This window comes from Bradyrhizobium sp. USDA 3364 (genome assembly GCF_054056355.1).
This window is the reverse complement of sequence record NZ_JBSRYG010000002.1, coordinates 4,009,381-4,122,227: the sequence shown is the minus strand read 5'-3', so window position 1 is coordinate 4,122,227 and position 112,847 is coordinate 4,009,381. Positions and strand designations below refer to the sequence as shown.

Annotated in this window: 102 protein-coding genes and 2 pseudogenes (1 of these 104 running past the window's edge); 54 read left to right on the top strand and 50 right to left on the bottom strand. The window is 65.1% G+C overall.

Features of this window, described 5'->3' with window-relative positions:
• Positions 1-223: the start of an alpha/beta fold hydrolase gene (locus ACVILL_RS19465; RefSeq protein WP_456730537.1), read on the bottom strand. It extends 683 nt beyond the left edge of the window; only the first 223 of its 906 coding nucleotides appear in the window; its start codon is at positions 221-223; its stop codon lies beyond the left edge, outside the window.
• A 116-nt stretch (positions 224-339) separates the two neighbouring features.
• Here ACVILL_RS19465 and ACVILL_RS19460 point away from each other — a divergent pair, with 116 nt between their 5' ends.
• Complete coding sequence (locus ACVILL_RS19460) at positions 340-1,572, top strand: acyl-CoA dehydrogenase family protein (RefSeq protein ID WP_456730536.1); 1,233 nt, start codon at positions 340-342, stop codon at positions 1,570-1,572.
• Positions 1,573-1,667: 95 nt separating this feature from the next.
• On the opposite strand, the gene purD is transcribed toward ACVILL_RS19460, so the two are convergent.
• A complete protein-coding gene (purD, locus tag ACVILL_RS19455; protein ID WP_456730535.1) occupies positions 1,668-2,951 on the bottom strand; it encodes a phosphoribosylamine--glycine ligase in 1,284 nt (427 codons plus the stop codon).
• Between the two features lie 163 nt (positions 2,952-3,114).
• On the opposite strand from purD, the gene xseA reads away from it, so the two are divergent.
• On the top strand, positions 3,115-4,734 hold the full coding sequence (gene xseA / locus ACVILL_RS19450; protein ID WP_456730534.1) for an exodeoxyribonuclease VII large subunit: 1,620 nt from the start codon (positions 3,115-3,117) through the stop codon (positions 4,732-4,734).
• Positions 4,735-4,845: 111 nt separating this feature from the next.
• Here xseA and ACVILL_RS19445 read toward each other — a convergent pair.
• Together ACVILL_RS19445 and ACVILL_RS19440 are read right to left on the bottom strand one after the other, a co-directional pair.
• Positions 4,846-6,178, bottom strand: a pseudogene (locus ACVILL_RS19445) (IS1182 family transposase).
• A gap of 196 nt (positions 6,179-6,374) precedes the next feature.
• Positions 6,375-7,169: a dienelactone hydrolase family protein gene (locus tag ACVILL_RS19440; RefSeq protein WP_456730533.1), complete on the bottom strand. Its 795-nt coding sequence runs from the start codon at positions 7,167-7,169 to the stop codon at positions 6,375-6,377.
• Positions 7,170-7,389: 220 nt separating this feature from the next.
• Here ACVILL_RS19440 and ACVILL_RS19435 point away from each other — a divergent pair, with 220 nt between their 5' ends.
• Positions 7,390-7,617: a DUF2093 domain-containing protein gene (locus ACVILL_RS19435; protein ID WP_016848019.1), complete on the top strand. Its 228-nt coding sequence runs from the start codon at positions 7,390-7,392 to the stop codon at positions 7,615-7,617.
• 14 nt (positions 7,618-7,631) lie between these two features.
• Here the strand turns inward: ACVILL_RS19435 and lpxK are convergent, their stop codons facing one another.
• The 6 genes from lpxK to ACVILL_RS19405 form a co-directional block, all read right to left on the bottom strand.
• Positions 7,632-8,654, bottom strand: a complete 1,023-nt coding sequence (gene lpxK / locus ACVILL_RS19430; RefSeq protein ID WP_456730532.1) for a tetraacyldisaccharide 4'-kinase — start codon at positions 8,652-8,654, stop codon at positions 7,632-7,634.
• Positions 8,647-9,981, bottom strand: a complete 1,335-nt coding sequence (locus tag ACVILL_RS19425; protein WP_456730531.1) for a 3-deoxy-D-manno-octulosonic acid transferase — start codon at positions 9,979-9,981, stop codon at positions 8,647-8,649. Before ACVILL_RS19425 ends, lpxK begins: the two co-directional genes overlap by 8 nt.
• Positions 9,944-10,657, bottom strand: coding sequence for a lysophospholipid acyltransferase family protein (locus tag ACVILL_RS19420; protein ID WP_456730530.1), 714 nt, complete (start codon positions 10,655-10,657; stop codon positions 9,944-9,946). The genes ACVILL_RS19425 and ACVILL_RS19420 overlap by 38 nt, the downstream gene beginning before the upstream one ends.
• The gene (locus tag ACVILL_RS19415) at positions 10,654-10,902 is read right to left on the bottom strand and encodes a DUF4170 domain-containing protein (RefSeq protein ID WP_016848023.1); all 249 of its coding nucleotides are present in this window, start codon (positions 10,900-10,902) and stop codon (positions 10,654-10,656) included. The genes ACVILL_RS19420 and ACVILL_RS19415 overlap by 4 nt, the downstream gene beginning before the upstream one ends.
• A 115-nt stretch (positions 10,903-11,017) precedes the next feature.
• The gene (locus ACVILL_RS19410; protein ID WP_456730529.1) at positions 11,018-11,827 is read right to left on the bottom strand and encodes a 3'(2'),5'-bisphosphate nucleotidase CysQ; all 810 of its coding nucleotides are present in this window, start codon (positions 11,825-11,827) and stop codon (positions 11,018-11,020) included.
• Complete coding sequence (locus ACVILL_RS19405; RefSeq protein ID WP_456730528.1) at positions 11,814-13,202, bottom strand: TldD/PmbA family protein; 1,389 nt, start codon at positions 13,200-13,202, stop codon at positions 11,814-11,816. Before ACVILL_RS19405 ends, ACVILL_RS19410 begins: the two co-directional genes overlap by 14 nt.
• Before the next feature lie 275 nt (positions 13,203-13,477).
• Here ACVILL_RS19405 and ACVILL_RS19400 point away from each other — a divergent pair, with 275 nt between their 5' ends.
• The gene (locus tag ACVILL_RS19400; RefSeq protein ID WP_456730527.1) at positions 13,478-14,002 is read left to right on the top strand and encodes a DUF6101 family protein; all 525 of its coding nucleotides are present in this window, start codon (positions 13,478-13,480) and stop codon (positions 14,000-14,002) included.
• 231 nt (positions 14,003-14,233) lie between these two features.
• On the opposite strand, the gene ubiA is transcribed toward ACVILL_RS19400, so the two are convergent.
• Positions 14,234-15,166: a 4-hydroxybenzoate octaprenyltransferase gene (ubiA, locus tag ACVILL_RS19395; RefSeq protein ID WP_456730526.1), complete on the bottom strand. Its 933-nt coding sequence runs from the start codon at positions 15,164-15,166 to the stop codon at positions 14,234-14,236.
• A gap of 10 nt (positions 15,167-15,176) precedes the next feature.
• Positions 15,177-15,911, bottom strand: a complete 735-nt coding sequence (locus ACVILL_RS19390; protein WP_456730525.1) for a hypothetical protein — start codon at positions 15,909-15,911, stop codon at positions 15,177-15,179.
• Between the two features lie 463 nt (positions 15,912-16,374).
• Between ACVILL_RS19390 and ACVILL_RS19385 the strand changes: the two genes are divergently transcribed.
• The 6 genes and pseudogenes from ACVILL_RS19385 (at position 16,375) to ACVILL_RS19360 (ending at position 22,801) form a co-directional block, all read left to right on the top strand.
• Complete coding sequence (locus ACVILL_RS19385) at positions 16,375-17,172, top strand: 16S rRNA (uracil(1498)-N(3))-methyltransferase (protein ID WP_456730524.1); 798 nt, start codon at positions 16,375-16,377, stop codon at positions 17,170-17,172.
• 364 nt (positions 17,173-17,536) lie between these two features.
• Positions 17,537-18,728: pseudogene (locus tag ACVILL_RS19380) on the top strand (ATP phosphoribosyltransferase regulatory subunit).
• A complete protein-coding gene (gene hisG, locus ACVILL_RS19375) occupies positions 18,725-19,702 on the top strand; it encodes an ATP phosphoribosyltransferase (RefSeq protein ID WP_456730523.1) in 978 nt (325 codons plus the stop codon). The pseudogene ACVILL_RS19380 and the gene hisG overlap by 4 nt, the downstream one beginning before the upstream one ends.
• A gap of 138 nt (positions 19,703-19,840) precedes the next feature.
• Positions 19,841-20,887: a glycosyltransferase family 2 protein gene (locus tag ACVILL_RS19370; protein ID WP_456730522.1), complete on the top strand. Its 1,047-nt coding sequence runs from the start codon at positions 19,841-19,843 to the stop codon at positions 20,885-20,887.
• On the top strand, positions 20,884-21,726 hold the full coding sequence (locus tag ACVILL_RS19365) for a ChbG/HpnK family deacetylase (RefSeq protein ID WP_456730521.1): 843 nt from the start codon (positions 20,884-20,886) through the stop codon (positions 21,724-21,726). The genes ACVILL_RS19370 and ACVILL_RS19365 overlap by 4 nt, the downstream gene beginning before the upstream one ends.
• 187 nt (positions 21,727-21,913) lie before the next feature.
• Positions 21,914-22,801 carry a DUF2076 domain-containing protein gene (locus ACVILL_RS19360; protein ID WP_456730520.1) on the top strand — a complete coding sequence of 296 codons (888 nt, stop codon included), beginning with the start codon at positions 21,914-21,916 and terminating at the stop codon, positions 22,799-22,801.
• 71 nt (positions 22,802-22,872) lie between these two features.
• Here the strand turns inward: ACVILL_RS19360 and ACVILL_RS19355 are convergent, their stop codons facing one another.
• Positions 22,873-23,682 carry a L,D-transpeptidase gene (locus tag ACVILL_RS19355; RefSeq protein ID WP_456730519.1) on the bottom strand — a complete coding sequence of 270 codons (810 nt, stop codon included), beginning with the start codon at positions 23,680-23,682 and terminating at the stop codon, positions 22,873-22,875.
• A gap of 307 nt (positions 23,683-23,989) precedes the next feature.
• Between ACVILL_RS19355 and ACVILL_RS19350 the strand changes: the two genes are divergently transcribed.
• Both ACVILL_RS19350 and ACVILL_RS19345 read left to right on the top strand, forming a co-directional pair.
• Entirely contained in the window at positions 23,990-24,763 is a 774-nt protein-coding gene (locus ACVILL_RS19350) for a protein phosphatase CheZ (protein WP_456730518.1), read from the top strand.
• Positions 24,764-25,326: 563 nt separating this feature from the next.
• On the top strand, positions 25,327-25,842 hold the full coding sequence (locus ACVILL_RS19345; protein ID WP_456730517.1) for a hypothetical protein: 516 nt from the start codon (positions 25,327-25,329) through the stop codon (positions 25,840-25,842).
• A 328-nt stretch (positions 25,843-26,170) separates the two neighbouring features.
• Here ACVILL_RS19345 and ACVILL_RS19340 read toward each other — a convergent pair whose 3' ends face one another.
• Positions 26,171-26,689 carry a hypothetical protein gene (locus ACVILL_RS19340; protein WP_456730516.1) on the bottom strand — a complete coding sequence of 173 codons (519 nt, stop codon included), beginning with the start codon at positions 26,687-26,689 and terminating at the stop codon, positions 26,171-26,173.
• Between the two features lie 319 nt (positions 26,690-27,008).
• Between ACVILL_RS19340 and ACVILL_RS19335 the strand changes: the two genes are divergently transcribed.
• The 3 genes from ACVILL_RS19335 to ACVILL_RS19325 all read left to right on the top strand — a co-directional run bounded on the left by ACVILL_RS19335 (position 27,009) and on the right by ACVILL_RS19325 (position 29,532).
• The gene (locus ACVILL_RS19335) at positions 27,009-27,305 is read left to right on the top strand and encodes a co-chaperone GroES (protein WP_456730515.1); all 297 of its coding nucleotides are present in this window, start codon (positions 27,009-27,011) and stop codon (positions 27,303-27,305) included.
• A 199-nt stretch (positions 27,306-27,504) separates the two neighbouring features.
• Complete coding sequence (gene groL, locus ACVILL_RS19330; RefSeq protein WP_456730514.1) at positions 27,505-29,148, top strand: chaperonin GroEL; 1,644 nt, start codon at positions 27,505-27,507, stop codon at positions 29,146-29,148.
• A 93-nt stretch (positions 29,149-29,241) separates the two neighbouring features.
• A complete protein-coding gene (locus ACVILL_RS19325; RefSeq protein ID WP_456730513.1) occupies positions 29,242-29,532 on the top strand; it encodes a hypothetical protein in 291 nt (96 codons plus the stop codon).
• A gap of 213 nt (positions 29,533-29,745) precedes the next feature.
• On the opposite strand, the gene ACVILL_RS19320 is transcribed toward ACVILL_RS19325, so the two are convergent.
• Entirely contained in the window at positions 29,746-30,114 is a 369-nt protein-coding gene (locus tag ACVILL_RS19320) for an antibiotic biosynthesis monooxygenase family protein (RefSeq protein ID WP_456730512.1), read from the bottom strand.
• 97 nt (positions 30,115-30,211) lie between these two features.
• Here ACVILL_RS19320 and ACVILL_RS19315 point away from each other — a divergent pair, with 97 nt between their 5' ends.
• Together ACVILL_RS19315 and ACVILL_RS19310 are read left to right on the top strand one after the other, a co-directional pair.
• Positions 30,212-30,688 carry a MarR family winged helix-turn-helix transcriptional regulator gene (locus tag ACVILL_RS19315; RefSeq protein WP_456730511.1) on the top strand — a complete coding sequence of 159 codons (477 nt, stop codon included), beginning with the start codon at positions 30,212-30,214 and terminating at the stop codon, positions 30,686-30,688.
• 227 nt (positions 30,689-30,915) lie between these two features.
• A complete protein-coding gene (locus tag ACVILL_RS19310; protein ID WP_456730510.1) occupies positions 30,916-32,115 on the top strand; it encodes a hypothetical protein in 1,200 nt (399 codons plus the stop codon).
• Positions 32,116-32,133: 18 nt separating this feature from the next.
• On the opposite strand, the gene ACVILL_RS19305 is transcribed toward ACVILL_RS19310, so the two are convergent.
• Complete coding sequence (locus ACVILL_RS19305; protein ID WP_456730509.1) at positions 32,134-32,331, bottom strand: hypothetical protein; 198 nt, start codon at positions 32,329-32,331, stop codon at positions 32,134-32,136.
• 248 nt (positions 32,332-32,579) lie between these two features.
• Between ACVILL_RS19305 and ACVILL_RS19300 the strand changes: the two genes are divergently transcribed.
• The gene (locus ACVILL_RS19300; protein WP_456730508.1) at positions 32,580-33,107 is read left to right on the top strand and encodes an ester cyclase; all 528 of its coding nucleotides are present in this window, start codon (positions 32,580-32,582) and stop codon (positions 33,105-33,107) included.
• 199 nt (positions 33,108-33,306) lie between these two features.
• On the opposite strand, the gene ACVILL_RS19295 is transcribed toward ACVILL_RS19300, so the two are convergent.
• Together ACVILL_RS19295 and ACVILL_RS19290 are read right to left on the bottom strand one after the other, a co-directional pair.
• Positions 33,307-33,774 (bottom strand): PaaI family thioesterase, encoded by a 468-nt coding sequence (locus tag ACVILL_RS19295; protein ID WP_456730507.1) that lies wholly within the window; start codon positions 33,772-33,774, stop codon positions 33,307-33,309.
• 18 nt (positions 33,775-33,792) lie between these two features.
• Positions 33,793-34,371: a bifunctional transcriptional activator/DNA repair enzyme AdaA gene (locus tag ACVILL_RS19290; RefSeq protein WP_456730506.1), complete on the bottom strand. Its 579-nt coding sequence runs from the start codon at positions 34,369-34,371 to the stop codon at positions 33,793-33,795.
• Positions 34,372-34,642: 271 nt separating this feature from the next.
• Between ACVILL_RS19290 and ACVILL_RS19285 the strand changes: the two genes are divergently transcribed.
• Positions 34,643-35,332 (top strand): hypothetical protein, encoded by a 690-nt coding sequence (locus ACVILL_RS19285; RefSeq protein ID WP_456730505.1) that lies wholly within the window; start codon positions 34,643-34,645, stop codon positions 35,330-35,332.
• A gap of 14 nt (positions 35,333-35,346) precedes the next feature.
• On the opposite strand, the gene ACVILL_RS19280 is transcribed toward ACVILL_RS19285, so the two are convergent.
• Complete coding sequence (locus tag ACVILL_RS19280; RefSeq protein WP_456730504.1) at positions 35,347-35,754, bottom strand: META domain-containing protein; 408 nt, start codon at positions 35,752-35,754, stop codon at positions 35,347-35,349.
• 167 nt (positions 35,755-35,921) lie between these two features.
• Positions 35,922-37,592, bottom strand: a complete 1,671-nt coding sequence (locus ACVILL_RS19275) for an L-lactate permease (RefSeq protein ID WP_456730503.1) — start codon at positions 37,590-37,592, stop codon at positions 35,922-35,924.
• A 309-nt stretch (positions 37,593-37,901) separates the two neighbouring features.
• On the opposite strand from ACVILL_RS19275, the gene ACVILL_RS19270 reads away from it, so the two are divergent.
• Entirely contained in the window at positions 37,902-39,647 is a 1,746-nt protein-coding gene (locus tag ACVILL_RS19270) for an ABC transporter ATP-binding protein/permease (protein ID WP_456730502.1), read from the top strand.
• A 192-nt stretch (positions 39,648-39,839) separates the two neighbouring features.
• Here ACVILL_RS19270 and ACVILL_RS19265 read toward each other — a convergent pair whose 3' ends face one another.
• From ACVILL_RS19265 to ACVILL_RS19245, 5 genes are all read right to left on the bottom strand, one after another.
• Positions 39,840-40,835 (bottom strand): TorF family putative porin, encoded by a 996-nt coding sequence (locus ACVILL_RS19265; RefSeq protein WP_456730501.1) that lies wholly within the window; start codon positions 40,833-40,835, stop codon positions 39,840-39,842.
• A 154-nt stretch (positions 40,836-40,989) separates the two neighbouring features.
• Positions 40,990-41,181: a hypothetical protein gene (locus tag ACVILL_RS19260; RefSeq protein WP_456730500.1), complete on the bottom strand. Its 192-nt coding sequence runs from the start codon at positions 41,179-41,181 to the stop codon at positions 40,990-40,992.
• A gap of 50 nt (positions 41,182-41,231) precedes the next feature.
• On the bottom strand, positions 41,232-41,621 hold the full coding sequence (locus ACVILL_RS19255; protein WP_456730499.1) for a histone: 390 nt from the start codon (positions 41,619-41,621) through the stop codon (positions 41,232-41,234).
• A gap of 228 nt (positions 41,622-41,849) precedes the next feature.
• The gene (gene glcF, locus ACVILL_RS19250; protein ID WP_456730498.1) at positions 41,850-43,166 is read right to left on the bottom strand and encodes a glycolate oxidase subunit GlcF; all 1,317 of its coding nucleotides are present in this window, start codon (positions 43,164-43,166) and stop codon (positions 41,850-41,852) included.
• Between the two features lie 105 nt (positions 43,167-43,271).
• Entirely contained in the window at positions 43,272-44,501 is a 1,230-nt protein-coding gene (locus tag ACVILL_RS19245) for an FAD-binding protein (RefSeq protein ID WP_456730497.1), read from the bottom strand.
• 321 nt (positions 44,502-44,822) lie between these two features.
• On the opposite strand from ACVILL_RS19245, the gene ACVILL_RS19240 reads away from it, so the two are divergent.
• Complete coding sequence (locus ACVILL_RS19240) at positions 44,823-45,308, top strand: putative quinol monooxygenase (RefSeq protein ID WP_456730496.1); 486 nt, start codon at positions 44,823-44,825, stop codon at positions 45,306-45,308.
• A gap of 50 nt (positions 45,309-45,358) precedes the next feature.
• Here ACVILL_RS19240 and ACVILL_RS19235 read toward each other — a convergent pair whose 3' ends face one another.
• Together ACVILL_RS19235 and ACVILL_RS19230 are read right to left on the bottom strand one after the other, a co-directional pair.
• A complete protein-coding gene (locus tag ACVILL_RS19235) occupies positions 45,359-46,510 on the bottom strand; it encodes an acyltransferase family protein (protein ID WP_456730495.1) in 1,152 nt (383 codons plus the stop codon).
• Positions 46,511-46,639: 129 nt separating this feature from the next.
• Positions 46,640-47,833: an acyltransferase family protein gene (locus ACVILL_RS19230; protein WP_456730494.1), complete on the bottom strand. Its 1,194-nt coding sequence runs from the start codon at positions 47,831-47,833 to the stop codon at positions 46,640-46,642.
• Between the two features lie 210 nt (positions 47,834-48,043).
• Here ACVILL_RS19230 and ACVILL_RS19225 point away from each other — a divergent pair, with 210 nt between their 5' ends.
• On the top strand, positions 48,044-48,457 hold the full coding sequence (locus ACVILL_RS19225) for a hypothetical protein (protein WP_456734298.1): 414 nt from the start codon (positions 48,044-48,046) through the stop codon (positions 48,455-48,457).
• Between the two features lie 97 nt (positions 48,458-48,554).
• On the opposite strand, the gene ACVILL_RS19220 is transcribed toward ACVILL_RS19225, so the two are convergent.
• Complete coding sequence (locus tag ACVILL_RS19220; protein ID WP_456730493.1) at positions 48,555-50,048, bottom strand: FAD-linked oxidase C-terminal domain-containing protein; 1,494 nt, start codon at positions 50,046-50,048, stop codon at positions 48,555-48,557.
• Between the two features lie 249 nt (positions 50,049-50,297).
• Between ACVILL_RS19220 and cycA the strand changes: the two genes are divergently transcribed.
• On the top strand, positions 50,298-50,693 hold the full coding sequence (gene cycA / locus ACVILL_RS19215) for a cytochrome c-550 CycA (protein WP_456730492.1): 396 nt from the start codon (positions 50,298-50,300) through the stop codon (positions 50,691-50,693).
• A 165-nt stretch (positions 50,694-50,858) separates the two neighbouring features.
• On the opposite strand, the gene poxB is transcribed toward cycA, so the two are convergent.
• Positions 50,859-52,595: a ubiquinone-dependent pyruvate dehydrogenase gene (gene poxB / locus ACVILL_RS19210; protein ID WP_456730491.1), complete on the bottom strand. Its 1,737-nt coding sequence runs from the start codon at positions 52,593-52,595 to the stop codon at positions 50,859-50,861.
• A 109-nt stretch (positions 52,596-52,704) separates the two neighbouring features.
• Positions 52,705-53,667: an alpha/beta fold hydrolase gene (locus ACVILL_RS19205; protein WP_456730490.1), complete on the bottom strand. Its 963-nt coding sequence runs from the start codon at positions 53,665-53,667 to the stop codon at positions 52,705-52,707.
• Between the two features lie 340 nt (positions 53,668-54,007).
• Between ACVILL_RS19205 and ACVILL_RS19200 the strand changes: the two genes are divergently transcribed.
• Positions 54,008-54,184: a hypothetical protein gene (locus tag ACVILL_RS19200; RefSeq protein ID WP_167351865.1), complete on the top strand. Its 177-nt coding sequence runs from the start codon at positions 54,008-54,010 to the stop codon at positions 54,182-54,184.
• 85 nt (positions 54,185-54,269) lie between these two features.
• Here the strand turns inward: ACVILL_RS19200 and ACVILL_RS19195 are convergent, their stop codons facing one another.
• Positions 54,270-54,926, bottom strand: a complete 657-nt coding sequence (locus ACVILL_RS19195) for a tetratricopeptide repeat protein (protein WP_456730489.1) — start codon at positions 54,924-54,926, stop codon at positions 54,270-54,272.
• A 126-nt stretch (positions 54,927-55,052) separates the two neighbouring features.
• Positions 55,053-55,178, bottom strand: coding sequence for a type B 50S ribosomal protein L36 (gene ykgO, locus ACVILL_RS19190; RefSeq protein WP_002718645.1), 126 nt, complete (start codon positions 55,176-55,178; stop codon positions 55,053-55,055).
• 478 nt (positions 55,179-55,656) lie between these two features.
• Between ykgO and ACVILL_RS19185 the strand changes: the two genes are divergently transcribed.
• The 4 genes from ACVILL_RS19185 (at position 55,657) to ACVILL_RS19170 (ending at position 58,797) form a co-directional block, all read left to right on the top strand.
• Positions 55,657-56,541: an amidohydrolase family protein gene (locus tag ACVILL_RS19185; protein WP_456730488.1), complete on the top strand. Its 885-nt coding sequence runs from the start codon at positions 55,657-55,659 to the stop codon at positions 56,539-56,541.
• Between the two features lie 185 nt (positions 56,542-56,726).
• Positions 56,727-57,569, top strand: coding sequence for a dienelactone hydrolase family protein (locus ACVILL_RS19180; protein ID WP_456730487.1), 843 nt, complete (start codon positions 56,727-56,729; stop codon positions 57,567-57,569).
• Entirely contained in the window at positions 57,566-58,309 is a 744-nt protein-coding gene (locus tag ACVILL_RS19175; RefSeq protein WP_456730486.1) for a haloacid dehalogenase type II, read from the top strand. The genes ACVILL_RS19180 and ACVILL_RS19175 overlap by 4 nt, the downstream gene beginning before the upstream one ends.
• A gap of 20 nt (positions 58,310-58,329) precedes the next feature.
• Positions 58,330-58,797: a YbaK/EbsC family protein gene (locus ACVILL_RS19170; RefSeq protein WP_456730485.1), complete on the top strand. Its 468-nt coding sequence runs from the start codon at positions 58,330-58,332 to the stop codon at positions 58,795-58,797.
• A gap of 179 nt (positions 58,798-58,976) precedes the next feature.
• On the opposite strand, the gene ACVILL_RS19165 is transcribed toward ACVILL_RS19170, so the two are convergent.
• The 4 genes from ACVILL_RS19165 to ACVILL_RS19150 form a co-directional block, all read right to left on the bottom strand.
• Complete coding sequence (locus ACVILL_RS19165) at positions 58,977-59,351, bottom strand: hypothetical protein (RefSeq protein WP_456734297.1); 375 nt, start codon at positions 59,349-59,351, stop codon at positions 58,977-58,979.
• Positions 59,352-59,500: 149 nt separating this feature from the next.
• Positions 59,501-60,490 (bottom strand): tripartite tricarboxylate transporter substrate binding protein, encoded by a 990-nt coding sequence (locus ACVILL_RS19160; protein WP_456730484.1) that lies wholly within the window; start codon positions 60,488-60,490, stop codon positions 59,501-59,503.
• A 172-nt stretch (positions 60,491-60,662) separates the two neighbouring features.
• Positions 60,663-63,098: a Nal1-like putative serine protease gene (locus ACVILL_RS19155; protein ID WP_456730483.1), complete on the bottom strand. Its 2,436-nt coding sequence runs from the start codon at positions 63,096-63,098 to the stop codon at positions 60,663-60,665.
• Positions 63,099-63,287: 189 nt separating this feature from the next.
• Positions 63,288-64,202: a LysR family transcriptional regulator gene (locus ACVILL_RS19150; protein WP_456730482.1), complete on the bottom strand. Its 915-nt coding sequence runs from the start codon at positions 64,200-64,202 to the stop codon at positions 63,288-63,290.
• Between the two features lie 114 nt (positions 64,203-64,316).
• On the opposite strand from ACVILL_RS19150, the gene ACVILL_RS19145 reads away from it, so the two are divergent.
• The 5 genes from ACVILL_RS19145 (at position 64,317) to ACVILL_RS19125 (ending at position 69,498) form a co-directional block, all read left to right on the top strand.
• Positions 64,317-65,069, top strand: coding sequence for an SDR family NAD(P)-dependent oxidoreductase (locus ACVILL_RS19145; RefSeq protein WP_456730481.1), 753 nt, complete (start codon positions 64,317-64,319; stop codon positions 65,067-65,069).
• Positions 65,070-65,141: 72 nt separating this feature from the next.
• The gene (locus ACVILL_RS19140; protein ID WP_456730480.1) at positions 65,142-65,840 is read left to right on the top strand and encodes a pirin family protein; all 699 of its coding nucleotides are present in this window, start codon (positions 65,142-65,144) and stop codon (positions 65,838-65,840) included.
• A gap of 190 nt (positions 65,841-66,030) precedes the next feature.
• A complete protein-coding gene (wrbA, locus tag ACVILL_RS19135) occupies positions 66,031-66,630 on the top strand; it encodes an NAD(P)H:quinone oxidoreductase (protein ID WP_456730479.1) in 600 nt (199 codons plus the stop codon).
• A 242-nt stretch (positions 66,631-66,872) separates the two neighbouring features.
• Positions 66,873-68,489, top strand: coding sequence for a B12-binding domain-containing radical SAM protein (locus ACVILL_RS19130; RefSeq protein WP_456730478.1), 1,617 nt, complete (start codon positions 66,873-66,875; stop codon positions 68,487-68,489).
• Positions 68,490-68,550: 61 nt separating this feature from the next.
• Positions 68,551-69,498: a DUF5996 family protein gene (locus ACVILL_RS19125; RefSeq protein ID WP_456730477.1), complete on the top strand. Its 948-nt coding sequence runs from the start codon at positions 68,551-68,553 to the stop codon at positions 69,496-69,498.
• Here ACVILL_RS19125 and ACVILL_RS19120 read toward each other — a convergent pair.
• Both ACVILL_RS19120 and ACVILL_RS19115 read right to left on the bottom strand, forming a co-directional pair.
• Positions 69,495-70,685, bottom strand: coding sequence for a GNAT family N-acetyltransferase (locus ACVILL_RS19120; RefSeq protein WP_456730476.1), 1,191 nt, complete (start codon positions 70,683-70,685; stop codon positions 69,495-69,497). The two genes, ACVILL_RS19125 and ACVILL_RS19120, sit on opposite strands and share 4 nt — an antisense overlap.
• A gap of 27 nt (positions 70,686-70,712) precedes the next feature.
• A complete protein-coding gene (locus ACVILL_RS19115; protein ID WP_456730475.1) occupies positions 70,713-71,660 on the bottom strand; it encodes a cupin-like domain-containing protein in 948 nt (315 codons plus the stop codon).
• Positions 71,661-71,843: 183 nt separating this feature from the next.
• Here ACVILL_RS19115 and ACVILL_RS19110 point away from each other — a divergent pair, with 183 nt between their 5' ends.
• The gene (locus ACVILL_RS19110; protein WP_456730474.1) at positions 71,844-72,935 is read left to right on the top strand and encodes a hypothetical protein; all 1,092 of its coding nucleotides are present in this window, start codon (positions 71,844-71,846) and stop codon (positions 72,933-72,935) included.
• Between the two features lie 7 nt (positions 72,936-72,942).
• Here the strand turns inward: ACVILL_RS19110 and ACVILL_RS19105 are convergent, their stop codons facing one another.
• Both ACVILL_RS19105 and ACVILL_RS19100 read right to left on the bottom strand, forming a co-directional pair.
• A complete protein-coding gene (locus tag ACVILL_RS19105) occupies positions 72,943-74,256 on the bottom strand; it encodes an O-antigen ligase family protein (RefSeq protein WP_456730473.1) in 1,314 nt (437 codons plus the stop codon).
• On the bottom strand, positions 74,253-75,248 hold the full coding sequence (locus ACVILL_RS19100) for a glycosyltransferase family 2 protein (RefSeq protein WP_456730472.1): 996 nt from the start codon (positions 75,246-75,248) through the stop codon (positions 74,253-74,255). Before ACVILL_RS19100 ends, ACVILL_RS19105 begins: the two co-directional genes overlap by 4 nt.
• Positions 75,249-75,652: 404 nt before the next feature.
• Here ACVILL_RS19100 and ACVILL_RS19095 point away from each other — a divergent pair, with 404 nt between their 5' ends.
• Positions 75,653-76,741 carry a radical SAM/SPASM domain-containing protein gene (locus ACVILL_RS19095; protein WP_456730471.1) on the top strand — a complete coding sequence of 363 codons (1,089 nt, stop codon included), beginning with the start codon at positions 75,653-75,655 and terminating at the stop codon, positions 76,739-76,741.
• Between the two features lie 78 nt (positions 76,742-76,819).
• On the opposite strand, the gene ACVILL_RS19090 is transcribed toward ACVILL_RS19095, so the two are convergent.
• A complete protein-coding gene (locus tag ACVILL_RS19090) occupies positions 76,820-77,788 on the bottom strand; it encodes a glycosyl hydrolase (RefSeq protein WP_456730470.1) in 969 nt (322 codons plus the stop codon).
• Between the two features lie 419 nt (positions 77,789-78,207).
• On the opposite strand from ACVILL_RS19090, the gene ACVILL_RS19085 reads away from it, so the two are divergent.
• From ACVILL_RS19085 to ACVILL_RS19055, 7 genes are all read left to right on the top strand, one after another.
• Complete coding sequence (locus tag ACVILL_RS19085; protein WP_456730469.1) at positions 78,208-79,134, top strand: DUF6492 family protein; 927 nt, start codon at positions 78,208-78,210, stop codon at positions 79,132-79,134.
• Positions 79,128-80,573 (top strand): lipopolysaccharide biosynthesis protein, encoded by a 1,446-nt coding sequence (locus tag ACVILL_RS19080; RefSeq protein ID WP_456730468.1) that lies wholly within the window; start codon positions 79,128-79,130, stop codon positions 80,571-80,573. The genes ACVILL_RS19085 and ACVILL_RS19080 overlap by 7 nt, the downstream gene beginning before the upstream one ends.
• 4 nt (positions 80,574-80,577) lie before the next feature.
• On the top strand, positions 80,578-81,387 hold the full coding sequence (locus ACVILL_RS19075; RefSeq protein WP_456730467.1) for a class I SAM-dependent methyltransferase: 810 nt from the start codon (positions 80,578-80,580) through the stop codon (positions 81,385-81,387).
• On the top strand, positions 81,387-82,139 hold the full coding sequence (locus ACVILL_RS19070) for a polysaccharide deacetylase family protein (protein ID WP_456730466.1): 753 nt from the start codon (positions 81,387-81,389) through the stop codon (positions 82,137-82,139). The genes ACVILL_RS19075 and ACVILL_RS19070 overlap by 1 nt, the downstream gene beginning before the upstream one ends.
• 153 nt (positions 82,140-82,292) lie before the next feature.
• On the top strand, positions 82,293-84,611 hold the full coding sequence (locus tag ACVILL_RS19065) for an exopolysaccharide transport family protein (protein WP_456730465.1): 2,319 nt from the start codon (positions 82,293-82,295) through the stop codon (positions 84,609-84,611).
• 59 nt (positions 84,612-84,670) lie between these two features.
• Positions 84,671-85,777 carry a glycoside hydrolase family 5 protein gene (locus ACVILL_RS19060; protein WP_456730464.1) on the top strand — a complete coding sequence of 369 codons (1,107 nt, stop codon included), beginning with the start codon at positions 84,671-84,673 and terminating at the stop codon, positions 85,775-85,777.
• Between the two features lie 98 nt (positions 85,778-85,875).
• Entirely contained in the window at positions 85,876-87,378 is a 1,503-nt protein-coding gene (locus ACVILL_RS19055) for a hypothetical protein (RefSeq protein ID WP_456730463.1), read from the top strand.
• A 54-nt stretch (positions 87,379-87,432) separates the two neighbouring features.
• Here the strand turns inward: ACVILL_RS19055 and ACVILL_RS19050 are convergent, their stop codons facing one another.
• On the bottom strand, positions 87,433-88,032 hold the full coding sequence (locus ACVILL_RS19050; RefSeq protein WP_456730462.1) for a 3-keto-disaccharide hydrolase: 600 nt from the start codon (positions 88,030-88,032) through the stop codon (positions 87,433-87,435).
• A gap of 219 nt (positions 88,033-88,251) precedes the next feature.
• Here ACVILL_RS19050 and ACVILL_RS19045 point away from each other — a divergent pair, with 219 nt between their 5' ends.
• The 3 genes from ACVILL_RS19045 to ACVILL_RS19035 all read left to right on the top strand — a co-directional run bounded on the left by ACVILL_RS19045 (position 88,252) and on the right by ACVILL_RS19035 (position 89,432).
• Positions 88,252-88,722 carry a cupin domain-containing protein gene (locus ACVILL_RS19045; protein WP_456730461.1) on the top strand — a complete coding sequence of 157 codons (471 nt, stop codon included), beginning with the start codon at positions 88,252-88,254 and terminating at the stop codon, positions 88,720-88,722.
• A 72-nt stretch (positions 88,723-88,794) separates the two neighbouring features.
• Positions 88,795-89,034: a DUF2171 domain-containing protein gene (locus ACVILL_RS19040; protein ID WP_456730460.1), complete on the top strand. Its 240-nt coding sequence runs from the start codon at positions 88,795-88,797 to the stop codon at positions 89,032-89,034.
• A 56-nt stretch (positions 89,035-89,090) separates the two neighbouring features.
• Positions 89,091-89,432: a hypothetical protein gene (locus tag ACVILL_RS19035; protein WP_456730459.1), complete on the top strand. Its 342-nt coding sequence runs from the start codon at positions 89,091-89,093 to the stop codon at positions 89,430-89,432.
• Here the strand turns inward: ACVILL_RS19035 and ACVILL_RS19030 are convergent.
• Complete coding sequence (locus ACVILL_RS19030) at positions 89,406-93,506, bottom strand: bifunctional diguanylate cyclase/phosphodiesterase (protein ID WP_456730458.1); 4,101 nt, start codon at positions 93,504-93,506, stop codon at positions 89,406-89,408. The two genes, ACVILL_RS19035 and ACVILL_RS19030, sit on opposite strands and share 27 nt — an antisense overlap.
• A gap of 403 nt (positions 93,507-93,909) precedes the next feature.
• Here ACVILL_RS19030 and ACVILL_RS19025 point away from each other — a divergent pair, with 403 nt between their 5' ends.
• From ACVILL_RS19025 to ACVILL_RS19015, 3 genes are read left to right on the top strand one after another with little or no spacing between them, the layout of a single operon-like run.
• On the top strand, positions 93,910-94,962 hold the full coding sequence (locus ACVILL_RS19025; protein ID WP_456730457.1) for an Ldh family oxidoreductase: 1,053 nt from the start codon (positions 93,910-93,912) through the stop codon (positions 94,960-94,962).
• Between the two features lie 24 nt (positions 94,963-94,986).
• Entirely contained in the window at positions 94,987-96,351 is a 1,365-nt protein-coding gene (locus ACVILL_RS19020; protein WP_456730456.1) for an LLM class flavin-dependent oxidoreductase, read from the top strand.
• 12 nt (positions 96,352-96,363) lie between these two features.
• Positions 96,364-97,149 (top strand): fumarylacetoacetate hydrolase family protein, encoded by a 786-nt coding sequence (locus ACVILL_RS19015; RefSeq protein ID WP_456730455.1) that lies wholly within the window; start codon positions 96,364-96,366, stop codon positions 97,147-97,149.
• 222 nt (positions 97,150-97,371) lie between these two features.
• Here ACVILL_RS19015 and ACVILL_RS19010 read toward each other — a convergent pair whose 3' ends face one another.
• Entirely contained in the window at positions 97,372-98,292 is a 921-nt protein-coding gene (locus tag ACVILL_RS19010; protein ID WP_456730454.1) for a LysR family transcriptional regulator, read from the bottom strand.
• A gap of 192 nt (positions 98,293-98,484) precedes the next feature.
• On the opposite strand from ACVILL_RS19010, the gene ACVILL_RS19005 reads away from it, so the two are divergent.
• Positions 98,485-98,832 (top strand): hypothetical protein, encoded by a 348-nt coding sequence (locus ACVILL_RS19005; RefSeq protein WP_456730453.1) that lies wholly within the window; start codon positions 98,485-98,487, stop codon positions 98,830-98,832.
• Between the two features lie 45 nt (positions 98,833-98,877).
• Positions 98,878-99,375 (top strand): hypothetical protein, encoded by a 498-nt coding sequence (locus tag ACVILL_RS19000; protein ID WP_456730452.1) that lies wholly within the window; start codon positions 98,878-98,880, stop codon positions 99,373-99,375.
• Here ACVILL_RS19000 and ACVILL_RS18995 read toward each other — a convergent pair.
• Positions 99,347-99,802 (bottom strand): Lrp/AsnC family transcriptional regulator, encoded by a 456-nt coding sequence (locus ACVILL_RS18995; RefSeq protein WP_456730451.1) that lies wholly within the window; start codon positions 99,800-99,802, stop codon positions 99,347-99,349. The two genes, ACVILL_RS19000 and ACVILL_RS18995, sit on opposite strands and share 29 nt — an antisense overlap.
• Before the next feature lie 155 nt (positions 99,803-99,957).
• On the opposite strand from ACVILL_RS18995, the gene ACVILL_RS18990 reads away from it, so the two are divergent.
• Positions 99,958-103,434: an indolepyruvate ferredoxin oxidoreductase family protein gene (locus ACVILL_RS18990; RefSeq protein ID WP_456730450.1), complete on the top strand. Its 3,477-nt coding sequence runs from the start codon at positions 99,958-99,960 to the stop codon at positions 103,432-103,434.
• Here ACVILL_RS18990 and mctP read toward each other — a convergent pair.
• The 4 genes from mctP to ACVILL_RS18970 all read right to left on the bottom strand — a co-directional run bounded on the left by mctP (position 103,405) and on the right by ACVILL_RS18970 (position 107,357).
• Positions 103,405-104,895, bottom strand: coding sequence for a monocarboxylate uptake permease MctP (gene mctP, locus ACVILL_RS18985; protein WP_456730449.1), 1,491 nt, complete (start codon positions 104,893-104,895; stop codon positions 103,405-103,407). The genes ACVILL_RS18990 and mctP overlap by 30 nt on opposite strands.
• A 10-nt stretch (positions 104,896-104,905) precedes the next feature.
• Positions 104,906-105,091 (bottom strand): DUF3311 domain-containing protein, encoded by a 186-nt coding sequence (locus ACVILL_RS18980; protein ID WP_456730448.1) that lies wholly within the window; start codon positions 105,089-105,091, stop codon positions 104,906-104,908.
• A 145-nt stretch (positions 105,092-105,236) separates the two neighbouring features.
• Complete coding sequence (locus ACVILL_RS18975; RefSeq protein WP_456730447.1) at positions 105,237-106,247, bottom strand: tripartite tricarboxylate transporter substrate binding protein; 1,011 nt, start codon at positions 106,245-106,247, stop codon at positions 105,237-105,239.
• 198 nt (positions 106,248-106,445) lie between these two features.
• The gene (locus ACVILL_RS18970; RefSeq protein ID WP_456730446.1) at positions 106,446-107,357 is read right to left on the bottom strand and encodes a LysR substrate-binding domain-containing protein; all 912 of its coding nucleotides are present in this window, start codon (positions 107,355-107,357) and stop codon (positions 106,446-106,448) included.
• A gap of 143 nt (positions 107,358-107,500) precedes the next feature.
• Here ACVILL_RS18970 and ACVILL_RS18965 point away from each other — a divergent pair, with 143 nt between their 5' ends.
• From ACVILL_RS18965 to ACVILL_RS18955, 3 genes are all read left to right on the top strand, one after another.
• Complete coding sequence (locus tag ACVILL_RS18965) at positions 107,501-108,649, top strand: HlyD family secretion protein (RefSeq protein ID WP_456730445.1); 1,149 nt, start codon at positions 107,501-107,503, stop codon at positions 108,647-108,649.
• 482 nt (positions 108,650-109,131) lie between these two features.
• Positions 109,132-110,736: an MDR family MFS transporter gene (locus tag ACVILL_RS18960; RefSeq protein ID WP_456730444.1), complete on the top strand. Its 1,605-nt coding sequence runs from the start codon at positions 109,132-109,134 to the stop codon at positions 110,734-110,736.
• A 26-nt stretch (positions 110,737-110,762) separates the two neighbouring features.
• Positions 110,763-111,221 carry a carboxymuconolactone decarboxylase family protein gene (locus ACVILL_RS18955; RefSeq protein ID WP_456730443.1) on the top strand — a complete coding sequence of 153 codons (459 nt, stop codon included), beginning with the start codon at positions 110,763-110,765 and terminating at the stop codon, positions 111,219-111,221.
• Between the two features lie 105 nt (positions 111,222-111,326).
• Here ACVILL_RS18955 and ACVILL_RS18950 read toward each other — a convergent pair whose 3' ends face one another.
• A complete protein-coding gene (locus tag ACVILL_RS18950) occupies positions 111,327-112,658 on the bottom strand; it encodes an IS1182 family transposase (protein WP_456729626.1) in 1,332 nt (443 codons plus the stop codon).
• Positions 112,659-112,847 lie beyond the last annotated feature (189 nt).

The following is a 112,847-nucleotide window of genomic DNA, read 5'->3' as shown; positions in this document are numbered from 1 at the left end:
CGGGCATGTCGGACCAGCCGTAGCCGGGCAGGTCGGCGATGATCAGCGTGAACCTGTCGTCGAGCTTCGGCGCAACCGTGTGCCACATCACATGGGTCGAGGAGAAGCCGTGCAGCAAGAGCAACGGCGGACCCTTGCCGCCGACGCGGGCAAAGATGCGGCCCTGCGAGGTGTTGACCCATCTGGATTCATAGCCGGGAAAAAGATCAGCGAGATCAGGCATCGGAGGCTCCTTCCCGGTCGCGTGCGCCGCGCTTCAAACTTTGTTCGGCGTTGCCGCTGGCTTGGTTTATGCCATCCTGAGGTCCTGCCAACAACAACATGAAACGAGGAAGTGCCATGTCGATCGATTTCGAAATTCCCGCCGAAGCCAAGGCGATCCGCGAGAAGGTTCGCAAATTCGTCCACGACGAGTGCATTCCGGCGGAAAAGGAACTCGACACCAAGCCGCTCGCAGAGGTGCTGGGACCGCTGCGCAAGAAGGCCCGCGCGCAGGGCCTGTGGTGCCCCTTCGTGCCGAAGGAGTATGGCGGTATGGGCCTCGGCCCGCTCGCCAACGCGCTGGTGCAGATGGAGCTCGGCGAGAGCATGCTCGGCGCGCTCTCGATGAACACGCAGGGGCCGGACGACGCCTCGATGATGACGATCCTGGCGCACGGTACCGAGTACCAGAAGGAGAAATTCCTCAAGCCCCTGTTGAACGGCGAGAAGCGGATCTGCTTCTCGATGACGGAAAAGGCCGCCGGCGCCGACGCCACCGGCATGCAGACATCAGCCGTGAAGGACGGCAACGAGAACTACATCCTCAACGGCGAAAAGTGGTTCTCGTCGTCGGCGAGCGTCGCCGATATGGCGCTGGTCATGGCCAAGACCGATCCGAACGCGCCGCGCCACAAGCAATACTCCACCTTCATCGTCGAGCTGCCCAACCCCGGCTACCGCATCAAGCGCAACGTCGCCAACATGGCGATCGAGGGCCCGCATGACGACGTGATCCATGGCGGCCATTCCGAGATCGAGATCAAGGATCTGAAGGTGCCGGCCGACAATCTGCTCGGCGGCGAGGGCAACGGCTTCAACATGGGCCAGCATCGCCTCGCCTATGGCCGGCTCCGCCACGGCATGCACAACGTCGCCAAGGCGCAGCGCGCGCTCGACATGGCGGTCGCCCATGTCACCAAGCGCTCCACCTTCGGCCAGCTCTTGGCCGATCGCCAGGCGGTGCAGTTCATGCTCGCCGATTGCGCCAGCGAGCTCTATATCGGCCGGCTGATGCTGCTGCACATCGCCTACAAGGCCGAGAAGGGCCTCGACATCCGCCAGGAGAATTCGATCGCCAAGATCTTCCACGCCCATATGGTGCACAAGGTGATCGACACCGCGATCCAGCTCCACGGCGCGCTCGGTTTCAGCCAGGATACGCCGCTGGCGAAGTGGTACACCCAGGTGCGCTCGCAGCGGCTGGTCGACGGCCCCGACGAGGTGCACAAGTGGAAGATCGGCAAGAACGTCATCAAGGCATTCCGCGAGCACGGCACCACGGCATCAGCCACGGGCGGCGATTTGCTGTAACCACCGTCATTGCGAGCGAAGCGAAGCAATCCATTCCTCGACACGGGGATAGATGGATTGCTTCGTCGCTTCGCTCCTCGCAATGACGAGACCAGCTAACCCTTCGCTTTTTCCTGCTCCACCGCCTGCCCGGCGATATCGCGGCGGCAGAATCCTTCCGGCCATTTGATGCGATCGACCGCCTGATAGGCGCGGTCGCGCACTTCTGTGACCGTGTTGCCCATCGCACAGACGTTCAGCACGCGACCTCCGTTGGCAAGGATTGCGCCGTCCTTCGCCACCGTGCCGGCGTGGAAGATCTCGACGCCCTCGACTTTGGCAGCGTCATCGAGGCCGTCGATCCGCGTGCCCTTGATGTAGTCGCCGGGATAGCCCTTGGCCGCCATCACGACCGTCAGCGCCGGGTCCGGATACCAGCGCAGATCGAAGTTCTTCAACTGCCCGTCGATCGAGGCGAGCAGCGCCGGCACGATGTCCGACATCATCCGCAGCATCAGCACCTGGCACTCGGGATCGCCGAAGCGGACATTGTATTCAAACAGCTTTGGGCCCTGCGCCGTCAGCATCACGCCGGCATAGAGCACGCCCTTGAACGGGGTGCCGCGGCTCTTCATTCCGGCCACCGTCGGCAGGATGATCCGCGCCATGATCTGGTCGTGCACCTCAGGCGTCACGAACGGGGTCGGCGAATAGGCGCCCATGCCGCCGGTGTTCGGGCCCTTGTCGTGATCGAACACCCGCTTGTGGTCTTGCGCCGAGGCGAGCGGGATCGCGGTCTCGCCGTCGCACAGCGCGAAGAAGCTGATCTCGCGGCCCGACAAAAACTCCTCGATCACCACCTCGGCGCCGGCCGAGCCGAACGCGCCCTCGAACATCATCGCGATCGCGGCTTCCGCCTCGTTCAGCGTCTGCGCCACCACGACGCCCTTGCCGGCGGCGAGCCCGTCGGCCTTGACCACGATCGGTGCACCCTGGGCGCGGACGTAAGCCAGCGCGTCCTTCGCGTTGTCGAAGCGGCGATAGGCGCCGGTCGGAATGTCGAACTCGCTGCAGAGGTCCTTTGTGAAGCCTTTCGAACCCTCGAGCTGGGCGGCCTGCCGGCTCGGGCCGAACGCCTTGATGCCGACGGCTGAGAGGTCGTCGACGATCCCGGCAGCGAGCGGCGTTTCCGGGCCGACCACTACCAGATCGACCGCGTTATCCTTGCAGAACGCGATCACCGCGGCGTGGTCGGCGACATCGAGCGCGACGCATTCGGCCTCCCGCGCGATCCCGGCATTGCCCGGCGCGCACCAGAGTTTTTCGACCAGCGGGGATGCGGCGATCTTCCACGCCAGCGCATGTTCGCGGCCGCCGGAACCGAGCAGGAGGATGTTCATCTGTGTCGCCGATTAGAGGGGTTGTAACGCCGTTTGGTCCGGTTTAGCACGCTCGCCGACCGCAGCAACACGCGGTTCGATCATGTGGATATGTGATTCGACGCTTGAAACGCGGCGTCCGGACCTTGCACACGGGGTCGAAAACCCCGATTCTATAAGTCAGATGACCGCTGCTCCGAATCTCGTCAACGCGCCTGAATTCACCGTCTCGGAACTCTCCTCCGCCCTGAAGCGGACGGTGGAGGACCGGTTCGGCCATGTCCGCGTCCGCGGCGAGATTTCGGGCTTTCGCGGCCCGCACTCCTCCGGGCACTGCTATTTCGCCCTGAAGGACGAGAGCGCCAAGATCGAGGCGGTGATCTGGAAATTCGCCCATGCCCGGATGCGCTTCAAGCCGCAGGAGGGCCTCGAGGTCATCGCCACCGGCAAGCTGACCACCTATCCGAACTCCTCGAAGTACCAGATCGTCATCGATTCGCTGGAGCCGGCCGGCGTCGGTGCCCTGATGGCGCTGATGGAGGAGCGCAAGAAGAAGCTCGCGGCCGAGGGCCTGTTCGACGAGGCCCGCAAGCAGCTGTTGCCCTGGCTGCCCGAGGTGATCGGCGTCGTCACCTCGCCGACCGGCGCCGTGATCCGCGACATCCTGCACCGGCTGGAGGACCGCTTTCCCCGCCGCGTGCTGGTCTGGCCGGTCAAGGTGCAGGGCGACGGCTCGGCCGAGCAGGTCGCGGCCGCGATCCGCGGCTTCAATGCGCTGCCGGAGGGCGGCCGGATCCCGCGGCCCGACCTGTTGATCGTCGCGCGCGGCGGCGGCTCGCTGGAGGATCTGTGGTCGTTCAACGAGGAGATCGTGGTCCGGGCCGCCGCCGAGAGCCATATCCCGCTGATCTCGGCGGTCGGCCACGAGACCGACATCACGCTGATCGACTTCGTCGCCGACAAGCGCGCGCCGACGCCGACCGCGGCCGCCGAGATGGCGGTGCCGGTGCGGAGCGAGCTGTTCGTCGAGGTTCAGGCGCTGGCCCGCCGCACCATGGTGTGCTGGCAGCGTGCCCAGGAGGCCCGCCGCACCGAGCTGCGCGCGGCGGCGCGTGCGCTGCCGGCGGCGAACGAACTGCTCGCGATCCCCAGGCAGCGGCTCGATCATCTCGCAGCCGGGTTGCCGCGCGGGCTGAAGGCCAACACGCACGCGCATTTCCGCCGCTTTGCCGCGTCAAGTTCGCGGCTCACCATCGGCGTGCTGCGCGGCCAGATCGCGCATGCGCGGCAGCGGCTCACCGCATCAGGCGAGCGCATCACGCTGTCGGCGCGCGCGCTGCTGCATCGCAGGCGCGAGCGCTTCAGCGGGCTCGAGATCCGGCTCAAGGCCTCGAAGCTCGCCAACGCCAAGGCGCAGCGCAACGCGATCGCCCGCGATCTGGAACGTACCCATCGCCTCGCCGAGCGCGCCCGCCGCGCGCTGGAGACGACGATGCAGCGGCTGGAGGCGCGGGTCGCCCACAGCGGCCAGTTGTTGTCGGCGCTGTCCTATCGCGGCGTGCTGGCGCGCGGCTTCGCGCTGGTGCGCGACGAACACGGACATGCGCTGCATTCGGCGGCAGCGGTCGGCCCGAACGCCAGCCTGTCGATCGAGTTCGCCGACGGCCGCGTCGCCGCCACCGCTGACGCCAATCAGCCCCCGGCAACGGTCGCCCCCGAGAGCCAGCCGAAGCCGCCGCGCGAGGCGAAACCGGCGGCGCCGAAGCGCGTCATCAAGCCGGTCGATCAGGGCAGTTTGTTCTAACTCTACTGCGTCCGAACGCCCTGTCCCCTCATCCTGAGAGGCTGTGACCCTATTTGAAGTTAGCAGCTGCGGCAAAGCGGGATTGGGCTTTGACGATTTGATGGCCAGGCTTCAAGCTGCAGCCTGGAGCAGGCGGTGGCCGGCCAGGATGTTGTTGGTGAGTGCGAACCAGCGCAGGACCGTCTGGACCTTTTTGAGGCCGCGTACGGTGAACTGCTGCAGGCCCCAGTTGCGGAAGCGAGCGTTGATACACTCCGCCTGGGCTCGACGCTTGTAGATCGACTTGCCACGTGGGCTCTTCATGCGGGCTCGCCAGGCGGCGACGCCGGGCCCATCGTTGTCGCGTGGCTCATATGGGTCGCGCTGGTGCTTGCTGCGTGAAGGCGGCCCGTAGACCTTGATGCCGCGGTCAGCCGCCCACTCGGTATCCTCATTCTTGTTGAAGCCGCCGTCGATCAGCAACCGCTTCGGCCATCGGCCATGGCGGCGGTTGATCTCCTCCAGCATCGGCCGGGCCAAGCCGCGGTCGGAGCCGACGGTTTTTGACGTCCGGGATGATCACGATCTGGCCACCGGCGACGGTCGAGAGCTGGCAATTGTAGGCGGGGCGGAAGCCGCCATCGGCCATTTTCATGACGCGGGCATCGGGGTCGGTGGTGGAGGCGCGCGGCTCCTTCTGCTTCTCGACCTCCTTCTTGTTGGTCTTGCTGCGCCGTTCGCGTTCCGCCTCGATCTCGGCCAGCTTTTTCAGCGCTGCCGCCACGCGCTGCTCGCGTTCACGCAGGGCCCGTTCGTTGGCCGCAGCGATCCGCCGGCTGCTGGCTTGCGGATCGTCGGCTGCTTCGTCCTTCAGCTGTCGGATCAATCGTTGCGCCTTGCGCAACTCCTTGTGAAGCTTCCTGCGGCGGCGGAACGACTTGCTCCCAGCCGAGGCACGTACCCGCACTCTGTCCTGCGCCACCTCATCGAGGTCGATGATCTCGGCCACCGACAGGCTGGCGATGTTTTCGCTCAACAGCCGATCCAGAAGCTCCGGATGCGCCGTGCGGAAGTCGGCAAGGCCGTGATAGTTCACACTCACCCCGCCGCAGAGCCACCGATAGACGTCGTGGCTCTCACACAGCCTGGCCAGCGCTCGCGCGCTGCCAACCCCCTCGCTCGTCGCATAAAGCCACAGTGCCAGTAAAAGCCGCGGGCTCGCCGGGGCCTGTCCCGCCGTGTGGGTTCGAGCTCTAATCGCCTCTTCAAGCTCGCCCAGATCAAGCTTCTCGACGTAAGCCCAGATCACCCGGACTGGATGATCGGCGGCTACCAGCGCCTCCAGATCGACTGCCCGAAGCTCGATCTGATCGCGTACCGGTTCCCGCATCCGCGGCTGCCCCGGATCGCTCTCCCGCTCAGCTTTTTGTACCGGAAGATCGGCAAACAGTTCGTCGCCAGGCATCGCTGCACCTCTCGGATAGTACAGCTGCAGGAATCACTCCGCGTAGGAAAACTCAACCCTCATCCCGAACAAAGATTCACAGCCTCTGAGGAGCCCGCAGAGCGGGCGTCTCGAAGGATGTAGGCCACAGAAAGGGCCTCATGGTTCGAGACGCGCTTTGCGCTCCTCACCATGAGGGGCTTGTGACGCAGTAGCTCTAACGCGACAGCCACTCCGCAACTTGCTTCTGCGCATCCTTGCGCGCGTCGGAATCGGTGCCGATGTGACCGCGCTCGGCGATATCGGCATCGGAGGCCGCGACCGCATGCAGCGGCAGATTGGCGCGATCGAAGTCGTGGTAGGCCTCGGGATAGACCACGATCCGCGCCAGCGCGCTGCGGCCGCGCGCGCCATCGACCATCTGGTGGCAGGCCGACGATGACGTCACGTCGTCGCGCGCGCCGATCAGGACCAGCGTCGGCACCCGCGCGCTCCAGCCGAGGCCGAACGAGGTGCGGCAATCCGGATAGAACGCCACCGCCGAACGGAAGTCCGGCTCGACATTGCGCGACCACATCTGCGGCCGCACCGCCCAGAGCAAGGCGGCCGCGCCGTTGCCCCAGCCGATCAGGCTGATGCGGCTCTTCGCCACCCATTTCTGCTGCACCAGCCACTGCCGCGCGGCGTTGATGTCGGCGACCCGCGCGCGGCGGGTCTGGACCTGATGCTCCTTGCGGCACTGCGGGCCGAGCTCGCGCGAACCAAAGCTGTCCGGCAGCAGCACGGCATGGCCGGACGTCAGCAATTGCTCGGCCCAGTCGCGATAGCGCGGCGCGACCTGCTCGGACTTGCCGGCCAGGCCGCCGCAACCATGCAGCGCGATGACCGTCGGGAACGGCCCATCGCCGTCGGGCCGGTAGAGCTGCGCGTGCAGCGTGACATTGCCTTCGGGAATCTCGACCTGATGCGGAGCCGGGAGCGGCGCCGCAGCCGCGGCCGGCACGGCAAGCATGGCGAGGCACATGAAAACTGACGTGAGGCGCATCCGATCCGGCCGGCTCGTTATGGCGCTGCAAACACAGCGGGCCACACGCGCAAGGCTACCATGCGCCTCCGCCGCCAAATCATCACAAGTCGGTGGTTTAACGGGCGGACATGGCACCCTATCTGTGATAGACGGCTTCATGAACATTTAAGGCTGCCTCATCGGAGGCAAGGCGGAGAGCTCAATCGTGCTGAACAAGTTCGGTCCCTCGGGCCATGGCGAAGCGCAGGTGCAATATCTCGACGGCGATTTCCGCGTGATCTCGCCCGGCACCTTCGTGCGTTGTGCCATCACCGACGTCCGGATTCCGCTCGACGAGCTGAAATACTGGAGCGTCGATTTGCAGGAGGCCTACGCCACCCCGACCGCCGTGCTGCAGCGCCACCATCCCGGCGTGCTCAAGCCGCAGGCCTGAGCTCGACTCCAGGCTCATCTGCGCAGCCTCCTGTCGCGCGCCTTGAACAGCTGATCAGTGACGAACCGCCGCAGCGCGGCAACGTCATCGAATTGCAGCGTCACCGCGAACGGCACGATCGGCTGCGCCCAGGCCGGCATCCCGTCCGGCCCCCGCAACCGCGCAAGATCCTTTTCCGTCGTCAACAGCGTCAGGGCCTCACCTTTCGCATCCGCAACGAGCTGTGCGATCTCCTCCTTGTCGAAGGCATGATGATCGGCGAACGCCCTGCTGCGCACGACGTCGACGCCGCTTGAGCGCAATGTGGTGAAGAAGCGCGCGGGATCGCCGATGCCGGCGAAGGCGAGCGCACGTGTGCCGCGCAATGCCGTCAGCGCGGCCTCGTCCGGCTTCAGATGCGCGGACAGCACCGGTGTGCCACGGAAGGCTAGATCGGCCGCTATCACTTTCGCTCCGCTGCCCTCGCCGACCACGATCAGCGCGTCGGTGCGCTCCAGCTGCGGCGGCAGCGGCGCGCGCAAGGGTCCCGCCGGAAACACGCGGCCGTTGCCGACACCGCGCGTGCCATCGATCACGATCAGGCAGCAATCCTTCGCCACCGACGGATTCTGGAAGCCGTCATCCATCAGGATCACACTGGCGTTCTGCGCACGTGCCAGCGCCAGACCCGCGGCGCGGTCGCGCGACACCACGACCGGCAGAGTCGCCGCCATCATCAGCGGCTCGTCGCCGACATCGGCCGCGGTGTGGCCGTTACGATCGACCTTGACCGGGCCTTCAAGCCCGCCGCCATAGCCGCGGCTCAGCACCACCGGGCGCTCGTCGAGCTCGCGCAGCAGCTTTGCCAGCGCCAGCACGGTCGGCGTCTTGCCGGCGCCGCCGACATGGTAGTTGCCGACGCAGAACACGGGAATGCCGGCATCGACGCCGGGTTGCCGCATCCGCCGCGCGGCGACCGCGCCATAGAGCGCGGCAAGAGGGCTCAACAGAGATGCAATCCAAGACGATGGCCGGTGCCAGAAGGCCGGCTCACGCATTGGCGGCTCCCATCTCGAGCCGCAACTGCAACAGATAGGGCTCGAGAGCGGTCACCGTGCGCTCCAGCGCACCACCAAGCTGTTCGACGACGCGCTCGGAGGCGGCCAGCGACGTGTCGCGCGCCGTGGGATCGGCGAGGAACTGGCCGAGCTGCTTGACCAGCGCTTCGCGATCGTCGGCGCGCTGCGCGCCGCCGCCGCGGTCGAGCGCGTCATAGACGTCGGTGAAATTGAAGACGTGCGGGCCGTGCACGATCGCAGCACCCAGCTTGATCGCCTCGATCGGATTCTGGCCGCCATGCGCAACCAGCGAGCCGCCCATGAACACGATCGGCGCGAGGCGATAGAACAGGCCGAGCTCACCCATCGTGTCGGCCACGTAGATGTCTGTTGTCGCGACCGGCAGATCCTCATGCGAGCGCAGGCCGGGGCGCAGGCCGGCCTCCGTCACCAGCCGCACCACCGCCTCACCGCGCGCGGCATGCCGCGGCACGATCACGGTAAGCAGCCCGGGGAAGTATCCGGCGAGCGACTGGTGCGCCTCGATCAGGATCTCTTCCTCGCCGGGATGGGTGGACGCGGCGACCACGATGGCGCGGCCGCGCGTCACCGACATCAGCCGCTCCAGCTTGGCCGGATCGGCCGGCGGCGCCGCGACGTCGAGCTTGAGGTTGCCGGTGACGGCGACGTTGTGGCTGCCGAGCGCGGCAAAGCGTTCGGCGTCGGTCTTCGACTGCGCAAGGCAGATGTCGAACCGTCCGAGCAGCGCTCCGATGGTGTTGGAGACCCGGCGCCAGCGCGGAAACGAGCGCTGCGACATCCGCCCGTTGATCAGGACCATCGGCAGCCGCCGCGCGGCGCTCGACAGGATCAGGTTCGGCCACAAATCGGATTCGATGAACAACGCCAGCGACGGCCGCCAGTGATCGAGGAAACGCGCGACATAGCGCGGCGAGTCATAGGGCACGTATTGATGAATGACGTCGGGCGGAAAGCGCTTGGCGGCGATCGCGGCCGAGGTCACCGTGCCCGAGGTGAGCAGGATACGCAAATTGAGCGCGCGCAACCGCTCGATCAGCCCGGCCGCCGCCAGCACCTCGCCGACGCTCGCGCCGTGGATCCACACCAGCGGCCCCTGCGGCCGCACATCGGCACTGATCCCGCGCCGCTCGCCGACGCGTTCCGGATCCTCCTTGCCGAGCCTGAGCCGCCGGTTGATCAAGGCAGGCGCGAGCGGCACCATCGCGGACGACAGCTTGCGGTACACACGCAACGTCATCGGTAGCGAGTTAGCCAAGCGCTGCCTCCGGCCGCCCGACCGCTGCATAGGCACGTCGGGTCGCTTCGTTGAGAAGTTCCTCCACGTGCAGCCGAAGCTCTTCCATCGTCGCGGCATCGGCATCGGGCGGCACATAGACCGGCTCAATACCTACCACTGCGCCGCGCCCGAATGGCAAATTGATGGTGGTCGAATCCCAGTTTTTCAACCGAATGAATCGGCTGGTGACCATCGCAAAGGGCATGATCGGCCGGCCGCTCTCCCGCGCCAGCATGATGGCGCCGAGGCCCGCCACCCGCGCCCGCTTCGGCACGTCGGCCGTGGTGGCGATGTTGCAGCCGTCTTCCAGCGCCCGAACCATTTCCAGGAAGGCGCCGACGCCGCCCTTGCGATGGAACGCGCCGGAATGATCGCCGGAACCTCTGATAGTGCCGATGCCGAGCCGCTCGACCGCAAGGGCGTTGAACTCACCGTCGCGGTGGCGGGAGATCAGGACCTTGGCGCGGTAGCTCTCCTTGGTCTTGATGAACGGGGTCATGAAGTGCTGGCCGTGCCAGAACACGAAGATCGCCGGCATCATGGGCTCGACGATCCCGTACACGTCAGTCGGCTGGTAGCTGAAGCGGTTGGTAAGCCAGACCAGCCGCAGATACTCGGCCGCAAGCACACCCAGCGCGCGCTGCACGAAGCCGCTGCGCAGCAGATCGCGAAAAAGTCGTTTCAATGGGAATGCTTTGTGTCCTGCTCAGGATCGAGCAACCGGTGGAGGTGAACGACGAAATAGCGCATCTGGGCGTTGTCCACCGTCTGCTGCGCCTTGGCCTTCCAGGCGGCATAGGCGGTCGCGTAGTTCGGGTACACGCCGACGATCTCGACTTCGTCCAGATTCTTGAAGGTGTTGTGCTCGAGATCGGTCAACTCGCCGCCGATAACGAGGTGAAGCAGCTGCGGCTGGGCATTGTCTGACATGATGGTGCTTTCCTAACGAGATGCCCGGCAAACAAATGAAGTTCTGGTCGTCACAGGTCTGGTTGCAACAAGTCTATTCGTCACAATCGGAAACGCTGAGCGGATCGGCGGGGCCTCACGGCAATGGACGGCTGCGGAAGTGCTCGACAATGCGTGCATGACGTTCGCGTCCTGCTGCCACCAGCACCCCATGCGTCACCTCCCGACGATTGTACTCAATCGCTTCCCCCGAGAGCGCTGTCATCCTACCACCCGCTTCCTGCACGATCAAATTCGCGGCGGCAAGATCCCAGTCGCGGCTTTGCCCGCCCGCAAAGGCGGCGTCAAGTCGACCTTGTGCTACACGGCACAGCCGGAGCGCCAACGATCCGATGCGCGGAAACAGCGTGATCTCCTCCGGCGTCGGGCTGAGCCGCTGCACCAGCGGCTTCGGTCCGGCCATGCGGGGAAAATTGAAATCGGTACCTGCGGTTGCATGCACGGCGCCGTCGTTCAGGGTGGCGCCCTGGCCGCGGGCGGCAAAGAAGAATTCCTCGCTCACCGGCGCATACACCGCCGCGAGCACCGGAGTAGCATTTTCAACCAGCGCCACACTGACGCACCAATCCTCGCGGCCGCCGAGATAGGCGCGGGTGCCGTCGATCGGATCGACGATCCAGGTGAAGCGCTTGCCGAGCCTGCTCTCGTTGTCGGCGCTCTCCTCCGACAGCCAGCCATAGGCCGGCGTCGCCGAGCGCAGTTGCTGCTCCAGGAGGTCGTTGACCGCGATGTCGGCCTCGGAGACCGGCGAGGACGCGCCCTTGATCCAGTTCTTCAATTCGGTGCGGAACAGCGACGATGCGAGCCGGCCCGCCTCCTGCACCGATCTGGTCAGCAAGGCGGCATCGCGCGCCTTGGTCCAGTCGTCCGTATCAGCGTCCGCCAAGCGTCAGGCCCTCGATGCGCAGCGTCGGCGAATTGACGCCGTAGCGGAATTCCAGGTCGTTGGCGGCGACCAGCGACTTGAACATCGGCAGCAGATGGCCGGCGATGGTCACTTCGCTGACCGGATAGGTGATCTCGCCGTTCTCGATCCAGAAGCCGGACGCGCCGCGGCTGTAGTCGCCGGTCACGCCGTTGACGCCGGAACCGATCAGGTCGGTGACGTAGAAGCCCTGCTTGATGTCGGAGATCAGCTCCTTCGGCGTCACGGCTCCCGGCTCGAGATGCAGATTATACGTTCCGGGCGACGGCGAGGACGACACGCCGCGATGCGCATGCCCGGTGGTCACCAGGCCGAGCTCGCGCGCGGTCGCGGAGTCCAGCACCCAGGTGGTCAGCACGCCTTCGTCGATCAGCGCGATCTTCCGCACCCTGACGCCCTCGGCATCGAAGGTCTGCGAGCGCAGGCCGCGCACACGGAGCGGATCGTCGATGATGCGGATGTCCCTGGAGAACAGCTGCTCGCCGAGCTTGTCCTTCAGGAAGCTGGTCTTGCGCGCGATCGAGGCGCCGTTGATGGCGCCGACCAGATGGCCGACGATCGAACCGGCAACCCGCGGATCGAACACCACAGGCACCTTGCAGGTTTCGACCTTGCGCGGATTCGCCCGCGCCACCGCGCGCTCGCCGGCCTTGCGGCCGACGGTCGCGGGGGAATCGAGATCGGACGCGTGCGGCGCGCTGGTGAAGTCGTAGTCGCGCTCCATGCCGGTGCCTTCGCCGGAAATCGCCGTGGTCGAGATGCCGTGGCTGGAGCGCAGATAGGAACCGTGGAAGCCGGTCGAGGTCACCAGCACCATGCCGCCGATCCCGGTCGAGGCCGACGCACCGCCGGACTTCGTGACGCCCTTGACCGCGAGCGCCGCGGCCTCGGCTTCGATGGCGCGCTGCTCGAGCTCGGCAGTCGAGGGAACATTGCGATCGAGCAGATCGAGATCCGGGAAATCATGCGCATGGAGCGCCGGATCGGCGAGGCCGACATATTTGTCGTCGGGCGCGACGCGCGCCATCGCGACCGCACGCTCGGCGAGCTTTGCGATCCCGTCGCCGGTGACGTCATTGGTCGACACCACCGCCTGGCGCTGGCCGACGAACACCCGAAGTCCGACGTCGTCGCCTTCGGAGCGCTCGGTTTCCTCGACGCGGCCGTCGCGGACCTCGACGCCCTGCGAGACGCCGCGCACCGCGATGGCATCGGCCGCATCGGCGCCGGCGCGCCTTGCGGCATCGACCAGCCGCTGCGCGAGGTCGCTGAGCGCGGATTGGTCGAACAGATCGGAGGTATCACCGTGTCGCGATGCAGATGGTGAAGAGTTCACGAACGAATTCCTGCGGATTAAGGGGGGCCCGGAACGAGATCGACAGACCTCACCAGATGTGCCGGATTCACAGGGATTTCAAGCACTTTGCACCGGCGGGCAACAAAGATTTGAGTGATCGGCGCAAGGCTTCGTCAATCATGCGGGCCAACCTCTTGTCAATCATGGCGCCAGGTGAGGAGCGGTTAACCAGGCTTTTTAAGCCGAAACGGCGATCGGTCGGCTAGGCTCTCACACATCGACCGGGAACATAATCCCGGCGGGGAGATAAGGCCTTGAGGCGTCAAACACCAACAAGCGGAATCAATTCCGCCGGGTCGAGCTGCGCACTGCGGCTCGACCCTCTTTCCCTTCCGCTCAGCTTCCACGCACAGGATGCGCGCGCGGATGGCGGCATGCGGCAGGTCGAGCTTCATCGCGAACATGTCGTGCTGCGCCGCGCCGTTCTCGGCATGCGGATGGCGGTCAATGTTCGCGTCAGCGATTTCCTCGGCGTCGCCGTGCGCGGCATCGACGACGCGCAGATGCTGGTGCTGGTTCACCGCGATCCCGCGCTCACCATTCCGCTCGGCTCCAGTTCTGACGCCGACGAGATCAGCTCCGCCTGGCAGATGTGGAGCGACATCTTCCGTCTGCCGCAACTGAACGAACCGGCGCCGCGGACGCCTTCGGCGCGCCGCCGTCGCCGCAACGCGATCCGCGCCCGCCGCCCGAAATTCCTGGTCCGCCGCCGCGCCGGCGTCCAGCTCAACGAAGCCAGCGTGCATCGCGACGAGCGCGAAATCATCGCGCGGGATTGAGTTCGCAGCTTCTTCGCACGCAGCCCGCCTCACCACCGCTGTCGTCCTGGCGAAAGCCAGGACCCATAACCACCGCGTTGGATCGTGAGCGGGATCGTGGCCCCAGCATCGCGCAACAATGCGCTGTTGGGGTAATGGGTCCTGGCTTTCGCCAGGACGACGGCGGTGGATAATTCACGCCGTGTCATCACCCGCGAATGCGGGTGATCCAGTATTCCAGAGACGCAGCGATTACCCCGCGCGCAGCACCGCGTCGACGACCAGGCTCGCGAACAGGATGAGACCGGCGTCGCGGTTGGACTTGAAGATGCGCAGGCAGAGCGCGGGGTCGCTGATGTCGAGCCGGCGGACCTGCCAGGCGAGATGCAGCGCGAACGCGGCAAGGCCGATCCAGGCCGGCCAGCGCGCCCCTGCGAGCGCGAAGGCCACCCCGATCAAGAGCACCGCGAGGCCGTAGAAAATCACCAGCGCGCGGTGGGTGCGCGCGCCGAACAGCCGCGCGGTGGATTTGACGCCGATCAGCGCGTCATCCTCGGCATCCTGATGGGCGTAGATGGTGTCGTAGGCGATCACCCAGGCGATCGATCCGGCGTAGAGCGCGATCGCGGTCGCATCGATGCGCGCGAGCGTCACCGCAAATCCCATCAGGGCGCCGTAGGAAAAGGCGAGGCCGAGCACGACCTGCGGCCACCAGGTGATCCGCTTCATGAACGGATAGATCGCGACGATCAAAAGCGACGCGATGCCGGTCAACACCGCGAAGCGGTTGAACTGCAGCAGCACCAGAAGCCCGATCAGCGCCTGCAGCACCATGAAGACCACGGCCTGCGTCACCGTCACCTGCCCGGCCGGGATCGGCCGCGACCGCGTGCGCTCGACCCTGGCGTCGAGATCGCGGTCGGTGATGTCGTTCCAGGTGCAGCCGGCGCCGCGCATCACGAAGGCGCCGATGAAGAACAGCAGGACTGTGAGCGGCAGCGAGCGGACATCATGGGCGACGCCGGCGGCGAGCGCCGCCGACCACCAGCACGGCATCAACAGCAGCCAGGAGCCGATCGGCCGGTCGTAGCGCGCGAGCCGCAGATAGGGCCGCGACCAGACCGGCGCGTGGGTATCCACCCAGTTGCCCGTGGAGTCGGCAACGCGGGTGGAAACGTCGCTCATGGCTGGCCGATCATCGGGTGAGAACGTTGCCGTTCAGCGTATCGAAGGTGCTGCCGCCCTTCTTGGTCGGCGTCGCTTCTGGCAGCGATGCGGACGAGCCGAGCACATCGCTCAGCGACGGCCCCGCAGGCCCGCGCGGCTGCGCCGCCGCCTGCTCCGCGACGTTGCAGACCTTCTTCAGCAGGGCCTCGGTATTCTTGTGGCCGTTCTTGAGCTGGTCGGCGATCTGCGGCGGAATTCCGCACTTCGACGCGTTGGCGTCGACATACTTGATCATCTTGACCTCAGCCTGGCTGTAGTTGCCGATCAGCTTGCAGGCCTCCTGCGGACTGGCGTGGCGATCGCTCGCGGCCTTGATCGCCTTGCCGCGCTTCTCCGCATCCTCACGCAACGGAATGAAATTCTTCATGCAGGCCTCGTTGGTGCCGCCACCCTCGGCGGCCGGCGGGGGCGGAGATGACAGACCGCCGCCGGCGATCGGGGCCGCACCATTGCTCGGGAACGGTGACGGCGCCCCGCCGACCCTGGCCGCCGGCGCGCCGTTGACCGGCGGGAACGCAGGATCGGAGGCGGTGCCAGCCTGGCTTGGACGCATACCCTTGACCGGCGGAAACGCGGGATCCGAGGCGGTGCCAGCCTGGCCCTGTTGATTGGGCAGCGGAGCGGGAAAAGCGCTCTGCGCAGCGGCCTGCCCCGCAGACAGGGCGGTCACGGCAACGGTCAGCACGATCAGTCGGCGGATCATCGAGGGTGTTTCTCCGGCAAAAGGTCCAGGCAACCCCAGCGCAACAAAAACGAAGCAACGAAATTTGGGGGCGTTTTACGATTCCTGTGAGGCCTTAACAACCCGTGGATTTGGGCGACAGCGCGGCGTAGGGCCACACTGGCCACATTAAATTGTTCCCCGATTCTAAGCCTTTAGGCTACGACCGGCGGTAAAACCGGACCATCAAGTATTCCTGAACAGGATTTTCGGTAACGCCACTCGGCGGCCCGGGTGCACCAAAAAAGCAAAAGGGGCCGCGTGCAAGCGACCCCTTGGACTTGAAAAATGACTTGGTGACAGAAGCAAATATCGACACCCGTTTACTAGTTGGCCGGCGACGTCCTGACGAGTCCGCGGGACTACGGTGTCCTTCAATTTGGTAAACCTGCCACGCAGCAATGAAGCCCGCCTTGGGCTAGAACGCAGGTCAGAAACCCAGCACATGCCTGAACTCGATTTTCGCAGCCCCCGCCTGTTTGTCGATGCCCCGCTCAATGCCGGCGCGACCGTTCCGCTCGAGCGCGACCAGAGCAACTATCTCGGCAACGTGCTGCGGCTTGGCGCCGGCGACACCGTGCTGGCGTTCAACGGCCGTGACGGCGAATGGCGCGCGGCGATTTCCGGCCGCAAGCGCCCCGACATGCTGACGATCTCGGCTCAGACCCGCGCGCAGGACCGCCTGCCCGACGTCACCTATGTGTTCGCGCCGCTGAAGCACGCGCGGCTCGACTACATGGTGCAGAAGGCGGTCGAGATGGGCGCCGCGCGCCTCGTGCCGGTGCTGACGCGGTTCACCCAGGTATCGCGGGTCAACGGCGAGCGGATGCGCGCCAATGTGGTCGAGGCCGCCGAGCAATGCGGCATCATCTCGCTCGCCGAGGTGGCCGACCCCCTGCCCCTCGAACGTTTCCTGGCCGGCCGCGACCAGGCGCGGCTCTTGGTGTTCTGCGACGAAGCCGCCGAGGTCGCGAACCCGGTGCACGCGCTGCAGGCCGCCAAAGCTGCCAATGCCGGGATCGATGTCCTGATCGGCCCCGAAGGCGGCTTTGCCGAGGAGGAGCGCGCGCTGCTGCTGCGCCAGCCCTCTATCCTCCGTCTCGCCCTTGGACCGCGCATCCTGCGCGCCGACACCGCCGCCGTGGCCGCTCTCGCGCTGGTGCAGGCGGCGTTGGGGGATTGGGGAGGTAGTGATGGACGCAACAGCGGCAGGGTTCCCTCCCCCCTTGCGGGGGAGGGTTAGGGAGAGGGGTGCCGCTTGCTCCGCCGTGTCACGTTCGCGCGGCTTCAGACTTGCGACGTTCGCGTTACAAGGGGATGGATTGCGCGGAGCTGTTAAAAATCTCGACCGCTGGAGCCCGGGGCTTACCCCTCTCCCCGACCCTCCCCCGCAAGGGGGGAGGGAGCCCGAGCGGCGTGCTCACATCACTCGCCATTCGGCGTGCCCTGCCCCTAGCCAAGCCGTCGCAAAATCGTTAACGAACCCAATCATTAAGCCACTTGGCTGATCCCTGTCGAAACCATGGATCGGTCATGCTAAGGCCTCCGCCAACGCCACCCATGGAACCCGCCCCGGGACGCGCTCTCGGGGCGAATTGGACGTCGAGATGACCGAAGCCGCCGCATCACGATCCGCCGCAGGATCCGCTACCGGATCCGCCCTTGGGGCGGCGTCCTGGGCGGATGCGCTGCTGGCCTCGTTCGCGCAGGCCGGCTACATCAGGTCGGAGCCCGCGATCCTGCAGCCGGCCGAGCCGTTCCTCGACCTCTCCGGCGAGGACATCCGCAAGAGCCTGTACCTGACGTCCGACCCGAGCGGCGAGGAACTCTGCCTGCGCCCGGACCCTCACGATCCCGGTGGCGCGCGACTACCTCGCCTCCCCGCGCGCCGGCCAGCCGGCCGGCTTCAGCTATCTCGGGCCGGTGTTCCGCTATCGCGGCGGCGCGCCGAGCCAGTTCCTGCAGGCCGGCATCGAATCATTTGGACGGCAGGACCGCGCCGCGGCCGACGCCGAGATGCTGGCGCTGGCGCTGGAGGCGACCACGGCGTTCGGGTTGAAGGACGTCGAGGTCCGCACCGGCGACGTCGCGCTGTTCAACGCGCTGATCGACGCGCTCGAGCTCTATCCAGTGTGGCGGCGCCGGCTGATCAAGGACTTCAACCGCAAGGTTTCCCTGACCGACGACATCGAGCAGCTGACCTTGGCGACCGCGCCGGGCCGCAACGAATATGAGGGCGTGCTCGCCGCGCTCGCCGGCTCCGACCGCAAGGCGGCGCTGGCGCTGGTCACCGACCTGATGTCGATCGCCGGCACCACCAATGTCGGCGGCCGCACGGTGGCCGAGATCGCCGACCGCTTCCTCGAGCAATCGACGCTGAAGGGCGGCGCGCTGCCGCGCGATGCGGTGGCCACCATCAAGCGCTTTCTGTCGATCGCGGGCGATCCCGACGACGCGGTCGCGCAGCTCCGCGCGCTCGCTTCCGACGCCAAGCTCAACCTTGCCGCCGCGATCGACCAGCTCGAGAGCCGGATCGGTTTCATGGCGGCGCGCGGCATCGACATCCGCAAGACGCGGTTCTCGACCGCGTTCGGCCGCGGCCTCGACTATTATACCGGCTTCGAGTTCGAGCTGCACGCCAGCGGCAACGGCGCCGAGCCGCTGATCGCGGGCGGCCGCTATGATGGGCTGATGACGCAGCTCGGCTCGGCCAGTCCGATCCCCGCGGTCGGCTTCTCGGTCTGGATCGAGGCGATGACCCGGCATGGCAACGCCGCCGGTCGCGGAGGCGCCCAATGAGCACGCCTTTCGTCGTCGCCGTTCCCTCCAAGGGACGCCTGCAGGAGAACGCGGAAAGCTTCTTCGCCCGCGCCGGGCTCACCCTGTCGAAGGCCGGCGGCGCGCGCGATTATCGCGGCATCATCCCCGGCGTCGACAATGTCGAGATCGCCTATCTCTCGGCGAGCGAGATCGCGGCCAATCTGGCACGCGGCGCGGTGCATCTCGGCGTCACCGGCGAGGACCTGGTGCGCGAGAGCATTCCGGATGCGGACAAGCGCGTCTTGATGATCGAGGGCCTCGGCTTCGGCTACGCCAATGTCGTGGTCGCGGTGCCGCAGGCCTGGATCGACGTTCGCACCATGGCCGATCTCGACGACGTCGCATCGGGCTTCCGCGAGCAGCACAATCACCGCATGCGGGTCGCGACTAAATACATCAACCTGACGCGCGGCTTCTTCGCCAAGCACGGCGTCGGCGACTACCGCATCGTGGAAAGCGCCGGGGCCACCGAAGGCGCGCCCGCGGCCGGCACCGCCGAGTTGATCGTCGACATCACGACCACGGGGGCGACGCTCGCCGCCAACGGGCTCAAGGTGCTGGACGACGGCGTGATGCTGCGCAGCCAAGCCAACCTTGTCGCATCGCGGGATGCCGACTGGTCGACCGGCGCCCGCGAGACCGCGCGCGTCATCTTCGACCACATCGCCGCGCGCGCCCGCGCCAGCAAGTACCGCGAGGTCCGCACCCGCTTCGCCGGCTGCAACGATGCGCTGCTGTCCGAGGCGCATAACCGATTCGGCGTGGTCACCCCGTTCGGCGGCCCGACCTCGTCGGGCATGCTTACGCTGCACTGCCCACCGGGCAAGCTCTACGCGCTTGGCAGCTTCCTGCGCGAGCACGGCGCCGAAACCGTCTCGGTGGTGTCGCTGGACTACGTGTTCGACCGCGAGAACCCGCTGTTCGCCAGGCTCGAGGCATTCCTGCGACAATGAGTCGGCCCGGCCGTTCATGTTGGCGACAGGCGGCCGCCGGTACCATATTGTGTTGATGATCTCTCGCATTGACGCGTTTTCTCCACGCGAACCGGAACCCATTTCGCTGGGAAACGCTCTAGTTCTGGAACCTGATCGATGATGCTGGGCTCTGACGTTTCCAGCCTGACCACGACCGCCAAGACCGCCGCCGCGCAGGGTCTGTCCATCGTCGTGCCCGTCTACAACGAGGCGGCGGGGCTCATTGCGCTGCATGAGCGGCTGATCAATCTCGCCAAGGCGCTGCGCGCCCGCTATGGCCTCGATTGCGAAGTGGTCTATGTCGACGACGGCAGCGCGGACAATACGCTTGCGATCGCGCGCGGCCTGCCCGCTGACGGGCTCGATCTGCAGGTGGTGTCGCTGTCGCGCAATTTCGGCAAGGAGGCGGCGCTGATGGCCGGCCTTGACCATGCTCGCCGCGGCGCGGTGCTGTTCATGGATGGCGACGGCCAGCATCCGCCGACGCTGGTCGAGCAACTGGTCGCGCACTGGATCGATGACGGCTACGACGTCGTCTACACCGCGAAGGCGCATCGCGACAATGAATCGGCGGCGCGGCGGCTTGCCGTGCGCGGCTTCTACGCCCTGATCAACTGGGGTGCGCGGCAGCCGATCCCGGAGGACGCCGGCGACTTCCGCCTGCTGTCGCCGCGCGCGGCCGCGGCGCTGCGGCAATTGCCGGAGCGCAACCGCTTCTTCAAGGGCCTTGCCAGCTGGATCGGCTTCAAGCAGATCCGCGTCGACTACGAGCCGGCGCCGCGTGCGCATGGCGTCACCACCTTCAATGCGGGACGGCTGATCGGCCTGTCGATCGAGGGCCTGACCTCGTTCTCGGTGGCGCCGCTGCGCTTCGCCAGCCTGCTCGGCGCGCTGCTCGCCGGCGCGGCCTTCCTGTTCGGCCTCTCGATCCTCTGGGAAGTGCTGACCACCGGCAAGCAGGTCCCCGGCTATCCGTCGCTGATGATCGGCATGATGACGATCGGCGGCGTGCAGCTGATCATGATCGGCATCGTCGGCGAATATATCGGCAAGATCCTCTCCGAGCTGAAAGCACGGCCGATCTACTTCGTCGCCGAGCACACCGAGAAGCACGCCGACGGCGGCGCGGCGCAAAATGCCTCCGAGCGGACCGCCGCCGAATGAGCGAAATTCCGCCGCGCCGGATCTGGCTGTGTGCTGACGATTATGGCTTGAGCGACGGCGTCAACCGCGCGATCCGCGATCTGATCGAGCGCGGCCGGCTCAATGCGACATCGGTGATGATGGTGACGCCGGCGATCGGCCGCGACGCAGCTGCCGCGCTCACGGCTTCGGTGGCGAAAAGCCCGCGCTGCGCGATCGGGCTGCACGTGACGCTGACCGCGCCGTTCCGGCCGCTGACGCTGCATTTCCGCCCACTCGACGGCGACATGTTCCTGCCGTTTCCAAGGCTGTTGCGCGCCGGGCTGATGCACCGGATCGACGCCGAGCTGGTCCATGCCGAGGTGCTGGCGCAACTCGATGCCTTCCAGGATCTGTTCGGCCGCGCGCCGGACTTCGTCGACGGCCACCAGCACGCGCAGTTGTTCCCGCAGGTGCGCGACGGCTTCCTGCGCGCCGTCAGGGAGCGCGCCCCGGACGCCTGGGTGCGGCAGTGCGGCCGCGAGGGTCCGCTGGCACGCCAGCTGGCGGCGCCGAAGGCGCTGGTGCTGAACGTGCTCAGCACCCAGTTCCGGATCAAGGCGGCGCGTTCAGGCTTGCGCTTCAATCCGGCGTTCGCCGGCGCCTATGATTTTGCGCGCGAGAATGATTTCGCGGCACTGATGCGTGGCTTTCTCGACGGCATGCCGGAGGACGGGCTGGTGATGTGCCATCCCGGTTTCGTCGATGAAACACTGAAAAGCCTCGATCCGCTGACGACGCAGCGCGAGGTCGAGCATGCCTATCTCGCCGGCGACGGTTTCCCGGCGCTGCTGGCCCTGAATAAAGTTACACTGGCCTGACTCTTGTTTTGACGCGTTTTCTTCACGCGAACCGGTATCCACTTCGCTCGAAAACGCTTCAGGTTCATGAAGAACCGCCGGTCGTATTGTCGCATACATAAATTTAATCCTGGGCCCCACTCCTTGCGCCACAAAACGGGCCCTACATCTCGGGCGCGCCGATTCGATCGACGCGATGGAGAACGCCATGACACCGCAAGAACGCCAACTGATCGACGATCTCTTCGACCGGCTCGCCAAGCTGGAGAATGCCTCGCGCGACGGCGAGGCCATGTCCGCGATCATGCAGGGCCTGCGCAGCGCGCCGAATGCGGTCTACGCGCTGGTGCAGACCGCGCTGGTGCAGGACGAGGCGCTGAAGCGCGCCCATGACCGGATCCAGGAACTGGAGGCCGCGGTCGGCCAGCCGCAGGGTGCGCAGCAGGGCGGCGGTTTCCTCGATTCGATGCGCGACGCGATCTTTGGCCAGGGACAAGGCCAGCCGCACGGCTCGGTGCCGCCGGTGCGCGCGCCCGATATGGGCAACCGCGATCCCGGCAGCCGCCCGGTCTGGAACTCGGGCCAGGCGATCCAACAGGCGGGTGGCGGCTATGGCCAGCCGCCGCAGCAATACGGCCAGCCCCAATACAATCAGCCTTATGGCGGCCCGCAGCCCCCGGCCTTCGGCGGCGGCGCTCCCGGCGGCGGTGGCGGCTCGTTCCTCGGCACGGCCGCTGCGGCCGCGGCCGGCGTGGTCGGCGGCGGGCTGCTGCTCTCCAGCATCCGCGGCATGATGGGCGGCGGCGGCCATCAGTCGCTGGCCGATGCCGGCGGCCTTGGCGGCGGTTCGCGCCCGTGGGGCGGCGACCAGTCGTCGAGCGACCTCGCGCGTGACGCCGGGATCAACGATGTCGGCTCCAACCGCGACAGCGGCTCGCGCTCCGGCCTGTTCGACCAGGCGTCGAACGACAGGAACGACACCAATTACGGCTCTGGGAATGGCGACAATTACAACACCGACCACGATTCCGACGGCTTCGACAATGATGACGACGGTTTTGACGGTGGCGGAGACAATGACAGCGACTACGCGTAAGCGCGTCGCCTGAAAGCCAAACGGCCGCTCTCATCGAGCGGCCGTTTTTGATTCACCGTCGTCCTGCGCGCTCACATCACGACGACCTTGGCGCCGACATTGACGCGGCCGTAGAGGTCGATCACGTCCTCATTGCGCATCCGGATGCAGCCGGACGAGACGTTGGTGCCGATCGTCCAGGGCTCGTTGGAGCCGTGGATGCGGTAGAGCGACGAGCCGAGATACATCGCGCGCGCGCCGAGCGGATTTTCGGGGCCGCCTTCCATGTGCCGCGGCAGGTCGGGACGGCGCGCCAGCATTTCCGGCGGCGGCGTCCAGGCCGGCCATTCCTTCTTCGCCGAGATCGTCTTGGTGCCGGCCCAGGTGAAGCCGGGGCGGCCGACGCCGATGCCGTAGCGCAGCGCGCGGCCGTCGCCCTGCACCAGATAGAGGAACTTGTTCGGCGTATCGACGACGATGGTGCCGGCGCTTTCCTTGCCGGCATAGTCGACCAGCTGCTTCTCATATCTCGGATCGAACGGCTGCTGCGTCGGATCGCCCATGGCCTCTTGCTGCTGGCGGATCATCTGCTGCTGCGGATCCATCGGCGGCAGCCCCTGGCGATTGCCGTAATAGCCCGGCTGCTGCTGATACATCGGCTGCGGCGAGTAACCCTGCGACGATGGCGCATCGCCGAACAGGAATTCGATGAGGCCGCCGCCCATGTTGGAGCGCTGCGGCTGCGCATAGGCGGTGCGCGTCGGCGGCGGCGGCGCGCCCCGGTTGGCGTAGATCACGTTGGGCTCGGGCTGAGCCGACGCGTCGATCGCCATGGCGGAATGGGGAATGGCAATAAGCGAAGAGGCGCCGGCGAGCAGCGCAAGCGTGGTTTTCCTGAACATCGACGTACTCTGTACTGGTTTCGTCGTGACGTGCTGTGCGAGGGCACGCGATGCGCCGTTGCACGTGGTCAATAAGCAATGAAAACCGCATCGGTTTGGTAAACGGATTAGCCGTTTCGATTCACCACGTCGGCAATGCCGCGCGGTTTTGCGGGACAGCGTTTATTTTGCATGAACGCCGCGGCAACATGGTTAATCAGCAGTATCGCGTGGTTGCGCGTTGTCCGCGCAAACTGTTCCGGCGTGAACCTGACGTTAAATCCGCCCTGTCTAGAACGGACTGCAGTAAAGGGGCGGGAATGAAATCATGTCAGTGAAGCGTAAGCGTTTTCGTGTCGAGCAGGCGATGGGTGAGGTCGTGATGCCGGAGCCGGAAGTTGCCGGCGGCGATCTCGGTCCGATGCATCGCGAGATCATGGCGGAGCTTCGCTCGATCCGCGCCCAGATGGCCGCAGCACCGGCGCAGCGCAGCGGCGACGGCGTCGATGCCGCGGTCGCGCGCGAGGTCGCCGAAACGCACGCGCTGCTCGAGACCTACCGCGCCCAGGTCGAGCAGTGCGAGAAGCTCAAGGTCGAGCTCGACCTGATCCACGATGCCATCAGCCGCACCAAGCGCGAGATCGCCGTGCTGCACGGCAAGAGCTTCAACGGCGAGGAGGTGGCCAAGGTCAATGGCGAGCTCGGCGCCGTGGTCGGCGGCACCGAACAGGCCACCCAGCAGATCCTCGAAGCGGTCGAGGCGATCGACCAGGCCGCGAGCGCGCTGGCCAACAACGTCACGCCCGATCAGCAGAAGCGGCTCAGCGAAGACATCCAGGAGCGCGTGGTCTCGATCTTCGAGGCCTGCAACTTCCAGGACCTCACCGGCCAGCGCATCAGCAAGGTGATGCAGACGATGAAGTTCATCGAACAGCACATCAACGAGATGATGAACATCTGGGGCGGCGTCGACGCGATCAAGACTCACGTCCCGCCAATCGTCGACACCCGCGAGGGCGATGCCCGCCTGCTCAACGGCCCGAAGCTCGACGGCGACGCCGGCCACGCCTCGCAGGACGACATCGACGCGATGTTCAATTGAGAATTGGCAGACCAAGACGCAAAACGCCGGCCCTCGGGCCGGCGTTTTTGTTTGGGCGATAGCCCGGGCTCCGAGCTGCGCGATCGGCACCAACGTCCAGAACTTCTGGACCTTTGAGATGGATCAAGCAGTGTCGAGGTAGCTGGGAGATCAGTCGGAGCCCTCTCTCGACCACATGCAGTTTGCGCCAATTGCGGCAGTCGGAAGTCGGAAGTCTGCCGGCCGCTTTGCTGTCGCTGACGCATACTGTGTGTGAGGAAAATTGTCATGCATATGCCGGATGCATTGGACGAACATTCGACCAAGTCCGTGATCTGGCCCTTCAGTACGAGAACACATCACGCATCAAGCAGCGCAAACCGAGCGAAGCTCCTCGTCAACGACGCTGACCCATCTGCGTCAATTGGTCGACCTCCTCAACTTGAATGAAGCAATGCAGGGTTGTACGTTCCGTTGCGCGCTCCCCAACAGGAACGCCTGCAATCTGCTGCAAGCGGTTCATTTTGCCGATTGAGTTGCCGCAGGACGCAATTAGTTCTCAAACGCCATTATGGGAGGGAACAATGTCAATTACTCACGTACTTGTCGCGTTGTCCTCGATTGCTGCTGTTCTGACGGCTGGCAATGCCCAGGCTCAGAGCATGCCACCGGAAGGGCCGGTCTCGGTCACATTCGTTGCAACACCAATCCCGCCGCCCAAGCCGATGCCGGTCGGCGGCGGTCGAGAGTTTGACCTGCTGAACCAGGCGATGGCAGCAGTAAACGACGCCGGAAATCCTGTGCTCAATAACATGGGTGGACGCTGCCAGTTCAGTCGACTGAGAGACACGTCGGCGAAGACTGTCGAAGTCCGCGGGTTCTGTACGTACGTCGACAAGGACGGCGATCAAACATTCGAACAATGCGATTTCCTGCCGGGGCAACCCAACAAGTGCAACATCACCGGCGGGACTGGCAAATTCGAAGGGCTCCAGGCCGAGCTCGTCATTTCCATCGAGCCTCTCAAGAGCAACTTCGAAGGCATTGGTCAGGTCGTTGGCCACAAGAAGGGCACGTATCGGCTGGCAAAGACAAACTGATGCGCCCGGCCGCGTCCTCGTTGACGCCAGCGCGAGCCGGCCGCAAGCGCTTCCGCACGGAATGTGATTACCTCGATGGAGCGATTGCCCAATCCAGCGCGGTCCAAGTACCGTTGTCAGCGACGGTTGTGATCGGATGGTCCGGCGGATGTACCGGTGGCCGATGATCTCGAATGGCCCCGACGTGGATCTCGTCGGGGCCATTTGCTTAAGGGCGCGATCACGCAAGCAGGTTCAGGTCGGGATCATCACATCGAGATTCCCCGGTGCGCAATTGCGCACCTTGGGCTCGATGCTTCGCGTCGCCCCGGAATGACGTGCCAGTCGCTTACGCCTTCGGCGCGCAGCGGACGTAGACCATGTTGCCGTAACGGACGCCGGCGTCCTTGTCGACGAAGCGGGTGATCATGACCCGGCCGTCGAACGAGATGATCTCGCGGTCCTGCTCGCCGGGCGTGGGACCGGGCGGGCCGATATAGTTCTTGCCGCTCGGGGAACCCTTCAACCGCAACTCCTGCGGGGTGGCCTGGTCGGCCAGATGCATGATGACGCCGCCGTTCTGGCCGGCGCCGATCACGTAAGGCTGCTTGCACTGGCCGCGCGCGGCGGCCTCGGTGCGGGCGCGGTCGGCGGGATTCTGGAACGAGGCGAGACCCCAGCGGCCAACGATCTCGTCGGGGCGGATGCTCGCAGGCATTTCCGGGGCCACTCCCGGTTCGGAGGGTGGGGCCTCGGGGTTCGACGACAATGACGGCAGGCTCATGCTGCCGCAGGCCCCCAAAAGTGTGGTCAGCGCCGAGACAGCCGCGAACCGTGCGACCAATCGCGCGTTGAGTGACCTGATCATATACATCCCCCGACTATGTCCCGGCTGCACCCGTCCTGCAACCAAGCGCAAAACTTAAGACGGAGCAATGACGTCTGACAAAATTACGTCATCGCTACGATTTGGTTTCTGGTCCACCATCCTATATTGGCCTCACCAAGGCCTTAACCCGTTTGCTTGACAGAAACTGCTGCAAGCCATATTTCCCGGCCCACAATTAGCACTCTTGCACCACGATTGCTAACTGCGCAGGGCGTCCTGCCCTGCGCCGACCGGGCCGGCATCCAACGCCGGTCTCGATGAACCGGACCTGAAACCGAGCCTGCCAAGAGGGAACGTCATGGCTAAACCCACCTTCCGCCCACTGCATGACCGCGTCGTGGTCAAGCGTATCGATGCCGAGGAGAAGTCCAAGGGCGGCATCATCATTCCGGACTCGGCCAAGGAAAAGCCGTCGCAGGGCGAGATCGTCGCCGTCGGCCCGGGTGGCCGCGACGAGGCCGGCAAGCTGATCCCGATCGACCTCAAGGTCGGCGACCGCGTGCTGTTCGGCAAGTGGTCGGGCACCGAGGTCAAGATCGACAACCAGGAACTCCTGATCATGAAGGAGTCCGACATCATGGGCGTGCTGGCGTAAGCCCACCGATTCCAGAGCCCGCCGCTCTCTTCACTGTCATGCCCGGGCTTGACCCGGGCATCCATCAATCTTCGAAAGAGTCTCGCAAAGACGATGGATTGCCGGGTCATCTGGCACGAAGACGCACTTCGTGCTTTTGCCCGGCGATGACGAGCGCAGATACCGGCGATCGCATCCAATCATTCCAGGAGTACATTCAATGGCTGCCAAGGACGTAAAATTCGCCGGAGACGCCCGCGACCGCATGCTGCGCGGTGTCGACGTGCTCGCCAACGCCGTGAAGGTGACGCTCGGCCCGAAGGGCCGCAACGTCGTCATCGAGAAGAGCTTCGGCGCGCCCCGCATCACCAAGGACGGCGTCACCGTCGCCAAGGAGATCGAGCTCGACGACAAGTTCGAGAACATGGGCGCGCAGATGCTGCGCGAGGTCGCTTCCAAGACCAACGACACCGCCGGTGACGGCACCACCACCGCGACCGTGCTGGCCCAGGCCATCGTCCGCGAGGGCGCCAAGTCGGTCGCGGCCGGCATGAACCCGATGGACCTCAAGCGCGGCATCGACACCGCGGTCGCGGCCGTGATCAAGGACATCGAGAAGCGCGCCAAGCCGGTCGCGTCCTCGTCGGAAGTCGCCCAGGTCGGCACCATCTCGGCCAACGGCGATGCCGCGATCGGCAAGATGATCGCGCAGGCGATGCAGAAGGTCGGCAACGAGGGCGTGATCACCGTCGAGGAGAACAAGTCGCTCGAGACCGAAGTCGACATCGTCGAGGGCATGAAGTTCGACCGCGGCTATCTCTCGCCCTACTTCATCACCAACGCCGAGAAGATGACCGCCGAGCTCGAGGATGCCTACATCCTGCTGCACGAGAAGAAGCTGTCCGGCCTGCAGGCGATGCTGCCGGTGCTGGAAGCCGTGGTGCAGTCCGGCCGTCCGCTGCTGATCCTCGCCGAGGACGTCGAGGGCGAGGCGCTGGCGACGCTGGTCGTCAACCGCCTGCGCGGCGGCCTCAAGGTCGCCGCCGTCAAGGCGCCGGGCTTCGGCGATCGCCGCAAGGCGATGCTGGAGGACATCGCGATCCTGACCGGCGGTCAGCTGATCTCCGACGACCTCGGCATGAAGCTCGAGAACGTCACGATCAACATGCTCGGCCGCGCCGGCAAGATCGTGATCGACAAGGAGAACACCACGATCGTCAAGGGCGCCGGCAAGAAGAAGGACATCGACGCCCGCGTCGGCCAGATCAAGGCGCAGATCGAGGAGACCACCTCGGACTACGACCGTGAGAAGCTGCAGGAGCGCCTCGCCAAGCTCGCCGGCGGCGTTGCCGTGATCAAGGTCGGCGGTGCGACCGAGGTCGAGGTCAAGGAGAAGAAGGACCGTGTCGAGGACGCGCTGAACGCGACCCGCGCCGCGGTGCAGGAAGGCATCGTGCCGGGCGGCGGCGTCGCGCTGCTGCGCGCCAAGAAGGCGGTCGGCCGTCTCACCAACCCCAATGCCGACGTCCAGGCCGGCATCAACATCGTGCTCAAGGCGCTCGAAGCTCCGGTTCGCCAGATCTCGGAGAACGCCGGTGTCGAGGGCTCGATCGTGGTCGGCAAGATCCTCGAGAACAAGTCGGAGACTTTCGGCTTCGACGCCCAGACCGAGGATTATGTCGACATGGTCGACAAGGGCATCATCGACCCCGCCAAGGTGGTTCGCACTGCCCTGCAGGACGCCTCCTCCGTGGCCGGCCTCTTGGTGACCACCGAGGCCATGGTCGCCGAAGTGCCGAAGGACTCGGCGCCGGCGATGCCGGGCGGCGGCATGGGTGGAATGGGCGGCATGGGCGGCTTCTGAGCCCCCTGCACATCCGCATCGAGATCGAAGGCCGCCTCCCGGCGGCCTTCTTTTTTGCAGTTTTGATTACGTTCGAGATGTAGGGGTCATCGCATGTCACGCGACGCCAAATCGCTGACGTCAACGCTGGCGCTGTTCTACGCGATCGGCGCGCTGCTCGCGTTGCGCGCCTATGTCTCGAACAGCATCGATGACTTTGCAGTCGTACTGACGTTCTGGTTCAAGCAGACGGTGACGTTTGTCGTGCTCGGCGCGGGCTATGGCCTCTATTACGTCATCGCCGGCTCGACCGGCCATCGTCCAAAAGCGCCGCTGCGATTTCTGGACATCGCCTTCCTGGCTGCCGCTGCCACGCTCGGCGTCGGCATGCTGGTCCGTACCTGACCGATTGACGCAACATCCAAACTTCGCGCCGACGGGCCGTGATGCTTGGCACCATCGTCATTGCGAGGAGCGATAGCGACGAAGCAATCCATTTTTCCGCTTGCGGCGCGATGGATTGCTTCGCGGAGCCTGTCATCGGGCGCGCGTTCGCGCGACCGTTGGCTCGCAATGACGCGCATGGCCGGGACAAGTCCGGCCCCGACGAATGGGAAACTACGCCACGCAGACGCCCGGGATCGCGACCTTCTGGAACAGATGCGGCGATGCCATTGCCGAGGCCGGATAGGCCGAGAGCTTGGCCCTGAACTCCGGGTTCATGAAGGCGGCGCGGAAGGCGGCGGTGGATTCCCACACGGCGTAATTCAGATAGGCCGGGCTCTCGCCGAGCGCGCGGTGCAGCTGGGTCGAGATGAAACCGGGCTGCCGCTTCATGATGTCGGCATCGTCCTGCCAGGCCTTCAGGAAGGTGTCCTCGTCGGCCGCATCGAGCGTGAAGAGGTTGACCAGCACGACGTTGTTGGCGTCGAGCGCGAGCTGGCGGTCGATCGGGAATGCGGGGTCCAGGGGACGCATCTGCGGCATGGTAGGCTCCGTTTATTTGGTGCTATGATGTCATTTCGTTATGATGGATACATGTATATATTGACATTATGATGTCAATATACCCCTATGGTGACAAATGCCGCAAACCAAGCGAACCCCGGCCGGCGAAGCCCTGAGCAACCTGATTCTCGACCTGTTCCGCCTCAACAGCCTGCTGTTCACGTCAGGCGACCGCCTGGTGGCCGGGCTCGGGCTGACCAGCGCCCGCTGGCAGATCCTCGGCGCCATCATCGCCGCCGAACGCCCGCAACCGGTCGCATGGCTGGCGCGCGACCTCGGCGCGGCCAGGCAGAACGTGCAGCGCATCGTCAACGATCTGGAGCGGGACGGGCTCGTCACATTCGAGACCAATCCGCATCACCGCCGCGCCCAGCTCGTGGTGCTGACCGCCAAGGGCCAGCAAGCCTTCGACGCCGCCATGCGCCTGCAACTGCCCTGGGTGAACGGCCTCGCCGACGGGCTTTCGCTGAAGGACATCGAAGCCATGGGCCGCGTCGTGACCGCGCTGCGCAGCAGGCTGGAGAACGGCGAGGAACCCGACGAGCGCGCATGACGCGAACAAGTTTCCACTTCAGTCGAAAACGATCCAGATCATGATGCGATTTCGCGAAGGCGAATCATGATCTCATCTCCTTGTTGAGCATGATCTTTTCGGAAAACCGCTTCGCACTTTTCCGGATCATGGTCGCGGCCGCCGTTACGCGGCCTTCTTTTTTGGCCAATGACACAGAGGTTTGCTAGTTACGACGGAACCGATTCTGCCCTTCGAGGACTTATCGTATGCGCGCGCTCCCGCTCCTGCTGCTCGGTCTTGCCGTCGCCTCGGCGCCTGCTCTCGCCCAGATGAAGCTGCAAACGAAGCCGGCAGCGGGTGGCGGACCCGAGACGCGCTATTTCACCTCGATCGACGGCCTGATGGACGGCAATGCCGACGTCGTGCTGAAGGAAACCCGCCAGGGCAAGACCGTGACCGCGGCCGTGCTCGACGTCTGCTATCCCGCCGACAAGAACTCCGAGCGCAAGGACCGCTTCGTCGCCAACCTCACCGTCAACGGCCAGACGCTCTCCGGCACCACCCAGAGCGTCGCCGACAAGCAGCCGATCAGCGTCAAGCTGAACCGCAAGCAGACCGGCGACAGCTTTGAGTTCCGCGGCCAGATCACGATCGGCCAGACCGTTACCGAGGTCGCCTCGACCGACAATTCCGATCTCAGCGAGAAGGAATTCCAGGACAATCAGGCCACCGAGGACGGCATCACGCCGCAGCCGAAGGACTTCACCGACGTCTCGCCGGAATCGATCGGCGTGCGGGTGAAGCTCGATGCGGCGGCGGATTTCCTCAAGAGCCTGAAGGGCGAGGCGGTCGAGATCGGCACCTCCAGCCTGTCGGTCACTTGCGACGCGATGCGCTCCGGCGAGCAGACCATCAACCTCACCGTCGATCCCGAGCGCGCCGGCGCGCTGCTCGCCAAGGCGAAGGCGGCGGCCGGCGTCACCGCGGCCGGCTGGACCAGCGGCGTGGTCGAGATGGACCGCACCATCCGCTTCGCCGCCGCCGACTGGCGTGACGGCGACAAGGTCAACAAGGACAAGCTCGCGACCGCGATCTCAGGCGTGCTGGCCAAGACGCTTTCGGCGAAGCCCGCCTCCGCGACGTGGAACGCGAACACGGGCAAGCTGAAGCTGGTGCTGAAGCGGCCCAGCGCGATCTATCCGGCGCTCGGCCTCACCCAGAATTACGAGGTCACCGCCCTCGTCTCGCCCGACAAGCCCGGCAGCTCCGACAAGCTGATGTTGTGGGTCTCGAGCCCGACCGTCTCGACATCGGACGACAGCGCCGGCGCCAAGCTCAATCTGTCCGACGATTCCAGCAGCGACGAGGAAGGCAGCGAGGCCAAGGACGACAACGGCGCGATCGACGCGCTGATCAAGGAGTTCAAGGGCCAGCGCTGGGACGCCGACAAGTCGGTGTGGCACTGAGGCCCGCGCTCTCGTTGCTCAGGCCGCCCTCGTCTTCAACGGCACGACATTGTTGCGCTCGGCGACCGGAGTTGCGTCCGGGCCCGACTGAAGCATCCCGTCACTCCTGACGACCAATTCGGAACGCGGCGCGATCGCCGCGCGATCGAGCAGCGCCCGCAGCTCGGGATGAAGTCCTTCGCCGCGCAGCGCCGCGATGGCATCGAAATTACGCATGATGATCTCCTGTGTGATGGCGAAGATGGTCTCGTGCTCGCGTGCCGCGCACCACCCGCTTTCCGATTCCGCGACGACGTTCGCGAAGCGGCGCTAAGCGCCATATCGACAAAGCGAAATCTCGCCTCGAACGCGCCCACGCGCCCGGTCTGAAATCGGGTGGCTCGACACACGCCTCCAAATGTTCACTGCGCGCATCGACACAACGCCGGCCGCGATACCGGCACCGCGCACATGGAGACGAAGAGATGTCAGAGGACAACAAGAACGTCGTCGGCCGCTGGTTCAAGGAGTTTTGGGGCAATCCCTGGAATCCGCGCATCATCAATGAACTCGCAACGGCAGACATCGTCGTGCACTACCCGATGCATGAACCGAAGAAAGGCCGCGCCGCGGTCATGAAGTTCATGACCGAGTTTCGCGAGGCGTTTCCGGACCTCAATTTCTCGGGCGTCGGCGATCTCGTCGCGGAAGGCGACCTCGTCGTCGGCCGCTGGGAGGGCGGCGGCACCCACACCGGGCCCGCGTTCAGCGACTTCCGCCTCGGCTCGCTTCCTGCGGCCTCAGGGCGCAAGATGACGTTCGCCGGCACCACCGTGCTGCGCGTGCAGGACGGTCGGATCGCCGAAGAGCTCGGACAGGAAGACGCGATCACCGCCATGCTTCAGCTCGGCCTCATTCGCCTGCCCGGACAGGACGGCGCAGCGGCGCGGCCGGGCGGCGAGCTGCCTGCCGGATGGAACAACATGCCGGGATATCCGGAGGGGCCGCGCTGAGCGCGACTACATTGCCCGGCTTCCTCGACGATCGCATCACAACTCCCGAACGCGCTTGCTGCGCGTTCGCCTAACGCAATCGATCGGCGTGGTGAACTTGAAGGTCTCTAAGCAGCAGGCTCGCTGGAGGCATTCCAATGTTGCCACGCCGGCATCGCATCTCCAGATGCAATGCCGGCACTTTCCACGGCAATCCGCGTCAAGCCGGAAAGATCAGGCAGGTCGTCGTGCCATGCGCGAGCAGCCGTCCCTTCGCGTCGGTGACCCTGCCTTCGGCAGTACCGACGCGGCGGCCGCAATTGAGCATATGGCCCTCGGCGCGGATCGGGCCGGTGTCGGGCGTGATCGGACGTACGAGCGAGATCTTGAACTCGAGCGTAGTCTGGCTGGTGCCGGCATCGAGCGTCGACTGCACCGCAAGTCCCATGCAGCTGTCGAGCAGCGTCGCGGTGAGGCCGCCATGCACGGTGCCCGCCGGATTGAGATGCGCATCGGTCGGCACCAGCGTGACGACGACGCGGCCGCGCTCGGCTTCAGTGACGTCATAACCGAGCGTCCGCGCGATGGTATTGAGCGGCAAGGCGCCGGAGGCGAGCCCCTGGACGAATGCGAGGCCGCTCATCTGCTGTCTCTCGTCTGCACTGACGGTGCCGTAGCTCTTGGCCATTGCTGATCTCCATCGGGTTCATTGTATCGTGACGCCTGGCGGCCGCCTCCGTCGCAGCGCGATGGGAGAGCGGCCGTAGAGCTTTGCGAATGCGGCGTTCATGCGCCTTGTGCTGGAGAAGCCGGCGCGCTGCGCCACCAGACAAAGCGGAAGATCGCTGCCGTCGATCATGCGCTTGGCCCGCTGTACGCGCAGCGACAGCGCGACCTGCAGCGGCGAGGCATCGAGGTGCTCGGCAAACAACCGCGACAGATGCCGCGCGCCGATGCCAAGCCGATCGGCCAGCGCTCCGACATGACCGCGGTCGAGGGCGCCCGCCTCGATCAGCGCCAGCGCACGCTCGACGGTGGTCCTGGTGCCCTTCCATGCCGGGCAGAACGGCGCCGCCTCGGGACGGCAGCGCAGGCAGGGCCGGAAGCCGGCGCGCTCGGCCGACGCCGCGCTGCCATAGAACCGCACATTGCACGCGAGCGGCGTGCGCGCGGGGCATACCGGGCGGCAATACACGCCCGTGGTCTTGACCGCGACGAACACGAAGCCGTCCCAGGACGGATCGCGGCGCTGAAAGGCTTCGTACTGTGCGGCGAAATCGAGCATGCAGTCGCTATAGCCGTGGCGAGCAGCCGCGACGACCCGCTTTGCGGAGACGACGTCCGGAAACGACCGCTTGGGCTGCAGCCGACCGCTCTCGCGCGTGATGTCCGGGCATGGCCGTTCGAAGGATTGCGTCGCTCCGCCTGCACCGCCCCGTCAATTTACGGGGGCCTGCGACCAAAAGACTTCGTGCCGCCGCAGTTCGGTCACCGAAAATTAAGGCTCGATTTAGTTTCGAGGATCATGCTTCGCGCCATCGAACACAGGTCACGCCATGCAAGACCGCGAGCCGATCAGTGCTGCGAACATCTGGCCATCAGATGTGACGGAGGGCCATTCGCCGGCGCAGACGGCGGACCTCTGGGACGTCACCGGCGAAAACCACGACGCCGCCATGCTGCTGCGCGAGCCATTCGCCGATCGCATCGGCACCGCGCTGCTCGCCGCCACCGCACTCGCCGCAAGCTTCGTGCTGGGATGGGCCGGCGGCGCCAACTGGCACGACTTCGCAACTCCCGTCCGGGTCCCGGTGGCCCAGAAGGAAGCGCCGGCCCCGCACATTGCCGAGGCGCCGCCGAGCCGCAAGAGCGAGGGCAGAAGCGAGAGCCCGCGCCGGACCGCGTCCAACGCGGATCCATCAGTCACCGGCAGCATTCCGAAGACGACCCCCGCCAGCTCGCGCCCGCTCACACTGGGCGCCGCGCCGACGACCCTGAGTGCGCAAGCCGCCGCACTCGGTCCGAAGCAGCCGCTGGCCACGGCGCCGGAGACGCGCCCGAGCACCATTCCCGGATGGTCGGTCGTCGAAGTCCGCGACGGCACCGCCGTGCTCGAGGGGCCGGAGGGCGTCAAGATGGCCGCGCGCGGCGACGTCGTCCCTGGCCTCGGACGGGTCGATTCCATCGTGCGCTGGGGCAATCGCTGGATCGTCGCCACCGCGAGCGGATTGATCGCGACGCCCTGAGCGGCGCGTAGAGATTAGTTGCTGTTGATCACGAAACGCAGCGACTTGCTTCCGGTGAAGGTCACCTCATCGCCGTGCCGCCGCCAGCTCGTCATGTCGCCGAGCGTGGCGAGCAGATCCTTGTCGGCCTGCGCCCGCTCCGGCGTGCAGGTGCGGTTCTCCATCGCGCCGGGAACGAAGACGATGGTATTGCCGGCGACCGAGAACTGGCCCTTGCCGCCATCGCACCACAGTTCGAGGATCACCTCGCCATTGTCGCCGACCTCGATCGAGGGAATCCGCTTGGAGCCCGGCATGCGCGCGGCATCGAGCGTCATCACGAAGCCGAACGGGAATTCTTCCTGGGCCCTGGCCGGAACCGCGCCGAGAGCCGCGGCAAGGAACGCCAACGCGGCCATGCCGTCGTTCAGAATCCGCTTCATCGAGATCATGCCATTCCCAAAAAATTGCCCGGCAATTGCGATGCCGCCCTTCTATGGGACGAGGCCGCGATTGGCCAGCTTGGCCGCGCGAGAAAAAGCGCTTGAAAAGTAAGATCCCCGCGGGCTCTCACCCGCGGGGATCTTCGTCTGGGCGACGCCTCGCCTCGTTATTTCAACACCAGCTCCGTGAACGGATACACATAGGCCTGCAGGGTCACGAACAGACCGACCAAGCACGCCAGCACGATCGAGTGCAGGAACACGTAGCGCAGGATCGAGCCCTCGTGGCCGTACCAGTTGGTCGCGGTCGAGGCGACCACGATCGATTGCGCGTCGATCATTTTGCCCATCACGCCGCCCGAGGAGTTCGCCGCCGCCATCAGGATCGGCGACAGGCCGAGCTGCTCGGAGGTGATCTTCTGCAGATTGCCGAACAGCACGTTCGATGCGGTATCCGATCCGGTCAGCGCGACGCCGAGCCAGCCGAGCAAGGTGCCGAAGAAGGGATACAGCACGCCGGTCGCCGCGAAGGCGAGACCGAGCGTGGCGTCGACGCCGGACAGCCGGGTCAGCGTGCCGATCGCGAGCATCGCCGAGATCGTGATCAGCGAGATCGCGCAGATGCGGATGGTGCGGCCATATTCGGCGATCAGCTTGAGCGGCGAGAAGCCCATCAACAGACCCGAGATGATCGCGGCGATCAGCATGCCGGTGCCGGTGAACGACAGATAGGTGAAGCCGAACACGGCGCCTTCCGGCGTCGGCTTGGCGGCCACCGGCGGCACCTTGAAGATCAGCTTGTCGAGCTCGGGCACCGGGTAGTTCCAGACGAAGTTGGCGTTCGCCCAGGTCTTGAAGGCGCCGTTGCCCCAGATCAGCATCAGGATGCAGACGATGATCCACGGCAAGAGTGCGCTCCACAACTCGCCCTGGGTCAGCGGCGTCTTGTCGAGCGGCGGCGCGGCCGCCATCGTCGCGGCCGATTCATCGCGGCCGCGCAGCGCCGGCGACAGCCAGAGCTGCCGCGGCTGCCAGACCTTCAGGAACAGGATCAGCGCGCCCATCGAGATCAGCGAGGCGCCGATGTCGACGATCCAGGGGTTGATGTAGTTCGAGATCACGAATTGCGGGACCGCGAACGACACGCCGGTGACCAGGATCGCCGGCCACACCTCCTTCATGCCGCGCCAGCCAGCGAACGCCCACACCACCCAGAACGGCACGATCAGCGAGAACAGCGGCAGCTGCCGGCCGACCATGGCGCCGAGGATGTAGGGATCGAGCCCAGTGACCGAGGCGAGGCCCTGGATCGGCGTGCCCAGCGCGCCGAAGGCGACCGGGGCGGTGTTGGCGATCAGCGACAGGCCGGAGGCCGCGAGCGGCGAGAAGCCGAGCCCGATCAGCACCGCACCGGTGATGGCGACCGGTGTGCCGAAGCCCGAGGCGCCCTCGAAGAAGGCGCCGAACGAGAATGCGATCAGCAGCAGCTGCAGGCGGCGGTCCTCGGTGACGCCGCCGACCGCGCGCTTCAACAGCTCGAACTTCCCGCACCTCACCGTGACCTGGTAGAGGAAGATGACGTTGAGCACGATCCAGCCGATCGGGAAGAAGCCGGTGATGACGCCGAGCAGCGTGGCGCGGATCGACATGCCGGCCGGCATCGTGAAGATGAAGATCGTGATCAGGTTGGTCACGATCACGGCGATGATGGCGGCGATATGCGCCTTCACCTTGCCGCTGGCGATCAGGACCAGCAGCGTGACCACGGGTATGGCGGCCGCGACCGTCGACAGCCCCGCATTGCCCAGCGGATTGTAGATTTGATTCCAGGTGTTCATCTCGGGTCCTCCCCCTATTTTTATGCAGTGCGCCGGCCTCGATGCGGGCAGGCGCGACTGGTGCGATTGCGGGAGTCCGTCGGAATGGTTGCAGCCCCGGCTCGCGAATGAACGATCGGTAAGGATCGCTCACATCCTCGCGAAAAATCGAAGGCCCCCCGCCCCTCGCAATTGTCGCCATGCTAGGGTTGACTCGATCGCCGGGACAAGCCAACGCTTGCATGCCAGGCTTACGACTTTAGTCGAGGCCCACTCCGATTGTCCCGATTCTTCAGGCCTTTGCGGCCCCTTCCCCGGAGACGATAATCTGTGAACAACATTCGCTCGACGCTCGCGGCCGTGTGGCGCATCGCCTCGCCCTATTTCAGCTCCGAGGACAAATGGGCAGGCCGCACTCTGCTTGGCACGCTCATCGCGATGGAGCTGGTGTCCGTCGGACTTGACGTGTTGCTCAACCAATGGCGCAACCGCTTCTACACCGCGCTCCAGGACAAGGATTGGGACACTTTCAAGCGCGAGATGCTGGTGTTCTGCCTGCTGGCGGCGGCGTCGGTGGTGCTTGGAATCTATCAGCTCTACCTGAACCAGTGGCTGCAGATCCGCTGGCGGAACTGGATGACCGGCAAGTATCTCCGCGACTGGGTTCGCGGCGCCAATCACTACCGCATGCAACTCGTCGGCGATGCCGCCGACAACCCCGACCAGCGTATCACCGACGACGTCAAGCTGTTCGTTGGCCAGACGCTGGCGATCGGCATCGGGCTGTTGAACTCGGTCGTCTCGCTCGCCTCCTTCGTGGTGATCCTGTGGGGCTTGTCGAAAGTTCTGCCGCTGCTGCTGTTCGGCGTCGACTTTTCCATTCCGGGTTATCTGGTCTGGGGCGCGATCGTCTATGCCATCCTCGGAACGGCGCTGACGCAGTGGATCGGCTCGCCGCTGGTCAATCTCAACTTCGACCAGCAGCGGCTGGAAGCGGATTTCCGTTTCAACCTGATGCGCGTACGCGAGAACTCGGAACAGATCGCGCTGCTCAAGGGCGAGGGCGCGGAGCGCGAACGGCTGTCGGAGCGGTTCGGCCGCGTGATCGGCAACTGGTACGGCATCATGAGCCGGACCAAGCGGCTGACCGCCTTCACGGGAAGCTATGCGCAGGCATCGGTGGTGTTTCCCTTCGCGCTGGCGGGCCCGGCCTATTTCGTCAGCAAGACGGTGCAGCTCGGCGCGTTGATCCAGATCGCCGAGGCCTTCGGCAAAGTGCAGGACGCGCTCTCCTTCTTCGTCACGGCCTACCGCACCATGGCGGAATGGCGCGCCGTGATCGCCCGTCTCGACGGCTTCGAGAACTCGATCGCCGCCGCCGAGAAGCTGGCGGTCGATCCCGCTGCGATTCACGAAAGGCCGGCGGCCGGCGGCGAGATCGCCCTGCCGCAGCTCCTCGTCAAGCTGCCGAACGGGACGCCGTTGGTCGCGGCCGAGCATTTCAGCTTCCGTCCCGGCGAGCGGACGCTGGTGACCGGGCCCTCCGGCGCCGGCAAGTCGACGCTGTTCCGCGCCGTGGCCGGCATCTGGCCGTTCGGCAGCGGCGCGGTCGAGATCCCCGCCAACGCCAGGCTGATGATGCTGCCGCAACGCCCCTATCTGCCGATCGGGTCGCTGCATGACGCCGTGGTCTATCCGGGCGAGGCCGCGAAATTCGACGCAAAGCGGGTCCGCGATGTCCTCACCGCGGTCGGGCTGCCGCAACTCGCGGCGCGGCTCGAGGAAGAGGCGCACTGGAACCGGATGCTGTCGCTCGGCGAGCAGCAGCGGCTCGGCATCGCCCGGGCGCTGTTGCACGCGCCGCAATTCCTGTTCCTGGACGAGGCGACGGCCTCGCTCGACGAACCGTCGGAAGCCGCGCTGTACAGGCTGATCGGCGAAAAACTCCCCGATACCACGGTGGTTTCGATCGGCCACCGCTCGACGCTCGAGGCCTTCCATCAGCGCAATGTCGCGCTGGTCCGCGACGGCGACCACTTCACCCTGCGCGACGCCAGGGTGCCGGTCTCGTCATAGGCCGCCCTCGCGGCTTCGGTTCGGAGGGTTGCGGCGCCGACCCTCCTGCCGGCTGGCCGCCGCAAGCGGGCGCACGATCAGAATATCGAAAACAGCAAAGGGGAGCCGACGGCGGCCGGCGTTCGACGAGACCGCCAAAAACAAAAGGGGCGGCAGATTGCTCTGCCGCCCCTTTATCCTCGGAAGAGGAGATTACTTCAGATTGGACATCGCGGTCAGGTCGACCGAGAGCTTGGCGATACCGGCCGCGCCGCACCAGTTGGAGCTCGTGCCACCCGGGTTGATCGGGGTGACAGCAGTGGTTCCACCGGCGGTGAAGTCGCTGGTGAAGGCACTGCAATCGCCCTTCGACATATCCGTGTCGGAGTAGCGCAGGTCGAGCGTGAACACCTTGTAGGTGAAGCCGATGCCGATGTTCCAGGTGTTGTAGTCGGCATACTTGATGCCGTTCGGGAACGCCGGGACGCCGTAGAAGCTGTCCGAGGTGCCGAGCCACTGCCGGCCGAACTCGCCTGACACGTACATGCCGACGCCGCTCGAACCGAACACGGCGCTGGGCGCGGTGTACTTGCCGATGATCGAGGAGTAGTTGCCCCAGGCGCCGGTGTTGAGGAAGTTCGGCGAGTAGTACTCGTTGATGGTGAACGCCCAGTTGTCGTTGATGGTCCAGGTCGCCTTGCCATAGACTTCGAAGAAGCTGACGTCCTTCTTCATCACAGCAAGATTGGTCAGGGTGTTGGCCTGGCAATCGGCGCTCAGCGGATTGCCGGCGAAGTCGGCCACGGCACCGCCGCCGTAATAGCAGGTTCCACCCGGATACAGGTAACCCCAGACGCCGATGTCGAAGGCGAAGGCTCCGAAGGTCGGGCGGATACCGCCGTAAACGTCGACTTCCGCCGCGGCGCGGTTGGCGAAGGAGATGCTCTCGGTCGAGGTGCCGACGTAGAGCTGCAGGTCCTTGCTGACGTTGTAGCGCGGCTCGAAATAGGCGGTGACCGACGGATTGTGGTTGGACTGGGTGACGCCGCGGAAGATGTAGTCGCTCATGATGCCCGCGCCGAAGGCGATGTCCCAAGGATCGAACGGAGCCGGTGGCGGCGCCTTGACGGCCTTCACCGCCATGTCAGCTGCCATTGCCGAGCTCGAAATCATTGCTAGCGCCGTTGCTAACAAAGCCAGTTTCTTCATGACGATCCCCATCTACTTTTCCAGACAGCCCAGCTCCGGTGGCCCCCAGGGCGCGCGCTAACGGACTGCAACTAAATCGAGTGGGATCAATTTGAATTGCGTGCACGGTACCGTGAAGCCAAAAAGTCATGCAGGTGCCGCCTTTTTAGGCGTTCTAGGCATTGCGCCGCATGTTGGTCTGCGGGTGTTGCATTTGCACCACAAGACTGACACTCCCGTAGCGGTTGAGCCGGGCACCTGACGTGGCGTCGAGCAACAGCCGGCCGGATGCGAAAGCGCCGACGCGAATCGCCGTGCCCGCAAAACCACGGGCTGTCCGCCGATACGGAAAAAGCCGCAGCGGCATCCGCTGCGGCTTCGATCAGGCGAACCCGTCCAGGTCGGATGCAGGTTCGGTTAGTGGTGCTCGCCGTCTGAGGTGCCCCAGCTCGGCGCCGGCTCATGGCTCGGCGTGGCCCAGCTCGGCGCAGGCTGCGGCGCAGGCTCGGGCGCCGGAGGTGCTGCGACCGGGGCAGCCGGCTTCGGCGCGGCGGCCTTCTTCGGCGCGCTCTTCCTGGCGGCCTTCTTCGCGGCTTTCTTGGGCGCGGCCTTCTTTGGAGCAGCCTTCTTTGCAGTTTTCTTCGCGGCTTTCTTGGCCGACTTCTTCGCCGATTTCTTTGCTGACTTCTTCGCAGCCTTCTTGGCCGACTTCTTCGCGGACTTCTTCGCAGACTTCTTCTTGGCCGCTACCACCTTCTTGGCCTTTTTGGCCTTCTTGCTTTTCTTCGCCTTCTTCGACTTCGCCATCGTGGTCCTCCTGTTGCCGCTATGTGAGTCCGCCGGGCGTATTGAAGTGATCGCTTGCCGAACGTTGGCTGCATCTCTGGGAGAGGCACCCTCCACTTCGCTTGTCGGGCATGATGGCCGCGCGATCGCTTCGCGTCTGTGGCAAGGAAGCGCCGGTCCTTCGCATTGCGTCAGACAGGTTGCGTCAGAGCAAGGCTGAGGTCCGGATCATGCTCGAGTGGCAGTCGATCAATTCAATCCTGGCCGGGGACCTCCTGTCGCCCAATCGAGAAGCTCAATCGTGTGCACCACAGGAACTGACGTACCGCCGGCAATCTGAACCATGCAGCCAATATTGCCCGCAGCGATCATGTCCGGTTTGACAAGCGCAATATTGGCGACCTTGCGATCGCGCAATCTGCTCGCAATGTCGGGCTGGAGAATGTTGTAGGTCCCCGCCGAACCGCAACACAAATGGCTCTCAGGCACATCTTTCACCACGAATCCATTCTTGGAAAGCAATTCTTTCGGAAGTTGAGTGATTTTCTGTCCATGCTGCAACGAACAAGCCGAGTGATAGGCGATGGTGACGTCGCCTTTCTGCGTTGAAGGCGCGAGCTCGAGAGCTGAGAGATACTCGGTGATATCCTTTGCCAGCGCCGAGATTCGCTTGGCCGGCTCCGCGAATGTTTTGTCCTCGCGCAGCAGGTAGCCGTAGTCTTTGACAACTGTCCCACAGCCCGAGGTCGTCACCAGAATGGCGTCCAGCCCGTTCTGGTCCGCTTCCCTTTGCCACACCGTGATGTTGGCCCGTGCGCGCGCCAGTGCGTCGGCGTCCTGTCCCATGTGATGGGTCAACGCGCCGCAGCATTGCTCGTCCCTGACCAGCACGACCTCGACGCCGTGCCGGGTCAGCACATTGATGGCGGCCTGATTGATGCGTGGCGCCAGCACCTGCTGGGCGCAGCCCTGCAGCAGCGCGACCCGGCCACGGCGCCGGCCGACCGGCGCAAACACGGTTCCCGCCGCCGGTCCAGCCGGCGGCAGGCCGCGCGGCGCGAGCGCCAGCATCGCCTTGATCCGCCGCAGCAGGCCGGGGCTCGACGCACCAACCGACGGCGTCGGCAGCAGCGCCGCGAACGGACGGGCGAGCCCGGCCAGGATCATGCTGATCCGGAACAGGCCCGGCCGCGGCAGCACGAGGGCGAGCACCGACCGCAGCAGCCGCTCGGTCGGCGGCCGCTGGTAATCCCGTTCGATCCGGACCCGGGCCTGGTCGACGAGGTGCATGTAGTTCACGCCCGACGGACAGGTGGTCATGCAGGCAAGGCACGACAGGCAGCGGTCGATATGCTTGACCACGTCCGCCGTCGGCGGCTTGTCCTTCTCCAGCATCTCCTTGATCAGATAGATGCGGCCGCGCGGGCTATCGAGCTCGTCGCCGAGCAGCACATAGGTCGGGCAGGTCGCGGTGCAGAAGCCGCAATGCACGCAGGCGCGCAGGATCTTGTCGGCTTCCTTGATGTCGGGATCGGCGAGCTGCGCCAGGCTGAACTCGGTCTTCATGCACCCCGCCTCTAAAGCGCGATGAGATGAGGTAGAATCGTCATCGCGCTTCAGCTCCTTGTTTGGGCATGATCTTTTCGGAAAACCGCTTCGCACTTTTCCGGATCATGCCTTGGTCATCCGGCCGCGGTTGAGGACCGACCTCGGATCGAAGCTCGCCCGGACCCGTTCGCCGAGCGCGGCAAGCCCGGCCGGCTGCGGCTGGAACACATCGACCGCGCGGCGCACATCCTCGGTGGCGCGGATCAGGGTGGCGTGTCCGCCAATCGCCTCGACGTGGCCGCGGATCAGCGTCGCCTGCGCGTCGGCATTGGGCGGCACCGCGGCCCAGATCAGCCCGCCGCCCCAGTCGTAGATCACGTCGCCGCCGGTGGCGCGCGACAGTGCCTCGCCCAGCGCACCGCCTGAGGCCGGCGGGCAGACGATGCGCCATACCGGCCACGCCCCGAGCGCGCCGTTTGCCGCGAACGGCACCACGTCGCGCAGCGCGCTCCAGATGGCAACCGAGGCGTCGTCAGCGAGGACGTCGACCGCTCCAAAGGACGAGAGTGTCTGGCTCAGCGACGCCGCCCGGTGCGCCGCCGACGCCGTAATCCCCTCGAGCCGCACCAGCGTGACCGGCTGGCCGGCGGCTGCGAGGCTGCCGAGCGCGCCGGTTCCGGACCGCAGCACTGAGCCAGGCAGATGCGCCGCGCCGGAGACGTCGAAGGGCGAGCCCAGCGCCGCTGTCATCGCCCTGTTGGCGGTGACGTCGTCGAGGGAGCGCAGCACCAGCGTCCGCTCGGCTTCCGGCTTCGGCATGACCTTGAGCGTCACTTCGGTCATGACCGCGAGCGTGCCCCAGGATCCGGCAAGCAGCTTGCAGAGATCGTAGCCGGTGACGTTCTTCACCACCCGTCCGCCGGTCTTGAAGCTGTCGCCGAACCCGGACACAGCGTGCGCCCCGAGCAGGTGATCGCGGGCGCCGCCTGCCTTGATGCGGCGGGGACCGGCGAGGCCGGCGCCGATCATGCCGCCGATCGTGCCGGCGCCGGCGCTGCCGAGCAGCACCGACGTGTCGATCGGCTCGAAGGCGAATTGCTGGTTCTTGGCGTCGATCAGGGATTGCACGTCGGCAAGCGGCGCACCGGCCTGCACGGTGATGATCAGCTCGTTCGGTTCATAGGCGGTGACCGCATTCAGCACCGAGACGTCGAGCACCGCATTGGTCGCCATCGGATGGCCGATGGCGCGCTTCGATCCGTGACCGACGACCTCGAGCGGCTGCTCGCCGGCGACGGCCGCGCGCACCACCTCTTCGACGTCCTTGATGTCTCTGACTTTGAGCGTTTCCACCCGCTAGGCGGTAACGAAATTTCGCTCCGAAATCAAATGCGATGCGACGCGCCCCACCGTGGCAACGCCGGCGAAACCGTCCGGCAATGAGGCCTTGCCGCCCGCCGTGACGGGAACAGTTGCCGGATCGCCCTCGAATGTTGCGCCGGGCAGCCACGACCCTACCAAAGGCTGAGACGCAACACTTCGGCCACGATCGAACCATTTTCACGACATCGACATTTCGACTGTCGCCTAACCGAGTTCGCCGAACGATCCGCTATCCCTCGCCCTGCCGGTTCGGCCGGCAGGACGGTTGGCGCAAATCATCTGGAGGCGATCATGACACGTTCGGACATTACCACCACGACAATGATGCTGACCCGACGATCGGCGATCGGCTCGTTCGCGGCGATCATGACGATCGCCGGCGTCTCGCCCTGGGGCGGATCGCAGGCTCGATCGGAGCAAAGCAACGGAGGACTACCAATGAAGCACTATGCGATGAGCACACGGACCATCAGCGATGCAATCAACACCGCCGGCCTCTTGGTCGTGGCGCAATGGGAAGCGAAGGAGGGACAGGGCGACAAAGTCGCTGCCATTCTCGACAGCTTCCTGCCCGAGGCGCAGAAGGACCCCGGCACCAAGCTATTCCTGATCGGCCGAGGAAAGGACAATCCGGCGCAATTCCTGTTCTACGAATTGTTCCAGGACGAAGCGGCGTTCAAGGCCCATGGGGAGAGCGCCTACTTCAAGACCTACATCGCGGAGCAGGCACTGCCGCTGCTCGCCAAGCGCGAGCGGACGCAATACACGCTGCTGTGACCTGTGGCGCCGCGGGGCTTGTGATGCAGGTCCTCCCGTCCGGTGCAATATCAGACCGACGCACGGCTGCCGAGCGGCGCACCCAGCTCGATCCGCTCGGGCGATTTGCGCCAGAAGGCTGCGATCGAAATCCGAGAGAGCACCGCCGCCTCGATCTGTTCGAGCGGCGCCCTGAGCCGAAGCGCGTGTTTCTCGACGAGATGCCAGGACGCGAACGCGACGCCGAAGGCAATCGGCAGGCTGATCAGGATGTTCAGATACCAATGCTGTACCGGGGGGCCCAACGCCGCAACGGACTGCTGAACGACGACCCCGTAGAGATACATCCCGTACGAGTAGTCGCCGGATGACACGATCCAGTCGCGCCGCGGATTCATGAGCCCCAGATAGCACGCGACATACGCGACGGGTCCAACAATGAACGCATCGGTGTATCCCGTGGTCATCCCGGCCGCGCAAAGCGTCAGTGCGAGCAGGAACGCGGTGCGGTTGAACGGGACCTTGTCGCGCCAGAGATAGAAGCCGACACCTGCGAGGAAGCAGAACACGAGCAGCGGCGGACGAAGGTGAAGATACTGCACGTCCGAATGGTAGATATCGTGCCAGGCGAAACCGATCTGGGCGAACACCAGAAATGCCAGATACAGCACCCTGTTGAAGCAGATCGTGGCCACGGCGAGCAGCGCCAGGATCACATAGCACCACAGCTCATACGGGACCGTCCAAAGCTGCGCATTCACCGCAAAGGGTACCGGATTGTGCAGAAAGACGCCCGGAAGCTGATAGTGGATGTCGCCGACGATATTGTGAAAATAGGCATAAAATTGCGGGTCCGCGAAATACTGCGCGAGGGGAAGCGCAGTGAAGATCGGGCCGATGATGATGGCCGAGAGTGTCGTCTCGACCGCAAGCGCGGGCACAATGCGAAGCACGCGCAGGCCGAGAAATGAAATCAGGCTCTTGCACCTCAGCAAACTCGCCGTCACCAGAAACCCGCTCAAGGCGAAGAAGAGCGCAAGGACCATTGCGGCCCCGATGCGGATATGGTCCAGGATCTCCATCGCCCGGTCGATCCCAAAGGTGACGTTCGCACTGTGCAGGCAGATGATGGTGGCCGCCAGCGCGAGCCGCAGATAGTCGAAGCCTGCGGGCCGATAGCGCGAAAGAGCCAACTGATCGGCCAGGCTAAACAAGGGTTGCATTGCGCTTCCGGGACAACTGTTTCATCGGAAACTATCCAGCAACGAACTAACAAGGCATGAACGCATAGCGTGCATGTCTAAGCAGACGCGATATAGGCGACGCGTCCCCGAATTCGCAGCAAGCAATGGTTATCGACCGGAAAGGACGATCGGTCGAACTGGATTGATCGGCCCCGGCTGGACGACGGCCTCTCGTTCGGCCTGCTCGGCCCGGCGTCCGAATCCGAGGATCGAAAGCCTGGAGAGCATCGCTGCTTCCGACCGCTCGACGGCATCTCTGAGCCGCAGCGCATGTTTCTCGACCAGATGCCAGGACCCGACGGCGACGCCGAACGCAATCGGCAGGCTGATCAGGATATTCAGATACCAGTGCTGAACCGATGTGCCGAACGTCGCCACGCACTGCTGGATCACGAAGCCGTAGAGATAGAGCCCATAGGAGTAATCGCCCGACGACACGATCCAAGTGCGCCGCGGATTGAGCAGGCCGAGATAGCACGCGACATAGGCGGCCGGCACCGGCGCCAGCGCGTCGCCGCGTCCGGTGGCCATGCAGGCCGCGCACAACACCAGCGCCAGCAGGCAAATGGTGCGGTTGAACGGCACCTTGTCGCGCCAGAGATAGAAGCCGACGCCGGCAAGGAAGCAGAACACCAGAAGGTGCGGGCGAAGCTGGATCGGCACCTCGTCCCAGCGGTAGAGGTCGTAGCTCAGCAGCGCGATCTGGGCGACCACCATGAACACAAGATACGCCACCCTGTTGAAGGCAATCGCGGTTGCGGCGAGCAGCGCCAGGATGACGTAGCACCACAATTCGTACGGCACCGTCCAGAGCTGGGCATTTACCAGCTTGGGCATCGGGTTGTGCAGGAAGACGCCCGGCAGCTCGTAATGGATGTCGCCGACGATATTGAGGAAATAGGCGTGGAAGTTCGGGTCGGCGAAATATTGCGCCAGCGGCAGTTCGGTGAAGATCGAGCCGATGATGATCGCCGACAGCGTGGTCTCGACCGCGAGCGCGGGCCCGATCCGAAGCACGCGCAGGCCGAGAAAGGAAATCAGGCTCTTGCATCTCAAGAGGCTTGCCGTCACCAGGAAGCCGCTCAACGCAAAGAACAGCGCGAGGATCATCGCGACGCCGATGCGCAGCGTGCTCGAGATTTCCAGCGCCCGGCCGAGCCCGAGCGTCACGTTCAGGCTGTGCAGGCAGATGATCGATACCGCGAGCACGATCCGCATGTAGTCGAAACCTGCGGGCCGATTGCGCGACAGCGCCAGCTGATCGGCAAGGCTCGGCATCGATGTGTTGGCGAAGACCTGCATCTCCTGAAAATACCGGGGAACAGTTGAAGGCGGTGTAAACGGTGCCCGTTGCAAATTGCGGCGGCGCGCGACGGCTCTGATGGCGTGTCACGGCCATCGCGGCAAGCATCGGTTAAGGTTATCGGCTGGTGAGCGCGATCCGTCGAAATGTACCGATCGGCACCCGGTGATTTTGGTCGCGGCTCGACCGCCGTAGGGAGAACCGCCGCAATGAGCATCAAACTGACCGCCATCGCGCTGCTCTCGATCATCGTGGCGGGAGAGGCGCGTGCCGCCATGCTCACCGACACCGAGGCGACGTTCCTCGAGCAGCTCGTCACCGCAGCCGCGGTGCTCGAACAACGATGCACCGGCTATGAGCCCGATGGCACCGGCGGCGTTCAACTCGGCGCCCGGCTTCTCGGCAGCCCCGATGCCGCGATGGCGATGATCAACGCCTTTGACGCCGCCATCAAGGCCCACGACGGCAATGACTACGATCCGGACAAATTCCGCCCCGAGGTGTCCGAAGCGGCAGGGAAGACGTTCAAGCGAGTCAGGGCCGAGTTGATCGAAGACCCGGAAGGGGCCTGTGCCGAATATGGCGACAGCGGCGCGGCAGTCGGCCTGCTGCGACGGTACTAGAGCGTGATCCGGAAAAGTGGAAACCGGTTTTCCGAAAAGATCATGCTCAAACAAAGAGATGAGATCGTGATGCGTTTCCGTGGAAACGCATTACGATCTAGAACCGCGGGATATCCGGGAAGGCCAGCTTGCCGGCGTGGACATGGACGCGGCCGAGCTCGGCGCAGCGATGCAGCGTCGGAAACACCTTGCCGGGGTTGAGCAGGCCCTGCGCATCGAAGGCGCATTTCAGCCGCTGCTGCTGGTTGAGGTCGATCTCGGTGAACATCTCCGGCATCAGGTCGCGCTTCTCGATGCCGACCCCGTGCTCGCCGGTGAGCACGCCGCCGAGCTCGACGCAGCAGCGCAGGATGTCGGCGCCGAACGCCTCGGCCTTCTCGATCTCGCCCGGCTTGTTGGCATCGTAGAGGATCAAGGGATGCAGATTGCCGTCGCCGGCGTGAAACACGTTGGCGACGCCGAGGCCGTATTTCTCCGAGAGGTCGCGGATCCGCGCCAGCGCCTTCGGCAAGGCGCCGCGCGGGATGGTGCCGTCCATGCAAAGATAGTCCGGCGAGATGCGCCCGACCGCAGGGAATGCCGCCTTGCGGCCGGCCCAGAACAAATTGCGTTCGGCCTCCGAGTTGGAGATCTGCAGCGTCACCGAACCGCAACCCTTGGCAATGGTCTCGACCCGAGAGATCAGCTCGTCGACCTCGATCTGTGGGCCGTCGAGCTCGATGATCAAAAGCGCCTCGACATCGAGCGGATAGCCGGCATGGACGAAAGCTTCCGCGGCGTGGATCGCGGGCTTGTCCATCATCTCCATGCCGCCGGGGATGATGCCCGCGCCGATGATCCGCGCCACGCATTCGCCGGCCGCCTCGACCTCGGCGAAGCCGACCATCAGCGCGCGCGCCGTCTCCGGCTTCTGCAGGATGCGCACCGTGATCTCGGTGATGACGCCGAGCAGCCCCTCGGAGCCGGTGATGATGCCCATCAGATCGTAGCCGGCATTCTCGCACCCCTTGCCGCCGATGCGCAGGATCTCGCCACTCATCAGCACGATCTCGCAGCCCAGCACGTTGTTGGTGGTCATGCCGTATTTCAGGCAGTGCACGCCGCCGGAATTTTCCGCGACGTTGCCGCCGATCGAGCAGGCGATCTGCGACGACGGATCGGGCGCGTAATAGAAGCCGGCATGAGCCACCGCCTGGCTGATCGCGAGGTTGGTGACGCCGGGCTCGGTGACAACGACGCGGTTGTCGAAGTCAATCTCGCGAATCCGCTTGAACTTGCCCAAGCCCAGCAGCACGGCGTCGGCCAGCGGTAGCGCGCCGCCGGACAGCGAGGTGCCGGAGCCGCGCGGCACCACCTTGATGCCCTGCTGCTGGCAGTATTTGAGGACCTTCGAGACCTGCTCGGTGGTATCGGGCAGCACCACGACCATCGGCGGCTGCCGATAGGCGGTCAGGCCGTCGGATTCATAGGTCAGCATCTCGGCGGCGCTGTCGATCACACCCTCGCCCGGGACGATTGCGCGCAGGGCTGCCGTGATCTCGGCGCGGCGGGCAAGGACGGCCTGATCGGCCGCCGGCATCATGATGGACATTGGTGTTCCCTTGGGACGGCTGTCGCCCCTCGCCGATTTGTTACGACAAATCAATCACGTCTGCACCTGTTTCAGTCGCCTTGTTTCAGTCAGCCGGCCGAAGGTCGGATTGCCCTCACCCGCAAGGCCTAGTTCTCTCTGGGACAAGCGGGCCGTCATGAAACCTGTCAAAGTTTCGTGGCTTGTCCTGTCCAAGCCGGACATGCCACAAACGCTTCACTACCCCCGGGACGAAACGAAGAGAACCCCATGAACCTAAAGACCTTGAGCGCGCTGGCGGTCGTCACATCGCTGGCCACCGCATCCTCCGCGCTGGCGCAGGATGCCGCCGCCGGCAAGACCTCGTTCAACAAATGCCTCGCCTGCCACGCAATCGGCGAAGGCGCCAAGAACAAGGTCGGCCCCGAGCTCAACGGCCTCGACGGCCGCCACTCCGGCACTGCGCCGGACTACAACTATTCCGACGCCAACAAGAATTCCGGCATCACCTGGAACAAGGATCAGTTCCTCGCATACATCAAGGATCCGAAAGCCAAGATCCCCGGCACCAAGATGGCCTTCGCCGGCATCAAGAACGAGACCGAAGCCCAGAACGTCTGGGCCTACATTTCGTCCTTCGACAAGGACGGCAAGCAGAAGCAGTAGCTCGCGAACGGGGCGGGCAATGATCAGCGCCCGCCTTGCTCGCCCCTCATCCTGAGGAGCCCGCGAAAGCGGGCGTCTCGAAGGATGTAGGCCACAGACCGGGCCTCATGGTTCGAGACGGCGCTGACGCGCCTCCTCACCATGAGGAGCCGGGCTCGGCCGCGTTCAGCGCGGCAAGAGATTGGTCTTGGCGAGATCGACCACCTCGTCGCCGCGGCCGCTCATCACGGCGCGCAGCACCCACAGGCTGAAGCCCTTGACCTGCTCCAGCGTAATGGTCGGCGGCATCGACAATTCCTGCGTCGCCGTCACGACGTCGAGCACGGCCGGGCCGTCATGCGCGAAGACGTCGCGGATCGCGCCCTCGAGCTCGCCGGGATCCTCCACCCTGACGCCGTGAATGCCCATCGCGCGAGCCATCGCCGCGAAATCGGGATTCTTCAGATCGACCCCGGTCTCGATGAAGCCGGCGGCCTTCATCTCCAGCGCCACGAAGCCGAGCACGCTGTTGTTGAAGATCACGACCTTCACCGGCAGCTTGGCCTGGGTCAGCGTGATCAGATCGCCCATCAGCATCGCAAAGCCGCCGTCGCCGGACATCGACACCACCTGCCGGGCGGGCTGCGCCGCCTGCGCGCCGATCGCATGCGCCATCGCGTTGGCCATCGAACCATGCACCCAGGAGCCGACCAGCCGGCGGCGGCCGTTCATTTTCAGATAGCGCGCGGCCCAGATCGTCGGCGTGCCGACATCGGCGGTGAACACCGCGTCCTCGCTCGCCTGCTCGCTCAACAGCCGCGCCAGGTATTGCGGATGGATCGGCTTCTGGCCTGGCTTGCCGCGGGCGAGATCGTCGAGCCCGGCGCGGGCGTCCTTGTAATGCGCGAGGCTGGCGTCGAGGAATTTGCGCTCGGTCTTCACCGCCAGCTTCGGCAACAGCGCCGCGATGGTCTCGCCGACGTCGCCGACGATGCCGAGATCGAGCTTGCAGCGGCGGCCGAGATTTTCCGGGCGGATATCGACCTGGGCGATCTTGATGCCGGTCGGGAAGAACTGCTTGTAGGGAAAGTCGGTGCCCAGCATCAGCAGCACGTCGCAGCCGTGCATCGCGGCATAGCCGGAGGAGAAGCCGATGAAGCCGGTCATGCCGACGTCATAGGGATTGTCGTATTCGACATATTCCTTGCCGCCGAGCGCATGCACGATCGGGCTCTTCAGCGTCTCGGCAAGCTTGATCAGGCCGTCATGCGCGCCGGCACAGCCGCGGCCGCAGAACAGCGTGACGCGACTGGCGCCATTGAGCAGCGCGGCCAACGCATTCAGTTCGGTGTCGGCCGGACGCACCACCGGCACCGGCGGCAGCAGGCCGGCATTCGGCGCGATGTCGCGCTTCGGCGCCGGCCGCATCGCGACGTCGCCGGGCAGCACCAGCACCGCGACGCCACGCTTGCCGACCGCGGCGCGGATCGCGTTCTCCAGCATGTAGGGCAGCTGCGCCGGATCCGACACCAGTTCGCAATAATGGCTGCATTCGCGGAACAGGTCCTGCGGATGGGTCTCCTGGAAATAGCCGCCGCCGATCTCGGCCGACGGGATCTGCGCCGCCAGCGCCAGCACGGGGGTGCGGCTGCGATGCGCGTCGAACAGGCCGTTGATGAGATGGAGATTGCCCGGGCCGCAGGAGCCCGCGCACACTGCGAGGTCGCCCGTGATCTGGGATTCGGCGGCGGCGGCGAAGGCCGCCACCTCCTCGTGGCGCACATGCAGCCAGTCGATCGTCCCGCGCTTGCGCAAGGCCTCGGTCAGGCCGTTGAGGCTGTCGCCGACGACACCATAGATGCGCTTCACACCGGCCTGGGCAAGGGTTTCAGCGATGAGGTCGGCGATGTTGTCGATCCGCATGAGACGTGTCCTTCGATGTAACCGGGAAACCGCGCGACGACATGATGTTCGGCGCGATGCGGCGGCGCAAGCCTTGCCGGATCACATTCGCGCGGCGAACACGCGGCGGCTATTGCGCCGAGACCATGTGCCGCGTCATCCGGCCGGCCATCGCCTCGATCTCGGACGCCACGAGATCGGTCGCGGCGTACTGCACCATGTGGCCCATGCCCGGCAGCACGATGAGCTTTGCGTTCGGCGCCGTAGCGGCCAGCGGACGCGAGTGAATGCCGGTCGAGACCGTCTTGTCCGCATCGCCCGAAATGATTGTGACCTGTGCCTTGATCTCCGTATAGCGCGGTGCCTGTTCGATAACGGCAGCCTTCAGCGTCACGAGGTCGCGCGCGTTGGCGATGAACTCGCGCGGCCGCAGCAACAGCAGCGTCGCGCTGTCGCGGACGAAATCAGCCGGCATCGGCTGCGGCGCGAACACGCCGCGCGCGCCCGAACTGGCGACGAGGAGACCCAGCGGCAACGTGATCGTGTGCGCAAGCAATGGCCCGATCAGCGGCGTCGAGATCACGTCATTATAGCGGCCGGCGCCGCCGCGCCAGGGATAGGCGACGGGCGCGAGCAGCACGAGGCCCGCGACGCGGTCCGGATGATCCAGCGCCATGCGCAGGCCGAGCGCGCCGGCCCAGGAATGCGCCACCACGATTGCGCGGTCGACACCGATTCTGGTCAGCGCGTCGGCGATCATCCGGCCCTGGATTGCGGACGTCGAATCCGCGACACGCTCGCGCGTGCTCCAGCCATGGCCCGGCCGGTCGATCAGGATGACCCGGCGCGTCCTGGCGATCTGGACGCCGAGCGGCTGCATCGCGCAGAGGTTGGAGCTCGCGCCATGCAGCATCACGACCGGCGGCCCCGCGGCATCGCGGGGGCCGAGCTCGATCACATGCAGCCGCGCGCCTGCGACATCGATCATCCGGCCCTGTGGCGGACAGGCGCGCTGGATCAGCGTCACGCCGATTTGGGTTGCCAAGGCCAGCGCCAGCCCGGCCACCGCCAGTGCGATGATCGCGCTCAACATCGAGGGGGTCCGAAGGGTGTTGGGCACCCGGAAATTACGAGGAAGCCGCGGTCAGGTTTCGCCCGGTACCGGATTTGTCCCGGCCGGAGCACACTGCTGTCCAAAAAGCCAATTATCGCTCCGGCTCGCGCCCGGGCCGACAGTTGTCCACAATGCGCCCAGCCTGTGGATAGCGGGTTCATACCTGCGTCATTAGTCATTTCATAGATTGGCGGTGGCAATTTTGCCATCAGACGCGAGGCTACATCGAAACCGGGACGCGCTCTCTGGCTTGTACACCAAATCCACAGGAACCGGCGTCCGCACGACGAGTTCAACGGGAAGTAATCGGAGGAGTACCATGATTTCCGACCCTAGCGATGCGGCCATCGACCAGATCGTGGCGAGTTGCAATGGCGACCTGCGCGGTGCCCTGAAGGCACTCTTGCTGGTGAACGAGCACCTGGAGGCGGAGCTTCAGCAATTCTACGCTGCCGTAGCCCAGGACAGCGCGTCCCGCGGCAAGTTCCTACACTAGTCCCTTCGCCGGACCGTATCGCGAGCACATCTCAATTCGCGAGCCACGCGCCCATCCGTCCGCGATCGAGATCCATCGCACGCAATCAGATGTCGCGGCCTTCGACCTTCTCGGTCAGCTGCTTGACGATCTGCGGCACCTTCTCGAGGTAGGGATCGACAGCCAGCGCCTTGCGGAAGGCGTCGAGCGCACGCTTGTCGTCGCCCATGTCCTGCATGATCATGCCGACGCCCGCCAGCGCGCCGAAATGGCGGGGCTCGCGGGTCAGCACCTGCTGCAGATCGGACAGCGAACGGACATAGTCGTTCTTGAGGTAGTAGATCGTCGCGCGCCGGTTCCAGGCCTCGACATAGTCGGGCCGCAGCTTGATTACGGCGTCCAGCAGCTTCAGCGCGATATCGACATTCTGGGCGTCGAGCGCGGCCTTGGCGCGTACCATCAGCAGCGCCGCGGTATCGCTTGGGGTTTGCAGCCACAGCGCCCAGATCCGCGCCTCGACGTGCCGGGCGCTGTCCTCATCGGGCGCGGCCTTCAGCGCGCCGAACAGGAAATCCAGCCCGCGGGTGCGGTCGGCCGGAACCTTCGGCAGCTTGGTCGGCGCTTCCGGAAGCTTCTTCTGAGCCCTGGGCGGCGGCACCACCCGCGGATCGTCCTGCGCGGCGGCCGCGACAGGCATGGCCAGCAGCGCGGCGATCACGATCGCCAGCCGACGGTTGGCAGGACCTAGGAGATTTAATCCCATCACCGAAGTCTAGACGCACAAAGCCGCACTGCAAAGCAGCGCGGCGTCAAAGACCTGTGAAGGATACGTCGGAATCAACCGGCGATCCGCTCAGGACGGCAGCCTTCTCGGATCAATCTTTTCAGATCAGCCCTGGCGCGCCTTGAAGCGGCGCTGGACCTTGTTGATCACATAGACGCGGCCCTTGCGGCGGACCAGACGGTTGTTGCGATGGCGGCCGCGCAGCGACTTCAGCGAGTTACGGACCTTCATGGGACAATCCTGTTACTTCGAAAGGCCCGTGTTGGAGGCCGTACCTGATCAATGCCAATAACTGGCGAAGCCAATAGTTGGCGAAATGGGATTTATCCCGACAAGCGGCCTGCCGCCCGGGACGGCCGGTTTCTAAGCCATCGGACCGTTAAATGTCAACCGATGCGGGCCGATTTTCAGGCCCATCCTGCCGTGGAACCTGCGCGCGCCAATCCGCCACGCCATTGAGATCGCTTCGGAAACGGCGTCCGTCCTGATGATCCGCGCGTGGGCCTGTGCAGCCGCCGCGCCCTGACGGCGGCTGCACAGGCCGGCGAATCGTGTTTTGCCGCACCGGACTCGGGCCCCCCTTGCGAACTTCGCGGCCGAGCCGAGATCCGACCGCGATCCCGCCCCATCGGCCTCAGATCGCTTGCGAAAATCGTTATATCATATAATTATTTTCCATCACCAACAAACAGACCGCCGGGGAAGCCGAATGCCCAAGCTCAAACTGCCCGACATCGAAAAGGTCACAGCGATCGACATCCACACCCATGCCGAGGAGCCGTGCGGCATGCATGGCGACGACGGCTATGACGACTTCCAGGCGCAGATGGCCGACTACTTCAAGTCGCCGCACAAGCATCCGCCGACCGTGCCGGAGACCGCGGCCTACTACCGTTCGAAGAACATCGCCGCGGTGATCTTCCCGGTCGATGCCGAGCGCGAGACCGGCTTCCGCCGCTACAACAATCTCGAAATGCTCGAGGTCGCCTCCGATCATCTCGACGTGCTGATCCCGTTCGTCTCAATCGACCCCCACAAGGGCAAGCTCGGCGTCCGCGAGGCGCGCAAGCTGATCGAGGAGTACGGCGTCCGCGGCTTCAAATTCCATCCGACCATGCAGGGCTTCTACGCCAACGACCGCATGGCCTATCCGCTCTATGAAGCGATCAATGACGGCGGCGCGATCGCACTGTTCCACACCGGCCAGACCGGCGTCGGCTCGGGCATGCCGGGCGGCATGGGGATGCGGCTGAAATATTCCAACCCGATGTACATGGACGACGTCGCGGCCGACTTCCCCGACCTCAAGATCATCCTCGCGCATCCCTCCTTCCCCTGGCAGGAAGAGGCGCTGTCGGTCGCGACCCACAAGCCAAACGTCTATATCGACCTGTCCGGCTGGTCGCCGAAATATTTCCCGCCGATCCTGGTGCGCTACATCAACTCGATCTTGCAGGACAAGATGCTGTTCGGCTCCGACTGGCCGGTCATTACGCCGGACCGCTGGCTCGCCGATTTTGCGAAACTCGACATCCGCGAGGAGATCCGCCCGAAAGTATTGAAGGCCAACGCACGGAGGATTTTGGGCATCTAGCGCATGATCCGGACCCGGAGGGCCGCGTTAGCGCAAAGTGCGGAGCGGTTTTCCCTCGCGACAAACCCGGAACGCGTTGGCGCGGAGACCATGCGCAAACAAGGAGATGAGATCATGACGCGATTCCGTGGAAGCGCGTCATGATCTAAGGGAGTATCATCGGAGGCAAGCTTCGGAGGTGGTTCATGACGAACTTCACCGGACTTGCAGCCCTTCTCGCCACGCTCGCTCTGTGGGGGTTCGGCCCACCCCCCGCGCCGGCGGCCGACACTGCGCCGCGCCTCGTGGAGTTCGAAAGCCCGCTGGCCGGACCGCAAGCGTTGCAGGGCTTTCTGCGTGTGCCCGATGGTCCCGGCCCCTGGCCCGCGGTCGTGCTGATGCATGGCTGCGGCGGCGGTTGGCGGAGCGTCGACGAGCGCTGGGGCAAGCGGCTCGCCGAATGGGGCTATGTCGCGCTGACGATCGATCGCTTCGGAACGCGCGGCATCACGAGCGCGTGCACGGGCGGACTGCCGCCGTCGACATTGTATGATGCGTACCGCGCGCTGGACTACCTTGTCGGACAGCCGTCGGTCGACCCGAGCCGGGTGGCCGTGCTCGGATTTTCCCAGGGCGCGACGCTGGCGCTGCTCGCGGTGGAGCGCGGCCAGATCGAAGGCTCCTCGAAGGAAAAATTTCGCGCCGCGATCGGCTTCTATCCACTGTGCGGCGGGGTCAAGGGCAACATGACCGTGCCGACGCTGATCCTGGTCGGAGAGCTCGACGACTGGGCGCCCGCGAATGCGTGCCGCAACCTTGCCGAGGGCCGTGACGACTGGGGCATGGCGCGGGAGAAGGACACGGGGATTCCGATCGCGATCACCGTCTACCCCGGCGCCCATCATGATTTCGACGTGCCCTCGCTCCGCACGCCCCAGACGCAGCTCGGTCATCACCTCGAATTCAACGCGGCCGCCCGCGACCAATCCGTCGACGCCCTCAGGAATTTCCTGTATTCGACGATCGGCGGGCAAGAGAGACCACAATGACAATCAAGGCAATCGTCTTCGACGCCTACGGCACACTCTACGACGTCCAGTCGGTGGCCGATGTCACCGAGGATGCGTTTCCCGGCTATGGCGACATCATCACGCAGGTCTGGCGCCTCAAGCAGCTCGAATACTCCTGGCTGCGCACGCTGATGCGGCGCTACCAGGATTTCGCCACAGCCACCCGCGACTCGCTGGCCTACACGCTGCGCTGCCTCGGCCTGCAATATGACGAAGCGACCTTTGGGCGCATCATCGACAAGTATCAGCATCTCGCGCTGTATCCGGATGCCGTCGCAGCGCTCGAGGCGATGAAGGACAAGAAGCTCGCGATCCTCTCCAACGGCAGCCCCGACATGCTGAATGCGCTGGTGCGTAATTCCGGGCTCGACCGCCTGCTCGATGCGACCATCAGCGTCGATGCCCACAAGGTGTTCAAGCCGGCGCCCGAGGCCTACACGCTGATCGAGGAGGTGCTGAAAGTACCGCCCGCGGAGGTGCTGTTCATCTCCTCCAATCCGTGGGACGCCTGCGGCGCCAAGGCGTTCGGCCTCAACGTCGCCTGGATCGAGCGGGTGACGCCGGAAGCGATGGCGCTCGCCTGTGTCGAGAGCGAGACGGTCGCCCCATTGACGATGTTCAAGGCACTGCGTACCCAGATGGACGAGCTCGGCGTCGTGCCCGATCACAGGATCCACGGTCTCTCCGAGCTTCCTGCCCTGGTGTCTGCCAGATCCTGACTAGCAAGGTCCTGAACTTCATGAGCATCGAGTCCGTCCGCGCCTTCTTCGCCGAGAAGGCGCCCGATATCTCCGTGATCGAATCCAGTGTGAGCTCCGCGACCGTCGTGCTGGCGGCAGAGGCCTATGGCGTCGAGCCGGCGCGGATCGCCAAGACGCTGAGCCTGCGGGTCGGCGACCGCGTGGTGCTGATCGTCGCCGCCGGCACGTCGCGGATGGACAACAAGAAGGTCAAGGCGACCTTCGGCGGCAAGCCGAAGATGCTCGGCCTCGACGAGGTCGCCGACATCACCGGCCACGAGGTCGGCGGCGTCTGCCCGTTCGGGCTGAAGACGCCGCTGCCGATCTATTGCGATGTGTCGCTGAAGGCGTTCGACGTCGTGGTGCCGGCCGCGGGCTCGACCCACAGCGCGGTGCGCATCACGCCGGACAGGATGGCGGAGCTGACGGCGGCCGAGTGGGTCGACGTCTGCGAGGTCAGGCCCTAGAGATTCTTGCTTGCCGCATCTTCTTCACGCGAACCGGTCCACTTCGCTCAAGAGGCTCCAAAGGGCGATGTGTTCAGCTTGAAGTATCATCGCGCTTTGGTTTCTTGTTTGAGCATGATTTTTTTGGAAAACCGCTTCGCACTTTGCGCCAACGCGGCCCTCCGGGTCCGGATCATGTTCTAGTCATCATCGTAGTCGGGCGCGGGCCGCGGCGGCGCAACCGGCGCAGGCTGGGTCTGCTGTGGCGCGCGCGGTCGTTGCTGCACCTGCGGGCGCTGCGGCGCGCGTCCCTGTCCCTGGGTTTGCGCCTGTTGCTGCGCATTCGACTCGAATACAGCGCGACAGCCGCTGGAGAGCTGCGGCGTGTTCTGCCGCAGGCAAGCAACAATCCGGTTGGTGTCGGGAACCTGGTCGCCGCAGAGCCGCCACACATCCGGCGTGCACGCCATCTGCTGTTCCCATGTTCCGCGATACTCCTGCGACAACGCAGGCACGGCAACGCCAAGGCCGCCGATCGCGATCGCTAAGCTCAGGACAATCCGCTGCTTCTGCATGCCCAGTGCCCTTTTTCGATTTGATCCGCGCACGCGCGGGTTCCGCGCGGCGATTGCTCCAAGCTGGCAAATGAATGCGGCCAAGGATCGTTTCAAGGAACGCTCTTGCGGACAACTAAATGTGAAGGCGAGGTTCCCTATTCGAGTTTCTATTCGACCTTGCCGATCTTCTTCACCGCCTCGATCAAGCGCGCGCTGTCGTCCGCAACAAATTTTGAAAACTCCGGCGCATCCATGTAGGCGACCGGACTGCCCGCAGTCTCGAAGGTCTTGATCACTTCGGGCGCCTTCACCGCATCGGCCATCGCCGCGCGCAACCGCGTCATGATCGGCGCCGGCAGCGCGGCCTGCGCGAACAAGCCCGCCCAGATGTAGAACTCGACATCCTTGTAGCCGAGTTCCCTGAAGGTCGGCAGATCGGGGAAACTCGCGATCCGCTCGGCGCCCCAATTGGCGAGCACGCGCATCTTGCCGTCATCGACCTGCTGCTTGAGCGTGCCCGGCGCCGATGCCAGCGCTTGCACGGTACCCGAGAGCAGCGCGGTGAGCGCCGGGCCCGCACCGCGGAACGGGATGTGCAGCAGCTTGATTCCGGCGCTCGCCGCGAACATCTCCATCGCGACATGCAGCGTGCCGTAGGGGCCGGACGAGCCGTAGGGGATTTGTCCCGGCCGCTTCTTCGCATCGTCGACGAACTCTTGCAGGGTCTTCCATGGCGCCGAGGCCGGCACCGCAAGCAAAGTCGGGTCGGCGAGCACGCGCGCCACGGGCGCGAACTGCGACACTTCATACGCAACCGGACGATCGAACAGCCGGTCGGCCTCCGGCAGCACCGCGAGCGAGGACAGCGTCATCAGCAGCGTATAGCCGTCGGGCTCGGCGCGCGCGGCCTGCGCATTGCCGATCGATCCACCCGCGCCGCCCGCACGATTGTCGACGATGACGGGCTTGCCGAGGATACGCTCCAGCGCCAGCGCCACCGGCCGCGCCGCGAGATCGGCCTGGCCACCGGCCGGAAACGGCACGATCATCGTGATGTTGCGGGTTGGATAGACGCCTTGCGCAAAGGCGGGGTCGGCGAGCGCAGTGTGTGCAAGCGGTAATGCGGCAGCGGCGCGCAGAAGTTCGCGGCGGTTCATCGAAAGATTCTCCCCAGTCATCTTTTTTGGCGATCGCAGCCGATCGCGATGCCGCGGTCAAAGCCGCAGCTTGGTCGCATGGTGCAGGAACGGAGCGCCGACCTCAAGCGTCCCGCGCGTCGTACCCGATGCGCCTGAGCGACGAGGAAGATCAGGCCGGCCGGATCAGGTGCTAGCGCTTGTGCGCCGCCTTGCGGGTCTTTCCGACGGACCGCTTCTTCGCAGCGCCGCGCTTGGTCGCGGTCTTTTTGCTGGCGGCTGCGCGGCGCACCGGGGCGGCCGCAGCCGGACGCTTGCGCGCCACGGCCTTCTTGCCCGCTTTCCTGGCCGTATGCTTGGCGGCCTTCTTGGCTGCCTTCTTCGCTGCTTGCGGGCGCGAGCGGCGTGTCGTCGTCACGCTCCGGCGCCGTGCACCGCTTCCCCCGACCGGAACGATGTGGTCGTCGGCATCCAGTGTGAGTTGCTGAAGCTGATACGCCGGCAGGAAGCCCGGATCGTTGTAGAGCTTGCTCAGGCTGCCCTGGTCGAACTTGCCGCCCTGCCCGCGATCCTCGCCGCCGCCGGCGCGCCAGGCCGCTTCCCAGACCCGGGCCAGGGTTTTCGCGCCATCCTGCATGCACGCCGCGGTGGCGTCCTTCAGCTTCGACCACATCACGTCGATTTGGCCGCTCCCCATGTGGGAATTGAACAGGTTGACGACCGTCATCGGCGGCAGCCGCTTCACGGTCCGCTGCATCAGCGCGACCACGGCGACCGCGGCATCGCGACCGGTCGGCGTGCCGCCTGGAACGATCTCGGCGACGTCGCCGGTCTTTGCGTCGGGGATCATCTTGATGAGATCCTTGCCGTGCCGGCCGATCATCGTGGTCTCGTACACGCTGTGCACCTTGGCATGCGCCTTGTCGTTCGGGTCGAGGCCGTGATGGAATTGCGAGATGTGCAGCGGTTGGCAGGCATCGCCGATGTAATGCGCGACGATTCCCGCGGCACAGGTGAATTCCAGCTCCTTGTTGGCGGCGGCGTAGCCGACCATCTCGTCGAATATCTGCCAGACCCGGAACGGCAACGCGCCGCGCCGGTCCTCGCCGATCCCGTCGTAATAATCATTCCAGACCTTCGGATCGACGTTGCGCGTCGACTCCGCACAAAGATCCAGCAGCGTCTTGCCGTCCTTGCCGGGCTTGTCCATGTCGGCGAAATGGTTGCTCTCGTCGGTGTGCCGGGTGAAGCGCCAGACCAGGTCGGCGACGTCGGCGAGCGGCGCGAATGCGCCTCGCTGAAATGGCTTGAGGTCGGCAAGGAGCTTGTCGTCGAGGCCGATATTGTCGGAATTGGCGTCCATCATGGTCGCGAGCTTGGGCAGCTTCGAATCGATCAGGCCGGTCGCATAGGCGCCGATCTTCACGTGTCCCCATTCGCCCCAATATTCGGTATGGCCGGCGTTCCAGTCGCCGATCAATTCGACATCGAGTTCGCGGCACAAGGTCGCCATGCAGATGCCGAGCGCGACCTGCATCGGGACCTTGCCGCCTGATCCGAACAATTCCTGGCCGCCCCATTCGAGCGCCAGCGGGCTGAGGATGCGCGCGCCGCCGGCATTCCTCTTCGCATCCGGATCGTCGAGAAACCAGACCGTGCCGGAATCGCCGGGATAGTTGTTGAGCGCCGTGTCGCTGTCGCGCGGGCCGATCACGAAATCGCTGACATATTCCATGCCGCCGACGGTCTTGTAGCGATAGAACAGGCCGATGATCTTGCCCTTCATCAATCCGCTGGTCGCGCCGAAGGCGATCAGCGGCTGGTTGATGATGTCGAGGCGGAAGGTGCCGACATTGAGATCGACGACGTCGCCGACTTGGCCGACGCCGTAGACCTGCGCGGTCCAGCCCTTGACGTCATCGACGCGGATCAGCCCGGCATCGAGATTGGCCACCACGCGCGAGCCGGGCCAGCCCGGATAGACATCGCTGAAGGCGCGCTTGCCGAGTTGCAGCGCGTCGCTGATGCCGAGGCGGCGATCGGTGTTCTTGAAGCCGGCGAAGATCTCGCGACCGGCCGTGCCGACCACGTGACGGTTGGAAAGCGCAAACACCGTCTCGCCGTTGGTCACGAGACAGCCGATCGAGCCACGGTGGATCTTGCCCTGGATCGAGGTCTGCACCGGGAAGCCGCCGCCGACCAGATCGCTCTTGAACACCGGCGGCTCGACGGTGCCGGGGCTGCCCTCGTTGGGATCGACCTTGACGACGCAGGTGGGCACGACGCGGCCGTCAGGCAGATACAGGAACGGGGGAACCAGCTGGTCCTGCTTCTCGGGATTGTTCTTCAATTCGGAGCGCTTCATCCAGTCCCGGACAAACACGAGAATGCACGGCCACGACCAGTCCTTGACCGAGGAGTTGAACAGCGTGCGCGGGCCGAGCGCCTGCGGCTTGGAGTGGTGCCGCCGCTCCGTCGCGTTGCGGTCGTTGTCCCGGATCAGGTAGCGGCCGATCGCCGTGGCGTAGACCGATTGCAGATGGGCCAGATGCACGTGATAGGCCTCGCGGGCATCAAGCAGGTCCTTCACCGACAATGACGTGAAATCATGCTTGGTCAGGTCGATCATCTGATTCCCCCGAGAATGCTTTCGCGGCAACACCGCACCAGGACGCAGCAATAGACGATCGCGCCCACCCACGATCATGGGTTAGTTCACACAAATTATACAATTTAAAAGGGATGACACGAATGTGACACCGCGCGCGACCATCGGCCTCGCCCGCGCGAGGACTTCCATTGCGCTGCGCGCGCCGCCCTATTTCCGCTGACCGCGGCCTTTGGCGAAATGCTTCGCCAGGAAACCCGCCAGCACCTCGACCCGCGCGGGCCGCGGGCCGCCGGGCGGGGTCACGAGATGCACGGCACCCTCGGGCTGCTTCCAGCCTTTCAGGATCACCTCGACCTCGCCGCGCGCGATCGCATCGCCGACGATGAAGTCGGGCAGATCGGCAATGCCGAGACCGGCGAGCAGCGCCGGCATCACCGCCTCGCCATTGTTGACACGGAGTTGGCCGCTGGGACGAACGCTGGCCTGCTCGCCTGCTGCATTGGTGTACTGCCAGACGCCCTGGGTCGAGAGGTAGGCGTAGCCGAAGCATTTGTGCTCGGCGAGGTGCATCGGATGGGTCGGCCGTCCGTAGCGCTTCAGGTAGGACGGCGCGGCCACCGTGTAGCGCGGCATACCGCACAGCCGCCGCGCGATCAGCGAGGAGTCCGGCAGCCGCGCGATGCGCAGGCCGGCATCGAAGCCCTCGCCGATCAGATCGACCGTCGCATCGCTTAAGTGCAGGTCGATCGAAACCTCCGGATAGGCCTCCAAAAATTCCGGCAGCAGCGGCGCGACCGTCGTGACGCCGAAGGTCATGGGCACCGCGAGCCGCACCAGGCCGCGTGGCGTGGTCGATTGCGCCAGCGCCTCGTTCTCGGCGGCCTCGCCGTCGGCGAGCAGCCTTGCTGCGCGCTCCGACAATTTCTGGCCGGCATCGGTCAGCGCCAGGCGGCGGGAGGTGCGGTTGAACAGCCGCGCGCCGAGCCGCTCCTCCAGCCTCGAGACCGCCTTCGACACCGTCGCCTTGGACAGCGAGAGCTCGGTCGCGGCCGCCGCAAACGACCGTAATTCCACGACTTTTGCGAAAATCGCGAGCGCCTCGAAGTCGGGCAGTTTCGACATGGCAGCGGTCCTGATTGCCTGATTTGGAAACAATGAGTTTCGATGGTTTCTATTTCTATACCAAAGCCGGAGGCATATCCAAGAGTCATCAAATTCAATCGATGGAGAAATCCAATGACCAAGAAGCTCTCAGGCAAGGTTGCCCTCGTCACAGGCGGTTCGCGCGGCATTGGTGCCGCCAGCGCCCGTGCACTCGCCGCGGAAGGCGCCGACGTCGCGATAAGCTACGTCGCCTCTCCCGAGAAGGCCGAGGCGGTCGTCGCCGAGTTGAAGGCCGATGGCGTCAACGCCCGCGCCTACAAGGCTGACCAGGCCTCGTCATCCGACGTCGATCAACTGGTGAAGACCGTCGTCAAGGATTTTGGCCGGCTCGACATCCTCGTCAACAATGCCGGCGTCGCAGCCAGCGGTGCGGTCGACGATCCGAAGGCCGACACCGCGACGTTCGCCCGCCAGGAAGCGATCAACATCGACGGCGTGATCGCCGCGATCCGCGCCGCTTCGAAGCTGATGGGTGAAGGCGGCCGCATCGTCACCGTCGGCTCGATGCTGGCCGATCGCGCCTCGTTCCCGGGCCTTGCCGACTACGTCGCCACCAAGGCGGCCGTCGTCGGCTACACCAAGGGCGCGGCGCGCGACCTCGGACCGCGCGGCATCACCGTGAACGTGGTGCAGCCCGGCTCGATCGACACCGATATGAACCCGAAGGACGGCGGCGCATTTGCCGAGACGCAACGGCTGCAACACGCGCTGCAGCGCTTCGGCCGCCCGGAGGAAGTCGCGGCCGGCGTGTTGTTCCTGGCGAGCCCGGAAGCCTCGTTCGTGACCGGCACCGTGCTCAGCGTCGACGGCGGCTTCAACGCCTGATCGCAAATTCTCTGGAGACGCCGGGCGTGAGCGCCCGGCTCCTCCGCCACATCGACACCAAGGGGAATGACCATGATCGAACTGAAACCATTCGCAAAGCTTGGCGGCGCCGACCACGGCTGGCTGAAGGCCAAGCACCACTTCTCATTCGCGAGCTACTACGATCCCGACAATGTCAGCCACGGCGCGCTGCGGGTGTGGAATGACGACGAGATCGCGCCGAATTCCGGCTTCCCGGCGCATCCGCACGCCAACATGGAGATCATCACCTATGTTCGCGAAGGCGCAATCACCCACCAGGACTCGCTCGGCAACAAGGGACGCACCGAGGCCGGTGACGTGCAGGTGATGAGCGCCGGCAGCGGCATCCGTCACTCCGAGTACAATCTGGAGCCGGCGAAGACCAAGATCTTCCAGATCTGGATCGAGCCGACGACGAAGGGCGGCCACCCGACCTGGGGCTCGAAGCCGTTCCCGAAGGCCGACCGCTCCGGCAAGCTCGTCACCATCGCCTCGGGGATCGCGGGCGACGACGATGCGCTGCCGATCCGCGCCGATGCGCGGGTGCTCGCCACCACGCTGAAGGCCGGCGAGAGTGCGGAATACGCCGCCGACAAGGCCCGTCACCTCTATCTGGTGCCGGCGGCCGGCAGCGTCGAGGTCAACGGCGTGCGCGTCAATGCGCGCGACGGCGCCGCGATCCGCGACGAGGCCAGGCTGAAGATCACCGCGCTCGAGGATGCCGAGCTCGTGCTGGTCGACGCGGCGTAACCTCGAACTCCATCACTTGTCATGCCCGGGCATAGCCGTCCGAAGGACGGCGTCGCTTCCGCTCGCCTTTGCCCGGGCATCCATCCAGCTTCGCAAGACCTCTTCGAAGTCGATGGATTGCCGGGTCAAGCCCGGCAATGACAGCCCCGCTCAACTTCAACCCGTCTGGAACACTGCAAAGGAGGCCATCATGGCCAAGGTTCTCGTTCTCTATTACTCCGCCTACGGACACATCGAAGCGATGGCGAATGCCGTCGCGGAAGGAGCGCGCGAAGCCGGCGCCACCGTCGACATCAAGCGCGTGCCCGAGCTGGTGCCGGCTGAAATCGCGAAGGCTTCGTATTACAAGCTCGACCAGGCCGCGCCGGTCGCCAAGATCGACGATCTCGCGAACTACGACGCTGTTATCGTCGGCACCGGCACCCGCTTCGGCCGCATGGCCTCGCAGATGGCCAACTTCCTCGACCAGGCCGGCGGCCTCTGGGCACGGGGCGCGCTGAACGGCAAGGTCGGCGGCGCATTCACCTCGAGCGCGACCCAGCATGGCGGCCAGGAGACCACGCTGTTCTCGATCATCACCAACCTGCTGCATTTCGGCATGACGGTGGTCGGCCTGAATTACGGCTTTGCCGGCCAGATGAAGCTCGACGAGGTCACCGGCGGCGCGCCCTATGGCGCCACCACGATCACCGGCGGCGACGGCAGCCGCCAGCCCAGCGAGAACGAGCTCGCCGGCGCCCGCTACCAGGGCCGCGTGGTCGCGGAGACTGCCAGGAAGCTGCACGGCTGATGCGATAGGGGCGGCAATCTCGTTCGCGATGGCCGCCCCTACTTAAGTCGCGATGCTGTTCCCGAACAGCGGCGCGCAAGCGGCTCGGACGCCAAGAGAGCGCCAGAAGAACGCCAAGAAAGGCCGATAATCGACGCAATGGGCTCTATGCCCAAGATCGGGTGACAATTGGTCGCGAATCGAGCCTTGAGCCGTGGCAAGCCGCGTGTCATCGTGCCCCTCAATATCCAGGACGGAGCCACATGACGGTTACCTGTCGCGTCCTAATGATCTATCCGAAGTTCGTTCAGGACTCCTTCTGGAACTATACGGAAGCTTGTGAACTCGTCGGCGCGAAGTATCCGGCGGCGCCGCTCGGACTGATCACTGTCGCCGCGATGCTGCCACAGCATTGGGACATTCGCCTCGTTAACCGTAACACCGAGCCTTTGACGGACGCCGATCTCGACTCGGCCGATCTCGTCATGATCGGCGGCATGCTCAACCAGCAGCCCGATTTTCTCCACCTGATCGATCTCGTTCACCAGCACGGTAAGCCTGTATGTGTCGGCGGACCTGACGTCTCCTCCAGCCCGCATCTTTACGCTGACGCCGACTTCCAGGTGATCGGTGAGGCCGAGCAGATCATCCAGCAATTTGTCGCCGCCTGGGAAAGCGGCGAGCGCAAGGGCGTGTTCGTCGCCGAGAAATTCAAGATCGACGTCACCCTAAGCCCGATGCCCCGCTATGACCTGATCAAGTTCGACCACTATCTCTTCATCGGCGTGCAATATTCGCGCGGCTGCCCGTTCACCTGCGAGTTCTGCGACATTATCGAGCTGTACGGTCGTGTGCCGCGCACCAAGACCCCCGATCAGATTCTCGCTGAGTTGCAAGCACTCTACGATCACGGTTATCGCGGGCATGTCGACTTCGTCGACGACAATTTCATCGGCAACAAGAAAAACCTCCGCATCCTGCTGCCGCAGCTCAAAGCCTGGCTAGAAGAGCGAGACTATCCGTTCGAGTTCTCGACGGAGGCCTCGATCAATATCGCTGACGACAGCGAGCTGTTGCAGGCGATGAAGGACGCGAACTTCTTCGGGATTTTCGTCGGCATTGAGAGCCCGGATCCGGAAACCCTCGTGCAGATGAAGAAGAAGCAGAACACCCGGCGCAACATCGCCGAATGCGTTCACAAGATCTATGGCTACGGCATGTTCGTCACCGCGGGTTTCATCGTCGGGTTCGATACCGAGAAAGCCTCGATGGGGCACGCGATGATCGACTTCATCGAGGAGGCGAGCATTCCGGTCTGCATGGTTGGACTGCTCTATGCGCTGCCCGGCACACAGCTGACGCGGCGTCTGGCGAAGGAAGGCCGCCTGCACGAAGGCCATGATCTCATGAAGGTCGAACAGGCGGGCGACCAATGCACGCTCGGCTGCAATTTCGACACCATACGTCCGCTTCGTGACATCCTTGAGGACTACAAGGCCGTGCTCGGGCACGTGTTCAGCCCGACGGCCTATGCAGGACGGCTGTCACGGCTCGCCGCCATGCTCGACCGGTCCGACCGGCGCCGCGACCTGCCGGATGGCGACATGCGCAAGAGGCTTGGCGGCATCGAGGGCGTACACAAGATCATCCGTGCCCTGCCGGAGGTTCGCGAACCGTTCTGGAAGACCTTCGTCGAGGTCGCCAAGTCCAATCCAGGCGCGCTGCGTTACATCGTGATGTTGATGGCGCTGTACATGCATTTCGGGCCATTCTCGAAACACGTGATCGGGGAAATCGACCGTCGGATTGCCGCGCTCGACGATATGCCGCCGGTGAGGGCCATGGAGCTTGTGCCGCGAACTCACCTGGATGCGGTTTGACCGCAAAGCGCGTTGGTGCGCTTGGTCGATAAGAGCACGTCCCGTAGCCCAGAGGTTTGCCATGAATATCCCTGCGAAGACCCGCTGGCCGGAACTGCCGACCGCGGCGTGGCGCGACAGCTCTGCCACGCTCCAGCTCTTCACCCAGATCGCCGGCAAGATCCGGCTGGCGAAGTCGCCCTGGCTCAATCACTCCTGGCACGTCACGCTCTATGTCACGGCGCGGGGGCTGACGACCTCGCCGATCCCCGACGGCGACCGCACGTTCCAGATCGACTTCGATTTCATCGATCACCTGCTCCGCATCTCGACCAGCGACGGCGCCGAGCGGCAATTCGCGCTGGCCGGTCAATCGGTCGCGAGCTTCTACGCGGCGGTCACGAGCAATCTGAAGGACCTCGGGGTCGACGTCGCGATCGACGAGATACCGAACGAAGTCGCCGACCCGATCCCGTTTTCGCAAGATACCCAGCATGCCGCGTACGACGCGGATGCCGTGCGCCGGTTTCACCAGATCCTTGTGAACTGCGATCGCGTGTTCAAGCAATTCCGGACCGGCTTTCTCGGCAAGGCGAGCCCTGTGCATTTTTTCTGGGGCAGCTTTGATCTCGCGGTGACGCGCTTTTCCGGCAGAACGGCACCGCGGCATCCCGGCGGCGTGCCGCATTTGCCTGACGCTGTGGCGCACGAGGCCTATTCACACGAGGTCAGCAGCGCCGGCTTCTGGCCGGGCGGCGGCGCAATCGATTATCCCGCATTCTATTCCTACGCCTATCCGGAGCCCGCGGGCTATCGCAGTGCGCCGGTGCGACCCGATGCGGCGTTCTTCAGCGAGGCACTCGGCGAATTCATCCTGCCCTACGACGCGGTGCGGACGGCGGCAGACCCGGACAAGGCGTTGCTCGAATTCCTGCAATCGAGTTATGAGGCAGCGGCGATCAACGCGAACTGGGACCGTGCTGCGCTGGAATGCACACCGGGGCAGCCGGGCGTGGTCAGAGCGCTCTAGTCCTCCTCGCGCGACGGCGTCGACTTGCCGAGCGCCTGCTTCAGCCGCGCGGAGACTTTTGGATAGTGACGCAACGCCAGCACGGCGCGGTCACGCAGTGCGTGAGGCTGACCGCGCCAGCTCAAGGCGGCGCCGAGATCGACCAGCGGCGTGCGCTGCGGCCCAAACCGCCGCTTGTAGCTGTAATTGCCGATCGAGAACTCGAACTCCCGCACCCCGTCCTTGTGCAGCGCTGCGATGGTGCGATCGATGATCAGCCGGCCCGGAGAGCACGCCGACCATTTCTCGCCCGCGTTGCTGATGCGGATCATGATGTAGCGCGAGCCGGTGCGAATGCCGAGCAGCGTCGCCACCACCTCGTTGCTGGTGGTCAGCGCGGTCACGACTGCATAGCCGCGATCGGTGCCTTCGCGCACGAGGTCGCGATAGAAGGCGGTGCAGTCCGCATCGTCGAGCGCATAGTTGAGCCCGAGACCGAGCAAGCGGTCCCCCTGCTGCGTCTCCGTGACCGAGAGCAGATCCAGCGCCTCGCCGGTATCGGCGGCGATCTTGAAGGCCGCGGACGGTTCACGCGTGAACACGCGCCAGCTGCGTCCCAATTCCTTGCGAACCTTGCGGTCCAGCTCGTAACGCCAGGCATTGTGATCATCACCGATGGTCAAGAGATTGCCATTGACGATCGACGGCCCGACGCCGTCCAGCAGCGCCAGCGGATTGGCGCGGCCCGCAAGCTTGAGCGGCATCTTGCGAAAGCGAATGAGATCGGCGCCGCCATGCCACTGGCGCAGCGCGGCCCGCAGGTCGCGCCAGAACTGCCATGCCGCGACGTCGTCGCGTGGCGCAGCCGGGCCGAGCAGCGGCGCGTTGAAGTCGGTGAGGTTGAGGTCGGCGAATTCGATGATGCCGAGGCCGTCTTGCCGGTTGCAGATCAACGGCAACAGCGCAGCCCGCTCGCCAGTCGCGGCATCGCTGACGAGAGCGATGAGCGGCGCGACACCGTCGGTCGCCGCGAACGCCCGGTACCAGGACGCATACCATTGCGGATGCTGGAACGCGGTGAGCGGCTCGAATGCGCCCCAGCGGGCGGCGGCCTGCGCCCAATCGGAAACCAGCTCGACGCGATAGCCTGCCGCGTAGGAAGCGGCCCGCGTCCCGAATTTCTCAACCGCCGTCGTCAACACTGTCATTTCCAGCACCTGTGAGCGTAAGCTCGCTTACGCCGCTTCCAACGCCACCTTGGGCAGATCGACGATCTTGCCGAGATCGCTCTCGTCGAGACGGAAGTCGATCGCGCGGCGCACCGCGCGCTCGCGCTTCACCCATTTGCCGTCGCGCAACAGCTTCTGCATCACCTGCTTGGCGAAGAAGACCGGGCCGCGGATGCTGCGGCTGCGCGGCGTGTAGCCGAAGCGATGGCGCAGCATGCCGTTGGCGAGATGCAGGATCTGGGCGCGGCGAATCTCGTCGTTCACATAGGAGATCGTCATCGAGATGTTGACGGTATCGAGGTTCTCGACGCGATGCGGCGCATTGAGCGGCCAGTTCAGCATCTGGCCCGGTTCGAGATCGATCACCTGCGCATGCCAGTCGTACCAGGGCTCGTAGGGGATATCGACCTCGACGTCGAACAGCGCGATGTTCTCCAGATGCTCGGGCCGGATGAACGGCTGCGTGTTGGGATAGATGTAGACCCGCTTGCGGCCGGCGATCTGCACCAGGCCCTGCCCCGGCAGATCAGCGTGGTAATAGACCTGCGCGTCGGGCGACGAGATCAGGATGCCGGCCTGATGGCTTGGCGCGTCGAAGCCCGGAACCTTGGCCGCGATCTCGCCGAACATCCGCTCGATCATGTCGCGGTAGCGGCGATCGATCGCGGTGACGTTGCGCAGGTTCAGCCACAGGCCGCCGCGCGAGATCGCCTCGATCACCTGATGGCCGCGCAGCCTGCCGATCTCGCCCTCGCGCCAGACCCGGCTCGATCCCTTGGCGCCGGTCTTGACCAGGCTGTAGTGCTCGCGCGGATAATGCTCGATCAGCTTCGCGAGATCGTCCATCGAGAACGCCGGCTGCTGGTGCATGGTGTGCTCGAGCCGGATCGGCTGATGGCTCCAGAGCTTGGAATGATTGTCATCCCAATTCGCGAAAATCCTGCCTGTCGTCATGGTCGCGCTCCTGGCTGCTGCGCCGTTTCGCTTCATCCGATGTCCCGTTCCGGGACGAGCGGGCAGCTCTTGCGCAGGGATTGGCAAGATCGATGCCGTCGCGTATGCGCGCGGGGTTACCCAAAGCTAATGTCTCGCGGCTATGGCTAGCCGCGAAATTCCGGAACTGGTCGCCTGAGCTCGATGAGCGAAAAACCCCGATATCGCGCGCTGTTTCTCGGCGCCGGGCCGCAGATGCACTGCGGCGTCGGGCAGTTCACCCGTCTGCTGCAGGAGACGATCGAGAAGATCGAGCCCGGCGCTAGCACGGCGTTAACCCTGACGCAGAGCGACGGCACGATCGGTGAGGTCTGGCGCGCGGTCGGTGCTGCCGGCAGCGTTGTCTGCAACTTCCCGATCGTGGCCTGGAAGCGCGTGATCGCCCGCCCGCTCCTCGCGCTTCTCTTCGCCCGGCTGCGGGGTCGCAAGGTTGTCCTGATTCAGCACGAATGGGCCGGCCTCAACGGCATCCGCCGGCTGACCTACATCCCGGCGCTGTGGCTCGCCAACACCATCGTGATGTTCTCGCCGCTGGTGCGCCGCGAGCTCGCCGACGATCCGGTCATGCGCGGCATGGTGCGGAAATGCGTGCTGGCACCGCTGCCTCCGAACATCGCGGCGCCCGCCGGCTTCGCCGACTCGATGCTGCTGCAACGGCTCGTCAGCGCACGCGGCAACGGCCAGCTCATCGTCGGGCATTTCGGCTCGATCTATCCCGGAAAGCAGCCGAACGGGCTGCTTGAGATCGGCACGATCCTGAAGCAGCGGGGCCTGCGGCCCCTGATCGTCTATGTCGGCTCGTTCATTCGCGGCACTGACAACATCGAGCAGAAGTTCTATGCCCGCGTCGCCGAGCTCGGGTTGAAGGGCGAGGCGATCGTCTCCGGCTATGTCGCTTCCGATCACGAGGTGTTCGGCCTGCTCGGCGAGATCGACGTGTTCTGCTACTCGCTCGACGAGGGCCTGACCGCCCGTCGCTCGAGCATCCTGGCCTGCGTGCAGTCCGGCCGGCCGCTGATCGTCACCGGCCCGGCGCTACCCGACGAGTTCGACCACCATCCGCGGTTCAAGGAACTGATCGACCGCGGCGCCATCCTGCTGGTGCCGCGCGACGCCGACAGCGCCGCCTATGCCGACCGGATCGTCACCGCGCTGAAGCGGCCGACCGTGCCTTTGCCGTTCGATTTCGACGGCTGGTGGACGGATGTTGCGAACGCGGTCCGCGCCCAACTGTAGGATTGGTTCAGGCCCGCATCCGGAACCGGGCGAGGTAATGCAGCCCGAACACCGCGATCAGGAACGTGACCCAGATCGTGTCCGCGCGATCCAGGAAGAAGCTCTCCATCGACGACAGATAGAGGCCGAACAGCCAGATGCGCAGGAACAGCAGCGTCAACGGCATATCGTTGCCGCCACGATCCGCCGCCTGGAAGTCGCGCAACGGCTTGATGACGACAGCGGCGATCAGCAGCACGAGGCCCGGCAGGCCGGTACCTAGCGCGGTGTCGAGATAGCCGTTGTGGCTGTGCGAGGCGTAACCCGCCCACTCCTTGCCTTCCTGCAAATTCTGGATCGCGTTGGTGCCCCAGAAGGATTCGAAGCCGTAGCCGGTCCATAGCCGCTGGTGCAGCGATTCGAGCGCGAAGGCCCAGATATCGGCGCGGCCGGTGAACGAGGTGTCGATCGGCATCTTGTCGGCGATCGCCGCCAGCGTGTCGCTCATGACCGTGCCGACACTGAACAGATTGAGCAGCACGAGCGGCGTCAGCAACAGCAGTGCGCGGCCCCAGGTCGAGCGGATCACCGGCATCAACGACGTCAGCATCAGCACGGCGACGCACAGCACGATCGCGCTCTTGCCGGCGGTGAACAACAGGAACACCGCGGCAAGCCCGGTCACGGCGATGCCCGACAGCCAGCCGCCTGCCCGCATCAGATAGATGCCGAGGAAGATCAGCATCGCCATCATCGCGGCGGCGACGTTCTTGTGGCCGAACGCGCCGCGCCAATTGCCGGCAAGCGCCGGCTCCTGCGGATCGGTCGCCTGGTGGATCGACAGATGCGGCGCCAGGAAGACGCCGAGATAGCACGTCACAAGCAGGACCAGCGCGGCAATGCTGAACCAGCGCATCAATTCGCCCTGCGATCTCGGCAGCAGCAGCAGCGTCGCCATCACCACGATGACGAACACCGAGAGCGCGAGACGCCGCAGCGAGGTGGCCGGATCGAACGACAGCACGACGGTGATGCAGATCCAGCCCGCGAACAGCAGGAACGCCGGCGTCAGCAGCGATTTCAGCGCCGGCAGATTGTCGCGCAGGGTCAACGCCAGCATCGCGACCATCAGGACGCCGAACAGTCCGTAGAGAAATGCCTCGCGGCCGGAGGTCACCTCGCCGACGTAGAAGCCGCTGAGATCCTCGAACGGATGCAACGAGATCCAGACCAATAGCAGGATGCCGATGAAGAATACGCAGCGCACGAGATCCATCACCGGCCGGCGCGCGATCTCGGCGATCAGCGCCCGGCTCTCCGCGGTGACGGACAAATCGCTCACGAGGTGATCTTGGAGGCCGCGTAGGGCTGCGGCTCGATACCGAGCACCGCCAGCGCGCTGCCGACGGCGACCACCATCGGATGCATCGCGATCACGGCCTGATGTTCGCGCAGCACGATGCGCGCGAAGCGATACAGCGAGAACGGCACCAGGCCGAACATCTTGGCCTTGACCGCCGCGCGCGACCACATGGTCTGCGCCGCCTTGCGCTCGATGTGATAATTGATCGCGCCGATCCGCAAGCCGCGCCGCACGATCCAGCCGAGTTTGGTGCGGGTCGAGGGAACGGTCTCGCTGATCGCGGCCTCCGTCACCCAGAAGAAGCGAAAGCCGGCGCGGCGCGCCCGCGCGAAGAAATCGTGGTCGCCACCGCCGAGGAAATTGAACCGCAGGTCGAAGGCGGGCTGCCCGAGCCGCTCGAACACCGCGCGCCGGATCAGGCAGTTGCCGCAGCCATAGATCACCGGGACCGGACCACTGGCATGATAGGCCGGCGCGAAGGCCGGATGGCGCGTGAGCCCGCCCTTGTGCTTGTCATCGAAGTCAGGCCACACAGGCCCGCCGATGATGTCGGCGCCGGAGCTCTCGGCCGCCTGCACCATCCGCTCCAGCCAATCCGGCGAGGCGACCTCGTCGTCGTCGATCATCAGGAAGTTCCGGGCGTTCGGGAATGCCTCGAGCGCGATCTCGAACGCCGCGTTGATGGCCTGGCAGTTGCCTTGCCTCGGTTCGACGATGCAGACGCCGTGGAGCCTGCCCGAATTGAGAAACTGGGCCGCGACCGGCGCGCTCTCGCAGTGCGCGGCGTCGTTCTCGACCACCACGACCGCGAAGCCGCGCTCCGTGCGTTGCGCCGCGATCGACTCCAGGGTCAGCCGCAAATGTTTCGGCCGGCGGAAGCTCGGAATGCAGATGACGGTCTCAATGGAGCAATCCAGCGCGGGTGAGGTCGTGACCCAGGCGCGGTCAGCTACAGCAAGCTCGGTCGACATCTCCATGCCCTCCTGGCAATCGCGATCCGCACGACGCATCATCCCGGCACGGATCGGAATGGGACATGACCGTCCCAAAGTGACCGACACAGGCGGCAATACGGACGCGGAGCGAACGTTACGGCGACCTCATGGCAAAATCCGCTCCAGACGGAAGACGCGTTAGCGCGACTTCGTCGCAAGGTTAATTTGAAGTCTAATGAAGCAATTCTGCTGGAATGGAGCGCCTCGTCGCGGCGCGGCGTCACGATCGACACCACGGCGTTTGCTGATCATTAGGGTTAAGAGCGCGCACGCACGCGTGTCGGGTGTTTAGCGCTTTAACTGGCATCCAATTTGCTGATCGACCCATAAGAGATGCGTCGACCCGATCGCAGCACCACAAAAACCGTCTGAGGTTCACCTTGAAAGCGCTCGACCTCGTCTCGCTCGGCACCAAACATGTTCGCAACGCCCTCTCTGAAGAGCTCTACCTGCGTACCGGACGCGACGTCACGCGCCCGGCTGCGATCTTCGCGGAGGTGGTCGAACGCTGCAATTACAAGTGCCGCTACTGCGACTACTGGCGCCGTCCGAACTACCGCGACGAGATGTCGATCGACGAATGGCAGCGCGCGCTCGCGAGCCTGAAGGAATTCATCGGCGCCTATCATGTCGAGTTTGCCGGCGGCGAGCCCTACATCAAGAAGGGCTTTCTCGACCTGCTGCGATTCTGCCGCGACAACGACATCCATTGGGGCGTCACCACCAATGGCGGCGCCTACCTCAACAAGAAGATCGTGGCGCAGACCGTTGAGGCGCGGCCGTTCAACATCAACATCTCGATCGACTCCACCGACCCGACGATCCACAATTACTCGCGCGGGGTCGAGAACTCGCTGACCGACATCGTGCAGGGCATCCGCAACGTCGCCGAGCAGCGGCGCGCCGAGGGCCTGGACTTTCCGATCATCATCAAGCCGGTCGTGCACAAGCTCAACTTCCGCCGCCTGCCCGAAATGGTCGACTGGATCCAGGAGATCGGCGCCACCGCGCTGAGCTTCCAGCCGGTCGAGCAGGGCACGCAGGAGGTCGAGGACGAGCTGTGGATCGGCGAGAGTGAGCTGGACGATCTCGTCAAGGTCCGTGACGAGCTGTTGCGGTTGAAGCGCGCGGGCGCGCCGATCCTCAACGGCGAAGCCGTGCTGCGGGCCTGGCCGAACCATTTCCGCCGCGAGAAGGCGCCGAAGGAAGTGATGCCCTGCCGCGTCGGCATGCGGAACTACTTCATCCGCTCCGACGGCCGCCTCGAAGTGTGCTGGTTCTTCAAACCGATCGGCAACGTGCGCACCCAGACCGCGCGCGAGATCTGGTACAGCGAGGAGGCACAGACCCGCCGCAAGGAGACCATCGCCTGCGACAAGCTCTGCCTGTTCACCTGCCTTGCGCAGCGCACGTTGCAGGACAAGCTGAAAATGGGCCTGACGCTGCTGACCAACACCAAGGCCGCCTGACGCAGCAACGAGAAACACCAAGGCCCGGTCAGTCAGAGGACGGACCGGGCTTTTGCTTGCGCGGAGGAATGCTGCGGGTCAGCCCGCGAACAATTTGCGGAACAGGCTGGCGGATTGTGGAAACTGGCCGTTGTCGATCTGCGTCGGCCACAGGCCGTCGACATCGAAATAAGCCGCATAGGCGATCGCGGCCTGGTTCGCCGCGAACCAGTCGTGCATCTGCTGCACGAAAAAGGCATTGTCGCCGGACTGGCCGACGCCCCATTCCGGATAGCTCATCAGCTTGCCGTGGCTCAACGCGAACGCGCGCTGCCATTCGAGACCGAACGGCGCCTTGAGATACGAATTGGTCCAGCGTTCGGCCGCGCTGCCCTCCGATTTGAAGTCGTAGACGTCGAGGCCGATGGTATCGACGACGTCATCGCCGGGATAGGCGGCGTCGGCCGGCATGTCCTGAGGCCCCCAGCCCGGACACCAGTCGAACTTGAAGGTGCCGGAGCGCGCGCGAAAGATCGCGACCACACGGCGGAACGCCCCGATGTAGTTGTCCACGTGCCCTTTGGCGAACCAGCCCATGTTCGAGATGTTCATCTCCCAGCCTAGGCGGATGATCGCCCTCGGATGCGCTTCTCCGATCGCGCGCGCGGCCGCTTCGAATTCGGCATCATGCAGGCCGCCTGCGACATCGGCGAGCGGCGTACCGGTGATGGTGAGCGGCACCGACCACACCACATTGCGCGCCGGATTGAGCTTCTTCCAGAGCCCGGGCACCCAGTCCAGCTTGTGAAAGTCGTCCCAGCTGTTCTGACCGTAGAAGTCGACGCCAAGCACCGATGAGCGCGGCCGGTTGAGCCATTTCTCCCATGCCTGAAGCACGTGCTCGCGGCCGGTCTCGCCCCAGTTCACGAAGGCGCCGGCGAACCGCGCCGAGTTGGCGCCGAGCTGTGAACGGATTGGCGGCGCGGCCCGCGCTGTCGAAAATCCACTCAAGGCGAGAGCGGCGAATGCGAGGGCGCCACGCCGCGTGATTCCACGGTCAATCGGCATTGTGCACTCCAGCGAACCTGCCCGCGGCGCGCGTGCCAAAAGCGCACAGCGCCGACAGCACTTGTGTCTCGAAATGGACTGATCGTGCGGCCCACCGTTCGGCCGCGCCACTTACCTGTCGGAAATGCCACCAAAACTGCATTCGCACTCACCCGCGCCGACCGCGTCGGCAATCGCGCCACGAACACTGCAATATCCGGGCAAGATCGCGATCCGGCGTCAAAATCGCCCAGCTAGGCGATCCCTACCGATCCGTTAACCGCCACAACGCGTCGTCATTTACCAATGATTAACCATCACCGCCGCGGATAGGGTCATCAAAATTCTCCGGCACCGATCTTGCTGAACTGAGCTTCAGGGCAAGTCCGGCGGTCAACGATGTTCCGCCCTGAAACGGTGTCGCCGGAGAAAGTTACAAGATGAACCCTGTCGCGTTATTGACCCCGACCTACGGGCGCGATCTGGAAATCTGCACGTTGCTGTGTGAGAGCGTGGATCGCCACGTCACGTCCTTCTCCATGCACTATCTGCTGGTGCCGGATTGCGACCTGTCGCTGTTCGCGCCGCTCGCCAGCGAGCGCCGCATCATCATTCCGGCCTCCTCCTTCCTGCCCGACTGGCTGCGGCCGCTGCCGCGCATGATCCAGCGCAAGCGCCGCCAGTTCTGGTGGTCGCTGCGCGCCAAGCCGGTCAACGGCTGGCACGTGCAGCAGATCCTGAAGATCGCGGCGACGATCGTGCTGCCCTATGAGCGGTTCTGCATCCTGGATTCCGACATCGTGTTCTTCCGCGATTTCGATCTGGCGCGCTTCCAGTATCCGAACACGATCCCGCTGCTGAAGATGGTGGACGCCGTCACCGCCGACCAGCCGCGCCACTCGCGCTGGCTCGAGACCAGCCACCAGCTGATCGGCCTGCCGACGCCGCCGTTCCCGGCGCCTGATTTCATCGGGCACATCATCTTCTGGGACAAGCAGACCACGAGCGCGCTCGCCGCGCGCATCGAGACGGTCACCGGCATGAGCTGGATCGAGGCGCTGTGCCGGACCCGCGAATTCTCCGAATATCTGCTGTACGGCTTCTTCGTCGAGAACGACGAGGCATCCGCGCTGCGTCACTCCATTGTACCGAAGACGCAATGCGTCAGCTATTGGGATGACCCGACCCTGAGCAAGGACGAACTCACCCGGCTGCTGCTGCGCGCCAACAAGGACGACGTCGCGTTCTCGATCGCGTCCTTCTCCGGCACGCCGGTCGCGACCATTCGCGAGGTCGTGGCCGAGAGCGACGCCATCCTGGCGTCGTCGGCGGCGGCACAGCCTGCGGAGCTTGCCGCATCATGCTGATCGGACAGGCCAGCATCAACCTGACCGCCAACGTCCTTTCGGCGTTGCTCGGGCTCGCGAGCGTGTTCATCTTCACGCGGCTGTTCGCGCCGCACGACTACGGCGTCTACCTGCTGGGCACGGGCTTCGCGTCCGTCGTTTCGGTCTTTCTGGTCGGCTGGTTTCGCAACCTGATCCTCAGCGGCCATGGCCGCGATGACGGCACCGATGTCCGCGGCCTGGTGGCAGCGGGCTATCTGATTCTTTGTCTCACCGCGCCGATCGCCTATCTGCTGGCCCGTCTCGTCGGCCTCGAAGCAACCGCCGCATTGGCCGCCGTCGCGCTCGCCATTGCGATCGGCCTGTTCGAGCTGACGCAGGATCTGTTGCGTGCGCGGCTGAAGGCACTCTCGGTGATGCGGGCAACGCTGGTTCGCGCCGGCGCCCTGCTCGGCCTCGGCGTGGCCGTCGCCCTGGTCGGCCCGACCGGCGTCCTGCTGTTGCTCGCGGCCGCCTCGGCCTATCTCGTCGCCGTGCTCGTGCAGTCGCGCGCGTGGCACGGCACCATCATCAATTTCGGCCGCGCCGAGCTGTGGTCGCTCGCCCGCGCCGGCCTGCCGCTGACCCTGTCGCTGACGCTGCTTGCGATCTCGAGCGTGACCGACCGCTTCATGATCGCGAACCTGGTCGGCACGGCCGATGCCGGCAAATATGTCGCGGCGCTCGATCTGGTGCGCCAGACCCTGATGATGCCGGCGATGAGCATGGCAGCGGCCTTCTTTCCGATGGCCGTGCAGATCCAGGCCCGGCATGGCAACGCCGCGGGCGCCATCAGGACTCATCTGGCCGATTGTCTGGAATTGCTTGCCGGCGTCACACTGCCGGCTTGTCTCGGCTTTGCCTTGATCGCGCCGCACGTCGCCAACATCATCCTCGGCACAGACTTCCGCGCGCTCGCAAGCGAGATCATGCCGATCATCGCGGCCGCCGTGCTGTTCCAGGTGCTGACGCAGCAATATCTGCATGCGAGCTTCCTGCTGTCGGGACGCAACTCCTTCTATCTGATCAACACCGCCTCGATCATCGCAGCCAACGTGATCCTGTCCTACGTACTGGTCGGCTTCTACGGCACGATCGGCGCGGCCTGGGCGCGCCTCGGCGCCGACATCACCGGCTTCGCCTGCGGCATGATTCTGAGCCGCTTCGCCTTCCAGATTCCAATCCCGCTCGGCCGCCTCGCTTTGATCGTGATCGCCGCGCTGGCGATGGCGCTCACCGTCGGCGCGCTGGATCGCGTCCTGCAACTTTCCGATCTGCCCGCCAGCATCGTGCTGGTCGGCGCAGGGTTCACCGTCTACGCCGCGCTGTGCTGGCTGCTCGACATTGCGCATCTGCGCCGCCGGCTGAAGCGGGGTCTTCTCATGTTCCGCACCAGATTCGCAAACAGCAACGTTGGATGAGCCGATGCCCAAGTCCCTTGCGCTCGCTACGCGTCCCGCCCCGATCGCCGAGCTCTCGATGCCTATCCCTGCTGAAATTCATCCGGACTCCCTGCTCGCCTTGCCCCCCGGCGAGGCCAAGCAGAGCCTGCTCACGGTGCACAGCATCCTCGAAGCCCGGCTGCCGGCCGGACCGCTCGCGATCTACGAGGCCGGCGGCGGCTCGACCAGCTATCTGCCGCTCGGCGTGCTGCGCCGTGCGCATGTCACCGTCGTCGATATCGACCCCGACCAGATCCGCAACAACAGCTATGCGCAGGAAGCCATCCTCGGCGACATCCAGACCTATCGCCCGCCGCAGCGCTTCGACCTGATCATCTGCTACAACGTCATCGAGCACATTCCTGATGTGGACGCCGTGCTGCGCGGATTCTGCGAGGCGCTGAAGCCGAACGGGCTGCTGCTGATCGGCGCGCCGAACCCGAAATCGCTGTCGGGCATCGTCACGAAGTATTCCCCGCACTGGTTCCACGTCTGGTTCTACCGCCACGTGCGCGGCGAAAAGAACGCGGGGCTGCCCGGCGAGGCGCCGTTCCCGACGCATTTCCATCCGCTGGTGACCCTCGACAAGCTCGAGGCATTCGTGGCCGGCCGCGGACTGCAGGTCATCTACCGCAAGAAATACGAGAGCCCGCGCTATCCCGAGATGCGCCGGCGCAAGCCGATGCTCGCCGCGATCATCGACGCGGCAGCGAAGGCGATGAACACAGTGTTGCCGGGCAAGATCGACGTCCGTCACGGCGACTATCACGTGATCTTGCGAAAGCTCGGATAATGAACGCGTTGTGGTCGGAAGCGCGAGTCAAGGTCAGCCACCGGCTGGCGATGCATGTGCAGGTCGAGCGTTTCCACCTGAACAATGCCACGCCGATGGTGACCTTCACCTTTGACGATCTGCCGAAGAGCGCGGCGACGTTCGGCGCCGACATTCTCGAATCCTACGGCGCCCGCGGCACGTTCTACGTCTCGGGCGGGCTGGTCGGGCTCGACGCGCCCGACTGGGTCACCGGAAACTCCGACGACGTCGTCTCGCTGCATCGCCGCGGCCACGAGGTCGGCTGCCACACCTTCTCGCACCGCCGCGCCTGCGACCTCGACGAGACATCGCTCGCCGCGGAGATCGCGCGCAACCGCACCTATTTCCATTCACTCGACCCGACCATGCCGGTCGAGACCTTCGCCTATCCGTTCGGCTACGGCTCCTACGCACGGAAGCACCAGTTGAAGTCCGAATTCCGCACCTGTCGCAGCATCGTGCCGGGCGTGAACAACGGCGAGGTCGACCTGCAATTCCTGCGCGCCATGCCGCTGATCGACCGCCAGATGTCCCGCGAGCGGCTCGATGCGGCCTTCACCGAGGCGGCAAACGTGAACGGCTGGTTAATTTTCTACAGCCACGACGTCGCCGATGAGCCGAGCCTCTATGGCTGCACGCCCGACCTGATGACCTACGCGCTGGAAGCGGCGGCGCGGCGCAATGTGCCAGTGTTGACGATGGCGGAGGCGTTCCGATGCGCCCGCGCTTAAACGCTTTGTTTGCCTTTCTGGTGAATAGTCGGCGAATGAGTATGGTTAATTTTTCGTGTTGCGTTTTTTCCGCGTCGTCTCGTGCGCGTTGCGTGGCCCGAAAGATAGCTTCTCAGCCGATGCGTGCGGCCATTCAGACGGAAGCTGGGGTCGATGCTTAGCTATGACCAGCCGATAGACCGGGCCAAACCGGAGCCGCGCCGGGCCGCAGGTCCGGCCGGCTTCAACGTGTTCGAGCTGATCCGGCTGGTGTGGGAGCGCAAGGTCGCGATCCTGTCGGCCGCCCTGCTCTGCGCCTGCATCGCGGTTGCGATCGGCAAGAGCCTGACACCGAAATATACCGCGGGCGCCCAGCTCTATGTCGATCCGCGCGAGCTGCAACTGGTCGAGCGCGAGCTGACCCCGCGCGCCCAGGACGTCTCCGGCCTCTCGATGGTGGTCGAGAGCCAGTCGCGCCTGATCACGTCGAACAATGTGCTGCTGCAGGTGATCCGAGACACCAATCTCGTGAAAGATCCCGAGTTCGGTGCCGGCGCCGGGAGCCGTGGCCTGCTCGGATCGCTGCTCGGCCTGTTCGGCATCGAGCCGAAGACAACCGTGGAGCAGCAACAGCAGATCGAGATGAACACGCTCGACACGCTGAACCGCCACATCAACGTCAAGAAGACCGATCGCACCTTCATCGTCGACATCGACGTGTGGTCGCACGACCCGGTCAAGGCCGCGATGCTCGCCAACGCGATCGCCAAGGCCTATCTCACCGAGTCCAAGCAGTCGCAAGCCGAGGCCGCGCGGCGCGCCACCCGCGACCTGTCCGGCCGGCTGAAGGAGCTGCAGCAGCGCCTGCGCAACGCCGAAGAAGCACTCGCGACCTACAAGGCACAGAACAATTTCGTCGGTTCGCAGGACAATCTGCTGACCGACCAGCAGCTCTCCACCGGCAACCAGCGGCTGGCCGCGGCACGCGCTCAGACGCTCGATGCCCAGGCGAGCTACGACCAGATCGAAGCCACCCGGCGCGGCGCGACCGACCCGGGCGCGATCCCCGAAGCGGTGCAGTCGCCGACCATCGCCGCCCTGCGCACGCAATATGCCGATGCGAAGAAGAAGCAGGCGGAAATGCAGGGCGAGCTGGGGCCACGTCATCCGGATCTGCGCAAGATGGAGCAGCAGGTCGAGGACCTGCGCCGCACCATCAAGGAAGAGATCGATCGTGTTGCGCTGGCCGCCAAGAACAATCTGACCCGGGCACGCGACTATGAAGCGTCGCTCACCAAGGCACTGGATGCCCAGAAGCACCAGAGCGTCCAGATGAGCCAGGCGTCGGTTCGTCTGCGCGAGCTGGAGCGCGAGGTCGAGGCAAGCCGCGAGGTCTATCAATCCTTCCTCAAGCGCTCGCGCGAGACCGAGGAGCAGGAGAGCCTCAACACCTCGAGCGCGCGCGTGATCGGCGATGCCACGATCCCGCAGCAGCGCACCTTCCCGCCGGCGATGAGCCTGCTCGCGATGATCGGCTTCATGTTCGGCGGCTTCGCCGCCGCGGCCTGGATCGTTGCCGCGAGCCAGCTGGCGCCCGGCGCCGATCCGGTCCGGCCGAAAATCCAGCCGAAGCAGGACGCCGCCTCGGAACGGCAGCCCGTCATCGCCAAGGCAAAGCCGCCGGCGCAGGCACCGCCTGCGGTGCAGCCAGCCGCCACCATCATCGACAAGCCCGTGATCGAGAAGCCGCTGATCGCCGAGTTGCAGGAATCCGACGTCATGCGCACGCTTGGCGGAATCCTGACCGGCGACGGTCCCGCCGATGTCACGCGGTTCGGCTGGCCGACGCTGCGGACCAGCTCGGCGCTGGGGCCGTTCTCCAACACTATACGACAGATCCATGCGGCGCTGGCGACAGCAGCCGCGCCGAACACCGTCCCCGTGCTGGTCGTGATCGGCACCGCCGACGACCCCGATCGCAGCATGGTCGCGCTCAACATCGCGCTCGTCGCCGCGCGCGACGGCGCCCGCGTCCTGCTGATCGATGCAGATGCGACTGTCCACGCCCTGACCGACAGGGTCGGACATCCCGTCCAGAGCAAGCCGAGCCGCCTCGACTGGCTCACCATCGGCAGCAAGGCATCCCGCGCCATCAACACCGCAAACGGCATCGCTATCCTGCCGGCGATCAAGGACAATCCCGCCAAGGCCAGCGAGGCGATCCGGAAGGCGATCGCGCAGGCGCGCTCGGCCGGCGGCCATGACCTGGTGATCCTCGACGGGCCGCCGATGCGGTGGGGTGTCGATGAACGGCGGCTGTTCGACATGGCCGACGGGCTGATCGCGGCGCTGCCGGTGGATCGCGACATCAACGCGTCGATGGAAGACATCATCACGGCGCTCGGCGGGACCGAACGCAAGCTTGCCGGTGTCGTTCTCAACGAGTTGCTGTCCGGCATCGCAAGTCAGCAACACGACAAGCAGTACGCCTGAACGACGCGTTCGCCGCGCCGCTCTATGTCCCACTCCTGCGATCGCGAGTTGATCGTCCAATGGCCCGGCTATCGATCCCCGTCATCGTCGCCACCGCCTCCGTTCTGCTGTCCGTCGCCGCACGGGCCTGCCCTGCTCTGATCGAAGGCGTGCCGGCGGACCGGCTAGAGGCGCTGTCGCGCGGCGTCAATGCCGACGGCTGGATCGCCTTTCCGAAATCGGCGCCGCCGCGCAGCCTGCTGCTCGAGCTGCGCAAGGCCGGCCTGACCCACATCCGGCTGCCGGTGCCCGCCGACTTCGTCATGCCGCGCTTCGCCAGCAAAGCGGAGATCGACAGCCGCCTGCAAACCGTCGACGCCGCGCTGAAGACGCTGCTCGGGCTTGGCTATGTGGTGTCGGTTGATCTGCATTCGGGCGAACGTTTCAACCCGCTGCACAAGGACGATCCGCCCAGTGCGATGATCGAAATGAAGAGCGCCTGGACCGGGCTCGCGCGGATCATGCAGCGCTATCCTTCCGATCGCGCCTTCGCGGAGCTCCTGAACGAGCCGGATGTCGACGCCGCGCAATGGCAAAGCGAAGTCCGGGAGTTGGCCGGTTTCATTCGCGGCCTGCTACCGCAGACCACGCTGATCACGGGCCCGGTCAACTGGCAGCGCGCGGATTCGCTGCCGGGCTTCACGCCGCTCGACGATCCGAACGTCGTCTATGCCATCCACTTCTACGATCCGATGGTGTTCACCCATCAGGCGCATTGGGATCCGAACGAACCGCTCCACGACGTCACCGGATTGCCCTACCCGATCCGCGCCGACGATCCGAGGATTCAGGAACTGCGGGAGCGGCTCACGGCGCAGAACCAGCGCAAGGCGCTTGCGATGATCGACCGCGCCATCCCGGACCGCGGCATCGACCAATGGCTCGCTCCCGCGGCCGCCTGGCAGCGGCAATATTCGCGTCCGATCATCATCAATGAGTTCGGCGTGCTCAAGGCCGGCGCACCGCGCGACAGCCGGCTGCGCTGGCTTGCCGGCGTCACGGCCTATGCCCGGCAACAGTGCTGGGGCTGGACTCACTGGGAAATGATGCAGGGTTTTGGCCTGGCCGATGCCGTCACCGGCAGGGCCGACCGTGAAGCGCTCAAGGCGCTGCTCGGAACCCGCTAGCCGATCCGGTTAACCCGTTCTTACACAATGCGCGGCTAGATCGACGATCGATGCGGACACAGCACGCCCGCACGTCCGGTCACTTCAGGTCAGAGCCTGTGCGAGCAGAGACAGCCCCGCGGCCGCTATTGGCCGGCGACCTCGTTCCTGCACTCGGCATTGCCGTGGCATCGATCGCGTTCGCGCCGATCATGCAGGCGGCCAATGCCGGGCTCGCCATCGTCGTCGAAAGCCTGATCGGCTGCGCCATCGTGCTCGCGGCGCCGGCTTATGCGCCATCGATCGCGATCTTCATCATCTTCTTCCAGAACCTCTTCGTCTCGATCCTGTCGTCATACATGACGACCGAGCAGGAGATGGATTTCGTCAAGGGCTACAACTTCCTCGTTTGCGCTGTCATGTGGCTGGTCACGCTGGCGCTGTACGTGCTGCACGAGCGCAGGCATTCTCCCGAGATCGACCGGATCATGAAATGGGGGCTGGTCACCCTCGCAACAGTGACGGCGTATTTCCTGCTCGGCGCCACGCAGGACTCGCACGCAGCCCTCGTCTATCTGCGCAACATTGCGTTGCCATTGTTTCTGTTCCAGCTGTCGCTGCTGACGGCTGCGACCTTCGAAATCCGCGTCACGCCGTTCCTGCTGACGGTTGCCGCGCTGCTGATCGTCTGCGGATATGTCGAATTGTTGTTCCGCGACTTCTGGCTCGACATCACCAACGGCTACACGTTCTGGCACTTCGACGAGCTCAAGGCGAGCCGCTCCGGGGCCTGGGAAGCCGAGATGCGCGCCACCGGCAACGTCCCGGTCGATCTGATCGATCGCTTCCGATTCAGCTTTCTCAACAGCCCGCTGTTCGAGGATCTCGGCCTGTCGAAGATGCTGCGCATCTTCGGACCGAACATGAGCCCGATCAGCTTCGGTTACGGGATCGCCTTTTCGATCTTGTTCCTGTTCGCGGTCGGATATCGCTGGCTGGCGCTGGCCGCGATCCCGCTTTTGATCTGCTGCAGCGTGAAGGGCGCGCTCATCCTGGTGATCTTCGTGGCCCTGGCCTGGACCGCAACCTGGCTGTTCGGCGCGACCGTCACGCTTGCCGTCGCGCTGGCCGGGCTCGTGGTGTACGCCATCGCGGCAATCTATATCGGGCTCCAGATCGGCGATTTCCACGTGATCGGCTTCATGGGCGGCTGGAACGGATTCCTGCAGAACCCGGTCGGCCGCGGCCTTGGCGTCGGCGGCAATCTCTCCGAAGGCTACTTCTCGATCGACTGGAACGCCGCGCAGGCGGCCGGCACCATCGACGGCGCCGTGGAGAGCGCGGTCGGCGTGCTGCTCTACCAGATGGGGATCGGCTCGCTGGTGCCGCTCGGCTTCTTCTTTGCGATGGCGCTGAAGGCCTGGCGCCTTTACGCCGCTTCCGGAATTCTCACCCAGGGACTCGCCGCGTTCGGCACGATGGTCGTGCTGGTGAACGGCATCTTCCAGGAAGAGGCGCTGTTTGCGCCGCCGGCGCTCGGGCTGTTGCTTTGCCTGACCGGGCTCGTGATCGGCCATCATTTGCGCACGCAGGGCGACGATCGAGCTGCCCCCGCGCGATAGCGCGCAAGATGAAGCCCGGCCGCGTCGCGACCGGGCCGCGTTCAACCTGCGCCGTCAGAGCGGCTTGATCTGCACCTTGCGGAACTTGACCACGCCCGAACCATACTGGAGCGCGATGTAGCCGCTGGCGTGCTTGGTGTCCTGGGCGTCGGCAGTCTTCTGGCCGTTCAACGTCACGACGAAATGCGGCCCCTTTGCCGTGATCTCGTAGACGTTCCACTTGCCGGCCGCCTTCGGCATCGGATCGACCTTGGCGACGTCGACGATCGCGCCGGTGCCGTAGGTCGGGTCCGGCCGCTTGTCGAAGATGTTGACCTCGTAGCAAACCTTGCCGTCGATCGTCTTGTTGGTGTCGCAGCGAATGAAGATTCCGCTGTTGGCCTCCTCGTCGGTCCAGAACTCGGCCCGGATCTGGAAGTCCTTGTATTGGGTCTTGCTGACCAGATAGGCGAGATCCTTGCCGTCGAGCTTGTCGGCGACCAGCGCGCCGTCCTTCATGGCCCAATTGGCCTTGCCGACCTCGTCCCAGTCGCCCTTCTTGGAGCTGTCGAGCAGCGTGACCCAGCCGTCGTCACCCGATGCGGTGGTGGAAAATTGCAGCGCGGCCGCACCGATCACAAGTCCCGCCGCCAGTATCGACAGATGCTTCTTCAAGGTTATCCTCCCGTCTTTTGGTTGGCGCGCAACCTATCATCGTCTGCAGCGGCGTAAATGCTTTTTCATATTGCAACTGCGTTGTGTCACGAACCCTTGTCGCAATCTTGAGGTCAGACATGCGTGGACGCGTCTTGCCCGGCGGAAGCAGGAGCGATTAGCATCATGCGACATACGGGCACAGCAGTTGCCCGAACGAACCGGTCTGGGAGCATAGCGATGACGGCGTCGAAGCGATCCCGGCGATACCTGATGTTGCCGCTGGCATTTGCCGGCATGCTGAGCGTCAGCTCCGCGGCCGAGCTCAATCCGGCTGCCGTCACCTACAAGCTGCCGGACCAGATTCCCTGGAGCCCGGTCGACGCGCGCGGCGCACAGAATGCCGTCGTGGTCGGCGATCCCTCGAAGCCCGGCTTCTACATGGTCTACACCAAATGGACCAAGGGCAATCACTTCAGTCGTCCGCACTTCCATCCCAACGACCGCTATATCGTCGTGCTCAAGGGCACCTGGTGGGTCGGCTCGGGTCCGAAGTTCGATCCCGATCACGGCGCCGTGGCGATGCCGGCCGGCAGCTTCGTCACCCATTTCGGCAAGCAGGTGCATTGGGACGGCGCCAAGGACGAGGAAGCCGTGCTGCTGATCATGGGCGAAGGTCCCGCCACCGCGACCGAGGTGGAGCAGAAGTAGCCGGAAGCCGATAGCAACCTTCGTATCCGCGCGGCGTTTCATCTCCTCATCATCATGACGAGGAGAAAGCGCATGGCGAAAGCCGCCGACATTCGGGAACATATGGATGTGATTTCGTCCGACAAGAAAACGGTCGGCAAGGTCGACCACATGGAAGGCACCGACAAGATCAAGCTGACCAAGCAAAGCTCGCCGGACGGCCAGCATCATCATTTCATTCCGCTGTCCTGGGTCGACCACGTCGACCAGCACGTGCACCTCAACAAGTCGGGCTCCGACGTCACGGCACATTGGCAGCACGGCCGCCAATAGCCGCATTGCACGGGGTCGGCGCGATGCTATCATCGTGGCCCGAGGAAGGGCTTTCGATGCATCCCGCCACCAAGCTGCAATTTGCCCGCATCGCCGACGAGTTCGCGCGCTGGCGCGCCATCCCCGAGCCGGAACGGCCGCCGGCACCGGCGTGGTGGTGGGGACCCGCATTCGAGCTACGCGAGGCCGCCGAGCCGCTGCCGTTCACTCTGAGCCACAAGCTCCGCCTGCCCGACGGCGCGAGCTTCGCCGAAGGCGCCCGCGTGCTGCGCCAGACACTGGCCGGCCAGGACATCCTGCCATGGCCTTACGATTTCTCGCGCAAGGTCGCATCGACCGATTCCGACGTCCGCGACCTGCCGGTGCAGCCGTCAGACGACAGCGCGTTTCCGCCCTAGATCCGGCTCGGCCTCGCCGATTGCCTCTTCCTCCAGCGACGGCTGCAACGGAGGCGAATTCGACGCCATCAACAATTCGGCGAGATCGCGCGGCGGCAGCGGCCGGCTGAACAGGAAGCCCTGCATCTCGTCGCAGGCATGCGTGCGCAGGAACTCCTGCTGCTCCGAGGTTTCGACGCCTTCGGCAACGATGGTCATGCCGAGCGCCTTGCCCATGCTGATGATCGCCTGCGCGATCGCGACGTCCTCGGAATCATTGGGCAGATCGCGCACAAAGGAGCGATCGATCTTGATGGTGTCGATCGGGAACTGCTTCATCAGCGACATCGACGAATAGCCGGTGCCGAAATCGTCGATCGCGAGCCGGATGCCGCGGTTCTGGATCGCATCGAGCACGCGGACCGCGCGCGTCACGTTGCGCATCACCATGCTTTCGGTAACCTCGAGCTGCAGCAGCGCCGGCGACATGCCGCTCTCCTCCAGCGCCTCGTCGATGTCGTCGAGCAGGTTCGGATCGCCGAACTGCCGCGGCGAGAGGTTGACCGCCATGGTCACGGCCTTGAGGCCGCGGCGCTGCCACATCATGTTCTGCGCGCAGGCTTCCTTCAGCACCCAGCGGCCGATCGGTACGATCAGGCCGATTTCCTCGGCGAGCGGAATGAACTGCCCCGGCGAGACCTTGCCGAGCTCGGGATGGGTCCAGCGCAGCAGCGCCTCGACGCCGCTGATCTGCCCGCTCGCCATGTCGACCTTGGGCTGATAGTCGAGCGAGAACTGCTCGCGTTCGAGCGCGCGGCGCAGCGCGCTCTCCATCGTCAGGCGCTCGATCGACTGCGCCCGGACCTCGTTGGAGAAGAAGCGGAAGCCGTTCTTGCCGTCTTCCTTGGCGAGATACATCGCCATGTCGGCATTCTTGGTCAGCGTCTGCACATCGGAACCGTCGGCGGGATACACCGCGATGCCGATCGACGCCGTGGTGTGGCACTCGTGCCCGCTGAGTTGCATCGGCCGGCTGAGCGAGACCAGGAGATCGCCGGCAATGCGCTCGACGTCGCCGCGTTCGGCGGTTTCCTCCAGGATGACCACGAACTCGTCGCCGCCGAGCCGCGCCACCACGTCGCTCGCGCGCAACGAACCGCGCAGCCGCTCGGCGATCGCCACCAGCAGCATGTCTCCGGCGTCGTGGCCGAGCGAGTCGTTGATCACCTTGAAGCGGTCGAGATCGATGAACAGCACCGCGAGCTGCCGGCGATGGCGGTCCGCCGCCGAGATCGCGTGACGCAGCATCTCGTTGAAGGTTTCGCGGTTCGGCAGGTTGGTCAGGCTGTCATGCGAGGCAAGATATTCGATCCGCTCGTCGGCCTTGTGCTTTTCGTCGGCGCGATCGAAGCTCTCGAGCGCGAAGGCCAGATTGTCGGCCAGCCGCTGCAACAGCTCGGCGAACTCCGGCGTGAAAGTGTCCTTCTCGGTCGCGACGAAGATCATGACGCCGACGACCTGCCCGCTGACGATCAGCGGGAACGAGGCGCCGGACTGCGTGCCGTCGAGGCGCGCCCGCTCATGGAAAGCGACAGTCTCGCTGTCGGCAAAATAGTCGTTGATGATGCAGGCCTTGCCGGAGCGGAACGCCCGGCCGCAGGCGCCGCGCCCCTCGGGATGCGCCTCGCTGACCGAGAGCGTCACCTGGCTCGCGCCATCTGCCGCCGGGCCCGCGATCGCAACGATCCGGAGATAGTCGCTGCCGTCCTGTGCCATCGCGATGGTGGTCGAGGTGAACTTGCCCCCGGTCGCCGCCGCCTCGCAGACCAGTTGATACAATTCGGCGCGGGACTTCGCCCGCATGATCGCCTCATTGGTCGCGCTCAGCGCAGCGAACATCCGCGACAACCGTTCCTTCTGCTGATCGGCCCGCGCCTTCTCGTCGGCGCGGTCGAAATTGGCGAGCGCAAACGACACGTTCTCGGCGAGCCGCTGCAACAGCGCCATCATCTCCGGGCTGAAGGTGCCGAATTCGCTGGAGAGGAACACCAGCGCGCCGATCGCCTCGCCGTTCTTGAGCAGCGGCAGCGCCGCGCCGGACTTGCTGCCGCTGTCGCGGACCACCGGGTAGACATGCGATTCAGGCCCGAAGTCGCTGAGATAGTCATTGCTGATGCAGGGCCTGCGGGTGCGGATCGCAACGCCGGTCAGGGTCTGGCCTTCCGGACGCGTCGCGTCGGCCGACAGCTGGACTTCCCTTGCCCGCACCCGGTCGGGACCCGAGGCCGCCACATTGTCCAGGAAGATCTCGCCCGGGCGTACCAGCCTGATCGTGGCCGAGATGAACTGGCCGCCGACCGCCGCCGCATCGCAGACCAGATCGAACATCTCGCTGCGGGATTTCGCCCGCATGATCGCCTCGTTGGTCGCGCTCAGCGCAGCGAACATCCGCCGCAGCCGTTCCTTCTGCTCCTCGGTCCGCGCCTTCTCGTCGGCGCGATCGAAGCTGCCGAGCGCGTAGGAGACGTTGTCGGCGAGCCGCTGCAGCAGCTCGGCGAATTCGGCCGAGAAGGTGTTGCGCTTGGCGGAGATGAACAGCATCACGCCGACCGGCTCGTCGTCGACGATCAACGGAAATGCCGCGCCGGACCGCGCATGCTCGCGGTCGATGACTTCGCGGAACGGGTTGTTGGCGACGTCGCTCAGAAAATCGTTGTTGATGCAGGCACGCCGGGACCGGAACGCCCGGCCGCAGACGCCGCGCCCCTCGGCCCGCGCCTCGCTGCGCGAGACGTTGAGGCGGCGCGCATTCTCCGCGGTCGGCCCCGCGACCGCCATCATCTCCAGGAAGTCGTCGCCGGGCTTGGAGATCAGGATGCTGGTGGAATTGAACCCGCCGCCATGCGCCGCCGCGGCGCAGACCAGCTCGAACATTTCGAGCCGCGACCGCGCACGCATGATCGCCTCGTTGGTCGCGCTCAGCGCCGCGAACATCCGCGACAGCCGCTCGCGCTCGGCGTCGGCCTTGGCCTTCTCGGTGGCGCGGCCGAAATTGTCGAGCGCAACCGAGACGTTCTCGGCGATCCCCGCGAGCAGCGCGATGATCTCCTCGTCGTGCGCCCAGGAATTGCCGGTGAAGAAGATCAGGACGCCGATGCTCTTGCCGAACCGGGTGAGCGGCAGCGCGACGCAGGCCATCAGGCCGCTGCCGCGCGCTTGCGGTGGGTCCGCCGCGGTCGGGATATCGTGCTCGACGCAGGGCCGCTGGGTCCGAAACGCCTCGCCGCAGATGCCTTTGCCGTAGACATTGTCCGGGTCGGTCGAAAACCGCGTCTGGGTGATCAGGTCGAGCGCCTCGCCGGTACCGGCGACGGGCTCGAGCCAGGGCGTGTCGGGTTCCGCCAGCAGCACCACCGTGGCGAAGGATTTTCCGCTGAACACCGCGGCATCGCAGACCCGCTGATAGAGATCATGCTCGGTCTTGGCGCGGAGGATGGCCTCGTTGGTCGCGCTGATGGCGCCGAACATGCGGTTGAGCCGGCGCATCGCCTGCTCGCCGCTCTTGCGCGACGCCTCGTGGTCGAAATTGTCGAGCGCAAAGGACACGTTCGCGGCCATGCGCTCCAGCAGCGAGACGACCCCCTCGCCGAGCGAGTCGACCTCGCGCTGCGTCACCATGAAGACGCCGACGCTGCGCCGGTTGCAGACCAGCGGCAGCGCCGCCGCCGCGCCCACGCCGGCCGCCGCGGCACCGCTGCGCCAGGCCGCGGAGCGGGCGTCGTTGACATAGTCGTTGCTGACGCAGGCGTTCTGATCGCGGAACGCCTGCCCGGCGACGCCCTCGCCCTCCGGCGTGTCGGCGAGCGCGGAAATGGTGATGCTGCGCAGCCGCGCGACGTCGTCGCCGTAGCCAGCCGCGAACTTCAAGAGACCGGTACCCGGCTCCAGCAAAAACACGGTCGCGGCCAGGAAGCTTCCGCTCGAGAACGCGGCTTCGCAGACCTTTCCATACAATTCTTCCGGTGATTTCGCGTACAGGATCGCTTCGTTGGTGGCACTCAACGCCGCGAATGTACGCCCGATGCTCGACTGCACGATTCCTGAAGGCCCCCGGGGCCAACCCCTTCCATCTCGCCCGGGACATTGCTCGCGAGAGGCCTAAATGGTGGTTAGCGTATCCGCCAAGTTGCGCGACAAAGTAAACGGCTGACGAATGTGGAAGCCCGTTTTCCGGGGTATTACGGGCGCTGGTGTGCCAGCCTGAGCCGCGGGAGCGCAGGGCGCGGACTGCCGCCCTGCCTGCTCCGCCGGAGCCGCCAAATTCCGCATCGCGACCTCCCCCGTTCCACTCGGTGAAAACATGGCCGCCAGCACCCTGCTTGCGGTATGGCCGACCGGATTTTCTGCGCTTGCTCGTCCCTCTGCGCTTTGAGAGCATGAGGCCGACAACAGCAAGCAAGACCCGCGCATCATGCGGGCGGACCGCGAGGAAAATCCCATGCCGATCGTCCAGGCCGACCGTCTCACACGCATCGGCGCGGCGCTCCTGCGGGGCGCCGGCGCATCGGAGGAGGAGGCCAACGCGGTCGCCCATGGCTGCGTCAATGCCAACCTCGCCGGCCACGACTCCCACGGCGTGATCGCGATCCCGACCTATATCGACCGCGTCAAGGCCGGCCACATCGTGCCCGGCGCGAAGTGGACCATCGTGCAGGAGACGCCGACCACGACCGTGATCGACGGTCATTGGGGGTTCGGCTTCCACGTCAACGCCAAGGCGATGGAGATGACCATCAACAAGGCGAAGACCGCAAATGTCGCGGCCTGCACCGTGTTCCGGCAGAGCCATGTCGGGCGGCTCGCGCACTACCCGATGATGGCGATGCGCGAGGGCATGATCGGGATCGCGGCCGCCGATTCCGGCCGCTCGCCGAAGCATGTCGCGCCGTTCGGCGGCCGCGAGGCCCGGCTCGGCACCAACCCGATCTCGATCGCGGTGCCCTCCGATCTCGAGGCGCCGTTCTATCTTGACATGGCGACCTCGGCGGTCGCGGCCGGCAAGATCCAGCTCGCGGTGGCGCGCGGCGAGAGCATCCCGAAGGGCTGGATCATCGATGCCGAGGGGCGCGACACCACCGACCCGAAGGACTACCGCAAGGGCGGCGCGCTGCTGCCGCTCGGCGGCAGCGAAGGCTACAAAGGCTCGGGCCTCGCCGCGATGGTCGAGGTGCTGTGCGGCCTCCTGACCGGCCTCGGCTTCGGCGTCGAGCCGACCGGCCGCCACAACGACGGCTGCTTCATGGCGGTGTTCAACGTCGCCGCGTTCCGCCCGCTCAAGGATTTCAAGAAGGAGGTCGCCGACTTTGCGCGCTATCTGAAATCGACGCCGCCGTCGGAAGGCAGCCGCGGCGTGTTCTATCCGGGCGAAGTCGAACATCTGCGCGAGCAGCAGCGGCGCAGGGACGGCATCGAGATCGAGGATGCGACCTGGGACAAGCTCAAGGCGCTCGCCACAGACTACAAGCTCGCCCACGAACTCAACCTGCGCTGACAGATCCGGACACGGGAGAACGACATGACACGGCAAATGGCGCTGGTTGGCTTTTTGCAGGCGCAGAACTGCACCAACCTGCCGGGCTCCTGGCGCCACCCGGAGTCGCGCGACGACTCGATGTCGGCGGACTATTACCAGGAGATCGCGCGCATTCTCGAGCGCGGCAAGTTCCACATGGCGTTCTTCGACGATCGCCTCGCGATGCCCGATCGCTACGGCAACGATCACGCCCACACCGTCGAATACGGCATTCGCTGCGTGAAGATGGACCCGATCGTGGTGCTGACCACGATGGGAATGGTCACCACGAAGCTCGGTCTCGCTTCCACCGCCTCCACCACCTATTTCGAGCCGTTCGACGTCGCCCGCCGCTTCGCCACGCTCGATTTGATGACGGGCGGCCGCGCGGCGTGGAACGTGGTGACGTCGGTCAATGACGGCGAAGCGCTCAACATGGGCCGCGAGCAGCATCTCGAGCACGATCACCGCTATGACCGCGCCGACGAGTTCATGGAGGTGGTGCTCGGCCACTGGGACGCCTGGGAAGACGGCTCGCTGGTGATCGACAAGACGAGCGGCCGCTTCGCCGATCCGACCAAGGTGAAGCGGCTCGATCACAAGGGCGCGTTCTTCACCTCGCGCGGCCCGTTCACGGTGCCGCGCTCGGCGCAGGGCCATCCCGTCGTGATCCAGGCCGGCGCCTCCGGCCGTGGCCAGCGCTTTGCCGGACGCTGGGGCGAGGTGATCTTCACCGCGGCGCGCAACCTCGCCAATGCCAAGCAGGGCTATGACGCGATCCGCGGTGAGGCCGCCAAGGCCGGGCGCGATCCGGATCAGATGTTCCTCTGCAATCTGATCACGCCGGTGACCGGCGCGACCAAGGCTGAGGCCGAGGACCGGATGGCGGTGATCCAGAAGCTGCCGCTCGAGATCGACGCGCTGTCGCTGCTTGCCGAAGGCCTCAACTTCGATTTCGGCGCCAAGGGGATCGACGAGCCGCTGACCACGGAGGAGTTGCAGGGCATGCAGGGCATGCTCGGCATCCGCGACGGCGTGCTGCGCACCTCCGGCAAGACCAATCCCTCGACCCGCGACTTCATCACCTTCTCCGGCCGCGGCCAGGTGCAGGACGCGATGGTCGGCGGCCCGAAGGAGATCGCCGACCGGCTGGAGGAAATGTTCACCGGCCGCGGCTGCGACGGCTTCGTGGTCGCGGCGAGTTACGTGCCGGGCTCCTATGCCGACTTCGTCGACCATGTGGTGCCCGAGTTGCAGAAGCGCGGCCTGTTTCACAAGGACTACGCGGGCACGACGCTGCGCGAAAATCTCGGGCTGAAACGTCCCGCCGCGGGCGCCTGGAAGACCCGCGCGCAGGCCGCGGAATAGAGGGGCATCATCATGCGCTGGCTGAAATTCACCGCCGCCGATACGACGTCTTGGGGCCTCGTCGAGGGCGACACCGTCACGACAGTCAACGGCGATCCGTTCGGCGAATGGAGCAAGACGTCGAAGACCCACGCGCTGAAGGACGTCAGGATCGAGCTGCCGCTGATCCCGCGCACCTTCTACTGCGTCGGGCTGAACTATCTGAAGCACCTCAAGGAAGCCGCCGACAAGGCCGGCACGGTGCCGAACGTTCCGGATCGTCCCGAGATCGGCTACCGCGCGCAGAACGCGCTGATCGCCCATGACGAGGATGTCGTGATCCCGGCAAGCGCGACCGAGAAGATCCATTACGAGGGCGAGCTCGTCGTCGTGATCGGCAAGACAGCCAAGCACCTCACCGAAGCCAACGCGATGGACTGCGTGTTCGGCTACACCATCGGCAACGACGTCTCCGAACGCAACTGGCAGAAGGCCGACCGCGGGCTGTGGCGATCCAAGAACGCCGACACCTTCAAACCGATGGGCCCGTGGATCGAGACCGACGTCGATCTCGACCGCATGGAGACCGCGATCCGCGTCAACGGCAAGGAAACCGGCCGCTTCCGCACCAACGAGATGATCTTCGGTATCGTCCCGTTCCTCGTCGAGCTGAGCAAATACTTCACGCTGTCGCCCGGCGACGTGATCTGGATGGGCACCGACGGCGCCTCGCCGGATTTGAAGGACGGCGACGTGGTGGAGATCGACATCACCGGCATCGGAACATTGCGCAACAGGTTCGTGAGGGAGAGGGTGTGAGGGCTGGCGGCTCGACGCTGTCGTCAACGCCCGCGCCTCATTCTCGATGTCGTCCCGGCGAAAGCCGGGACCCATACGCCGCGGCGAGTATTGTTGAAGGGACTCGCCGTTCCGACATCGCGCACCAATAACCTTTGGTGGTTATGGGTCCCGGCCTTCGCCGGGACGACACTGAAACTTATTGAGGCATCGGGGTCATACATCCAGCGCAGACCGGATGGCTCAAACTAGCGCCCCCGGTCTCCGCTTCACGTGATCGATGAAGGCGCGCAGCTTCGGCATGATCTGGCGGTGGCCGGGATAGTAGAGAAACACGCCCGGCGTCGTCGACGCGAATGCATCGAGCACACGGACGAGCTTCTTCTCCTTCACGGCGCCTGAAATCAGCGGCGCGGGCACTTGCGCCAGTCCGACGCCTTCGAGCGCCGCGCCAACCAGCGTCGGGAAGTCATGGCCGATGAAGGATCCCGACACAGCAAGCTCGATCGAACGGCCGCTGTCGTTCAGCGACCACGGCGCGAGCCCGCCGTTCGATCGCCGCAGCCGCAGGCAGGCGTGATCGCGCAAATCGTCCGGGCGTTTGGGCCGGCCGCGGCGCGCGAGATAGTCCGGGCTGCCGACGATGGCGAACGGGAACGGCTTGGTCAGGCGAACCGCGACCATGTCCGGGTTGATGAACTGGCCCATCCTGATGCCGGCATCGAAGCCTCCGGCGGCGAGGTCGACCAGCTCCTCGCTGGCGGCGAGTTCGACCTCGATCTCGGGATAGGCCTTGCAGAATGAGGCGATCAGCGGCTCCAGCAGGATCGGCACCACCGAGCGCGGCACGGTGAGCCGCAACAGCCCGGCAGGCTTCTGCCCGAGCTCGCGCGCGGCGCCGCTCGCCGCAACCAGCTCCTCGAACGCAGGCCTTGCGCGCGCCAGGAATCGTTCGCCCGCCTCTGTCAGGCCGACGCTGCGGGTGGTGCGGATGAACAGCACGGCGCCGAGGCGCGCCTCGAGCGCGCGGACCGCCTGGCTGATCGCCGATGGCGTGACGGCGAGCTCGGTCGCCGCGCGGCGAAAGCTGCGGTGCTGGGCGACGCTGAGGAACGCCTCCACGCCGTCGAGCGCGCCCTGCCGGACTGTGAAGTTCTGCTTCATGGCCTGTCAACATTATCGCGAATAGTCGCCCACGGAAAGCCGCCCTAGATCGGACCCGCAAGCAGCCGCACCGCAACGCGCGCTGCTCCATGCGACATCACGACAGCAGTCGTGAACGGAGACATGCGACCGATGAAAGCAATCCGTCACACCCTCCTGGCTCTCACCCTCACATCGACAGGCTTAACCACCATGACCACTCCATCCCCTGCCCAGACCCAGGCACAAGCCCCCTCCACCATCACCACCGGCGTGATGGTCATCCTGACCGTCAAGCCGGGCGTCACCCGCGAACAGGTGATGGCCGTGATGCCCGACGAAATCCGCCAGACCGTGCAGCTCTATCTCAATGGCAAGGTTCGCGAATGGTATTCGCGGTCCGACGGGCGCGGCGTCGTCTTCCTGCTCGATGCCAAGGACACCGCCGAGGCGCATGCGATCATGGAAGGCCTGCCGCTGTCCAAGCTTGACATCATGGACCACGAGTACATCGCGGTCGGCCCGCTGCTGCCGCTCCGTCTGCTCGTCGCCAGGCCTTGAACGCAAGCCGACTGAACCGGTCGACAACCACAAGGGAATCCGCCGATGCCCCCTGGCTTCAACCTGCCATTCGTTCTCAGCGTCGTCGGCGCATTCCTGACGAGTGCTGTCGTGGCCGTCATCTACATCTGGCCCGCGCTCCGCGCGATGCCACGTGACAACGCGCTAAGACTGCTCGCAGCGTTCCATGCGTTCAGATTCTTGGGGATGAACTTCATGGTCGCCGGGTTCGTGTCGCCGCAGCTGAGCACGACCTTCGCAGCCGAGGTCGGTTGGGGCGATCTCGCTGCCGCCGCTCTCGCGCTCGTTGCGATGGCGGCACTCTCCTGGCGCTGGTCGATCGCGATCCCGCTGGTCTGGATTTTCAATGTCTGGGGCACGCTGGATCTGCTCAATGCCTATTACAACGGCGTGAAGATCGGCGATCCCGGCCTGTTCGGCGCCGGCATCTACATTCCGGCGCTCTATGTGCCGCTGCTGCTGGTCAGCCACGTCATGGTGTTCATGCTGCTGACTAAAACGGCAGCGCCACGCCGGTCTTGATCTCCTTCAGGATCACATTGGTGCGGACGTGGCGGATGCCGGGAATGCGGAACATGAATTCGTCGAGGAATTTGTTGTAGGCGTCCATGTCGCGCACCACGACGCGGAGGTGATAGTCGGCATCGCCCGTGGTCGCGAAGCATTCCAGCACCTCGCGCCGCTGCATCACCCGCGCGACGAACTCGTCGACGAATTTGACGTCGTGCCGCTCGAGCGAGACGTGCAGGATCGCCGAGGTCGCAAAGCCGGCACGCCCGCGCGCGACCAGCGCCGAATAGCCCGAGATGACACCGGACTCTTCCAGTGCGCGGACCCGGCGCCAGCACGCCGAGGTCGACATGCCGACGGTGTCGGCAAGCTGCTGGTTGGTGGCGCGGCCATCCTTTTGCAGTTCGGCGAGAATTCGCTCGTCTTGCTCTTCGACCATCGCCACGCTCCATTTCGGTATATCTTACCAAAATGAGGCGTCTGGGACAATATCCTACCGAATATGGTCTCCGGGAGGAACAGATAGGTAAGACCTACCAGGCCGGCAGGCATAGCCTTGTCCAATCAGATAGCGCGATTCCGGAGGGGTCAGTTATGGGCCAGATGCCGTTGCTCGCCGCCTACCAGCTGTCCGAGCGCTACAGCCGCGAACGCGGCCGCGTCTTCCTCACCGGCACGCAGGCGATCGTGCGCATCGCGCTCGATCAAGTACGGCGCGACCGCGCGGCCGGGCTCAACACCGCCGGCTTCATCTCCGGCTATCGCGGCTCGCCGCTCGGCGGCGTCGATCTCGAACTGTGGAAGATCGGCGAACTGCTCAAGGACAGCCGCATCGAATTCCTGCCCGCTGTGAATGAGGACCTCGCGGCGACCGCCGTGCTCGGCTCGCAGCAGGTCGAGACGCAGAAAGACCGCGAGGTCGATGGCGTGTTCGGGCTGTGGTACGGCAAGGGCCCGGGTGTCGATCGCTCCGGCGATGCGCTGAAGCACGGCAATGCCTACGGCTCCTCGCCGCGTGGCGGCGTGCTTGTGGTCGCCGGCGACGATCATGGCTGCGTGTCGTCCTCGATGCCGCACCAGTCCGACGTCGCCTTCATGAGCTGGTTCATGCCGACGCTGCATCCGGCCGATGTCGGCGAGTATCTTGCCTTCGGCGAGTATGGCTACGCGCTCAGTCGATTTTCCGGCATGTGGGTCGGCTTCAAGGCGATCTCGGAGATCGTGGAGTCCGGCGCCTCGATCGAACTGGCTGCGCCGCGCCGTTTCGTGCCGCCGGATTTCGTGCCGCCGCCAGGCGGCTTGCATTATCGCTGGCCGGATTTGCCGGGCCCGCAGATCGAGGAGCGGCTGGAGGCGAAGAAGCATGCGGTCTACGCCTTTGCAAAAGCCAATCCGACCGACCGCCGCATCTACGGCATCAAGGACGCGAGCTACGGCATCGTCACCACAGGCAAGGCGCATCTCGATCTGATGGAGGCGCTGCGACTGGTCGGGCTGGATGAGGCCGCATGCCGCCGCTTCGGCATCGACATCTACAAGGTCGGCATGGTGTGGCCGCTCGCGCTGCACGACGCGATGGAGTTCGTGAAGGGCAAGCGCGAGATCCTGGTAGTCGAGGAGAAGCGCGGCATCATCGAAAGCCAGTTCAAGGAATATTTCTACGACTATCCCGGCGCCAAGCCGGAGCGGATGGTCGGCAAGCATGACGAAACCGGCGCGCGGTTGATCTCCTGGACCGGCGAATTGTCGCCGCGCATGCTGGCCGATGTGCTGGCGCGACGGCTCGATCCGATGTTTCCGGAGCTGCAATTGGCACACCACGTCGCCGCGCTCAGGCCCGCGCAGGACCGCATGATCGCGGTGCCGGGCGCGACACGGACGCCCTACTTCTGCTCGGGTTGCCCGCACAACACATCGACGAAAGTGCCCGAGGGCTCCAAGGCGCTGGCCGGCATCGGCTGCCATTTCATGGCGAGTTGGATGGACCGCGAGACCTCGTCGCTGATCCAGATGGGCGGCGAAGGCGTCAACTGGGCGGCGTCGTCGAAATTCACCGGCAACAGCCATGTGTTCCAGAATCTCGGCGAAGGCACCTATTATCACTCGGGCTCGATGGCGATCCGGCAGGCGATCGCCGCCAGAGCCAACATCACCTACAAGATCCTGTTCAATGACGCAGTCGCAATGACCGGCGGCCAGCCGGTCGACGGCCCGGTCAGCGTGCAGGCGATCGCCCACAGCGTCCGCGCCGAGGGTGTCGCACGCATCGCGCTTGTGTCGGACGATCCCGATCATTTCTCGCCGGCGGATCTGCCCGCAGGCGTCACCATCCATCCGCGCGAGGAGATGGACGCCGTGCAGCGCGAGCTGCGCGCGATACCCGGCGTCACCGTGCTGATCTATCAGCAGACCTGCGCCACCGAGAAGCGGCGCCGCCGCAAGCGCGGCACGATCGCCGATCCCGCGCGCTTTGCCTACATCAACGACCTCGTCTGCGAGGGCTGCGGCGACTGCTCGGTAGAATCCAACTGCCTGAGCGTCGAGCCGAAGGAGACGCCGTTCGGCCGCAAGCGCAGGATCAACCTCTCGACCTGCAACAAGGATTTTTCTTGCCTCAACGGCTTCTGCCCGAGCTTCGTCACCATCGAGGGCGGCAAGCGGCGCGCGAAGAGCGCAAGCGCGATCGATCCGCTTGCGCGCGCCGCTGCGCTTCCCGCGCCGGAGATTGCGGCGCTCGAACACCCATATGATTTGCTGGTGACCGGCGTCGGCGGCACCGGCGTCATCACGGTCGGCGCGCTGATCGCGATGGCCGGCCATCTCGAGGGCCGCGGCGTCTCGGTGCTCGACTTCACCGGCTTCGCGCAGAAATTCGGCCCGGTGCTGAGCTATCTGCGGCTTGCGGCCGCGCCCGCGGCGCTGCACCAGGTACGGATCGACCAGGGCGCGGCCGACGCGCTGATCGGTTGCGATCTCGTGGTGAGCTCGTCCGCCAAGGCGTCCGGCACCTACCGCAAGGGCATGCGTGCCGCGGTCAACGTCGCCGAGATGCCGACCGGCGACGTGGTGCGCTTCCGCGACGCCGACCTCGCCTCGCCGGTTCGGCTGCGCGCCATCGAGCGGGTGATCGGGCCTGGTAACCTCACCACCATCGACGCCAATGCGCTGGCCGAGCGACTGCTCGGAGACAGCGTGTATGCCAACATCATGATGCTCGGCTTCGCCTGGCAGCAGGGCCTGGTGCCGGTGTCGCTGGACGCGCTGACTCGCGCGATCCAACTGAACGGTGTCGCGGTCGAACGCAACAAGCAGGCGCTGGCCTGGGGCCGGCTCGCCTTTGCCGATTCGGACTTTCTGCCGAAGGCCGAACATGCGGCCGACGGCGCGCCGGAGACGCTGGAGCAGACGATCGCGCGGCGGACCGAATTCCTGCGCGACTATCAGGATGAAGCCTATGCCGCGCGCTATCGCGCAACCGTCGAGCGCGTCCGCGGCGCCGAGGCGGTACTCGGCAGCGAGACGCTCACCGACGCCGTCGCCCGCTCGCTGTTCAAGCTGATGGCCTACAAGGACGAGTACGAGGTGGCGCGGCTGCATATGCAGACCGGCTTCCTCGACGAGCTGAAGCGCGAGTTCGATGGCGACTTCACGGTGCAGTATCATCTGGCGCCACCCTTGCTGCCGGCGCGGCGCGATCCCCGGGGACGGCCGAAGAAGCGCGCGTTCGGGCCATGGATCCAGACGCCGCTGCAGTTGCTCGCGAAACTGAAGGGGCTGCGCGGCACGAAGTTCGACGTGTTCGGCTACACCGCGGAGCGCCGCGCCGAGCGCGAGCTGATCGTCTGGTACGAGGCGCTGATCGATACGCTGCTCAGCAGGCTCGATGCCGCGCGCCTGCCGTACCTCACAGCGATAGCAAGGGCGCCGATGGACATTCGCGGTTATGGGCCCGTCAAGGATGCCGCGATCGAGACAACCAAGGCGGAGGTGGCGCGGCTCATCGCGCTTCTCACCTCCGCCCCATTGGATGCAGGCGACGGCTCAAGCCGCCGCGCCACGCTTGGCGGGTGAGATCACGCCGACCACGACGGTCGCAATCACCGCCACCACGACGTTGAGCAGCAGTGCGCCAAGGCCGACATAGAAGCTGTAGCTGGCATCCCCGAGCGAGATGCTGGCGAGCGGCTTCAGCCCGTTGCTCCACGCCGTGTAGCTGCCCCAGCCGATGCCGGCGGCCCAGCCGAGCAGCAGGCCCTCGGCACGGAACCAGACGGTGAACAGGCCGAACACCAGCGCCGGCAACGTCTGCACGATCCAGAGGCCGCCGAGCAGTTGCAGGTCGAGCGCATATTGCGTCGGCAGGAACAGGATGAAGGCGAGCGCGCCGACCTTCACCACCAGCGAGGTGATCTTGGCCACCGACGCCTCACCGGCATGCGAGATATCCGGATTGACGTAGGACTTCCAGACATTGCGGGTAAACAGATTGGCGGCGCCGATGCTCATCACCGCCGCCGGCACCAGCGCGCCGATCGCGATCGCCGAGAACGCAAATCCCGCGAACCATTCCGGGAACAGCGTCTTGAACAGCATCGGCACCACGTCGTTCGGCGACGTCACCTTGATGTTGGCGGCATGGGCCATGTAGCCGAGCAGCGCGATCAGGCCGAGCAAGAGCGTATAGGCCGGCAGCAGGATCGCATTCTTGCGGATGGTATCCGCCGACTTCGAGGCGAAGATGCCCGTCAGCGTGTGCGGATACATGAAGGCGGCCAGCGCCGAGCCGAGCGCCAGCGTCGCATAGGGCAGATATTGCCCGGGCTTCAGCGTCAGCCCGGTGGCGCCGCCCTTCGCCGTGAAGGCGTCGTTGGCCGCCGCGAACACCGCGCCATAGCCGCCGAGCTTGGCGGGCACCACGACCACGGCGGTCAGCACCACGACGTAGATCATGATGTCCTTGACGAAGGCGATCAGCGCCGGCGCGCGCAGGCCGGAGCTGTAGGTATAGAGCGCGAGGATCACGAAGGCGGCGATGATCGGCAGCTCGCCGCTCAATCCCATCGCCTTGATCACGACCTCCATGCCGATCAGCTGCAGCGCGATGTAAGGCATCGTCGCGACCAGGCCGGTGAGCGCCACCGCGAGCTCGAGCGCGCGTGAGCCATAGGCGCCGTGGACGACATCGGCTGCGGTGACGTAGCCGTTGGCATGCGCCTTCTTCCACAGCACCGGCATCACGGCGAACACGAAGGGATAGACGATGATGGTGTAGGGCAGCGCGAAAAACCCGTAGGCGCCCACCGCATAGACCAGCGCCGGCACCGCGATCACCGTATAGGCGGTGTAGAAATCGCCGCCGACCAGGAACCAGGTGATCCAGGTGCCGAACTGGCGGCCGCCGAGGCCCCACTCGTCGAGATGCTCGCTGACCGGCCCGGATTTCCAGCGCGCAGCGAAGAAGCCCATCACGGTGACGAGCGCGAAGAAGAAGACAAAGACGGAGAGCGCCACCCAGGCGATGTGATCGGTCATGGCTGCCCCCTCACCGCGTCTCGTCGCCGTCAGGCGTACGGCTGCGATAGACCAGCCAGATCAAGAGCGAGGAGATCGGCACCCAGGCGAGCTGGTACCAGTAGAAGAAGGGAAAGCCGAACAGCGACGGCTCGAGGAAATTATAGAACGGCACCCACAGCAAGCCGATGAACGGCAGCAGCAACAATATCCACATGGCCTACTCTTTGACGCAAGACATAGCTCAAGGCGGGAGGTTCCGCTGATCATGGCAACGATCCGGGAACCGGTTCGTTGCGTCTAGAATCACGGTCACGGCAATGCGACGCAAAAAGATGTGATCGTCACTTGGCGCATGCCGCCTATTCGGCCTTGATGCCGGCGTCCTTTATCACCTTGCGCCAGCGCGCCTCCTCGCCGGCAAAGTAGCGGTCGAGCTCGGCCGGCGGTGAGGCCACCATCACGAGGCCCTCATTGACGCTGAGCTTCTTGAAGGCCTCCGCCTGCACGGCCTTGGCCGCTGACTTGTTGAGACGGTCGATGACCTGGGGCGGCGTGTTCGCGGGCGCGTAGAGGCCGTACCAGGACTCCGCGAGATAGCCGGATACGCCGGCTTCCGACACCGTCGGCAATTGCGGGAACGCCGGCGAACGTTCGGCCGAGGTCACCCCGATCGCGCGCAGCTGCCCGGCCTCGACCAGCGAGGCGCAGCTCGCCACCGTGGTGAACATCACCTGGATCTGGCCGCCCATCAGGTCGGTGATCGCGGGCGCCGCGCCCTTGTAGGGAACGGTCGTGAGATTGACGGAAGCCATGTGCTTGAACAATTCGCCGGCGAGATGCGCCGAGGTTCCGGTGCCGTAAGTGCCGTAGGACAGTCTTTCCGGATCGGCCTTCGCCGCCGCGATCAGGTCGGCGATCGACTTGATCGGCGAAGACGGATTGACCACGACGACGTTGAACGAGCGCGCCAGCAGCGCCACCGGCGCGAAATCCTTGTGCGCGTCATAGGGCAGCTTGCTGTAGAGGCTCGGATTGACGGCGTTGGCGAAGGTCGCCATCAGCAGCGTGTAGCCGTCGGGCGGGCTCGTCGCGACGCTTTGTGTGCCGATGATGGTACCCGCCCCGGGCTTGTTCTCGATGATGACGGTGACGCCGAGATCCTTCTGCAGCTCCTGGGCCAGCGTCCGCGCGACGACATCGGTGCCGCCGCCGGGCGCGAACGGCACCACGATCTTGACGACGTGGTCGGGATAAGCGGCACGTGCAGCAGCACGTTTGCTGCGAGCGCGAACAGGATCGATGCGAGGAGACGATGCGGCATGGCGGGCCCCGGCGGCAGGCGGTGAGTTCTTGATACACGCGAACGCCATGCAAGGGATGCCGGGCGGTCATGACGCTGGGAGAAGCACCAGTAGACCCGTCACCCTGAGGAGCGCGGAACGCGCGTCTCGAAGGGTGCACGGCCAGCAGCCGGGCCGTCGATCCTTCGAGACGCCGCTTCGCGGCTCCTCAGGATGACGGGAAAAGTGCGCCGTACGCCCTCCTCGCAATCACGGCTGCACCGCCAATCACGAATACGGATTGATCAGCTTCTGCTGCTCGGTGGCGTGATGGACCAGGAGGTCGATGAAGGTGCGCACCTTCGCCGAGAGATGATGGCGGTGCGGATAGACCGCGTTCATGGTGAGCTCGACCGGCCGGTACTCCGGCAGCAGGCGGACCAGTTGGCCCGACTCGAGCTCGTCGCGGACTAGGAAGCCGGCCGCGAGGAACACGCCGACGCCGGCGAGCGCGGCGAGCTTCAGCGTTTCGCCGCTGTTGGAGATCAGGTTGCCGGAGACCCGCACCGCGGCCGGCGTGCCCTTGCGGTCGGTGAAGTGCCACTCGTCGCCATAGGGGTAATTGGCGTGGCGCATGCAGTTGCGCGCGGAAAGGTCGGCGAGCTGCTCGGGCTTGCCGTGCTGCGCGATATAGCCGTGGGACGCGCACAGCACATGGCGCCAGGTTGCGATGGTACGCACGATCAGGCTGGAGTCCGGCGGCGGCACCATGCGCACCGCGAGATCGTAATTCTCGTCGATCAGATCGGCGTTGCGCTCGCCGATCGTGAGGTCGACCTTGACCTCGGGATAGGTCGCGAGGAACTCGGCCACCGCAGGCGACAGGAACTGGACGAGATGAGTGTTGGTGAAGATGCGCAGCGTGCCGCGCGGCACCGATTGCTGCGCGCTTGCGACGTCATCGGCCTGCTCTATATCGGCAAGGATCTGCACGCAGCGGTCGTAATAGGCCTGGCCGACCTCGGTAAGGCTGACCTTGCGCGTGGTGCGGTTGAGCAGCCGGGCGCCGAGCCGGTCCTCCAGCGACTGGACGTGGTTGCTCACCATTGTCGTGGACATGTTGAGCTTGCGGCCGGCCGCGGAAAAGCCGCCGGAATCCACGACCCGGACGAAGGCGGTCAGGCTGGTCAGGCGATCCATGCGACGAGGTCCGGATTATCAGCGCTGGCTTGATAATGCTTCCAGTTTTATCGGGATTATCACAGCGGGGAGGACATTGCATCTAAGCGGCTGTACCCGGCGCCCTTTCTGGAAGGACGCGAATGTTCGGCCAGGAGAAGACCATGTCGACGACCACCTATGCCCCTGAAGAATCATCAAAAATCGGCCTCCGCCCATCGCGGGGCACGATCAAGCGGGCAGCCCTCGGGCTGGCCGCGCTGATCGGCATCGGCGTCGCTGCCGATTTTGGCTACGACTACGTCACCACCGGCCGCTACCTCGAATCGACCGACGACGCCTATGTGAAGGCGGACTCCACGATCATCGCCCCGAAAGTGTCGGGCTACATCGCCAAGGTGCTGGTCACCGACAACCAGCCGGTGAAGGCCGGCCAGTTGCTGGCCCAGATCGACGACCGCGACTACCGCACCGCGCTCGGCCAGGCCAAGGCCGATGTCGACGCCGCGGATGCGTCGGTGCGCAATCTCGATGCCCAGCTCGAACTGCAGCAGCCGATCATCGACCAGAGCACCGCCGACGTCGGCGCCGCCGAAGCCAACCTGAAATTCGCCCAGGAAGAGCAGACCCGTTACGACGGGCTGATGAAATCAGGCTCCGGCACCATTCAACGCGCGCAGCAGACCGACGCTGCGCTGCGCGCCAGCACCGCGCAATTGCAGCACGCCAAGTCGGCGCTGTCGGCGGCGCAGCGCAAGGTCGATGTGCTGACCACGCAGCGCGCCCAGGCCACAGCGCAAGTCGATCGCGCCCGCGCGGTCGAGCAGCAGGCCGAGCTGAACCTGTCCTACACAAAGATCACCGCGCCGGTCGACGGCACGGTCGGCGCCCGCACGCTGCGCGTCGGGCAGTATGTGCAGGCCGGCACCCAGCTGATGGCGGTGGTGCCGCTGGATGCGGTCTATGTGATCGCCAACTTCAAGGAGACGCAGCTGACCCATGTGCGCAACGGCCAGCCGGTCGAACTCACCATCGACAGCTTTCGCGACACGACGCTGAAGGGTCATGTCGACAGCCTGTCGCCGGCCAGCGGCCTCGAATTCGCACTGCTGCCGCCCGACAACGCCACCGGCAATTTCACCAAGATCGTGCAGCGCGTGCCGGTGAAGATCGTGCTCGACGATCACAACCTCACCGGCCTGTTGCGGCCCGGCATGTCGGCGATCCCGACGGTCAACACCAAGGCAACCGTGCTGGCCGAACGTGAAGAGAAGCGGCGGCTGGCGTCAACGACGCGGCAGAACGGCGGGTAGCGACGACCGTTTCTTCGACTGGCGCGGCGCGTTCGATCACCGCATTGGTGGTCGATCGCGTTCTTGCCGTGTCGTTCCTCTTATTGTTACCGCGAGCGCCGGCGGTAAGGCTCCCTCCCCCCTTGCGGGGGAGGGTTGGGGAGAGGGGTGCCGCTTGCGCTGAGGTTCAACGCATCGCGCGAACGCAACTGCTGAGAAGCAAGACGTAGAGCAGGATTGAACGCGTCGCGGTTGATCTCTGATGTCAGCTTCCGGGGCCACCCCTCTCCCCACCCTCCCCCGCAAGGGGGGAGGGTGCCGGTCCAGCATGCTCACCTCACTAGTCGACACACCCACGTAAACCAAACGCGGCGCCGAACCGTAGCGCGGTCGCATCCTCCGCGCGATTATCAATCGGCACCGAACAATCCTTCCAGTCTTTCCCCGATTATCGAAACGGGCCGCCTAATACATGTTGCTTCCGTAAGCGAGAGAACACGCCGATGACCGCGCTCCAACCGACAGCCAACGCTGCCCTCACCGCCCCCGCAGCCCCCGCGACGCCAGCGATCCCGACCAAGACCTGGATTGCGGTGATCGGCGCGACGCTCGGCGCGTTCATGGCGGTGCTCAACATCCAGATCGTCAACGCCTCGCTCGCCGACGTGCAGGGCGCGATCGGCGCCGGCATCGACGACGGCGGCTGGATCTCGACCTCCTACCTGATCGCCGAGATCGTGGTGATCCCGCTGTCCGGCTGGCTCGCGCAGGTGTTTTCGGTGCGCCTCTATCTGCTCACCAATGCCGCCTTGTTCCTGGTGTTCTCCGCGGCGTGCGCGCTGGCGCAGGACCTGCCGCAGATGATCGCGCTGCGTGCCGTGCAGGGCTTTACCGGCGGCGTGCTGATCCCGATGGCGTTCACGCTGATCATCACGCTGCTGCCGAAGGCGAAGCAGCCGATCGGACTCGCCCTGTTCGCGCTGTCGGCGACGTTCGCGCCGGCGATCGGCCCGACCATCGGCGGCTATCTTACCGAGAACTGGGGCTGGCAGTACATCTTCTACGTCAATCTGGTGCCCGGCGCCGTGATGATCGCGATGCTGTACGTGTCGCTCGATCCCAGCCCGATGAAGCTGTCGCTGATCCGCCAGGGCGATTGGCTCGGCATCATCACGATGGCGATCGGCCTCGCCGCGCTGCAGACCGTGCTGGAAGAAGGCAACAAGGACGACTGGCTCGGCTCGCCGTTCATCGTGCGCCTGTCTGTCATCGCAGCGGTCGCGCTGGTCGCGTTCCTGATCGTCGAGTTCACCGTCGAGAAGCCGCTGCTCAATTTGCGCCTGCTCGCCCGCCGCAATTTCGGCTTCGGCATGCTGGCCAACTTCCTGCTCGGCATCGCGTTGTACGGCTCGGTATTCATCCTGCCGCAATATCTGTCGCGCATCCAGGGCTACAACGCCGAGCAGATCGGCATGGTGCTGGCCTGGACCGGCCTGCCGCAGCTCCTGCTGATCCCGCTGGTGCCGCGGCTGATGCAGCGGTTCGACCCGCGCATCATCATCAGCATAGGCTTCGCGCTGTTCGCCGGCTCCAACTTCATGAACATCTTCATGACCAACGACTACGCCACCGACCAGCTGTTCTGGCCCAACATCGTCCGCGCCATCGGCCAGGCCCTGGTGATGGCCCCGTTGTCGGCGGTGGCAACCGCGGGCATCGAGCTGGAGAACGCGGGCTCGGCCTCCGCTTTGTTCAACATGATGCGCAACCTCGGCGGCGCGGTCGGCATCGCGGTGCTGCAGACGGTCCTGACCAAGCGCGAGCAGTATCACTCCAACGTGCTGATGCAGTCGGTCTCGCTGCTGGAGCAGGCGACGCGCAGCCGGATCGACCAGCTGATGCACTATTTCATGAACCACGGCGTCGCCGATCCGATGTCGGCCACCAACCGCGCGATCGGGGCGATCGGCAAGGTCGTGCAGAAGCAGGCCTACATCCTCGCCTTCAGCGATACCTTCTATCTGCTCGGCGTGGCGCTGATCATCGCGCTGGCGGCGACACTGTTCCTGAAGAAGCCGGGCCAGCTCGCCGGCGGCGGCGCCCACTAATCAATCACCCAAAAAGGAGAACGACCATGAAAGCCCGTCTGAACTTCTACCAGGCCGCACCCGAGACCATCAAAGCGCTCGTAGCCGTGGAAAGCCAGATCAATGCGAGCGGTCTCGAGCAATCGCTGATCGAGCTGGTCAAGACCCGCGCCTCCCAGATCAACGGCTGCGCCTATTGCATCAACATGCACACCGAGGACGCCCGCAAGCATGGCGAGACCGAGCAGCGGCTCTATCTGCTCGACGCCTGGCGCGAGTCGCCGCTCTACAGCGAACGCGAACGCGCGGCGCTGGCCTGGACCGAAGCGCTGACGCTGGTGTCCGAGACGCATGCACCCGACGCCGACTATGAGGCCGTGCGCGCGCAGTTCACGGACGGCGAGCTGGTCAACCTGACCACGCTGATCGGCGCCATCAACGCCTGGAACCGGATCGCGATCGGCTTCCGCGCGGTGCATCCAGTGAAGGTGAAGGTGGCGGCGTAGCAGCACGACGATCTATCCCCGTCATCCTGAGAGGCTGTGACCCTATTTGAAGTTAGCAGCTGCGGCAAAAGCGGGATTGGGCTGTGACGATTTGATGGCCAGGCTTCAAGCTGCAGCCTGGAGCAGGCGGTGGCCGGCCAGGATGTTGTTGGTGAGTGCGAACCAGCGCAGGACCGTCTGGACCTTTTTGAGGCCGCGTACGGTGAACTGCTGCAGGCCCCAGTTGCGGAAGCGAGCGTTGATACACTCCGCCTGGGCTCGACGCTTGTAGATCGACTTGCCACGTGGGCTCTTCATGCGGGCTCGCCAGGCGGCGACGCCGGGCCCATCGTTGTCGCGTGGCTCATATGGGTCGCGCTGGTGCTTGCTGCGTGAAGGCGGCCCGTAGACCTTGATGCCGCGGTCAGCCGCCCACTCGGTATCCTCATTCTTGTTGAAGCCGCCGTCGATCAGCAACCGCTTCGGCCATCGGCCATGGCGGCGGTTGATCTCCTCCAGCATCGGCCGGGCCAAGCCGCGGTCGGAGCCGACGGTTTTGACGTCCGGGATGATCACGATCTGGCCACCGGCGACGGTCGAGAGCTGGCAATTGTAGGCGGGGCGGAAGCCGCCATCGGCCATTTTCATGACGCGGGCATCGGGGTCGGTGGTGGAGGCGCGCGGCTCCTTCTGCTTCTCGACCTCCTTCTTGTTGGTCTTGCTGCGCCGTTCGCGTTCCGCCTCGATCTCGGCCAGCTTTTTCAGCGCTGCCGCCACGCGCTGCTCGCGTTCACGCAGGGCCCGTTCGTTGGCCGCAGCGATCCGCCGGCTGCTGGCTTGCGGATCGTCGGTTGCTTCGTCCTTCAGCTGTCGGATCAATCGTTGCGCCTTGCGCAACTCCTTGTGAAGCTTCCTGCGGCGGCGGAACGACTTGCTCCCAGCCGAGGCACGTACCCGCACTCCGTCCTGCGCCACCTCATCGAGGTCGATGATCTCGGCCACCGACAGGCTGGCGATGTTTTCGCTCAACAGCCGATCCAGAAGCTCCGGATGCGCCGTGCGGAAGTCGGCAAGGCCGTGATAGTTCACACTCACCCCGCCGCAGAGCCACCGATAGACGTCGTGGCTCTCACACAGCCTGGCCAGCGCTCGCGCGCTGCCAACCCCCTCGCTCGTCGCATAAAGCCACAGTGCCAGTAAAAGCCGCGGGCTCGCCGGGGCCTGTCCCGCCGTGTGGGTTCGAGCTCTAATCGCCTCTTCAAGCTCGCCCAGATCAAGCTTCTCGACGTAAGCCCAGATCACCCGGACTGGATGATCGGCGGCTACCAGCGCCTCCAGATCGACTGCCCGAAGCTCGATCTGATCGCGTACCGGTTCCCGCATCCGCGGCTGCCCCGGATCGCTCTCCCGCTCAGCTTTCTGTACCGGAAGATCGGCAAACAGTTCGTCGCCAGGCATCGCTGCACCTCTCGGATAGTACAGCTGCAGGAATCACTCCGCGTAGGAAAACTCAACCCTCATCCCGAACAAAGATTCACACCCTCTGAGGTGCGAGCGGAGCAAGCCTCGAAGGATGCACGGCCACAGTCGGGCCGTCGACCCTTCGAGGGCCGCCGAAGAAGCGGCCACCTCAGGGTGACGGTTTGG

What these genes read in the sequence shown, in the direction of transcription:
- hisG (WP_456730523.1), top strand. Translation starts at nt 18,725, where the DNA reads ATGAGCACGCCTTTCGTCGTCGCCGTTCCCTCCAAGGGACGCCTGCAG.
- ACVILL_RS18990 (WP_456730450.1), top strand. Translation starts at nt 99,958, where the DNA reads ATGGGCCAGATGCCGTTGCTCGCCGCCTACCAGCTGTCCGAGCGCTAC.
- ACVILL_RS19110 (WP_456730474.1), top strand. Translation starts at nt 71,844, where the DNA reads ATGAGCGAAAAACCCCGATATCGCGCGCTGTTTCTCGGCGCCGGGCCG.
- ACVILL_RS19290 (WP_456730506.1), bottom strand. Translation starts at nt 34,371, where the DNA reads ATGCTCGATTTCGCCGCACAGTACGAAGCCTTTCAGCGCCGCGATCCG.
- ACVILL_RS19255 (WP_456730499.1), bottom strand. Translation starts at nt 41,621, where the DNA reads ATGGCGAAGTCGAAGAAGGCGAAGAAAAGCAAGAAGGCCAAAAAGGCC.
- poxB (WP_456730491.1), bottom strand. Translation starts at nt 52,595, where the DNA reads ATGCGGATCGACAACATCGCCGACCTCATCGCTGAAACCCTTGCCCAG.
- ACVILL_RS19460 (WP_456730536.1), top strand. Translation starts at nt 340, where the DNA reads ATGTCGATCGATTTCGAAATTCCCGCCGAAGCCAAGGCGATCCGCGAG.
- ubiA (WP_456730526.1), bottom strand. Translation starts at nt 15,166, where the DNA reads ATGAGCGACGTTTCCACCCGCGTTGCCGACTCCACGGGCAACTGGGTG.
- ACVILL_RS19090 (WP_456730470.1), bottom strand. Translation starts at nt 77,788, where the DNA reads ATGCCGATTGACCGTGGAATCACGCGGCGTGGCGCCCTCGCATTCGCC.
- ACVILL_RS18965 (WP_456730445.1), top strand. Translation starts at nt 107,501, where the DNA reads ATGTCGACGACCACCTATGCCCCTGAAGAATCATCAAAAATCGGCCTC.
- ACVILL_RS19230 (WP_456730494.1), bottom strand. Translation starts at nt 47,833, where the DNA reads ATGCAGGTCTTCGCCAACACATCGATGCCGAGCCTTGCCGATCAGCTG.
- ACVILL_RS18955 (WP_456730443.1), top strand. Translation starts at nt 110,763, where the DNA reads ATGAAAGCCCGTCTGAACTTCTACCAGGCCGCACCCGAGACCATCAAA.
- ACVILL_RS19175 (WP_456730486.1), top strand. Translation starts at nt 57,566, where the DNA reads ATGACAATCAAGGCAATCGTCTTCGACGCCTACGGCACACTCTACGAC.
- ACVILL_RS19045 (WP_456730461.1), top strand. Translation starts at nt 88,252, where the DNA reads ATGACGGCGTCGAAGCGATCCCGGCGATACCTGATGTTGCCGCTGGCA.
- ACVILL_RS19160 (WP_456730484.1), bottom strand. Translation starts at nt 60,490, where the DNA reads ATGAACCGCCGCGAACTTCTGCGCGCCGCTGCCGCATTACCGCTTGCA.
- ACVILL_RS19130 (WP_456730478.1), top strand. Translation starts at nt 66,873, where the DNA reads ATGACGGTTACCTGTCGCGTCCTAATGATCTATCCGAAGTTCGTTCAG.
- lpxK (WP_456730532.1), bottom strand. Translation starts at nt 8,654, where the DNA reads ATGCGTGAGCCGGCCTTCTGGCACCGGCCATCGTCTTGGATTGCATCT.
- ACVILL_RS19020 (WP_456730456.1), top strand. Translation starts at nt 94,987, where the DNA reads ATGACACGGCAAATGGCGCTGGTTGGCTTTTTGCAGGCGCAGAACTGC.
- ACVILL_RS19195 (WP_456730489.1), bottom strand. Translation starts at nt 54,926, where the DNA reads ATGGGATTAAATCTCCTAGGTCCTGCCAACCGTCGGCTGGCGATCGTG.
- xseA (WP_456730534.1), top strand. Translation starts at nt 3,115, where the DNA reads ATGACCGCTGCTCCGAATCTCGTCAACGCGCCTGAATTCACCGTCTCG.
- ACVILL_RS19325 (WP_456730513.1), top strand. Translation starts at nt 29,242, where the DNA reads ATGTCACGCGACGCCAAATCGCTGACGTCAACGCTGGCGCTGTTCTAC.
- ACVILL_RS19140 (WP_456730480.1), top strand. Translation starts at nt 65,142, where the DNA reads ATGATCGAACTGAAACCATTCGCAAAGCTTGGCGGCGCCGACCACGGC.
- purD (WP_456730535.1), bottom strand. Translation starts at nt 2,951, where the DNA reads ATGAACATCCTCCTGCTCGGTTCCGGCGGCCGCGAACATGCGCTGGCG.
- ACVILL_RS19415 (WP_016848023.1), bottom strand. Translation starts at nt 10,902, where the DNA reads ATGTCAGACAATGCCCAGCCGCAGCTGCTTCACCTCGTTATCGGCGGC.
- ACVILL_RS18980 (WP_456730448.1), bottom strand. Translation starts at nt 105,091, where the DNA reads ATGTGGATATTGTTGCTGCTGCCGTTCATCGGCTTGCTGTGGGTGCCG.
- ACVILL_RS18975 (WP_456730447.1), bottom strand. Translation starts at nt 106,247, where the DNA reads ATGGCGTTCGCGTGTATCAAGAACTCACCGCCTGCCGCCGGGGCCCGC.
- ACVILL_RS19000 (WP_456730452.1), top strand. Translation starts at nt 98,878, where the DNA reads ATGCCCCCTGGCTTCAACCTGCCATTCGTTCTCAGCGTCGTCGGCGCA.
- ACVILL_RS19300 (WP_456730508.1), top strand. Translation starts at nt 32,580, where the DNA reads ATGTCAGAGGACAACAAGAACGTCGTCGGCCGCTGGTTCAAGGAGTTT.
- ACVILL_RS19200 (WP_167351865.1), top strand. Translation starts at nt 54,008, where the DNA reads ATGATTTCCGACCCTAGCGATGCGGCCATCGACCAGATCGTGGCGAGT.
- ACVILL_RS18995 (WP_456730451.1), bottom strand. Translation starts at nt 99,802, where the DNA reads ATGGTCGAAGAGCAAGACGAGCGAATTCTCGCCGAACTGCAAAAGGAT.
- ACVILL_RS19260 (WP_456730500.1), bottom strand. Translation starts at nt 41,181, where the DNA reads ATGCCGCTGCGGCTTTTTCCGTATCGGCGGACAGCCCGTGGTTTTGCG.
- ACVILL_RS19065 (WP_456730465.1), top strand. Translation starts at nt 82,293, where the DNA reads ATGCTTAGCTATGACCAGCCGATAGACCGGGCCAAACCGGAGCCGCGC.
- ACVILL_RS19115 (WP_456730475.1), bottom strand. Translation starts at nt 71,660, where the DNA reads ATGACGACAGGCAGGATTTTCGCGAATTGGGATGACAATCATTCCAAG.
- ACVILL_RS19345 (WP_456730517.1), top strand. Translation starts at nt 25,327, where the DNA reads ATGTCAATTACTCACGTACTTGTCGCGTTGTCCTCGATTGCTGCTGTT.
- ACVILL_RS19360 (WP_456730520.1), top strand. Translation starts at nt 21,914, where the DNA reads ATGACACCGCAAGAACGCCAACTGATCGACGATCTCTTCGACCGGCTC.
- ACVILL_RS19370 (WP_456730522.1), top strand. Translation starts at nt 19,841, where the DNA reads ATGATGCTGGGCTCTGACGTTTCCAGCCTGACCACGACCGCCAAGACC.
- glcF (WP_456730498.1), bottom strand. Translation starts at nt 43,166, where the DNA reads ATGAAGACCGAGTTCAGCCTGGCGCAGCTCGCCGATCCCGACATCAAG.
- ACVILL_RS19335 (WP_456730515.1), top strand. Translation starts at nt 27,009, where the DNA reads ATGGCTAAACCCACCTTCCGCCCACTGCATGACCGCGTCGTGGTCAAG.
- ACVILL_RS19265 (WP_456730501.1), bottom strand. Translation starts at nt 40,835, where the DNA reads ATGAAGAAACTGGCTTTGTTAGCAACGGCGCTAGCAATGATTTCGAGC.
- ACVILL_RS18970 (WP_456730446.1), bottom strand. Translation starts at nt 107,357, where the DNA reads ATGGATCGCCTGACCAGCCTGACCGCCTTCGTCCGGGTCGTGGATTCC.
- ACVILL_RS19425 (WP_456730531.1), bottom strand. Translation starts at nt 9,981, where the DNA reads ATGCAGCGGTCGGGCGGCCGGAGGCAGCGCTTGGCTAACTCGCTACCG.
- ACVILL_RS18950 (WP_456729626.1), bottom strand. Translation starts at nt 112,658, where the DNA reads ATGCCTGGCGACGAACTGTTTGCCGATCTTCCGGTACAGAAAGCTGAG.
- ACVILL_RS19120 (WP_456730476.1), bottom strand. Translation starts at nt 70,685, where the DNA reads ATGACAGTGTTGACGACGGCGGTTGAGAAATTCGGGACGCGGGCCGCT.
- wrbA (WP_456730479.1), top strand. Translation starts at nt 66,031, where the DNA reads ATGGCCAAGGTTCTCGTTCTCTATTACTCCGCCTACGGACACATCGAA.
- ACVILL_RS19280 (WP_456730504.1), bottom strand. Translation starts at nt 35,754, where the DNA reads ATGAAGCGGATTCTGAACGACGGCATGGCCGCGTTGGCGTTCCTTGCC.
- ACVILL_RS19320 (WP_456730512.1), bottom strand. Translation starts at nt 30,114, where the DNA reads ATGCCGCAGATGCGTCCCCTGGACCCCGCATTCCCGATCGACCGCCAG.
- ACVILL_RS19035 (WP_456730459.1), top strand. Translation starts at nt 89,091, where the DNA reads ATGCATCCCGCCACCAAGCTGCAATTTGCCCGCATCGCCGACGAGTTC.
- ACVILL_RS19440 (WP_456730533.1), bottom strand. Translation starts at nt 7,169, where the DNA reads ATGCTTGCCGTGCCGGCCGCGGCTGCGGCGCCGCTCCCGGCTCCGCAT.
- ACVILL_RS19125 (WP_456730477.1), top strand. Translation starts at nt 68,551, where the DNA reads ATGAATATCCCTGCGAAGACCCGCTGGCCGGAACTGCCGACCGCGGCG.
- ACVILL_RS19015 (WP_456730455.1), top strand. Translation starts at nt 96,364, where the DNA reads ATGCGCTGGCTGAAATTCACCGCCGCCGATACGACGTCTTGGGGCCTC.
- ACVILL_RS19170 (WP_456730485.1), top strand. Translation starts at nt 58,330, where the DNA reads ATGAGCATCGAGTCCGTCCGCGCCTTCTTCGCCGAGAAGGCGCCCGAT.
- ACVILL_RS19100 (WP_456730472.1), bottom strand. Translation starts at nt 75,248, where the DNA reads ATGTCGACCGAGCTTGCTGTAGCTGACCGCGCCTGGGTCACGACCTCA.
- ACVILL_RS19010 (WP_456730454.1), bottom strand. Translation starts at nt 98,292, where the DNA reads ATGAAGCAGAACTTCACAGTCCGGCAGGGCGCGCTCGACGGCGTGGAG.
- groL (WP_456730514.1), top strand. Translation starts at nt 27,505, where the DNA reads ATGGCTGCCAAGGACGTAAAATTCGCCGGAGACGCCCGCGACCGCATG.
- ACVILL_RS19040 (WP_456730460.1), top strand. Translation starts at nt 88,795, where the DNA reads ATGGCGAAAGCCGCCGACATTCGGGAACATATGGATGTGATTTCGTCC.
- ACVILL_RS19350 (WP_456730518.1), top strand. Translation starts at nt 23,990, where the DNA reads ATGTCAGTGAAGCGTAAGCGTTTTCGTGTCGAGCAGGCGATGGGTGAG.
- ACVILL_RS19145 (WP_456730481.1), top strand. Translation starts at nt 64,317, where the DNA reads ATGACCAAGAAGCTCTCAGGCAAGGTTGCCCTCGTCACAGGCGGTTCG.
- cycA (WP_456730492.1), top strand. Translation starts at nt 50,298, where the DNA reads ATGAACCTAAAGACCTTGAGCGCGCTGGCGGTCGTCACATCGCTGGCC.
- ACVILL_RS19085 (WP_456730469.1), top strand. Translation starts at nt 78,208, where the DNA reads ATGAACCCTGTCGCGTTATTGACCCCGACCTACGGGCGCGATCTGGAA.
- ACVILL_RS19225 (WP_456734298.1), top strand. Translation starts at nt 48,044, where the DNA reads ATGAGCATCAAACTGACCGCCATCGCGCTGCTCTCGATCATCGTGGCG.
- ACVILL_RS19275 (WP_456730503.1), bottom strand. Translation starts at nt 37,592, where the DNA reads ATGAACACCTGGAATCAAATCTACAATCCGCTGGGCAATGCGGGGCTG.
- ACVILL_RS19025 (WP_456730457.1), top strand. Translation starts at nt 93,910, where the DNA reads ATGCCGATCGTCCAGGCCGACCGTCTCACACGCATCGGCGCGGCGCTC.
- ACVILL_RS19080 (WP_456730468.1), top strand. Translation starts at nt 79,128, where the DNA reads ATGCTGATCGGACAGGCCAGCATCAACCTGACCGCCAACGTCCTTTCG.
- ACVILL_RS19310 (WP_456730510.1), top strand. Translation starts at nt 30,916, where the DNA reads ATGCGCGCGCTCCCGCTCCTGCTGCTCGGTCTTGCCGTCGCCTCGGCG.
- mctP (WP_456730449.1), bottom strand. Translation starts at nt 104,895, where the DNA reads ATGACCGATCACATCGCCTGGGTGGCGCTCTCCGTCTTTGTCTTCTTC.
- ACVILL_RS19305 (WP_456730509.1), bottom strand. Translation starts at nt 32,331, where the DNA reads ATGCGTAATTTCGATGCCATCGCGGCGCTGCGCGGCGAAGGACTTCAT.
- ACVILL_RS19285 (WP_456730505.1), top strand. Translation starts at nt 34,643, where the DNA reads ATGCAAGACCGCGAGCCGATCAGTGCTGCGAACATCTGGCCATCAGAT.
- ACVILL_RS19240 (WP_456730496.1), top strand. Translation starts at nt 44,823, where the DNA reads ATGACACGTTCGGACATTACCACCACGACAATGATGCTGACCCGACGA.
- ACVILL_RS19340 (WP_456730516.1), bottom strand. Translation starts at nt 26,689, where the DNA reads ATGATCAGGTCACTCAACGCGCGATTGGTCGCACGGTTCGCGGCTGTC.
- ACVILL_RS19315 (WP_456730511.1), top strand. Translation starts at nt 30,212, where the DNA reads ATGCCGCAAACCAAGCGAACCCCGGCCGGCGAAGCCCTGAGCAACCTG.
- ACVILL_RS19075 (WP_456730467.1), top strand. Translation starts at nt 80,578, where the DNA reads ATGCCCAAGTCCCTTGCGCTCGCTACGCGTCCCGCCCCGATCGCCGAG.
- ACVILL_RS18960 (WP_456730444.1), top strand. Translation starts at nt 109,132, where the DNA reads ATGACCGCGCTCCAACCGACAGCCAACGCTGCCCTCACCGCCCCCGCA.
- ykgO (WP_002718645.1), bottom strand. Translation starts at nt 55,178, where the DNA reads ATGAAGGTCCGTAACTCGCTGAAGTCGCTGCGCGGCCGCCATCGCAAC.
- ACVILL_RS19150 (WP_456730482.1), bottom strand. Translation starts at nt 64,202, where the DNA reads ATGTCGAAACTGCCCGACTTCGAGGCGCTCGCGATTTTCGCAAAAGTC.
- ACVILL_RS19185 (WP_456730488.1), top strand. Translation starts at nt 55,657, where the DNA reads ATGCCCAAGCTCAAACTGCCCGACATCGAAAAGGTCACAGCGATCGAC.
- ACVILL_RS19205 (WP_456730490.1), bottom strand. Translation starts at nt 53,667, where the DNA reads ATGTTGAGCGCGATCATCGCACTGGCGGTGGCCGGGCTGGCGCTGGCC.
- ACVILL_RS19365 (WP_456730521.1), top strand. Translation starts at nt 20,884, where the DNA reads ATGAGCGAAATTCCGCCGCGCCGGATCTGGCTGTGTGCTGACGATTAT.
- ACVILL_RS19070 (WP_456730466.1), top strand. Translation starts at nt 81,387, where the DNA reads ATGAACGCGTTGTGGTCGGAAGCGCGAGTCAAGGTCAGCCACCGGCTG.
- ACVILL_RS19355 (WP_456730519.1), bottom strand. Translation starts at nt 23,682, where the DNA reads ATGTTCAGGAAAACCACGCTTGCGCTGCTCGCCGGCGCCTCTTCGCTT.
- ACVILL_RS19060 (WP_456730464.1), top strand. Translation starts at nt 84,671, where the DNA reads ATGGCCCGGCTATCGATCCCCGTCATCGTCGCCACCGCCTCCGTTCTG.
- ACVILL_RS19235 (WP_456730495.1), bottom strand. Translation starts at nt 46,510, where the DNA reads ATGCAACCCTTGTTTAGCCTGGCCGATCAGTTGGCTCTTTCGCGCTAT.
- ACVILL_RS19155 (WP_456730483.1), bottom strand. Translation starts at nt 63,098, where the DNA reads ATGATCGACCTGACCAAGCATGATTTCACGTCATTGTCGGTGAAGGAC.
- ACVILL_RS19385 (WP_456730524.1), top strand. Translation starts at nt 16,375, where the DNA reads ATGCCTGAACTCGATTTTCGCAGCCCCCGCCTGTTTGTCGATGCCCCG.
- ACVILL_RS19180 (WP_456730487.1), top strand. Translation starts at nt 56,727, where the DNA reads ATGACGAACTTCACCGGACTTGCAGCCCTTCTCGCCACGCTCGCTCTG.
- ACVILL_RS19165 (WP_456734297.1), bottom strand. Translation starts at nt 59,351, where the DNA reads ATGCAGAAGCAGCGGATTGTCCTGAGCTTAGCGATCGCGATCGGCGGC.
- ACVILL_RS19390 (WP_456730525.1), bottom strand. Translation starts at nt 15,911, where the DNA reads ATGATCCGCCGACTGATCGTGCTGACCGTTGCCGTGACCGCCCTGTCT.
- ACVILL_RS19295 (WP_456730507.1), bottom strand. Translation starts at nt 33,774, where the DNA reads ATGGCCAAGAGCTACGGCACCGTCAGTGCAGACGAGAGACAGCAGATG.
- ACVILL_RS19220 (WP_456730493.1), bottom strand. Translation starts at nt 50,048, where the DNA reads ATGTCCATCATGATGCCGGCGGCCGATCAGGCCGTCCTTGCCCGCCGC.
- ACVILL_RS19005 (WP_456730453.1), top strand. Translation starts at nt 98,485, where the DNA reads ATGACCACTCCATCCCCTGCCCAGACCCAGGCACAAGCCCCCTCCACC.